This is a genomic window from Candidatus Eisenbacteria bacterium, from assembly GCA_026388185.1.
In the GTDB taxonomy this organism is placed as follows: Bacteria; Eisenbacteria; RBG-16-71-46; order JAFGJU01; family JAFGJU01; genus JAPLKG01.
Map to the genome: position 1 here is coordinate 1 of JAPLKG010000002.1, position 115,343 is coordinate 115,343.

The 115,343-nt window shown below is 57.0% G+C and carries 106 protein-coding genes, 6 tRNA genes, 1 other RNA gene and 1 pseudogene; 38 read left to right on the forward strand and 76 right to left on the reverse strand.

Going from position 1 to position 115,343, the window contains the following annotated elements:
- Positions 1-248 precede the first annotated feature (248 nt).
- The 13 genes from NTX17_00060 to NTX17_00120 all read left to right on the forward strand — a co-directional run bounded on the left by NTX17_00060 (position 249) and on the right by NTX17_00120 (position 17,856).
- Positions 249-821: an SEC59/DGK1/VTE5 family protein gene (locus NTX17_00060; protein ID MCX5799778.1), complete on the forward strand. Its 573-nt coding sequence runs from the start codon at positions 249-251 to the stop codon at positions 819-821.
- A gap of 94 nt (positions 822-915) precedes the next feature.
- Positions 916-2,769: a PQQ-binding-like beta-propeller repeat protein gene (locus NTX17_00065; protein MCX5799779.1), complete on the forward strand. Its 1,854-nt coding sequence runs from the start codon at positions 916-918 to the stop codon at positions 2,767-2,769.
- A gap of 248 nt (positions 2,770-3,017) precedes the next feature.
- Complete coding sequence (gene secA / locus NTX17_00070) at positions 3,018-6,035, forward strand: preprotein translocase subunit SecA (GenBank protein ID MCX5799780.1); 3,018 nt, start codon at positions 3,018-3,020, stop codon at positions 6,033-6,035.
- A gap of 67 nt (positions 6,036-6,102) precedes the next feature.
- A complete protein-coding gene (locus NTX17_00075; protein ID MCX5799781.1) occupies positions 6,103-6,561 on the forward strand; it encodes a hypothetical protein in 459 nt (152 codons plus the stop codon).
- Positions 6,562-6,589: 28 nt separating this feature from the next.
- The gene (topA, locus tag NTX17_00080) at positions 6,590-9,016 is read left to right on the forward strand and encodes a type I DNA topoisomerase (GenBank protein MCX5799782.1); all 2,427 of its coding nucleotides are present in this window, start codon (positions 6,590-6,592) and stop codon (positions 9,014-9,016) included.
- Complete coding sequence (gene trmFO, locus NTX17_00085) at positions 9,000-10,316, forward strand: methylenetetrahydrofolate--tRNA-(uracil(54)-C(5))-methyltransferase (FADH(2)-oxidizing) TrmFO (GenBank protein MCX5799783.1); 1,317 nt, start codon at positions 9,000-9,002, stop codon at positions 10,314-10,316. Before topA ends, trmFO begins: the two co-directional genes overlap by 17 nt.
- Entirely contained in the window at positions 10,313-11,227 is a 915-nt protein-coding gene (locus NTX17_00090) for a tyrosine recombinase (protein MCX5799784.1), read from the forward strand. Before trmFO ends, NTX17_00090 begins: the two co-directional genes overlap by 4 nt.
- Before the next feature lie 78 nt (positions 11,228-11,305).
- A complete protein-coding gene (gene argF / locus NTX17_00095) occupies positions 11,306-12,247 on the forward strand; it encodes an ornithine carbamoyltransferase (protein MCX5799785.1) in 942 nt (313 codons plus the stop codon).
- Between the two features lie 9 nt (positions 12,248-12,256).
- Positions 12,257-13,345, forward strand: a complete 1,089-nt coding sequence (locus tag NTX17_00100) for an Ig-like domain-containing protein (protein MCX5799786.1) — start codon at positions 12,257-12,259, stop codon at positions 13,343-13,345.
- Positions 13,317-14,219: a diaminopimelate epimerase gene (gene dapF / locus NTX17_00105; GenBank protein ID MCX5799787.1), complete on the forward strand. Its 903-nt coding sequence runs from the start codon at positions 13,317-13,319 to the stop codon at positions 14,217-14,219. The genes NTX17_00100 and dapF overlap by 29 nt, the downstream gene beginning before the upstream one ends.
- 83 nt (positions 14,220-14,302) lie before the next feature.
- Positions 14,303-15,169 carry a 4-hydroxy-tetrahydrodipicolinate synthase gene (dapA, locus tag NTX17_00110; GenBank protein ID MCX5799788.1) on the forward strand — a complete coding sequence of 289 codons (867 nt, stop codon included), beginning with the start codon at positions 14,303-14,305 and terminating at the stop codon, positions 15,167-15,169.
- 40 nt (positions 15,170-15,209) lie between these two features.
- Entirely contained in the window at positions 15,210-16,052 is an 843-nt protein-coding gene (gene dapB / locus NTX17_00115; GenBank protein ID MCX5799789.1) for a 4-hydroxy-tetrahydrodipicolinate reductase, read from the forward strand.
- Positions 16,053-16,140: 88 nt separating this feature from the next.
- Positions 16,141-17,856, forward strand: coding sequence for a proline--tRNA ligase (locus NTX17_00120; protein ID MCX5799790.1), 1,716 nt, complete (start codon positions 16,141-16,143; stop codon positions 17,854-17,856).
- A gap of 54 nt (positions 17,857-17,910) precedes the next feature.
- Here the strand turns inward: NTX17_00120 and rpsT are convergent, their stop codons facing one another.
- A complete protein-coding gene (gene rpsT, locus NTX17_00125) occupies positions 17,911-18,177 on the reverse strand; it encodes a 30S ribosomal protein S20 (protein ID MCX5799791.1) in 267 nt (88 codons plus the stop codon).
- A 188-nt stretch (positions 18,178-18,365) separates the two neighbouring features.
- Between rpsT and NTX17_00130 the strand changes: the two genes are divergently transcribed.
- The 10 genes from NTX17_00130 (at position 18,366) to NTX17_00175 (ending at position 23,488) form a co-directional block, all read left to right on the forward strand.
- Positions 18,366-18,659, forward strand: a complete 294-nt coding sequence (locus NTX17_00130) for a type II toxin-antitoxin system RelE/ParE family toxin (GenBank protein MCX5799792.1) — start codon at positions 18,366-18,368, stop codon at positions 18,657-18,659.
- Entirely contained in the window at positions 18,625-19,002 is a 378-nt protein-coding gene (locus NTX17_00135; protein ID MCX5799793.1) for a HigA family addiction module antitoxin, read from the forward strand. The genes NTX17_00130 and NTX17_00135 overlap by 35 nt, the downstream gene beginning before the upstream one ends.
- Positions 19,003-19,314: 312 nt before the next feature.
- Positions 19,315-19,533 carry a ribbon-helix-helix domain-containing protein gene (locus NTX17_00140; protein ID MCX5799794.1) on the forward strand — a complete coding sequence of 73 codons (219 nt, stop codon included), beginning with the start codon at positions 19,315-19,317 and terminating at the stop codon, positions 19,531-19,533.
- Positions 19,523-19,810 carry a type II toxin-antitoxin system RelE/ParE family toxin gene (locus tag NTX17_00145; protein ID MCX5799795.1) on the forward strand — a complete coding sequence of 96 codons (288 nt, stop codon included), beginning with the start codon at positions 19,523-19,525 and terminating at the stop codon, positions 19,808-19,810. The genes NTX17_00140 and NTX17_00145 overlap by 11 nt, the downstream gene beginning before the upstream one ends.
- Before the next feature lie 83 nt (positions 19,811-19,893).
- Positions 19,894-20,418, forward strand: coding sequence for a hypothetical protein (locus NTX17_00150; GenBank protein ID MCX5799796.1), 525 nt, complete (start codon positions 19,894-19,896; stop codon positions 20,416-20,418).
- A 190-nt stretch (positions 20,419-20,608) separates the two neighbouring features.
- The gene (locus NTX17_00155; protein MCX5799797.1) at positions 20,609-20,815 is read left to right on the forward strand and encodes a type II toxin-antitoxin system HicA family toxin; all 207 of its coding nucleotides are present in this window, start codon (positions 20,609-20,611) and stop codon (positions 20,813-20,815) included.
- Positions 20,815-21,072: a type II toxin-antitoxin system HicB family antitoxin gene (locus NTX17_00160; GenBank protein ID MCX5799798.1), complete on the forward strand. Its 258-nt coding sequence runs from the start codon at positions 20,815-20,817 to the stop codon at positions 21,070-21,072. The genes NTX17_00155 and NTX17_00160 overlap by 1 nt, the downstream gene beginning before the upstream one ends.
- Before the next feature lie 185 nt (positions 21,073-21,257).
- Positions 21,258-21,770 carry a hypothetical protein gene (locus NTX17_00165; GenBank protein ID MCX5799799.1) on the forward strand — a complete coding sequence of 171 codons (513 nt, stop codon included), beginning with the start codon at positions 21,258-21,260 and terminating at the stop codon, positions 21,768-21,770.
- Between the two features lie 574 nt (positions 21,771-22,344).
- Positions 22,345-23,283 carry a hypothetical protein gene (locus NTX17_00170; GenBank protein MCX5799800.1) on the forward strand — a complete coding sequence of 313 codons (939 nt, stop codon included), beginning with the start codon at positions 22,345-22,347 and terminating at the stop codon, positions 23,281-23,283.
- Between the two features lies 1 nt (position 23,284).
- On the forward strand, positions 23,285-23,488 hold the full coding sequence (locus NTX17_00175) for a hypothetical protein (GenBank protein ID MCX5799801.1): 204 nt from the start codon (positions 23,285-23,287) through the stop codon (positions 23,486-23,488).
- A gap of 56 nt (positions 23,489-23,544) precedes the next feature.
- Here NTX17_00175 and NTX17_00180 read toward each other — a convergent pair whose 3' ends face one another.
- Complete coding sequence (locus NTX17_00180) at positions 23,545-23,667, reverse strand: hypothetical protein (GenBank protein MCX5799802.1); 123 nt, start codon at positions 23,665-23,667, stop codon at positions 23,545-23,547.
- Positions 23,668-23,954: 287 nt separating this feature from the next.
- Between NTX17_00180 and NTX17_00185 the strand changes: the two genes are divergently transcribed.
- The 4 genes from NTX17_00185 to NTX17_00200 all read left to right on the forward strand — a co-directional run bounded on the left by NTX17_00185 (position 23,955) and on the right by NTX17_00200 (position 30,839).
- Positions 23,955-27,989, forward strand: coding sequence for a hypothetical protein (locus NTX17_00185; protein MCX5799803.1), 4,035 nt, complete (start codon positions 23,955-23,957; stop codon positions 27,987-27,989).
- Positions 27,990-28,292: 303 nt separating this feature from the next.
- Positions 28,293-28,817: a hypothetical protein gene (locus NTX17_00190; GenBank protein ID MCX5799804.1), complete on the forward strand. Its 525-nt coding sequence runs from the start codon at positions 28,293-28,295 to the stop codon at positions 28,815-28,817.
- 141 nt (positions 28,818-28,958) lie between these two features.
- Complete coding sequence (locus NTX17_00195; GenBank protein MCX5799805.1) at positions 28,959-30,119, forward strand: hypothetical protein; 1,161 nt, start codon at positions 28,959-28,961, stop codon at positions 30,117-30,119.
- Positions 30,120-30,212: 93 nt separating this feature from the next.
- Entirely contained in the window at positions 30,213-30,839 is a 627-nt protein-coding gene (locus NTX17_00200; GenBank protein ID MCX5799806.1) for a hypothetical protein, read from the forward strand.
- An 85-nt stretch (positions 30,840-30,924) separates the two neighbouring features.
- On the opposite strand, the gene NTX17_00205 is transcribed toward NTX17_00200, so the two are convergent.
- On the reverse strand, positions 30,925-31,275 hold the full coding sequence (locus NTX17_00205; protein MCX5799807.1) for a hypothetical protein: 351 nt from the start codon (positions 31,273-31,275) through the stop codon (positions 30,925-30,927).
- A 618-nt stretch (positions 31,276-31,893) separates the two neighbouring features.
- On the opposite strand from NTX17_00205, the gene NTX17_00210 reads away from it, so the two are divergent.
- From NTX17_00210 to NTX17_00260, 11 genes are all read left to right on the forward strand, one after another.
- A complete protein-coding gene (locus NTX17_00210) occupies positions 31,894-32,160 on the forward strand; it encodes a hypothetical protein (GenBank protein MCX5799808.1) in 267 nt (88 codons plus the stop codon).
- A gap of 675 nt (positions 32,161-32,835) precedes the next feature.
- A complete protein-coding gene (gene uvrC / locus NTX17_00215; protein ID MCX5799809.1) occupies positions 32,836-34,863 on the forward strand; it encodes an excinuclease ABC subunit UvrC in 2,028 nt (675 codons plus the stop codon).
- Positions 34,864-34,919: 56 nt separating this feature from the next.
- The gene (locus NTX17_00220; protein ID MCX5799810.1) at positions 34,920-35,450 is read left to right on the forward strand and encodes a methylated-DNA--[protein]-cysteine S-methyltransferase; all 531 of its coding nucleotides are present in this window, start codon (positions 34,920-34,922) and stop codon (positions 35,448-35,450) included.
- A complete protein-coding gene (locus NTX17_00225; protein ID MCX5799811.1) occupies positions 35,447-36,073 on the forward strand; it encodes an MBL fold metallo-hydrolase in 627 nt (208 codons plus the stop codon). Before NTX17_00220 ends, NTX17_00225 begins: the two co-directional genes overlap by 4 nt.
- 22 nt (positions 36,074-36,095) lie before the next feature.
- Positions 36,096-37,154 carry a site-specific tyrosine recombinase XerD gene (gene xerD / locus NTX17_00230; GenBank protein MCX5799812.1) on the forward strand — a complete coding sequence of 353 codons (1,059 nt, stop codon included), beginning with the start codon at positions 36,096-36,098 and terminating at the stop codon, positions 37,152-37,154.
- A 98-nt stretch (positions 37,155-37,252) separates the two neighbouring features.
- The gene (locus NTX17_00235) at positions 37,253-37,849 is read left to right on the forward strand and encodes a hypothetical protein (GenBank protein ID MCX5799813.1); all 597 of its coding nucleotides are present in this window, start codon (positions 37,253-37,255) and stop codon (positions 37,847-37,849) included.
- Positions 37,850-37,938: 89 nt separating this feature from the next.
- The gene (locus NTX17_00240; GenBank protein MCX5799814.1) at positions 37,939-39,957 is read left to right on the forward strand and encodes an SNF2-related protein; all 2,019 of its coding nucleotides are present in this window, start codon (positions 37,939-37,941) and stop codon (positions 39,955-39,957) included.
- Positions 39,954-41,000 carry a hypothetical protein gene (locus tag NTX17_00245; protein ID MCX5799815.1) on the forward strand — a complete coding sequence of 349 codons (1,047 nt, stop codon included), beginning with the start codon at positions 39,954-39,956 and terminating at the stop codon, positions 40,998-41,000. Before NTX17_00240 ends, NTX17_00245 begins: the two co-directional genes overlap by 4 nt.
- 92 nt (positions 41,001-41,092) lie before the next feature.
- On the forward strand, positions 41,093-41,830 hold the full coding sequence (locus tag NTX17_00250; protein MCX5799816.1) for a tetratricopeptide repeat protein: 738 nt from the start codon (positions 41,093-41,095) through the stop codon (positions 41,828-41,830).
- 86 nt (positions 41,831-41,916) lie between these two features.
- Positions 41,917-44,124, forward strand: coding sequence for a glycoside hydrolase family 57 protein (locus NTX17_00255; protein MCX5799817.1), 2,208 nt, complete (start codon positions 41,917-41,919; stop codon positions 44,122-44,124).
- 88 nt (positions 44,125-44,212) lie between these two features.
- Positions 44,213-44,584 carry a hypothetical protein gene (locus NTX17_00260; GenBank protein ID MCX5799818.1) on the forward strand — a complete coding sequence of 124 codons (372 nt, stop codon included), beginning with the start codon at positions 44,213-44,215 and terminating at the stop codon, positions 44,582-44,584.
- A gap of 358 nt (positions 44,585-44,942) precedes the next feature.
- On the opposite strand, the gene leuS is transcribed toward NTX17_00260, so the two are convergent.
- The 73 genes and pseudogenes from leuS to NTX17_00625 form a co-directional block, all read right to left on the reverse strand.
- Positions 44,943-47,459, reverse strand: coding sequence for a leucine--tRNA ligase (gene leuS / locus NTX17_00265; protein ID MCX5799819.1), 2,517 nt, complete (start codon positions 47,457-47,459; stop codon positions 44,943-44,945).
- Between the two features lie 21 nt (positions 47,460-47,480).
- Entirely contained in the window at positions 47,481-48,317 is an 837-nt protein-coding gene (locus tag NTX17_00270; protein MCX5799820.1) for a thioredoxin family protein, read from the reverse strand.
- A 26-nt stretch (positions 48,318-48,343) separates the two neighbouring features.
- Positions 48,344-49,279 (reverse strand): thioredoxin-disulfide reductase, encoded by a 936-nt coding sequence (gene trxB / locus NTX17_00275; GenBank protein ID MCX5799821.1) that lies wholly within the window; start codon positions 49,277-49,279, stop codon positions 48,344-48,346.
- Positions 49,280-49,341: 62 nt separating this feature from the next.
- The gene (gene trxA / locus NTX17_00280; GenBank protein MCX5799822.1) at positions 49,342-49,677 is read right to left on the reverse strand and encodes a thioredoxin; all 336 of its coding nucleotides are present in this window, start codon (positions 49,675-49,677) and stop codon (positions 49,342-49,344) included.
- A gap of 80 nt (positions 49,678-49,757) precedes the next feature.
- Positions 49,758-50,756, reverse strand: coding sequence for a hypothetical protein (locus NTX17_00285; protein MCX5799823.1), 999 nt, complete (start codon positions 50,754-50,756; stop codon positions 49,758-49,760).
- Positions 50,753-51,232 (reverse strand): LptE family protein, encoded by a 480-nt coding sequence (locus NTX17_00290; GenBank protein MCX5799824.1) that lies wholly within the window; start codon positions 51,230-51,232, stop codon positions 50,753-50,755. The genes NTX17_00285 and NTX17_00290 overlap by 4 nt, the downstream gene beginning before the upstream one ends.
- Before the next feature lie 29 nt (positions 51,233-51,261).
- Positions 51,262-52,692, reverse strand: coding sequence for a sigma-54 dependent transcriptional regulator (locus tag NTX17_00295; protein ID MCX5799825.1), 1,431 nt, complete (start codon positions 52,690-52,692; stop codon positions 51,262-51,264).
- Positions 52,685-54,622 (reverse strand): ATP-binding protein, encoded by a 1,938-nt coding sequence (locus tag NTX17_00300; GenBank protein MCX5799826.1) that lies wholly within the window; start codon positions 54,620-54,622, stop codon positions 52,685-52,687. The genes NTX17_00295 and NTX17_00300 overlap by 8 nt, the downstream gene beginning before the upstream one ends.
- 40 nt (positions 54,623-54,662) lie before the next feature.
- The gene (locus NTX17_00305; protein ID MCX5799827.1) at positions 54,663-55,433 is read right to left on the reverse strand and encodes a sugar transferase; all 771 of its coding nucleotides are present in this window, start codon (positions 55,431-55,433) and stop codon (positions 54,663-54,665) included.
- A gap of 314 nt (positions 55,434-55,747) precedes the next feature.
- A complete protein-coding gene (locus tag NTX17_00310; GenBank protein MCX5799828.1) occupies positions 55,748-57,019 on the reverse strand; it encodes a hypothetical protein in 1,272 nt (423 codons plus the stop codon).
- Positions 57,020-57,042: 23 nt separating this feature from the next.
- Positions 57,043-58,197 carry a hypothetical protein gene (locus NTX17_00315; protein ID MCX5799829.1) on the reverse strand — a complete coding sequence of 385 codons (1,155 nt, stop codon included), beginning with the start codon at positions 58,195-58,197 and terminating at the stop codon, positions 57,043-57,045.
- A 185-nt stretch (positions 58,198-58,382) separates the two neighbouring features.
- Entirely contained in the window at positions 58,383-59,492 is a 1,110-nt protein-coding gene (locus NTX17_00320; protein ID MCX5799830.1) for a VWA domain-containing protein, read from the reverse strand.
- 92 nt (positions 59,493-59,584) lie between these two features.
- Complete coding sequence (locus tag NTX17_00325; protein MCX5799831.1) at positions 59,585-59,977, reverse strand: pilus assembly protein; 393 nt, start codon at positions 59,975-59,977, stop codon at positions 59,585-59,587.
- Positions 59,978-60,146: 169 nt separating this feature from the next.
- A complete protein-coding gene (locus NTX17_00330) occupies positions 60,147-60,995 on the reverse strand; it encodes a hypothetical protein (protein ID MCX5799832.1) in 849 nt (282 codons plus the stop codon).
- A gap of 86 nt (positions 60,996-61,081) precedes the next feature.
- Positions 61,082-61,438 carry a hypothetical protein gene (locus NTX17_00335; GenBank protein MCX5799833.1) on the reverse strand — a complete coding sequence of 119 codons (357 nt, stop codon included), beginning with the start codon at positions 61,436-61,438 and terminating at the stop codon, positions 61,082-61,084.
- Between the two features lie 38 nt (positions 61,439-61,476).
- Positions 61,477-62,439, reverse strand: a complete 963-nt coding sequence (locus tag NTX17_00340) for a type II secretion system F family protein (protein MCX5799834.1) — start codon at positions 62,437-62,439, stop codon at positions 61,477-61,479.
- Positions 62,440-62,441: 2 nt separating this feature from the next.
- Positions 62,442-63,410 (reverse strand): type II secretion system F family protein, encoded by a 969-nt coding sequence (locus NTX17_00345; protein MCX5799835.1) that lies wholly within the window; start codon positions 63,408-63,410, stop codon positions 62,442-62,444.
- A 19-nt stretch (positions 63,411-63,429) separates the two neighbouring features.
- Positions 63,430-64,782, reverse strand: a complete 1,353-nt coding sequence (locus NTX17_00350; GenBank protein ID MCX5799836.1) for a CpaF family protein — start codon at positions 64,780-64,782, stop codon at positions 63,430-63,432.
- A gap of 3 nt (positions 64,783-64,785) precedes the next feature.
- A complete protein-coding gene (locus NTX17_00355; protein ID MCX5799837.1) occupies positions 64,786-65,973 on the reverse strand; it encodes an AAA family ATPase in 1,188 nt (395 codons plus the stop codon).
- Between the two features lie 22 nt (positions 65,974-65,995).
- Entirely contained in the window at positions 65,996-67,141 is a 1,146-nt protein-coding gene (locus NTX17_00360) for a pilus assembly protein N-terminal domain-containing protein (GenBank protein ID MCX5799838.1), read from the reverse strand.
- Positions 67,142-67,233: 92 nt separating this feature from the next.
- Positions 67,234-68,112, reverse strand: a complete 879-nt coding sequence (cpaB, locus tag NTX17_00365; protein MCX5799839.1) for a Flp pilus assembly protein CpaB — start codon at positions 68,110-68,112, stop codon at positions 67,234-67,236.
- A 22-nt stretch (positions 68,113-68,134) separates the two neighbouring features.
- Positions 68,135-68,455: a hypothetical protein gene (locus tag NTX17_00370; protein ID MCX5799840.1), complete on the reverse strand. Its 321-nt coding sequence runs from the start codon at positions 68,453-68,455 to the stop codon at positions 68,135-68,137.
- A gap of 124 nt (positions 68,456-68,579) precedes the next feature.
- Positions 68,580-68,756 carry a Flp family type IVb pilin gene (locus NTX17_00375; protein ID MCX5799841.1) on the reverse strand — a complete coding sequence of 59 codons (177 nt, stop codon included), beginning with the start codon at positions 68,754-68,756 and terminating at the stop codon, positions 68,580-68,582.
- A gap of 417 nt (positions 68,757-69,173) precedes the next feature.
- Complete coding sequence (locus tag NTX17_00380) at positions 69,174-70,013, reverse strand: DUF3473 domain-containing protein (protein ID MCX5799842.1); 840 nt, start codon at positions 70,011-70,013, stop codon at positions 69,174-69,176.
- 61 nt (positions 70,014-70,074) lie between these two features.
- Entirely contained in the window at positions 70,075-71,031 is a 957-nt protein-coding gene (locus NTX17_00385; protein MCX5799843.1) for an SDR family oxidoreductase, read from the reverse strand.
- A gap of 24 nt (positions 71,032-71,055) precedes the next feature.
- Positions 71,056-72,456: a nucleotide sugar dehydrogenase gene (locus tag NTX17_00390; protein MCX5799844.1), complete on the reverse strand. Its 1,401-nt coding sequence runs from the start codon at positions 72,454-72,456 to the stop codon at positions 71,056-71,058.
- Positions 72,422-73,204 (reverse strand): CpsD/CapB family tyrosine-protein kinase, encoded by a 783-nt coding sequence (locus NTX17_00395; protein MCX5799845.1) that lies wholly within the window; start codon positions 73,202-73,204, stop codon positions 72,422-72,424. Before NTX17_00395 ends, NTX17_00390 begins: the two co-directional genes overlap by 35 nt.
- Positions 73,205-73,210: 6 nt before the next feature.
- Positions 73,211-74,860, reverse strand: coding sequence for a hypothetical protein (locus NTX17_00400; GenBank protein ID MCX5799846.1), 1,650 nt, complete (start codon positions 74,858-74,860; stop codon positions 73,211-73,213).
- A gap of 150 nt (positions 74,861-75,010) precedes the next feature.
- Positions 75,011-76,057: a sensor domain-containing diguanylate cyclase gene (locus NTX17_00405; protein ID MCX5799847.1), complete on the reverse strand. Its 1,047-nt coding sequence runs from the start codon at positions 76,055-76,057 to the stop codon at positions 75,011-75,013.
- A 76-nt stretch (positions 76,058-76,133) separates the two neighbouring features.
- Positions 76,134-76,502 (reverse strand): hypothetical protein, encoded by a 369-nt coding sequence (locus NTX17_00410; protein MCX5799848.1) that lies wholly within the window; start codon positions 76,500-76,502, stop codon positions 76,134-76,136.
- Positions 76,503-76,531: 29 nt separating this feature from the next.
- Positions 76,532-78,766, reverse strand: a complete 2,235-nt coding sequence (locus NTX17_00415; protein MCX5799849.1) for a M28 family peptidase — start codon at positions 78,764-78,766, stop codon at positions 76,532-76,534.
- Between the two features lie 35 nt (positions 78,767-78,801).
- Positions 78,802-78,878: transfer RNA gene (locus NTX17_00420), tRNA-Arg, on the reverse strand.
- Positions 78,869-80,569 (reverse strand): DNA repair protein RecN, encoded by a 1,701-nt coding sequence (gene recN / locus NTX17_00425; GenBank protein MCX5799850.1) that lies wholly within the window; start codon positions 80,567-80,569, stop codon positions 78,869-78,871. Before recN ends, NTX17_00420 begins: the two co-directional genes overlap by 10 nt.
- A gap of 24 nt (positions 80,570-80,593) precedes the next feature.
- A complete protein-coding gene (locus NTX17_00430; GenBank protein ID MCX5799851.1) occupies positions 80,594-81,457 on the reverse strand; it encodes an NAD(+)/NADH kinase in 864 nt (287 codons plus the stop codon).
- Entirely contained in the window at positions 81,454-83,337 is a 1,884-nt protein-coding gene (gene dxs / locus NTX17_00435) for a 1-deoxy-D-xylulose-5-phosphate synthase (GenBank protein ID MCX5799852.1), read from the reverse strand. Before dxs ends, NTX17_00430 begins: the two co-directional genes overlap by 4 nt.
- A 118-nt stretch (positions 83,338-83,455) precedes the next feature.
- Positions 83,456-83,890 (reverse strand): divergent PAP2 family protein, encoded by a 435-nt coding sequence (locus NTX17_00440; protein MCX5799853.1) that lies wholly within the window; start codon positions 83,888-83,890, stop codon positions 83,456-83,458.
- A 28-nt stretch (positions 83,891-83,918) separates the two neighbouring features.
- Complete coding sequence (locus tag NTX17_00445; GenBank protein ID MCX5799854.1) at positions 83,919-84,887, reverse strand: polyprenyl synthetase family protein; 969 nt, start codon at positions 84,885-84,887, stop codon at positions 83,919-83,921.
- Positions 84,844-85,107, reverse strand: a complete 264-nt coding sequence (gene xseB, locus NTX17_00450; GenBank protein ID MCX5799855.1) for an exodeoxyribonuclease VII small subunit — start codon at positions 85,105-85,107, stop codon at positions 84,844-84,846. The genes NTX17_00445 and xseB overlap by 44 nt, the downstream gene beginning before the upstream one ends.
- Positions 85,088-86,265: pseudogene (xseA, locus tag NTX17_00455) on the reverse strand (exodeoxyribonuclease VII large subunit). The gene xseB and the pseudogene xseA overlap by 20 nt, the downstream one beginning before the upstream one ends.
- A 43-nt stretch (positions 86,266-86,308) precedes the next feature.
- Positions 86,309-87,211, reverse strand: a complete 903-nt coding sequence (locus NTX17_00460; GenBank protein ID MCX5799856.1) for a bifunctional 5,10-methylene-tetrahydrofolate dehydrogenase/5,10-methylene-tetrahydrofolate cyclohydrolase — start codon at positions 87,209-87,211, stop codon at positions 86,309-86,311.
- A complete protein-coding gene (locus NTX17_00465; protein ID MCX5799857.1) occupies positions 87,212-88,012 on the reverse strand; it encodes a TIGR00282 family metallophosphoesterase in 801 nt (266 codons plus the stop codon).
- Positions 88,013-88,053: 41 nt separating this feature from the next.
- Positions 88,054-89,622, reverse strand: a complete 1,569-nt coding sequence (gene rny / locus NTX17_00470; GenBank protein MCX5799858.1) for a ribonuclease Y — start codon at positions 89,620-89,622, stop codon at positions 88,054-88,056.
- Between the two features lie 36 nt (positions 89,623-89,658).
- Positions 89,659-89,841, reverse strand: a non-coding RNA gene (gene ssrS, locus NTX17_00475) — 6S RNA.
- A gap of 106 nt (positions 89,842-89,947) precedes the next feature.
- Positions 89,948-90,244, reverse strand: a complete 297-nt coding sequence (locus NTX17_00480; protein MCX5799859.1) for a cell division protein ZapA — start codon at positions 90,242-90,244, stop codon at positions 89,948-89,950.
- A gap of 73 nt (positions 90,245-90,317) precedes the next feature.
- The gene (gene zapB, locus NTX17_00485; GenBank protein MCX5799860.1) at positions 90,318-90,611 is read right to left on the reverse strand and encodes a cell division protein ZapB; all 294 of its coding nucleotides are present in this window, start codon (positions 90,609-90,611) and stop codon (positions 90,318-90,320) included.
- 38 nt (positions 90,612-90,649) lie between these two features.
- Complete coding sequence (pheT, locus tag NTX17_00490) at positions 90,650-93,064, reverse strand: phenylalanine--tRNA ligase subunit beta (protein MCX5799861.1); 2,415 nt, start codon at positions 93,062-93,064, stop codon at positions 90,650-90,652.
- A gap of 17 nt (positions 93,065-93,081) precedes the next feature.
- Positions 93,082-94,119, reverse strand: a complete 1,038-nt coding sequence (gene pheS, locus NTX17_00495) for a phenylalanine--tRNA ligase subunit alpha (GenBank protein ID MCX5799862.1) — start codon at positions 94,117-94,119, stop codon at positions 93,082-93,084.
- Positions 94,120-94,129: 10 nt separating this feature from the next.
- On the reverse strand, positions 94,130-94,504 hold the full coding sequence (rplT, locus tag NTX17_00500; protein MCX5799863.1) for a 50S ribosomal protein L20: 375 nt from the start codon (positions 94,502-94,504) through the stop codon (positions 94,130-94,132).
- Positions 94,505-94,571: 67 nt separating this feature from the next.
- On the reverse strand, positions 94,572-94,766 hold the full coding sequence (gene rpmI, locus NTX17_00505) for a 50S ribosomal protein L35 (protein MCX5799864.1): 195 nt from the start codon (positions 94,764-94,766) through the stop codon (positions 94,572-94,574).
- Positions 94,767-94,838: 72 nt separating this feature from the next.
- Complete coding sequence (gene infC / locus NTX17_00510) at positions 94,839-95,366, reverse strand: translation initiation factor IF-3 (GenBank protein ID MCX5799865.1); 528 nt, start codon at positions 95,364-95,366, stop codon at positions 94,839-94,841.
- A 175-nt stretch (positions 95,367-95,541) separates the two neighbouring features.
- Positions 95,542-97,455 carry a threonine--tRNA ligase gene (gene thrS / locus NTX17_00515; GenBank protein MCX5799866.1) on the reverse strand — a complete coding sequence of 638 codons (1,914 nt, stop codon included), beginning with the start codon at positions 97,453-97,455 and terminating at the stop codon, positions 95,542-95,544.
- 124 nt (positions 97,456-97,579) lie between these two features.
- Positions 97,580-97,656, reverse strand: a tRNA-Val gene (locus NTX17_00520).
- A 76-nt stretch (positions 97,657-97,732) separates the two neighbouring features.
- Positions 97,733-97,806, reverse strand: a tRNA-Arg gene (locus tag NTX17_00525).
- A 146-nt stretch (positions 97,807-97,952) separates the two neighbouring features.
- Positions 97,953-98,480, reverse strand: a complete 528-nt coding sequence (locus NTX17_00530; GenBank protein MCX5799867.1) for an adenine phosphoribosyltransferase — start codon at positions 98,478-98,480, stop codon at positions 97,953-97,955.
- A gap of 73 nt (positions 98,481-98,553) precedes the next feature.
- The gene (locus NTX17_00535; GenBank protein ID MCX5799868.1) at positions 98,554-99,741 is read right to left on the reverse strand and encodes an RNA polymerase sigma factor RpoD/SigA; all 1,188 of its coding nucleotides are present in this window, start codon (positions 99,739-99,741) and stop codon (positions 98,554-98,556) included.
- Between the two features lie 70 nt (positions 99,742-99,811).
- Entirely contained in the window at positions 99,812-100,090 is a 279-nt protein-coding gene (locus tag NTX17_00540; protein MCX5799869.1) for an acylphosphatase, read from the reverse strand.
- Between the two features lie 86 nt (positions 100,091-100,176).
- Positions 100,177-100,253: transfer RNA gene (locus NTX17_00545), tRNA-Pro, on the reverse strand.
- A 70-nt stretch (positions 100,254-100,323) separates the two neighbouring features.
- On the reverse strand, positions 100,324-100,932 hold the full coding sequence (locus NTX17_00550; GenBank protein ID MCX5799870.1) for a protein-L-isoaspartate(D-aspartate) O-methyltransferase: 609 nt from the start codon (positions 100,930-100,932) through the stop codon (positions 100,324-100,326).
- 63 nt (positions 100,933-100,995) lie between these two features.
- Positions 100,996-101,742 carry a 5'/3'-nucleotidase SurE gene (surE, locus tag NTX17_00555; GenBank protein ID MCX5799871.1) on the reverse strand — a complete coding sequence of 249 codons (747 nt, stop codon included), beginning with the start codon at positions 101,740-101,742 and terminating at the stop codon, positions 100,996-100,998.
- A gap of 87 nt (positions 101,743-101,829) precedes the next feature.
- A complete protein-coding gene (locus tag NTX17_00560; protein ID MCX5799872.1) occupies positions 101,830-102,513 on the reverse strand; it encodes a glycosyltransferase family 2 protein in 684 nt (227 codons plus the stop codon).
- Positions 102,514-103,416 carry a lysophospholipid acyltransferase family protein gene (locus NTX17_00565; protein ID MCX5799873.1) on the reverse strand — a complete coding sequence of 301 codons (903 nt, stop codon included), beginning with the start codon at positions 103,414-103,416 and terminating at the stop codon, positions 102,514-102,516.
- Positions 103,417-103,443: 27 nt separating this feature from the next.
- A tRNA-Pro gene (locus NTX17_00570) sits at positions 103,444-103,520 on the reverse strand.
- Between the two features lie 108 nt (positions 103,521-103,628).
- Complete coding sequence (locus NTX17_00575) at positions 103,629-103,991, reverse strand: MerR family transcriptional regulator (GenBank protein MCX5799874.1); 363 nt, start codon at positions 103,989-103,991, stop codon at positions 103,629-103,631.
- Positions 103,992-104,007: 16 nt separating this feature from the next.
- On the reverse strand, positions 104,008-105,009 hold the full coding sequence (locus NTX17_00580; protein MCX5799875.1) for an NAD(P)H-dependent glycerol-3-phosphate dehydrogenase: 1,002 nt from the start codon (positions 105,007-105,009) through the stop codon (positions 104,008-104,010).
- Positions 105,010-105,016: 7 nt separating this feature from the next.
- The gene (gene plsY, locus NTX17_00585) at positions 105,017-105,646 is read right to left on the reverse strand and encodes a glycerol-3-phosphate 1-O-acyltransferase PlsY (protein ID MCX5799876.1); all 630 of its coding nucleotides are present in this window, start codon (positions 105,644-105,646) and stop codon (positions 105,017-105,019) included.
- A gap of 1 nt (position 105,647) precedes the next feature.
- Positions 105,648-106,976: a ribosome biogenesis GTPase Der gene (gene der, locus NTX17_00590; protein MCX5799877.1), complete on the reverse strand. Its 1,329-nt coding sequence runs from the start codon at positions 106,974-106,976 to the stop codon at positions 105,648-105,650.
- Positions 106,912-108,207 (reverse strand): DUF512 domain-containing protein, encoded by a 1,296-nt coding sequence (locus NTX17_00595; protein ID MCX5799878.1) that lies wholly within the window; start codon positions 108,205-108,207, stop codon positions 106,912-106,914. The genes der and NTX17_00595 overlap by 65 nt, the downstream gene beginning before the upstream one ends.
- A gap of 31 nt (positions 108,208-108,238) precedes the next feature.
- Positions 108,239-108,313, reverse strand: a tRNA-Gly gene (locus NTX17_00600).
- Positions 108,314-108,371: 58 nt separating this feature from the next.
- On the reverse strand, positions 108,372-109,334 hold the full coding sequence (miaA, locus tag NTX17_00605) for a tRNA (adenosine(37)-N6)-dimethylallyltransferase MiaA (protein ID MCX5799879.1): 963 nt from the start codon (positions 109,332-109,334) through the stop codon (positions 108,372-108,374).
- An 8-nt stretch (positions 109,335-109,342) separates the two neighbouring features.
- Positions 109,343-111,076 (reverse strand): DNA mismatch repair endonuclease MutL, encoded by a 1,734-nt coding sequence (gene mutL, locus NTX17_00610; protein ID MCX5799880.1) that lies wholly within the window; start codon positions 111,074-111,076, stop codon positions 109,343-109,345.
- 188 nt (positions 111,077-111,264) lie between these two features.
- The gene (locus tag NTX17_00615; GenBank protein ID MCX5799881.1) at positions 111,265-112,005 is read right to left on the reverse strand and encodes a hypothetical protein; all 741 of its coding nucleotides are present in this window, start codon (positions 112,003-112,005) and stop codon (positions 111,265-111,267) included.
- Positions 112,006-112,144: 139 nt separating this feature from the next.
- Positions 112,145-112,480: an RNA-binding protein gene (locus tag NTX17_00620; GenBank protein MCX5799882.1), complete on the reverse strand. Its 336-nt coding sequence runs from the start codon at positions 112,478-112,480 to the stop codon at positions 112,145-112,147.
- 452 nt (positions 112,481-112,932) lie between these two features.
- On the reverse strand, positions 112,933-115,209 hold the full coding sequence (locus NTX17_00625; GenBank protein MCX5799883.1) for a GAF domain-containing protein: 2,277 nt from the start codon (positions 115,207-115,209) through the stop codon (positions 112,933-112,935).
- Between the last annotated feature and the right edge of the window lie 134 nt (positions 115,210-115,343).

The window sequence follows — 115,343 nt, forward strand, 5'->3', positions numbered from 1 at the left end:
ACGGATCGTGGTGAGAAGGTAGCTAGTGGTGTGTTCTTCTATCAGCTTAACGCTCCTGGATACAGTGGCGCTAAGAAGATAGTGGTACTCCAGTAGTAGAGCTTTCTTTCTACGGGAACATTGAAGGGGTTGGAGCATAGCTCCAACCCCTTCGCACGTATACCCCCGTTCACACCTATGCCCTCCTTTCACACCTATACCCCGCTTTTGCATTGACTTTGTCTTGCGCTGGTGCTACTAAAGGGGTTATGTCACTCATCGCAGAGGCAAAGAGAAAGGCCATTCATTTCGCAACATCCTGGGTGCCGCTGGCCTACTACATAATACCGGAGGAGGCAGGGAAGGTGGCCCTTCTCGCCGCCGCTACGGTGATTCTCACTCTAGACGTCCTCAGGCTGCACGAACCTAGGATGAAGAACCTGTTCCACAGGTTCTTCGGCGAGCTCGTGCGCGAGCACGAGAGAGATACCCTCTTGGGAGCGACTTCGCTGGTCATCTCGGGCTTACTTACGGCATACTGTTTTGAGAAGAGCATTGTTGTTGCGAGCCTGCTATTTCTCACCGTCGGCGACACGACCGCTGCGATGATAGGCAAGACTTATGGAAGGACACCGATATTCGGGAAGACCTTCGAAGGGAGTCTGGCCTGTTTTCTCTCCTGTTTGGTGATGGCTATGGTCGTGCCAGGTATTCCTCTGTTTGTGGGAATAGCTGGGGCATTGACGGCGACGTTTTTTGAGTTGCTGCCCATTCCCATTGATGACAACTTCCGTATTCCACTTGCGGCCGGGTTCATGATGCAGTTCTTGATGCCGCACTAGGAAAGCGGTGGTGGGACAAGGGGCCCGTACCCACTGCACCGGTCCGACCGGCGACATACTTACAGTAACAAAACACAGGCTGGAAGTGCTGCCGATGAAATCTAGCAAGATTATTGTGACAACGCACGGGATGTCCAAGGCGGAAGCAAGGCCTCTGCTGTTTCTGGAAACGGGGAGGGGAGGGAGAGCAGACGAAGCGTTCTTTCTCTTGTGTGAGGCATCGCCCGGCGGGCGTCGGGTCTTTCAGGAGAGCGTTGCTCAATTCAAGAGAGGGGATAGGATCAGAACTCCCGAGCAGTACGTCGAGGTTGTGTGCGAAATTGCGTCGTCCTGTGAGGAGCTGTTGGGCGGGCCTTCGATCTCGTTCGCGGCGGGATTCGTGAGGGGAGAGGAGTCCTGGTGGACGGCCGGCGGCGAGTTGTCAATCGCACTGATCTCCGCGGATGGAAACGTGACTTGTTCCGAAGAGAAGCGGGGTGCGTGGCGTTTGGAACCCGGAGGGAAACTGGTAGCCGGCGGGCGTGAGGCTCTCTGCAGATTGGGCGAAGGCCAGGCGACATTTGGGCGCGCTACGGACGTGGCTGGACTCGGGCCCGCGATCGTCGTCGAATCCGTGGGCGTCGCTCCGCTGGAGAGCGCTCGTCGCAAGCGAGAGTCCTCCAAATCGTTTTCGCTCGGAGTGAATGCACGAATCGCATCGAATGCACGCGGTACATTGAATGCGTGCGCTACGAGGATGCGGGGGTGGATTCCGGAGAGACTCAAGACCCTGAAGTTGAGCCCGGTCGGCTGGATCTCGCTGTTGGGAACGGTCGCAGTCATCATTGCACTCTTGCTCACGGCTTGGCCCTCGTCGAAAAAAACGAGTCGCGATCTTCGGGAGAAGAGGGCTCCCGCTCGGGAGACTGCCGCAATAGCACCCTCTGAGATGGCCGGAGAGGTTTCCGGCTCCTCTCGCGGTTCCCCCGGAGAGTTGAGCCTTTCTCTCAAATGGAAGAGAGGATTTCGGGGCGCCGTCACGTCTTCGCCTGCCGTGAATGACGGGAGAGTCTATTTCGGATGCAGGGACGGCCGGCTCTATTGCCTGGACGCAGGCAGCGGCGAAGAGGCCTGGAAATTCACCGCGGGCGCGGGCATCGGTGCGAGTCCTGCCGTTTCGGGTGGCAGAGTTTTCGTGGGTGCTTACAACGGGAGCTTCTGGTGCATTGACGCTCGCTCGGGGCAGAAGGTCTGGGAATTCAAGGCCGGTGCGAAGATTGTGTCTTCTCCCTGCGTCGCTTCGGGAAGCGTTCTGTTCGGGTCACATGATAGGAACCTATACTGTGTGGCCGGAAAGGACGGCAAGCTTCGCTGGAAATATGAAGCCGCCGGTGTGGTGTGGAGCTCGCCGCGCGTGGAAAAAGGAAGGGTCTTTTTCGGTTCGGCGGACGGTAGCTTCTATTGTCTCTCCTTGGACTCGGGCAAGTTGATCTGGAAGTACGCCGCGGCGGGTGGAATCTACTCTTCTCCGGCAGTGAGCGAAGGTGTTGTGTGCTTCGGCTCAAACGCACGACGGTTTCATTTTCTCGACGCTTCGACCGGGAAGGTGCTCTTCACCACGGATGCCGGCCGAGACGTGCGAGCCTCACCGGTCATGTTGGGGACGACGGCGTACGGAGCCTCGGACGATGGGGTCGTGAGGTGCATCAACGTCAAGGAGCGAACAGTGAGCTGGACGTTCAGCGCCGAGAGAAGCGTGCGTTCGACGCCACTCGTCCTCGAGGGAGTAGTCTACGTCACTTCATACGACGGGAAGCTCTACGCACTCGAGGCCTCCTCAGGAAAGAAAATGGCTTCGTACGATGCCGGCGCGGAGATATATTCCAGCCCCGCGGTCTCAGGGAACATGGTTTACTTCGGGGCCAACAACGGTGGCTTTTACTGTCTGCAGATCGCATCCTCCAGGTGAGGACGTCCCGCGCGCTGCAAGGCACCGGTCCCTGCGGGTCCTGCTCCCGGTGGCCGGCCGCATCGCTGGCCACGCAGGACTAAGGCGTACCCTGCGCCCGGCGGTTCCAGCCACTGTAACCGCCTCCCCTTGACAGGAGACCCCAACTGCAATAGCATGCTATGATAACGCGCGCTTGCGCCGTCGCCACAGCGTGAGAGCAACGCCTCGGAGGCGGACGTGTCGTTCGCAAGAGTAAGGTGAGCTACGTGTTTGAATCCATTCTCTCGAAGATATTTGGAACAAAGCACGACCGAGACATCAAGCTGATGGCTCCGTTGGTCGAGGACATCAACCGCGTGTGGCAGAGCCTATCCGGGCTAACTGACGAAGCTCTAGCCGCTAAGACCGAAGACTTCAAGCAGAGACTTAAGCAGGGCGCGACCCTGGACGAAATACTCCCCGAGGCCTTCGCAGTGGTGAAGGAAGTCTGTAAGAGGCTCGTCGGCAGGTCGTGGACGGTGTGCGGGCAGACCATCCACTGGGACATGGTTCCCTACGACGTCCAGCTCGTAGGGGCGGTCGTTCTGAATCAGGGGAAAATCGCCGAGATGGCGACGGGTGAGGGGAAGACTCTCGTTGCCACGATGCCGCTCTATCTAAATGCCCTGACGGGCGAGGGCGTTCACCTCGTGACGGTGAACGATTATCTCGCTAAGCGCGACAGCGAATGGATGGGCCAAATCTACAAGTTTCTGGACCTCACGGTCGGATGTATCCAGAACGAAATGGATTCCACCGAGCGCCGCGCTCAGTACGGGTGCGACATCACGTACGGTACGAACAACGAGTTCGGTTTCGACTACTTGCGCGACAACATGGCGATCCGGCTGGAGGATCGCGTTCAAAGGGGTCACCACTATGCAATCGTCGACGAGGTGGACAGCGTGCTCGTCGATGAGGCCAGGACGCCTCTCATAATCTCGGGCAGCGTCTCCCATTCCACGCAGAGATATTCCGAGCTGAAACCCGAAGTCGAGCGTCTGGTGAGAAACCAGACCGTTCTTGCAAACCAACTCGTGACGGAAGCCGAAGAGATACTCAAGAATGGCGGAGATGCTTACGTGGCGGGAGTGAAGCTCCTTCAGGTCCAGAGGGGGGCGCCCAAGAACAGGAGATTCCTGAAGCTCATGGCGGACGGAAGCCTCAAGAAACTCATAGGGAGGGTGGAGGCGGATTTCTTGAGGGAAAAGAAACTCAACGAGATCGACGAGGACCTCCATTACAGCATCGACGAGAAGTCACACAGCGTTTCCCTGAGCGAAAAGGGCAGGGAAAGTCTCTCGCCCAAGGGGCGAAGTATCTTCCTGCTGCCTGACCTGAGCGAGGACCTGGGCAAGGTGTCGCAGGACGAAAGTCTTTCTGAGAAAGAAAAGGCGGAGAAAAAGGAAGAACTATACAGGCATAACGCGGAGATGAGCGAGAAGATCCACAACATCTATCAGCTTCTCAAGGCCTATTCTCTGTTCGAAAAGGACGTGGAGTACGTCGTCAAGGATGGAAAGGTCTTGATAGTGGATGAGTTCACTGGAAGGCTCATGCCCGGAAGGCGCTACAGCGACGGGCTCCATCAGGCCCTGGAGGCCAAGGAAGACGTGGAGGTGGAGGGAGAAACTCAGACGCTGGCCACAATCACGCTGCAGAATTATTTCAGGATGTACGAGAAGCTCGCCGGAATGACCGGCACCGCCGAGACAGAAGCGGGAGAGTTTTTTCAAATCTACAAGCTCGACGTCGTCGTAATCCCCACGAACGAGCCGGTGAGAAGGCTCGACTACCAGGACGCCATATTCCGAACGAGGCGTGAGAAATTCAATCGAGCCATCGACGAGATAGAGGAGTTGCACAAGAAGGGGCGCCCCGTTCTGGTTGGAACCGTGAGCGTCGAGGTGTCCGAGACGTTGAGCAGATTGCTCAAGAGGAAGGGGATAGACCACGCCGTGCTCAACGCCAAGTACCACCAAGCCGAAGCCGAGATCATTGTGAAGGCGGGGCGGGCAGGCGCGGTGACCATCGCGACCAACATGGCGGGCCGAGGCACGGACATCAAGTTGGGCGCAGGCGTCGTCAAGTGTGACCGATGCTGCATCGAGTGCGACGAGGACTGTTCGACGTGTACGCAGGGAAAGAGGCGCGAGGAGTGTCTCGCCCGGACTGACTGCGGCCTCCACATCATCGGGACGGAGAGGCACGAAAGTAGAAGAATTGACAGACAGCTTCGCGGTAGAAGCGGAAGACAGGGAGACCCGGGCTCTTCACGATTTTACCTTTCGCTCGAAGACGACCTCATGAGGCTTTTCGGCTCGGACAGAATAGCCAGCGTGATGAGCAGACTTGGCGTGCAAGACGGTGAAGTCATTCAGCATCCTCTCGTGACCAGGGCCATCGAGAGAGCCCAGAAGCGTGTGGAGGCGTACAATTTCGACATAAGGAAACACTTGCTCGAGTACGACGACGTCATGAACCAGCAGAGGGAGGTCATCTACGCCAGAAGGCTCAAGGTGCTGGAAGGTGAAGACCTTTCTCAAGAAGTGAAGGAAATGATTGCCGATTTCGTCGAGGAAGGCGTTGAGGAATCCGTAGACGCACGGCGCCCTTCCGAGGACTGGGACCTTTCGGCGCTGGCAGTCGAACTGAGCACCGTCTTCCTTGTCGATTTCAACCTGAAGCAGTTCCAGGAGAGGCGTTCGGATAAGGGGGAGGTTTTCGAGTATTGCCTCGAGCGTGCGAACGGGGCCTACGTTGCGAGAGAAAAAGAGCTCGGCCCGGAACTGATGAGACAACTGGAACGACTCGTTCTTATGAGCGTGATCGACGACAAATGGAGAGACCACCTTTACGAGATCGATCAAATGAAGGAGGGCATCGGGCTCAGGGCATACGGACAGAAGGACCCGCTCATTGAATACAAGTCCGAGGGGTTCAAGATGTTCGTTGAGATGAGCGGCACCATCACGCGCGACTCGTTGAGATTGTTGATGAGGGCCGACGTGAGGAGGGCCCCCGAGCCGCGCAGGCAGGCACAGCCTGTCGCCGTCGCTTCGCACCCGGAGACTTCAGCGTTTGCGGGGGCGGCCGTCAGAGGCGCGCCGCCGGAGGAACTCGCACGGGCCCAGAGGGCGACGCCCGTACAGCGGAGCGTGCCAAAGGCCGGAAGGAACGATCCGTGCCCATGCGGCAGTGGGAAGAAGTACAAGAAGTGTTGCTTGCCGAAGGAAGAGGCGTAGTGTACAAGGAATAGTCGGAGGGGCGCAGTCACGCCGGCTGCTGCAAGCGGAATAGAAGGAGAAGAGGATGGAAGATTCTGTGAAAGATGTGCTCGCCTTGATCGCGCGACAGGTCCAGGCCTTTCTGAACGGAAAAAACGGGGCTCTGCACGAGCTGTGCGACATCCTCGTAGCGGGGAAATTCTCGAAGGAGACCGTAGAGGAGGCCCTGGAGGCAATCATCGAACTTGCGATCGAGGAAGTCGAACTGGAGGAAAAAGAGAATTTGCTTGAGACCGGCGAGACGAGCTACGAGGCTGAGAGATTTCCTCTTTCACCCGAAGCGCACGTGTATCTGTCCGAGCTCAGGAGTACCGGTGCAATAAATATCTTGACCGAGCGGGCTCTCATGGAGAAGGTAGTGATCGGCTCCTCGGGTGAGGTCGGCGTGGAAGACCTCAAGAAGGCCATGGCAGAGGTAGTAGCAGATCCCTACAGTGTGCTCCTGCTTTCCTCCGGGGAAGGAGACAGCCCGACTATTCACTGAGACAGGATGGTCACAACACAGAGCAACTATGAAAAGAAAGTCTAGCCAGAAAGACACGCCGAAACAGCCGCCAAGACTGACGCCGAAACAGACGGACAAACCGACAGGCGAACAGCGCGAGAAGGATGCTCCCGTCCGGCGAACCTCACGCACCCAGGCCGCGCCGCAGCATGCCGCGCCACGGAAAAAGACCGCCGGCAAACAACGGCCTTCGGGCAGCCACGACGACGGCAAACCACAGGCAGGTTCCAGACCGCTCATAATAGTCGAATCGCCGACCAAGGCCAGGACCATAGGCAAGTTCCTCGGCACCAGGTTTGGCATACGCGCTTCCAGCGGGCACATAATGGACCTCCCCAAGGCGAAACTCGGAGTGACGATAGAGAACAATTTCGAGCCGGAGTACGTCCTTCTGCCAAACAAGTCCAAGGCGCTCAAGGAAATCAAGCAGGCCGCCGAAAGGGCGAGCGAGATATATCTTGCGCCGGACCCGGACAGAGAAGGAGAAGCGATAGCGTGGCACTTGCAGACGTATCTCGGCGACACCAACAGCAGGACAAAGAGACTCGTTTTCTACGAGGTCACGAAGGAAGCGTTGCAGGAAGCTCTCGATCACCCGCAGCAAGTCGACATGAAGAAGGTCGACGCTCAGCAGGCGCGACGCGTGCTAGACAGACTCGTCGGCTACCTGGTGAGCCCGTTCCTTTGGACGACCCTGCGCTACGGCCTGAGCGCCGGAAGGGTACAGTCCGTGGCACTGCGCTTGATTTGCGAGAGGGAGGAGGAGATCTCCGCTTTTGTGACGAGGGAATACTGGTCCCTGGAAGCAGAGGTCGAGGGGCGGACGAAGGAGCCTTTCAAAGCCAGGCTGATCACCATTGATGGAAAGAAAATCGAGATAGGCGACGACAAGAGCGCGCAGTCCCTGGCCGGCGAGCTCAGAGAGCAGGCCTTCTCGGTTGACAGCGTGAGAGAAGACGAAAAGAAGAGAAACCCGTTTCCTCCTTTCACGACCAGCACCTTGCAACAGGAGGCCTCGAAGAGGCTCAGATTTTCGGGCAAGAGGACGATGTCAATCGCTCAGGAGCTCTACGAGGGGATCGACCTGGGTCCCGAGGGACAAGTGGGGCTCATAACGTACATGCGAACGGATTCGATTCGTTCCTCGGCGCAGTCGATCGAGCAGGTCAGGAATCACGTAAGAACGTCGGTGGGCGACGCCTACTTGCCGGATTCCCCTCGAGTCTACACGAGCAAGAGTCGCACGCAGGGCGCCCACGAAGCGATAAGGCCTACTTCCGTGGTGCGAACCCCGGAGCAGGTTGCGAGGTTTCTTGCGGAGCCCCAACTTTCGCTCTACAGACTCATATGGAACCGTTTTGTGGCAAGCCAGATGGCCGTGGCGCGCTACCACACGACGTCCGCGGACATCAAGGCGGGCAGGTTCATGCTCAGGGCCTCGGGCACGCGGATGACGTTCGACGGGTTCACACGAATCTACAAGGACGTGGAGCGGGCCAAGGACACGAAGCCGGAGCTTCTTCCGGTCCTGGAGCGGGGCGAGGCACTGACCCTGAGGAAGCTCGACACTCTTCAGCACTTCACGGAACCTCCTCCGCGATACACCGAGGGAACAATCGTGAGGGTACTCGACGAAAACGGCATCGGACGACCCAGCACGTACGCCACGATTATCGGCACCATACTGGCGAGAAAGTACGTCGCCTCGGACGCCGGCAGGTTGAGACCCACCGAACTGGGCATGGTAACATGTAAGCTCTTGGTCAAAGCATTTCCGGACATCTTCAACATAGAGTTCACCGCCAACATGGAGGACAATCTTGACCTCGTTGAAGCAGGCGAGAAGCAATGGGTCGAGGTCGTGAGAGAATTCTACGAACCTTTCCATCTGGACCTCGAGAAGGCGGAGAAAACAAAGTCCGCCTTGAAGGCCGAATTGATCACCGACACGGGTCTCACATGTAAACTCTGCGGGAAGAAGATGGTGAAGAAGTTCGGCCGCAACGGCACCTTCCTCGCCTGCAGCGGCTACCCCGAATGCAAGTTCACCATGCCGGTCGAAACGGACTCGCCTCAATCCGTGACCGACGAGAAGTGCGACGCTTGCGGTTCTCCCATGACGGTGAGAGAAGGAAGATACGGGAGGTTTCTCTCCTGCTCCAAGTATCCCGAGTGCAAGGCCACGAAACCAATGACGCTCGGAATAGACTGCCCTCAAGAAGGGTGCGGCGGGAAGCTCGTGGAAAAGAGGTCGAGAGCGGGCAAGGTCTTCTATGGCTGCAGTAAGTACCCGGCCTGCAAATTCGCGTCGTGGGACATGCCGATTAAGCAAGAGTGCCCCGAGTGCGGTTATCCAACAATGGTGGAGAAGATCACGAAAAGAAAGGGTAGAACTCTGCGATGCCTCGGGTGCAAGCATGAGCTGTCAGGATGAGATTCGGATCATCGGTGGTGGTCTTGCGGGCGCGGAGGCGGCCTTTCAGATCGCGCGAAGGGGACAACGAGTAGCTCTTTACGAGATGCGACCGGCCAGGATGACCGAGGCTCACAAGACCTCTCGTCTGGCCGAACTCGTGTGCAGCAATTCGCTCAAGTCGGAGTTGTTGACGACGGGCTCGGGCCTTCTCAAGGCCGAGCTTCTTTCGCTGGGCTCCGTGCTGCTTGGGATAGCGCAGGAAGTGCGAGTGCCGGCAGGGACCGCCCTCGCCGTGGACAGACTTAAGTTCTCAGAGAGGGTGGAGGAAGCCCTTTCGAGAGAGGCCGGCATCCGGGTCGTGAGAGAAGAGGTGTGCGAGCTAGAGCCCGCCCAACTCACGATCGTAGCGAGCGGACCTCTCACCTCGAAGTCGCTGTCGGAGTGGATCGCCCGTTTTCTCGGGCACGACAGCCTTTTCTTCTTTGACGCAATCTCGCCGATCATCGATTCGGAAACGATCGACCACGAAAGGACGTTTCCGGCTTCGCGGTACGACAAGGGAAGCGGCCCATACTTGAACTGTCCTTTCACGGAGGGGGAGTTCGACAACTTCTGGGAAGAACTCGTCAAGGCGAGGGTGGCAGACTGCCGCGCTTTCGAAACGGGTCTCTTCTTTGAACCCTGTCTCCCCGTCGAAGTGGTGGCCGGAAGGGGAAAGATGAGCCTGGCCTTCGGCGCACTGAAACCGGTTGGACTGGTCGACCCGCACACGGGCAGAATCCCACACGCCGTGGTGCAGCTAAGACCTGAGAACGTTGAAAAGACCGCGTACGGAATGGTCGGATTTCAGACGAGACTCAAGATCGAAGAACAAAAGCGAGTCTTCAGAATGATTCCGGGGCTTGAACGCGCTGAGTTCTTAAGGTACGGCAGCGTTCACAGAAATTCATTCATAGATGCGCCGGCCTGCCTGCTGCCCACGCTCCAGACAAGAAGGAGCCCCACAATGTTCTTTGCAGGGCAGCTCTCTGGTGTCGAGGGCTACGTCCCGTCGATAGCCACCGGGTTACTGGCGGGGATGAACGTCGCGAGATTGGCGGCCGGGAGAGACCCCGTCGTCCCTCCACCTGAAACGGCCGTCGGCTCGCTGTGTAGATACATTGCGTCGGCAGGAGTGAGCCCCTTTCAACCCATGAACTTCAATTTCGGGCTTCTTCCGCCGCTTCCCAGACGAGTGCGAACGAAACTCCACCGGAAGGAGGCCGCGGCTTCGAGGGCGATGAAGGCAATCGAGGAATGGCGGGAAATCACTGTATGAAACGGCCGCTGGAGAGTTTCGTGCGATACCTCAGAGATCAGAGGGCCTATTCTCACAACACGGTGGACTGCTACGCGAGAGACATACTTCAGTTCGCGAGCTTCACTAAACGGCTCGCCAATTCCGACGTCATCGTGAACGACGTGAGGCCCGAGGAGGTTCGCGCCTTTCTCGCCCAGCTCGCCGGGATCGGCCTCGCTGATTCCTCGATCGCGCGAAAGCTTGCGTCTCTGAAGTCGTTCTTCAAGTTCCTAGTGCGTGAGGAAGCAATCGCCTCCAATCCCGCGTCGAGTCTCAAGTACCCGAAGAAAAGGCGCAGGCTTCCCGCGTTTCTCAGCGTCTCGGAGATAGAGAGATTCTTTAGCTTCGAGGCCGACGATTTTGCTTCTTCACGGGATCTTGCTATACTTGAACTCTTGTACGGAAGCGGCATCAGAGTCGGAGAGCTCGCCGCGCTCGATCTGGCCGACATGAAGCTCTCGGGAGGACTGATACGCGTTCGGGGAAAGGGGAAGAAGGAGAGGATATCGCCCGTGGGGGCGTGCGCGATACGCGCAATCGAGGGGTATCTTCCTTTCCGAAGGGAAAACCTGGCGCGCGTTCCGAAGAAAGGCGCGCGTGCTCGGAAGGACGCGGAGGCCGTCTTTCTCAATCAGAGAGGAGAGCGGCTCACGGTCCGTAGCGTGCAGAGGATGGTCGGCCATCGCCTCGGTAGCGCGGCCAGAGAGAGAGCGCTCAGCCCTCACGTCCTGAGACACTCTTTTGCGACGCATCTCCTGGATGCCGGCGCAGACCTGCGAGCCGTTCAGGAGTTGCTCGGTCACGCCAGCGTGGCCACGACACAGATATATACTCATGTTTCCTTGAGGCGCCTCAAAGAAGCGTACAGCAAGGCGCACCCACGCGCGTGAGGCGGCAGGAAGGGCAAACAACTTCAGTGGGTTGGTCCCGCTTTTCGAACTGACTGACATGTCATGCGAGGAGGAGAAATGGTAGAGGCTTCGAGAGGCTCCAAGCGCCCGGTTCGCAGTTTTCTTTCCATAAGAGATTTTACGAGGAGCGAGATTCAGCAGCTCTTCGCCCTTTCCGCCAAGAAGAAGAGGGAACTCAAAGAGGGTAAGACCAGCATCGATCTCGCCGGAAGGATTCTGGCGCTTCTCTTTCACAAGCCGAGTCTCCGGACGCGAGTGAGCTTCGAGGCGGGCATGCACATGCTGGGTGGAACGACGATCTATCTCACGGATCAGGAGATCGGCGTCGGACACCGGGAATCCATAGGAGACGTGGCCAAGGTCCTCTCCCGCTACGTTGACGGCATAATGATAAGAACCTTCGACCATTCGCTCGTCGTGGACTTGGCCCGCGAGGCTTCGATTCCCGTGATAAACGGTCTTACCGACCTACTTCATCCCTGCCAGGTGCTTGCCGACCTCTTCACGGCGTTCGAGAAGGGGAAGGATCTCGATTCCATGTGCGTCGCCTTCTTAGGCGACGGCAACAACGTGTGCAACTCCTGGCTCAACGCCAGTACGAGATTCCACTTTTCGTTGCGCGTGTGCGTGCCGAAAGGCTACGAGCCGTCGGCCGAAATCATGAAAGTCGCTCAGAGCGAGGCTCGCGGCAAGATAGAGTTACTGCGGAACCCCGTCGAGGCGGCGCGCGGCGCCGACGTCATCTACACGGACGTGTGGGCAAGCATGGGCCAGGAGAAGGAGGCTGCGAAGAAGAAAAGGGATTTCTCAGGTTTCACGGTCAACGACAAGGTCGTCTCCGCCGCGAAGCCCGACTGCCTGGTGATGCATTGTCTCCCGGCTCACAGGGGGGAGGAAATCACCGATGAAGTGATAGACGGACCGCGTTCGGTCGTGTTCGACGAAGCCGAAAATCGTTTACACGTTCAGAAGGCAATTCTTCTGAAGCTCCTTGGGTAGAGGTAAGGCGTGCGAAAAGTAGCTCTTTTCATCCTTCTTGTCACGTTGTGCTCGCTCGTGGCAGTGTGCTCGTGCGCTCGCAGAGGCATGCCGCCTGGCGGCCCGGTTGACCTGGAACCGCCGCGGATAGTCTCCATGAAACCGGACTCTGGAGAGGTGAATACTCGTGCCGTGTCGGAAATCTGCATGACTTTCAGCGAGCCCATGGACAAGAGAACCGTGCGCGATGCGGCGGTGATAAGACCCGGCGTCAGGGTGGCTGAAGCGCACTGGCAAAAGAACACGTTCTGTCTATTGCTGACGGATTCACTTACGGCGGCCAGGACTTACACGGTGCTGCTGATGAGCGGGGGCAAGGACGCCCACGGCAACAGCATTAAGGCGCCTTATCTCTGGACCTTCTCGACCGGCGACACACTGTTCGGAGGTTCGATCCGGGGCAAGGTTCTGGCGAAGGGGCTTCCTGCGCCGGGCATCCCGGTGTGGGCGTTTGATTCAGTGAGGTGCCCCGCCCCCGACTTCGCCATTGACGAACCCGACTACGTATCACAGAGCGGAAGCGATGGCACGTTCGAGCTGATCGGCCTGCCCGCAGGAGTCTACTTGCTCTTCGGATTCAAAGACAAGAACACCAACAGAGCCTACGATGTCGACGTCGATTTTGTCAGCCCTGCACAGTTCAATGCCGTGATTACTCCGGAGGAGCCTGAGTTCACGGGTGTTGAGATTCGTATGCTGGACCCCAACGAACCCGGAAGCATACAGGGCATCGTGGAACACTGTTTTCCTGAGAGCGTTTCGGTGGTGGTGCACGCCGTGTCGACGGAAGACTCACTCAGAGTTTTCATCGCCACCGCTAAGCCGGACGGCACCTTCACCATCGCCAAGGTCAACGCGGGACAGTACCGCGTTGACTGTTTTGCAGATCTGAACGCGAATCGAACGTACGATCCCGGGGTGGAACCGACGTGCGAGGAGATACACACGGTTCAGGTAATGCCTGATGAAGCAACCAAAGACGTGAAGCTCAAGATGTTTTGCGCAACGCCCGCGGAGCCAGAGGAGAAGAGTGCAGACGAAAAGGAAACGGTGCAATAAGAGTCCAAGGACGCGCGACGGCCGGAGACGTCGCGACGGCGCCATACACTTCTACAAAGTATCCGGTGCGGGCAACCACTTCGTCCTCCTTGACGTGAGGGAGAAGCGGCTCCCCATGCCGAAGCGAGCCCTGGTGAAGGCTCTCTGCCTGCAGGGGCACTCCGTGGGCGCGGACGGAGTCCTGTTCATCGAGAGGAGCTCCGCTGCCGAATTCAGGCTGCGCTACCACAACGCAGACGGGGGCGAAGCTCCAATGTGTGGGAATGGCGCTCGCTGTGCGGCCGCTTACGCGTTCCAGAACGGCGCAAGAGGAGCGAAGGTGGTGTTCGAGACGCCTCGCGGCCTCATTGAGGCTATGGCCACCCGCGGGGGCGTAGAGCTCAACATGGGACCTCCTCGAGGGCTCAAAGAGGGACTGGTGGTTCGGACGAGTACCGGCAGGTTCGAGGGCAGCTTTCTGAACACGGGCGTGCCCCATTTTGTGACTGTGGTAGAAGACCTTCAGGAGTTCGACGTCCAGTCGTCGGGTCGAGAATTGAGGTTTCACAAGAGTTTCGGCAGGGGCGGAGCCAACGTTGACTTTGTTGAGATTGACCGGCGCGGCTCAGTACTACTCCGAACCTACGAAAGAGGCGTCGAGGCCGAGACGCTGGCCTGTGGCACGGGCGCCATCGCTGCGGCGGTGTGCCTGGCCGCCAAAGGACTCGTCAAGCCTCCGGTCAAAGTGCTGACCTGGGGAGGAGACATGCTCGTGGTCAGGTTTGCGGAGCGTTCTAATCCGCTGTCAGCGGCATTGTTAGAGGGGCCGGCTCAAGTAGTGTATGAAGGAGAAATCGCCCTTTCCGTTTTGAGGAGTGTCGCAGGACGGTTTTGATGTACTCGACGTCGCCTTTCCTACGGCGTTTTCTTGCAGCCCAAGCACTTTCTCAACAGGCTCCTTACTTTGGAGAATGAATCATGTTTAGAGGACTTTTCGTTGCGATGGTGACGCCTTTCCGCGGCGGCAAGGTGGATTACGCTACGCTCAAGACTCTCACCGACACGCTTGTGCGCGCAGGTTGCGACGGACTCGTGCCGTGCGGGTGCACGGGGGAGGCCGCCACGCTGAGCCCTGACGAAAGACGTCAGGTGACGAAAGTGGTGATTGACGCGGCCGAGAAGAGATGCGTCGTCGTTGCCGGTACGGGCACGAATAGTACCTCTGATTCCATAAAGTACAGCAAAGCGGCCGAGGAGTTGGGCGCCGATGGAGTAATGCTCATAACTCCTTACTACAACAAGCCCGGCCCTGAGGGGCAGTACCAGCATTTCAAGGCGGTCGCAGACGCGGTCGGCATCCCGGTCGTTCTCTACAACGTCCCCGGCAGAACGGGCGTCAACATGCTTCCGGAGACCGTCTGGAGGCTCTCAGACGTCGAGAACATCGTGGCCATCAAGGAAGCGAGCGGTTCACTCGACCAGGTGAGTCAGATTCTTAGCAGGTGCAACATCACCGTGCTCTGCGGCGACGACTCTCTCACGCTTCCGATGCTTTCGCTCGGGGCGTCCGGAGTGGTTTCAGTGGCGGGGAACGTTGTGCCCGAGCTCACGAAGGAGATGTTGGACAGATTCTTCAAGAATGATATCGAAGGCTCGCGACGGATACACTTCGAGCTACTGCCGATCTTTAGGGCGCTTTTCCTGGAGACGAACCCCGCGCCCGTGAAGAAGGCGTGCGAGCTCCTGGGTATGTGCTCCGGTGAACTGAGGCTTCCTCTCGTTCCGGTCAAGAAGGAAACTGAAGAGGCGTTGAGGAGAGTGCTCGGAGCCTTAGGGAAACTCTAGCCAGTCTTCGGGGACGTGCGCTACCAGTAGGAGGCATTTGGTGAAGCGGAAAATTCTGGTTGCGGGCATATGCGGGCGCATGGGTGGAAGGGTCGCGGAGCTCGTGGCACAAGATCCAGAGCTTGACCTCGTGGGCGGCGTGGAGCTGGCCGGCCACCCGCGCGCGGGCGCCATACTTTCCGTGGGCGAGACCGAGGTGAGAGTGGCACGAGGTTTTGCCGACAACGTACCGCAGGCCGAGCTCCTTGCGGACTTCACAAGCCCCGAGGGCACAGTTTCGGCGGTCGAGTTTTGCTTGCAGAGAAGCATGGCCCTGGTCGCAGGAACGACCGGGCAGAGCGAAGCCAACGTCAAGATGATGAAAGACGCGTCCAAGAGGATACCGCTACTTTTCTCACCGAACATGAGCGTCGGTGTCACGTTACTCACAAAGGTACTTCCGGGAATCGTGCGTGCCCTGGAAGGGAAGTGCGAAATAGAAATCGTCGAGAAGCACCATCGCGCCAAGAAAGATTCCCCGAGCGGGACTGCGCTCAAGCTCGCCCAGGCGATCGTCGAAGCGTCACGTCAGGGAGCCGTCGGGTCGCGTGAAGATGGCGCCGCCTCGCGTGAGGGAGAGAGATTTCAGATAAGGTACGGCAGGGATCAGGGTGTTTCAGAGAGGCAGAGAAATGAGATATTCGTCCATTCCATCAGGGCCGGGGACATAGTCGGTGAACACACGGTGTTGTTGGCGTTGAAGGGCGAAAGAATAGAAATCAAGCACGTGGCGGAGTCCAGGGACTGCTTTGCTCACGGAACGCTCGCAGCCATCAAGTTCCTTCTGGGAAAGAAAGCCGGATGGTACACGATGGAGGACGTAATAGACCTGCAGGAAGTCTAGCGAACGAGGGGCACCGCCCGTCGAAGAGACCCACTTCGTGGGATAGAGTCCTCGGGAGCTCGATATACGGTCGCACTTGGAGGAAAACATGAGGTGGACACGGACATTCATACCGACTCTCAAGGAAGAGCCTTCCGACGCTGAGATTGTGAGCCACAAGCTGATGATCAGGGCGGGCCTGATGAGGAAGCTCACCAGCGGAATATACTCGTACCTCCCGCTCGGGATCCGGGCGATAAAGAAGGTCGAACAGATCGTCAGGGAAGAGATGGACCGCATCGGCGCCCTGGAGACGCTGCTGCCGATATTGCACCCCGCCGAGCTGTGGAAGGAAAGCGGTAGATGGGACGTCTACGGTAAGGAGCTCATGAGGCCGGTCGACCGTCACGATCGTGAACACGTGCTCGCCCCCACGCACGAAGAAGTTATCACCGATCTCGTACGCAGGGAGGTTCGTTCGTACAAAGAACTGCCCATCACGTTTTACCAAATCCAAACAAAGTTCCGCGACGAGATCAGGCCGCGCTTCGGAGTCATTCGCGCGCGCGAGTTCATAATGAAGGACGCTTACAGTTTTCACAGGGACGGCCAGTCCTTGAGAGAAACATACATGGCCATGCACGGCGCCTATTCGCGGATCTTCGAGAGATGCGGCCTCAAGTTCACGGCGGTTGAAGCCGACTCGGGCGCGATCGGCGGCGATTTCACGCACGAGTTCATGGTCCTCGCGGGAGAAGGGGAGTCGGAGGTGGTCTCGTGCGGATGCGGCTACAGCGCCACCTTGGACAGGGCGACGACCGCTGCCGTGACGGACGCTCAGAAAACCGGTAAGCCTGCGCCTCTCGGAAAAGTCCACACACCGGGGCTCAAGACGGCGGACGGCGTGGCCAAGTTCCTGGGCGTCGATACTTCCGCTCTGGTAAAGACCCTGTTGTACCAGGTGGACGGTACCACCGTTGCGGCCCTCATTCCGGGCGACAGGGAACTCAACGAGGCCAAGCTCAGGAACTTCCTTAGGGTAGACACGATCTCAATGTCGAGCCCCGAGGAAATACTGAAATGCACGGGTGGGCCACTCGGCTTTTCCGGGCCGATCGGCCTCAAGGGAACTAGGCTTATCGCCGACGAGCGACTGAAGCACATGGAGAATTTCGTCGTGGGCGCGAACGAGGAGGACTATCACTACACTAATGCCAACCTCGAGCGCGATTTCACCGCGATCGACTACGCGGACCTGGTCGTGGCGCGGGAAGGCGACGCGTGCGTCAAATGCGCCAAGCCTGTTTCCATCACGCGGGGGATAGAGGTGGGGCAGATTTTCGAGCTCGGGACCAAGTACAGCAAGGCCATGCACGCGACCTATCTGGAGCACGACGGCCAAGAGAGACCGTTCCTGATGGGCTGCTACGGGTTGGGAGTCACGCGCACCGTCGCGGCGGTAATAGAGCAGAACCACGACGCGAACGGAATCATCTGGCCGCTTTCCGTTGCGCCGTACGACGTGGAAGTTCTTCCAGTCAACGTGAACGACGAAGCGCTGCGCAAGGCGGGAGACGACCTCTACGAAATGCTGAGCAGGCGCGGCCTTCAGGTCCTTCTCGACGACAGGGACCAGAGGCCGGGCTTCAAGTTCAAGGACGCCGACCTCATCGGACTACCCTTAAGAATAGTGATCGGGGAGAAGGCCATGGCCGAGGGGAAGGTCGAGATCCACGTAAGGCGGACCGGCGAGAACATGCGCGTCCTGCTCAACCAGGTGCCCGACACCATACAGACACTGATCGCGGAGAAAAAGGTGTACTGAGGCTCGGCTGCGGGGCACGAGCGCCTGCAGGATGTGCCAGGGAACCGCAGCGACCTACGTAGTGCCGGCCGACAGCTTACCTACAGCCTTCGCGAGTCTCGATTTCGTCCTATTGACAGTGGACTTGTGAAGTATTGATTTCTTCGCGGCCCTATCCATCAGAGAAGCGCATCTCTTGAACGCCGTGGCGCCCTCCGCCGCATTCGTGCTTTGCCTCACCTTCTTGACCGCACTCTTGATCTCTGTCTTGATGGCCTTGTTGTGGAGAGACTTCTTCTTGTCCTGTCTCATCCTTTTCCGTGGTGATGCGTGAACTGGCATCGATACCTCCTTTTGATATCGCCAAGAGAGTACAATAGGCGAGGCGGGGAAGTCAAGGGGGGACAGGTCCCACAGATAGACCGCTGACATGAAGCCTGTAAGGCACTCATCTGGAAGCGGCATAACCCATGGTTGTGCCGTCAATAAACGGTTTGACAGGAATGCTGATATCCGATATAATATAATACATGATACGTTCGTTTTGCAATCGGGGAACAGAGGATGTTTTTGATGGGGCCGACACGCCCGCCGCGCGACAAACGTGTCCACAAGGATCCTGGTCTGTCGCGCGGAGGAAACTTGACCAAGTCAACCGTGTAAGAGAATTGCAGCATCTGGCTGTTCCTTCAGGAAACCGTCTTGAACGTCTGAAAGGGAAGCGAGGCGGACAGTTCAGTATTCGCATGAACAGTCAGTACAGGTTATGTTTTCGATGGGAGAATGGAAATGCTTACGAAGTCGAAATCACGGACTACCACTAGACGCAGGGTCTCCTCGCAGGAGATGGTTGGTCGTCGACTGCCACGGCATCGGCCTCCGACCCATCCGGGCGAGATGCTGCTGGAAGAATTCTTGAAGCCGCTGGGTATCACTCAATCTGAATTTGCAGTCCGTTTAGGAGTGTCATTCCCGCGCCTCAATGAAATCATCCGCTGTAAGCGTGGTGTCACCCCCGATACGGCCCTTCGTCTGGCCCGGGTACTAGGCATGTCAGCTGACTTTTGGCTTGGCCTCCAACTGGACTGGGATCTGTGGCGGGCCATGAGGGCGAAGAAGACAGATGACATAGCACGGTTGCAGCCGTTCAGCCGAAAGGCTTCATAGACTGCCCAATCCCTATGAGGCCCCCCCCGCGTCAAGGGGTGAAGTTCGACCGCGACCGGCCGCTCAATTCTACAGGTTGATTGACCAGACCAAGTATCACAACTCCGTTGACCAACTCTTGTTGTTGTTGAATGTTCTGGAGTGTGATGTCCATTTCTCGGTACGGGCAAAGAGCGCTATCTGGAGAAGAAGACGTTCTAAGAGCACTTATGCGGAAACGGCATAAGCCGTAGTTAGGACTGATAAGAAAGAGGCTTGCATGCAGAGACGTTATGGTGTACAATGTAATACGAACAGTACAGGAGGTACACTATGACTACACCCGTTTCCGTGAGACTACCGGCTGACCTGGCCAAGAAACTAGATGGGGTCGCCAAAGAGACTGAGAGGCCCAGGTCTTACATTGTGCAAAAGGCACTTGAGTCTTATCTTGAGGATTACGCCGACCTGCAGATAGCGCTCGATCGGCTGCACGACAGGACCGATCCGGTGGTTTCCGGTAAGGAATTAAGGAAATCCGTTGGCCTATAGCATTGTCTTCAAGAAGTCTGTTTCCCGAGACCTGGCCAAGCTGCGCAAGGAAGAGGCCCGCCGTATCCTGAGGCAACTCGAGAAGGATCTGTCCGACGATCCAGGTTCCTACCCCGTCTTGAAGGGCAAGTTTGCTGGACTCAGAAAATATCGCGTGGGGAGCTACCGCGTTATTTACACGATTCTCGGGCGAGACGTACTTGTTCTTCGTGTAGGACACAGAGGTGAAGTCTACAAGCAACGCAACACAAGAACCCTCACCCGGCCACGCACCTGACGGTCGGAGTCTGACATCTAGATTCTGTGGCTCTGCCCCTGACTCTTCCGCTCGCAGGTGATGGCCATCGTTGGATGACGCTGATGAGGAGAAAAGAGGAGATGCGATTCGATTCGTGTTTCAAGTTGACCGTCGTACTGGGCTGTTTGCTATTCCTGGCGCTCGCGGGCTGTGGGTCCGACGAGAATAGCCCGCTGGTTCCGAAGATCCCCGCTGACGAGCTCAGAACCGCTCCGGAGAGGATTGCTCTGGGAGATCAGGAGTACGCGCTCGAGACTTACTTGTGGAGAGATTTCATGCCCCCATGCCCCCCTGACGGTCAGCCGTTGATTGCCCTACTTCGGGTTGTCGAGCAAAACGGTGAGCCGATCGCACAGGACTTGAAGATCGAGTACTTGTGGGTGATCAACGGTGCGAAGATTTGGGCCACCCCTGTGTCGGACGAATCTCTGCCGCCTTCGCCGCAGAATGAACTTCACGTAATCGCCCGCGGAGGCCCGAAGTGGGGGCCGCAAATCCAGGTTGACGTAGTCGTGGCGTTGCGGTGGGGGCAGGGTTCTTTGCAGCTTTTGAGGGCTCCCAATCAGTGGATTGGTCGAACGGACTGAGGCCTCCAGCAAAGCCCCCAGGGCCACCCGCAGGTTACGCCCACTCTAAGCCCCGCAGCACAGCATTGTCAGCATCATCTTGTTATCGGCAATGGGATCAACTTCCTCGTTTTGCTCTGGGCGGTCGGTGTGGTAGGATTGTGCACGCGTCCAACTGGCGATCAGGCCTTTGTGAACGGGGCAAGCGGGGATGAAGATTTGTCACGTCATCAGACTCATAGAAGACGACGGTTGGTATTTGGTTGTGACCAGAGGAAGTCATCGGCAGTACAAGCACACTACGAAGGCTGGTCGTGTCACGATTGCGGGTCACCTGAATGACGATCTGGCCCCCGGTACACTGAACAGCGTCTTGAAGCAAGCGCATCTACAGAAGCCTAGGAAGGGGAAGATGTGATGTATCGTTTCTTGATTGTCATCGAGAAGGCCAACGGCAACTTTTCGGCATATTCACCTGATTTGCCTGGGTGTGTGGCAACCGGCAAGACGCGCGAGCAAGTTACCCGTAACATGTACGAGGCGATTGAAATGCACGTGCGCGGCCTGGTCGAAGATAAGCTTCCTGTGCCGAAGTCACACTCGTTTGCTGAATACGTTGCCGTTCCGCCAACCCGAGGAGCGTTTCAGTCTGGCAAGGCGGGGCTTGACCAGTAGCCTAAGCTGACGGACTTCGGTGTCACGGCGCCTACAGGGCCCGCGGCGCGCTATGAGGCGCCTTACGGCAGTCAAACCAGCTCGACCGGCACTACACCTGACGCGATCCCAGTCAACGTACGTTGGACAGGTGGGTTATTCTTTTCGTTGCGCGACCACCCCGAAGTGAGGGAGGGAAGACTCTGATGGCACGACGAGTATACGTAGTTCTTGTGGCTCTGCTACTTGTCACAACGGTGGTCTTCGCCTTCCTCTGGGCATTGGCAGGGCGACACTGCCAGGAGATGAGGATGACGATACGCGAATTGAGCGGAGTCCGCGAGAGCAACCTGGCTCTGCAGGATAGCCTGCGCATGGTTGCCGGTAGCTTGTCCTCAGCGAAGGATTCTGCAGAAGCGGAAGCGGACCAACGCATCCTTCTTGATCAGGTCGATATTCGTAGGCTGAAAAAGCTGGGGCTTAGCGATCCAGCGACTCAGTTAAGACGGGACTTGGTTGCGCACCCAGAGCTGATACCGTATGAGGGTGTACTCGGCGGCACGATGGGCTTTGTAGAGCACAGAGTGACTTTGCTTTCGACTCGATGGGTTTTCGCTGAATTTGAAGACGGGCACATTATGGGTAGTTGTCTGCTTGAATACAACGTGGCGCGGGGAGGTCGTCTCTCGTGGAAGGTGCTGTCTGCAACACTGAACTAGGGCATCTCAACACGCATCTGAGAGTCGCGGGTCGATTACCTAGCGCCGCGGTCAAGCCCCGCGAACCTGTCCTCGGCGCGGCAAACTGACTGTCACTGCGTCCTAGCCAGAGGATACCTCAGGGTCATGCAAGAATGCCAGACGAAGCAATTGTGCTGACGCTACCAGTATTCACGCGGGCATAGCAACTGGCCGGCATGGATTTGGAGTCGCGGCGGACACCTTTTTTCTCTCCCGCATTCAATGTTGCGACACTTGACTTGTGAGCAGGACAGTGCTATGGTTCTGTGAGCGCGCCACAGAGGTGCGGTAGTAGGATGTCGGAAGAAAACGGTTCAGCGTGCAGGCGGGGGCCGTCGCTATGTTTATCTCGCTATGAAGACGAGCCTTGCAGTGTATCCAGACATGCTGAGGATAATCTAGATCGGCAACTTATTCTAGATCAATGAGCTAACGCGGCAAGTTACACAGGTTTGGTCGAGATACACCGCAGATTCTTGTCTGTGTATTGGTTATCTAGTTCAGTATACCGCATGTTAGGAGCGCAGGACTCTCGAGGAGAGGAGGATCGCATATGGCGAAACATGGAAGTGGGTCTCGATTTCGAGCAGTGCTTGCTGTCTTCTTGGGCATGCTGACGGCAGGGCTTATCCACCTAGCGGTCATGCCCTCCGCTCTCGATACGCTTGTCAGAGTTGTTCTCTTGGTGCTTGCGGGAGCTTGCGTTGCCGTAATGTTCGCAATGTACTTGTACGGCTTAGAATCAGGTCCGTCAATCACTGCCGAAGTCTCCGGGGTCCCACCGAAGGGCCGTCTATCAGTCGTTCCTAAGGAACTCGCCCCACCGAAGCGTGAGATCATGTCCGTTGCTCCGACAATTCGCGAAAAACCTGATTCCGCTCTCGAAGATCCAAGTGCGAAGGCTGTGCTTGACGACTTCTACGCCATCCTTGAGAAACCCGATCCGGCCAGATACCAGCGAGGCGCCGAGCATTTCGTTGCGCACGTTGCAGTCCTCGCGAAGTCGTGGAAGGCTTTGGCAAACTATGCTCGGTGTCTAGCCATGCTGGGGGACTTTGATTCCGCGCGCGAACACGCCGAGACACTACTTCATCTCCACGGTGCCACCCCAGAAGCGGTGGCATCCTATCATGACCTGATGATTCTCTGCGTTGCCTCGAGGACGCCTGAGACGGCAGGCGGTCTCCGCGACGCCTTGCTAAAGGAACGACTGCACCACGTTGAGGAAGGGCTTCGTGCACTCCCCAATCATATGTCTCTCCTTCTGAATGGGTTCGAGACATCCGTCGCGCTGTCTGATTACGATGGGGCACTGCAGTTTCTCAGGCGGGCCGTGAACGTTGATAGGACGTCCGCGGCGATTCGCATCCAGCGAGCCATCGATGCTGACCCGCCTTTGTTTTCTGGGTTGCAGCATGATGAGGCGATACAGGCGATGCTCCGCGAACTTGGAGTGCGCACAGTCCCGATTACAGATCAAGGGAGGTCATAACATGCCACGGTCTTCGACAAGCGCTCTTCGTGCCATAGCCATCTCACTCGTGATCGGATTCCCTACCACCATTGGACCCAAACCGGCACCCCTGCCGCCTGTGGCTATCATCCTGAAAGCCGACATGCCGGCAACTAGCGAGGTGTCGGACGTGATGGAGCTCGCTACCCTCGACGCGGACGTGGTCTTCACTGAGTTTGATTGAAGCTCGTCCTCTGACCGGTCGGGGAGATAGGTGTCAAGAGAGTCTGGGGACATGGGTTACACTTTGTGTCGTTTGAGTCTACCATATTCGTCCTCGATGCGCGTGTGTCGTTCATGTAGCCGGCCGAGTTTGAGGGGGCCGAAGTAGACGTTCCAGATGTTGTTGTCGATTTCTTCCAAGCCTACGTACTCCCCGGCGCACAGGATGGAGATATTGACCCAGTGCGAGTTCCAGCGGATGCCGCATCGTCGGCGCGCTAAGAAAACCGGGCAGGAGGACTTCTGAATGACCATTTCGGTGAGAGAAGTTGTTCGCCCAGGACACTCATAGTTGCATCCTTTGCGCCGTTCTGGGTCTCTTGTTGCGCCGACTATGGTTTCGATATATAGCCTATCTAGAGGCAAAAGCGTTTTTGGATTGTATATGACATCATCGATCCTGAACGTCTCTGATTGGAGGAAGGAAGATGGGTGACCATGACTTCACAGGGCTATCTGCTCGCTCCTTCGAGCAGATGATCCAAGCATTGTCCTACAAAGTTCTTGGTCCAGGACTTGTCATCTTCGGTGATGGGCCAGACGGGGGGCGCGAAGCGACCTTCTCCGGTCGCCTTTCCAACTTCCCATCAGCAACAGATGTTTGGGATGGTTATGTCGTCGTCCAGGCGAAGTTTTGCCAGCGACCCAAAGGGAAACCGGCTGAAGATGCGCGGTGGTTGTCGAATGAGCTGAAGAAGGAGTTGGACTCCTTTGCTGCAAGAGGTTCAAAGCGGAAGAAACCGGAGTACTACATACTCGTGACCAATGTGGTGCTTTCCCCCGCACCTTGCAGAGGTGGTAAGGACAAAATCACAGATGTGATAGCACAATATGCGAAGCGCGTGGGCATCAAGGAATATCGTGTGTGGGACTACGATCAACTCTGCAGGTACTTGGATGCTGATCAGGATGTGCGGAACGCCTATCGCGTTTGGATTACGTCAGGCGATGTTTTGGCCAAGTTGGCATCGGTCGTGGAGAAGTCGTTTCCCGAATTCACGAAGGTGATGGTGAATTTCCTCCAAAAGGAACTCTTGGACGATCACTATTCGAAGTTGGAGCAAGCAGGACACAGCCCGGAGAACCGAGTCCCCTTGGAGCGTGTGTTTGTTGATCTCCCGACCTTTCCAGAGCGACAATCCGAAGCTCCAAAGGAGGGCGAAGACCCAAGAGAGTTGCCGTCCGGTTTCCTATTCGCGATCCTGAAGAAAGGGGCAATGTGCCTAAGACCAGACGAGGAATTCACCTCGCTTTCAGGGCAAAGGCCAGAACAGGTGCCGCAGCAAACTGAGGTTGGTCGATATGTATTGATCGGTGGCCCTGGCCAAGGGAAGTCAACGTTAGCGCAATTCCTTTGCCAGATCCACAGAGCGAATCTTCTTAGGGATCGGGGTGATTTGGAACCTGACGCAAAGGATGCCGTAAACTCGATTCTCGCTCAGAGCAAGAGGCAAGGTCTTGATGCGGTTTTTGCCCGACGATTCCCATTTCGGATTGAGTTGGCGCGTTTTGCAAAGGTACTAGCCAATTCCAAGGAAACCAAAGTAACTTCGGTTCTTTCATACGTAGCGTTCGCGATCAGAGAAAGGAGTGACTATCAGGTTTCACCAGACGACCTCAGAATCTGGCTTCGGGATTATCCTTGGTTGCTAATCCTCGATGGCCTTGATGAGGTCCCGCCTTCGAGCAACCGAACACAAGTCCTTGAGGCGGTCAGGGACTTTCAAGTTGATGTGTCGAGCTGTCAGGCGGACGTGCTTATATTGGCGACTACTCGGCCGCAAGGCTACAACGAGGAGTTCTCACCGAGAAGGTATGCGCACTTATGGTTAGCCCCCTTGTCAGTCGCTCGCGCACTTCATTACGGAACAACCCTGGTCGAGCTGACCTATCAACACGATAGCCAGAGAAAGAAGGAAGTTCTGAGCAGATTGAAGGAAGCTGCAAAAGTTGATGCTACTGTGCGTCTTATGGAGAGTCCTCTGCAGGTTACGATTATGGCGCGTCTCCTGGCGCAGATAGCAAAGCCGCCGCAGGAGAGATACAAGTTGTTCCAACAGTATTACAAGGTGATTTATAGGCGAGAGATGGAAAGGAATGTACCGGTTCTATCGCAGTTGCTCCGGGATTACGAAACAGACATAGATGCCATCCATTACAACACCGGACTACTCCTCCAAATCGAAAGCGAAAGAACGCAACACACGGACGCAACCTTGTCAATTAAGGAATTCAAGACAATTGTTCGCGATCGCCTTGACAAAGAGGGGCATCTCGAAAAGGTGCTAGAAAAGCTTTCCGGAGATATTACCAAATGCGCAACGGACCGGCTCGTATTCCTTGTTCCGTCGCAAAGCGAACGAGTTGGTTTCGAGATCAGATCATTGCAGGAATTCATGGCTGCAGAGGCCCTGATGGACGGTAAAGACCAAGTGGTAGTCTCGAGGATGAAGGCTATTGCTGGTGTCCCATTTTGGCAGAATGTCTTGCTATTCACAGCTGGCAAGTGTTTTGCAGAGAGACAATGGCTTCGTGACAACGTTTCTGAAATCTGCGCTGAGATGAATGACGATCCAGGAGACCCTCTAGCACATCTGGTTCAGGCCGGTTCTCGAGTTGCCTTGGCGCTGTTAGAGGACGGACCTTCGCGAAGGCAACCAGCTTATTCTCACGCTCTGGCGCGTCGGGCTTTGGGCCTGTTATCGTTACCGCCATCACAAGTTCACGACCGCTTGGCCGATGTATATGAACCTGATTTCGAAACTGTATACCGCGAAGAGGTAGGACGATTCCTTGCAGGTGACCAAGGTAGTCAGACTCTGGGTACTTGGCGGCTCTTGCTGCGTCTGGCCACGAAAAAGTCGCTTGCCTGGGCGCGAAAATGCGCCGAAGAGTATTGGCCCAACGACATGGAGACAACCGAGACCGTTCTCGACGTTGTGGACGTCCTGGAAGAGCCATGGATCTGGAGCAAATGCGAGGACAGATTCTTCGATTTTCCTTCTTTGGTTCGTCCTCATAGATTACTTCCCGATGGCATTAAAGACCTAGAAAAACAGCGAATTGTGCGGAACAAGCTTGTTCTTCAAGCGTTGAAAGTTGAGGCCATGTGGTGGTATCCAAGAGAGGTGCCTACCCAATTGTTTAGGTTACCGGGAATCGGAGAGCTTTCGTTCTCCACACTCAGTCTTGAAGCAGCGCGCGCGATTCTGTCCTCACTCGCCAACCTGAAAAGTGTACATCCTTACTGGGTACCTTTGGTGGTGTCTGCACAATTTTCTGAGAACCCTACAAAGGAAGTGCTTTCCGCGGCATTGAGGGAATTGGCGGATAGCATGCAACCCCAACAGACTGACCGCTCGTATTTCCTGTCGGTGCTCCCATGGCCGTTGCTAGCATGTATTGATGCGGCAGATGGACCAGATGATTTGCGGTCGTTCGCGGAGCGGATAGACCGCGGTGAAATGGGTAATTGCGAGGATTGGCTCAGAGCAGAGAAGCGTTGGCAGAATCAAGGGATCACCAGTGACGATGTACGTTTTATGAACGATGAAAGATGGCCGATTCCCAAAGAGATCGCTGATGTGGGGATCCCTCTTGGTGTTTGTCGCTTCGATTTTGGGAGGCGGACTTGGAAGACTGCTGGCCTCAAGAAGTTCTGGGAAGTTCTGCCGGGAGCGAAGTCGAGAGCCTGTTTTGCCCCATGGTTGGTTTATGCTTCGCTCGGCCAACACGGGCCTTTCGGTATTCCAGATGACTTGCACGCGATAGGGGAGGACATGCGTGAGGTTTTCAAAGATGCGCTTGGTGCACTCAAAGGAAGAATCCCGATGCCTTCTAGCATCATCACTGGGGTTATCACACTTTGGGGAAAATCCCCGGATTCAGTGGCTTTGTTGGATCTCTTGGGGAAGAAGTCGGAATCCGTCTATCGTTCAGGGCCCGAATTCGTCTCATGGGACGGGGACAGCGCGGCCGTTGACTTCATCGCCTCTGCAATTGCTAAAGATTCCTCCCTTGTCGGTCTCCGGTCTTTGCTAGCCATGATAGCAGAGACGCGCAGGATTGGGGGTGTCGGGTCTTCTGTTGCACACCTCGTAGAAGATAAGGACCCTGGTGTTGCCAGAGATGCAACAATTTTGGAGATGTGTCGACCAGAACTTGACGAGAGTGCGGTTCGTCGCATTCTAGAGTCAATCCCGAAGCGGTGGTCGGGTGATTCCGAGACCGTGAGACGGTTCGTCGGAGTCTTCGCCCACCAGCTTATGGCGAGCACCGCTGCTACCAGCTTCCTGGAGATTCTTTGGGAGCAGGTTCCTGCTGAAATGAGTCACGTCAGGCAACAGATTATTGAACTCATGATGACTTTCTTAGGCCAGAGAGTCACTCGCTTAGGAGAGGAGCGAGTCTGGAGGGACATGGAGTTTCCGCCTGGACTCCGCGGAATGCTGATGAAACAATGAATGGGCAGATGGGAATTCTTGGGGCTCCTGCAGCGTTGGCAAGGACCGGCAGTCCCGATGCTAAAGATATGAGGAAAAGCGCCAGCACCTGCTTCACCTGCGCGTCACTGCGTGCCGCCAGGTGAAGCACACCTAGGCCCTGGGAGGGCGGCATTCAGATGTCTATCTGTTTAGGACAGGGTCACCAAAGTTACTAGCTTCTACAAATGTGAGAGGAAAGTCGCTCGACCGAATCCCAACGCCGGCCCGAGCAGTGACATGCGCAAGCGCATACCAGATAAGGCGGCGACAACGGTGCTCGTTATGAGCCGCAGAAGATGTTGTTTATGTTTTGGTCTTGAGGGGGATCACAGCATGGTATTGCATGGCCAGATAGCTCATCTGGACAGGGATCACGAGAACAACGACGAGGACAATTTGGCTTACCTGTGCAACAAGCATCATGCGGTCTACGACTCAAGAAGCCCGCTGAGCAAGAGCATGACTCCTGGCGAGGCCAGGAAATATAGAGAGGAGCTGTATGCATACAACAGGAACCACCTTGGCCTGCAAGACCCTCAGGAGGAAATGGAAATCGTATTGTTGGTGATCGGGCAAGATCCGCCAGTCTCATTCAGAGCCATAAGACGCCACGTGACTTTGATCCGCTGTAGCGAGACAAGGCCTGCACAAACGCAACGGCAATTGGACGAGTTTGTTCGGCTTGGCGTGTTCGTCGAGGTAGGCTCTGAAGAATACATCATGAATGACACTGCGCTGGCCGAATTGAGCAAGGCTCACGATCATGCGACAGAAGAGCCAAGACAACTACCAGAGAGCGAGGCATAACAAGAGCATCCAACGGACAGGGCTAACGCCCTGCGCGCTGATGCTCGCCGTTATGCCACACGATGTTCACTGTAACTCGACTTGAGTGAAAACAGACTGAACCCAGAGGCAATGCCCTCTGGATGTCTGGAGGTCAAACTAATGGCTAAGCGTCAAAAGTTCGTCGGCTATGTATCGATCCCTTTCGGGATAAAGCATCGCGATGATTTCACGGAGTTGTATAAGAAGGCAATTTTTGCCTCGACCGCTCTCGTTGCTTCCGGAGAGCCGTCTAACGTATGCCTGTTCCGCGAAGATGAGGAGGAACCTACCCACCTGTACGAGGCACGACATTACCGGCGGTTGGAGCGGTTTGGACGTGCCTCCGTCAAGCCGGAGCGACGTCTTCGGGACGAGATTCAAAGGCATATCATCCTTGCCGACTTCGTAATTGCAGATATTTCTCACCTGAATCCCAACGTAATGCTAGAAGTTGGCTTTGCGCAAGCGATTGACAAGCGTATTATCTATGTCACTCATACTCCAGACCAATTTCCGAGCAACCTTGGCGACCTCAAGCGGCGTTATGATTACAATACTCGCGACCTTTTTACTCTCAAACGAAACTTGTGGCACAAAATCAGCGAAGTCATTGAGGAGGTGAAGCACGAAGACCTGCTCGAGAAGGAACACGGAGGTACAATCGAATACTTCCGAGAACGCAAGAAGGCCGCACTTGAGGATAAGTTCGCGAAGGCTCAGAATGTAATTCAGATATTGACTACTAACCTGATGACAGTTAGCGCCGTATATCTGGTTTCGATTCTTACTGCGATATCGAATGCGAAGAAGGATGGGAGGAAGCTCAAGGTGACCATATTGACTTCCGATCCGACAAACCCATTCATCGAAGCGCGTGCTAATCAGCTGATTGAAAACCTCGATGGATATCGCGGTGAACTGGAAGGTAGTTTGAAAGCTATCGCAGCCAAGCTGCAAAGGGAACCACATTGTAAGATTCTAACATATCGTGAGTTTCCCGTTCAACTCTGGCACCGTATCGATGGAACGATCTATATTGGAGCCCCCTCACTGATTCGCCGCTCACGGGACAACTGTGTATTCGCTGTTTCCGTGGATATTCCCGGAATAAAGGAGACATTTCTTGATCATTTTGCTGAACTTGAAAAGCGAGCTAGAGTCTATGCTCCAGAGAAACACAGGCGCGTGAAGCCGATGTCCACAGGGGGCGATGCAGCCGGAGAAAAGAAAGAAGCCTCGAAGGCTAAGAAGCAGAAGTTCGATTCTAACTCACGGAAGTGACGTTCTAGGTAGCAGCTGAACCCGCAGCCGGATCCGGCTGCGGCTAGTCGCAACGTCACGTGCACAGGATTCGCATGAAGGAAGTGTGAGATAATGCATCGCCACGAGGAGTTTCTTCTGAGAGAGTACGATCTGGCCGCCAAATTGACTTATCACATAGACGATCTGCGCAATAAGCTTACGAGCTTCTTCCTCTCTTTTGCCGCTGCGGCTGGTGCGGCTCTGGTAATCCTGGTGAAGGGGGAGGCGAGGGCGTTTCTCACGAACCAGCGTCTGGGTGTTCTCTGTCTTGGAATCGCGATTCTCGGTGGACTCGTTGTGGGAATACTTGCCCGATGCAGACGTGCACAGATTGAGCATTTTCGTATCATCAACAACGTGAGAGAGTACTTCCTCGGTCGAGATTACGACCTTTGGAACGTTGTGCAGCTGTCAGGTCAGACTCTGCCAGTTCCCAATAGGAGATCGGGGACATTCATGTGGACTGCGCTGATAATGGTCGTGGACAGTTCGCTTGTGTCCCTCAGCCTGTATCTCATCTTGTCCTCGACGTTGGCAAGTTGGTTCTTGGTCACAGGTGCGTTTCTCGTAGCCTGGTTGGTCCTGGATCGGTTATATTTTCGGCTTGCCAGGCCGCCGGAGGAGATCAGATACAGTGCGAGCAATCCACCGGATGGAGCGTGTGAGACGAGAGCACATGCGCGACATCGTTGCACATAACTTGCGGTTGCGCCTGGCCTGGCGAGCGCTATTGTAACGCCGCTTGAGGGGCAAGTGTCGCGCCAAGCTGGCTACGGCACACAATTCAAGTATCTAGTAGCCCGGATATCTTCAGTATGTGCTGCGCCCATAGGTTCGTTTGCCTGGCCACGGTGCGACGGCGCGCTCTGTCAGACCACGTTGTGGCCCAATTCTGCTGCAATTTCGCCAGCTCCACCTGTATCTGCACCAATTGGGCGGCGGTCTCTATTTCCATCTCGGGGACCGGCCACTCTATAAAATACTTGCCCTCTTCAAGTATGCTCTCCACAGTCGCCGAATCGGCATCGTCACGGGCAAACGATCTTACCCCGCTAAGATTGGCCGCGATCCCTCCAAGCCGGATCTGAAGGGGATCAAGCATATAGCGTTCACGGATCAGAAGAAGATCTCTCATACGCCTCTCAGCAAAGCCTGAGCAATCCCACGTAAACGTGCAATCTGAATCACAGCTCACTCCGATGAATAGACGTTGCCGCAGCATCGCCAGGCCTTATGGCGCTAGAAATCGACGGCGCGAGGAAACTCTGCGAACCTGTCCTCGGCGCTGGGAGCTGACAGTCACTGAGTACTTCATCTCCCTCCGACATTCACTGCGGCAACACTTGACTTGTGAGCAGGACAGTGCTACGGTTATGTGAGCGCGCCACAGAGGCGTGGCAAGTTACCCAGGGTTCGTCAAGATACACCGCAGATTCTTGTCACTGTATTGAATTATCTAGTTCGGTGTACTGCATATTAGGTGGCTATAGGCACAGGCGCAGTTACACATAATTTAAGTTAGGTAAGATGGTATAGATAAGATGAAGGAGGTGAGATATGTTGATCTTACCAACTGAATAACATTTCAAATACTATATGGTTTGGAACATAGGAGGATGAAAATGTAATTCTAAATTGTAAAATACCATAAGGCATCATTTGTCATCAGTACTTTCCTTCTATTCTAAAGTTATACATCCAATTTTAGAACAATAGTGAGATCGATGTGCATCATTATGACAAGGAGGATTACATGGCAAATTCAGTCGAAGTTAGTGGTTTCATTTTCAGTATTCTTGATCGAATAGGCACAAAATCCGAGGGAGTTGAATACTACTTGCAGCTACTGGAGAGATATGATTCTTTTGATAACATGAAGAAATATCACATAGAAAAGAAGGCAGAGCCATGGAAAGTAGATGTCAAACTTCAACCCCTATCAGGTTGTATGGTCAAGATAAAGGGATCTATTCTTGAGGAAAATATTGAGTACATCTCGCTAGATAAAATCGGTCCGTAATTGTTTCGAACTATGACAAACTATTGCCATTAGCATGTCTTTCCTTCTAGAACTTCTGTCTTGTAGATGATAAATATAGTATAGATAGTCTATTGCATAAGATAGACAAGCCGCTTTACCCATATGAGGCCTCCCCGCGTCAAGGGGTAGAGTTCGGCCGCGACCGGCGGGGGAGTCGGTCGTAGCATGTGTCAAGATATGGCCTCCTGACTTCGTTTCAGACTGTTGGTGCTGGGCGGTGTCCTGCACCAACCACGTACAGAGGTTCCAGGTTCATCGGACACGCCCTCTGAACCGCTGGCTTTAGGCGCCGGAGCGGGGGAGAAGATCCCCGCGCCAGCCTCAAGAGCCTTACCTTGGATACGCGTTCTTCCTTTTTCTGACCACAAGACGTCAAGACGACCCTCAGGGAAGCATCTAGACCCCAAGCCTTCTTCCTCCCGTCGCCTCGCGCAGGAGTGCACGTGTCATCTCCGACGTTAACTCGCTCGTCACCCCCCAGCTTTCCTCTTGCATCCTCCCGCGCAACAGCGTATTCTTGTTGTTTACATAATCAGACGTGATTTCCTCCGGGACCATTCGCGCAGTGTTTTTCTGCGAGCGCCCAGTCTGAACTGTGTGTTTCGCCCGAAGCATCCCAGCAGAATCGCGGAATTCTGAGAGGGGACCCGACACGTGGCAATCAATCGAACCCCCACCAGGAACAGGCTGCAGGAGCTGAGACCGATCCCGCCCAGACCCGGTGTGTATCTTTTCAAGGACAGGAAAGGGAAGATACTGTACGTCGGGAAGGCCAGGCAGCTTGATTCCAGGGTCAAGAACCATTTCGGGCCCACTTCGGAAGACCCCCGCCACGCCTCGATGATGACCCAGGTAAGAGACGTGGACTACATCGCGACGCAGTCTGAGATCGAGGCGCTCATCCTCGAAGCCAATCTCATAAAGCAGCACAGGCCCAAGTACAACATCAACCTTAGAGACGACAAGCGTTATCCGTTTCTCAAGGTGACCGTGGCGGAGGACTTTCCGAGAATAGTGCTTACGCGCAGGCTCGAGGACGACGGTTCGCGCTACTTCGGTCCCTTCACGGATGTGAAGTCCGTGAGGCAGGGGATAAGGCTTCTGCGCGGCGCCTTCAGGCTGAGGAGCTGCCCCGGCGACGAGCCCGGAAGGCTCAAAGACCGGGAATGCCTGGACCACCAGATAAAGATTTGCTCCGCGCCTTGCACGATGAGGATAGACAAAGAGGGCTACAGGTCACTCGTGAACGAGCTTCTCATGTGTCTTTCGGGGCAGAGCGAGGACGTTATCCATGGCGTCAAAGAAGAAATGAAGAAGGCCTCCGATGAGAGAGACTACGAGAAATGCACGAGGCTCAGGGATCGCATCGGAGCAATAGAAAGCGCCCTGAGAAGGCAACACGTTTTTGTGCTCAGGGCTTACGACTCCGATGTCTTCGGTCTCGCGAGACACGGAGACCTCGCCGCAGTTGTGATACTCAAGGTGAGAGAGGGGAAGGTGCTCGGGAAGGAGGCGCTGGTCCTCGAAGGCGTGGCGGCGAGGAGCGACGAGGAGATGCTTTCCTTTGTGATGTCGCAGTATTACCTGAACGCGGCTGTGATTCCGAAGGAGATACTCCTGCCCGTTTCTCTCGAGGGCGAGGAGGCCGTGGTCAAGCAATGGCTCTCCGAGAGGGCGGCGAAAGAGGTCGAGCTCAGAGCGCCGAAGAGGGGAGAGGGTGCTGCGCTTGAGAGGATGGCGAAGGACAACGCGGTACTCGCGCTGGAGGAGTCGAGGATAGCGAGCGGCGAGAAGCTGGAGAAGGTGGCGCCGGAGGTCGGCGAGCTTCAGGAAGCGCTTGACCTACCGGCCCTTCCCGCGAGGGTGGAGGCCTTCGACATATCGCAGATGGGAGGCCGGCAGGCCGTCGCTTCGGTGGTCGTGTTCCACAACGGTCAGGCGAAGCGCTCAGAGTACAGGCGCATGAGAATCAAGGGCGTCGTGGGGCAAGACGATTTTCACATGATGGAAGAGGTCGTGAGAAGAAGGCTGGAGCGACTCTTGAGAGAGAAGAAGCCTCTTCCCGATTTCATTCTCGTGGATGGCGGAAAGGCTCAGATAAGCGCGGCGGTCAAGGCGATCAAGGCGGTGGAGCGCGTCGGCGGCGTAGAGCTTGCGATAGCACAGGCCGGCGCGGGGCAGCCTAGCGCGCGGCAGCTTGGTGTGATCGGGCTGGTCAAGGGTAAAGAGGAGCTCAATTTCTCGTGGCGCGAAGCGAGCCTGCAGCTTCCGCTCACGTCGAAGGCGCTTCGGCTTCTTCAGAGGATGAGGGACGAGGCGCACAGATCGGCGATCATGTACCACAGAAAGCTACGCACAAAGGCGACCATTCGGTCGGAGCTGGATGGAATAGAAGGAATAGGCAGGGAGAAGAGAAGGGCGCTGCTCAGGCATTTCGGCTCGGTGCAGAGCATAAGGGCCGCGTCGGTAGAGCAGATTCGTAGTGTCGACGGCATAGGACCGGCTCTGGCCGCGAGAATTGTCGAAGAGCTTCGCGGGGGCGCCACGCAGAGCAACGCACGCGGAGTGCGTCCCGGAGCAACGCAGACCACTCAAGAGCTTCGCGGAGGCGCGACCCGCAAAGGAAGCTCCCAGCGCTCGGCCGGAGACAGCCGGAGTGCGACCGCCCCGACCCGCAGGTGACGCGCGGGCCCAGAGGCAGTGAGCGAGAAGGCGTGGGCTGAGAAGGAGGAACCGGTATGGAGATTCTCAGGTATTCAACTATTGAAACCCCGTTTGGAACCGTCTGGTTTGCAGGAAGTCCGGCAGGCTTGAGCTTTCTTCTCCTGAGATACTTCAACGAGCGCCGCGTGGCTCAGGAATTGAGAAAGACTCGGAACAGAAAGATGATTAGGGACGACAAGTCACTTCGCCGCGTCGCAAACCAATTGACGCGATACTTCCAGGGAGAGAGGGTTCCGTTTGATTTCGATCTCGACCTCTCCACTGGAACGAAGTTTCAACAATCAATCTGGAAAATAGCCCGGAAGATCCCTTACGGGACCATGGTCTCTTACAAGAAGATTGCCCGTGACTACGGAAACACGCTTTGTGCGCGGGCGGTGGGTAACGCGCTTGGGGCAAATCCGATTCCGATAGTGATTCCCTGTCACAGGGTCATCAGGGCGGACGACAGCCTCGGGGGCTTCTCCAGCGGCGTGAAGTGGAAAGAGAGACTGATAGCGTTGGAGAGGGGCCAGGGGGACATCAAGTTCGGCGAGCCAAGATGAAAGAAATACTTCTAAAGAAGATAGTCGTCGGAAATTTCGAGACGAACTGCTACGTGGTGGGCTGCGCAATCACGAGGGAGGGACTCGTCGTGGACCCGGGCGCGGACGCCGACGCAATCCTCCAGGCGATAGAGGACATGAATCTGAAGATTGTGGCGATTGTGAACACTCACGGACACGCCGACCACATCGCGGCGAATCAGGACATCAAGTCTGCCACTGGAGCCGAGCTTCTCATCCACGAGCGCGACTCTCGCATGCTCGAGGACGCCGTGATGAATCTCTCGGCAATGTTCTCGTCTCCCGTTCTATCTCCGCCGGCGGATAGATTTCTGAAGGAGGGGGACGCGGTGAAGGTGGGAAGCATATTGCTGGACGTCATCCACACTCCGGGGCACACGGAAGGCGGGATCAGTCTCGCGGGTCAGGGGTTTGTTTTCTCAGGCGACACGCTGTTTGCAGGGTCCGTCGGCAGAACCGACTTTCCGGGAGGATCGTTTAATCTTCTCGTTGAATCCATCAGGGTCAAGCTCATGTGTCTGCCGCCGACCACAACCGTCTTTTCTGGCCACGGTTCAAACACAACTATTGGTGATGAGAGGAAGAATAACCCATTTCTATGAGACTAAGATGAGACGAATCTCTATGACACGAAAATCGACTCCCGACGACAGTAAGAGCATTGGGCGCACGCGCAAGGCGAGCGAAGGCAATGCCGCCACGGACGTGCTCGACCGCAGGCACCGCAATCCCGGAGGCCGTTGGCGCGCCTCAAGCACGACCGGCTCGAAACAGACCGAGGCGCTGCTCGAGAGCTTCAGGCAGTATCTTCTGCTCGAGCGCAGGCTGGCTGGCAACACGGTTGAGTGTTACGCGGGAGACCTCCGGAGGTTCTTGCGAGCTATGGCGGCCAAAGGGAAGCTTCCGGCCGAGGCGAAGAGGACACACGTGGCGGAGTATCTTTCTTCACTCACAAGAAAGGGTTTTGACCCTTCCTCCGTGGCGCGCAATCTGTCGTCCGTCCGCGCTTTTTATTCATACCTCATCGGGGCCGGGCTCACCGTGACGAACCCGACCGAGCTTCTGGAACGGCCGAGGCTGTGGAAGAGACTGCCGCAAACCCTGAGTGTGGACGAGGTAAAGGAGCTGCTCTCGCAGCCTGACTGTTCGACCCCGCTCGGCCTCAGGGACAAGGCCATGCTCGAGTTCATGTACGCGACCGGGTGCCGGGTGTCCGAGCTGCTGACGACCACGGTTCAGGGTGTCGACCTGGAGGAACGCCAGTTCAGATGTCTCGGAAAGGGAGGAAAGGAGCGATTGGTACCGGTTGGCTCCCCCGCCTGCAGGGCGATCGGCGAGTATCTGCGGACGAGCAGGCCTGCTTTGGCCAAGGGCAAGGGTTCGGGATTCCTTTTCTTGAACGCGCGGGGACGAAGGCTCTCGCGCATGGGTTTCTGGAAAATCCTCCGCAAGTATTGCCTCCAGGCGAGGCTCCGCATAACGCCGAGCCCGCACGTCCTGAGGCATTCGTTCGCCACCCATCTGCTCGAAGGTGGCGCGGATCTCAGGGTGGTCCAGGAGCTGCTCGGCCATTCGTCCATCTCGACCACTCAGATTTACACCCAGGTGGACCGTGAATACCTGAGGAGCGTTCATTCGCGTTTTCATCCCAGGGCGACCGTTCCGTCGCACAAAGGTGGATGAACCCAGAGGAGGAGCACGCCCTACAGCGACCAGGGATCACAAAGAGTAACTACTTGCTTAGCTGAACCAAAGGTAGCTGAACCCAGAGGAGGAGAAGGGTGAAGAGTCAAACCAAAGTCGTTCTTTTCTGCGGCCTGGCGGCGCTGGCAACACTTGCTTCGTCTCTTTGCGTGGCCGGCCCCATCTTTGAAGAAAGGGGAACTCTGACCGTTGGCGCGCAGGTGCAGCAGTGTTTGTTGGTGGGGGACGCGCCCCCGACCGACGATTTTGACAGCGGAACCGGCTTCGCCATGAGGCTCAGGTACTACCTCGGTAACAACAGGGCGTTCGGTATCTCGTTCGAGAGTCAGGTGTTCGACGCTGTGCCCGCCCCGGTCAGCGACGATCAGCCGAGGGGATTCAAGGACGCCATCGTCATGGCGGACTATCTATTCTACTTCGACAGAGAGAGCAGCCTCTCGAGATACGTCGTAGTCGGCCTGGGCCTCCATCACCCCGGCAGGGACTACAGAAGCGGTAGCGAGGTGGGGCCGGACGGCCTTGCGGCGTCCCTCGGAGGCGGATTGGAGTACTTCTTCCACAGGTCGACGTCAGTCGATGTCTCAGTGAGAGGATACGGTCTCTTCGGTCAGGGAGACGGGCTTTTGGGCAGTGTGGAGGCCGCTGTAGGCATGAACTTCTACATAATGAATTAGGGGCGCAGTCGCAAAGACGGCGTGTCCGGTTCTGTGTGGCCTGGACAAAGAGCCGGAGAGTCGGATAGTCGGAGGGAGCGCGATCGAAATTGAGCAGCCAGGAATTTGCGGTCGGAAATAGAGTAGTACACAGGCTCTTCGGCGAGGGCCTCATCGTCGAGGTGCGTAAGGGAGTGCTCCACGACGTCCTCGAGGTCGTGTTTGCCTGCGGAGTCAAGCGAATAGTCTCCACGTATCCGCTCGTGGAGACGAAGGGAGCCGCCGCAAGACCTGATGGCGCCGCCGCCGGAACGCCCGACGCGCAGCAGGCTTCCACCGAGGAGAAATCCGCAACGCTGGGCGAGGCTTTGGCCGTCGTTGCCGCGAAGGAATGGGGAGGGGCGGAGTTGCTCGAGTGGGACGAGGGTTGCACGGAGGTACTCAAGGCCTACACCGAGGGGAGGCGTGATTCTCCTCAAGACTTCTCTCTCCGCATGGAGGCCGAACACTTCGCACTGGACAAGGGATTCACCCAGCTCGTGGCTTTCCAATACGTGAGGGAAGTGGACCGGCATGCCCATCAAGTCTCGGCGTGTCTCAAGGTCTTGAGGGAACTGGGTGGAAGAGTGCTGCTCGCCGACGAAGTCGGCCTTGGCAAGACCGTCGAGGCGGGCCTCGTTCTCAAGGAATATCTGCTGAGGGGGCTCGTGAAGAGGGCTCTCATCCTGGTTCCCGTTTCGCTTCTCACCCAATGGAGGGAGGAGCTGTGGAACAAGTTCATGCTCAGGACAACCGTGGCGACGGGGCCGGACGACTGGGGCAAGGGAGCGCTGGTCATAGCTTCCATCGACAGCGCAAAGGGCTTAAGGAACAGAGAGAGTGTGTGCGGGCAGGTTTTCGACCTCCTGATCGTGGACGAAGCTCACAGGTTGCGCAATCACAAGACCGTGGCCTGGAAGTTCGTGCACAGTCTGGACGTCAAGTACCTGCTGCTCCTCACGGCCACGCCCGTGCAGAACGACCTGAGAGAGCTTTTCAATCTCGTCACCCTGTTGCGGCCCGGCACGCTGGGCACGTACCGCTCGTTTCGCAGACAGTTCATGGTGAGGGGCGACAAGAGACTGGCTAAGAACACGCACAGCCTGAGCAGGCTTCTTTCGGAAGTCATGGTTCGCACGTCGAGAAGCCAGGCCGAAGTGCCGTTCACAAAACGCATCGTCCAGAATATCTCCTTTCAACTGTCCGAGGAAGAAAGGCGTCTCTACGACGCCGTCTCAGACCTCGTGAGGGAAATGCTCGGACCCGAAGAAACCAACATTGAGAGACAGTGGTACTTCACGCTTCTCGTGCTGCAGAAGGAAATAGGCAGCAGCAGCTTTGCCGCCCTACGCACGCTCGAGCGGATTTGCTCGAACCCGGTCTACAAGGCGGCCAGAGACAGGTTTATCGTCCTCTACGATATAGCCCGCTCCATCCAGCACAACGCCAAGTGTGAAGGCCTGCTCAGGCTTCTGGAACAGAAGAAGGAGCGGGTCATCGTTTTCACGCAGTTCAGGAGCACGCTCGAGTACTTGAGGAAGGTCCTCGAGAGCACGGGGACCTCCGTGTCTGTTTTTCACGGGAGCCTGCCGGCGGCCGAGAAGGACGAGGCTATAAATAGTTTCAGGCGCTCGACTCAAGTGCTCTTGAGCACCGAGGCAGGCGGCGAGGGCAGAAATCTCCAGTTCTGCAGAAAGGTGGTCAACTACGACCTGCCGTGGAATCCCATGCGCGTGGAACAACGAATCGGGAGAGTACATCGGCTCGGTCAGAAGCACGACATTCAAATCTTCAACTTCACGACGGAAGACACCGTCGAGTCCTACGTGCTCGAGATACTGCACAAAAAGATAAGCATGTTCGAGCTCGTCGTCGGCGAAATGGACCTGATTCTTGGAAATATGGACGACAAGCGTTCCTTCGAGGAGATGGTCTTTCACATATGGGCAACGTCGAGAGACAGTGAGGAGGTAAAGCGCCGTTTCTCTTCCTTCGGCGCAAGACTGCTCTACGCAAAGAACAGATACGAGAAGGTCAAGGATCTTGACAGCAAGATCTTCGACGTCGAGTCCGGGAGAAACACGAAATGATCTTCGAGCAGGGAAGACTGGAGGATTTCGCGCGCAGGTTCCTGACACAGAGGGGAGCCACGGTGGCGCCCGCTGGAAAGGACTTGCTGGAGGTCAAGCTCGGGCCCCGTCTGAGGGAGAAATTCAAGCGGGAGGGGTTGCTCCTGGCGTTCTCGGAGGAAGCCGCCACTCAGGTCCAAGAGGCCGAGCTTGCTACGCCCGGAAGCTACATTTTTTCTCAACTACTTTTCCTGGCGCGAGAGAAGGGCGTGGCCTGCAGGACCGTTGCGACCGAGAAGACGAAGAGCCCGACGTCGTTTCTGAAGCAGATGCAGTTCAAGGATTTTGGTGTTGAGATTGTCGACAGGGAAAGCTATCATCATGCCTTTATCAGATTCCATTTCTTGATCTCGTACCGTAGCGTCGATTCGACGCACGAAATTAGAAGCGTTCTCTACGACACTGCTCTCAAGAGAGTGTCCCCCGAAGCCGACGGTTCCTGGGAGCGCATGCAATTCGAGAGCGCGACGCCGAAGGGGGAGTGCCTGCCCTCCGTGGGGCACGAAGCTCTGGCCGCGGCCCTGGAGGAGACCTGCTCGTACCTTATTGCACGGATCAAGCACAAGGTGTTCGCCCTGAAGGCGCGAAGCAACGGCCTTCTTGAGACCGAGCTCCAGAGGCTTGAATCTTACTACAGGCAACTCATAGAGGAACAACACTGTCCGTCGGCGGAGGCCGGCGAAAAGAACATCGAGACCAGGGAGCGCGTCGAGAATTGTAAGCGCGAATGGCAAAGAAAGGCGTCCACCGAAGCAATACGTTTTCGACCGAGAGTCAGGTTTTCATTGATCGGCCTGGAAGAGATCTGTGTGCCGAGAAGTCTTCTGACTCTCAGGGTCAACGCGCACCCATTCACCGAGTTCTACGGGGTTTTTGATCATGCTTCGGGGACGGCCAAGGGGGCCTTCTGCCAGGGCTGCAATGAGCTTTCGATGGCGATGAGCCTGGACGGGTCGGGCGGCGTACTGTGCACAAACTGCGCTGAAATCCCCGCCTCTTTCTGATATAATGTCTGGCCTGGGTGGCGCACCAGGAATCGTGCCCCAGGGACGAAGCGGAAACCAGTGGTTGGCTACTACAAGAGGAGGTAGGCAACTTGCCCAAGAAAAGACACAGGATAACACGCAGGGAGATGAGAGAGGATTCTCTCGTGACGTTCTCTCTCAAGGCGGCTGACTTCGTGAAGAGAAACGCCAGGGTTCTCGCGATCGTCGCCCTCATCGCGGCGGCCTCGATCATAGTAGTCTTCATGATGACGCGCGACAGAGCAAAGGCCGAGTCTGAAGCGGAAGTGTTGCTTGCACAGGCCAACAAGGAACTCTGGAGGGGAAACTCGCCCGAGGCCGTTAGCCTCTACGACGAGCTGCTTGACAGATACGCCGGGACCAAGAGCGGCAAGAAAGGTCTCTTGTTCAAAGGCGATGCTCTGCTGGATGCCGGCAAGTACGACGAAGCCATGGACAGCTACGAGAAATTTCTGGCGAAGGAAAGGAAGGACGAGCTTCTTCGTTCCTCGGCAAAGAAGGGAATCGCCACGGTCCTCGAAGACAAGGGTGAGTTCGCAAAGGCTGCCGAGGTGCACACCGCACTTGGCCTGAAACTCGAGGGAAACGACGCGGCCCAGGAGCTCATGAGCGCTGCACGCTGCTACACTGCGGCCTCCATGTATGGACAGGCGATAGAGCTCTACGAGAAGGTAATCTCGCGGCACCCCGACTACTGGGGTGTGGAACAGGCCAAGGTCTATCTTGAGGAGCTGCGCACCAAGCTCAAGCTGGCCGGGCTCAGCTCGAGCCCGGAAGGGAAGGGTGCCGTCCCGCAGAGTACAAAATAGTCATGCCCTTCGTCAGATGGACCCCCAAATGGACCCCGGGCATTCTGAACTTTTCTTGTTTCAACAACTGAGGGGAGCCAATCAGTATGTCAGCTAAGACTGTCCATCTTGCCATTGTGTGGCATATGCATCAACCGATGTACAAGGACCCCAGAACCGGTGTCTACGTCCTTCCCTGGGTCCGACTTCACGCGTCAAAGGACTACGCTGACATGGTGCGCGTGCTCCGGAAGTTTCCCGACGTGCGAGTGACGTTCAACCTTGTTCCCTCTCTCATGGAACAGATTGAAGAGTACGCTCGCAACGAAGCAAAGGATTACTTCCTCGAAATCTCGAGGAAGGCCCCCGAGTCCATGTTCAACGCCGAGAAACTCTTTCTCCTCAAGAACTTCTTCCCGGGACACATGAAGAAGGTGGCGGATCGATATCCTTATTACTACAGGCTCTATCGCAAGACCGTCTCCCTGCAGGAAGCGCTGGCGCGAAAAGAGGGATTGGCAAAATTCACGGCACAGGATTTTCTTGACCTGCAGGCTCTGTTCAATCTTGTGTGGCTGGATCCTTCGTATCTTCAAGATCCCGACTTGGCCGGTATAGCTTCGAAGGCTTCCGGCTTCAAGCCCGAGGAAAGGGACGCCATCCTTGCCAAGCAGCTTGCCGTCACGGCGAACGTGCTGCCGGCGTATCGAGAGGCTCTCTCGAGGGGCCAGATTGAACTCTCGTGTTCTGCCTACTATCATCCGATACTGCCTCTCTTGTGCGACGTCTCGGTTGCGCGTGAGGCCATGCCCGACGCGGCGCTCCCGAAGTCCCAGATCAAGTGGCCTGAGGACGCTCTCGCGCAGCTAACGCAGGCCACGAGTTACTATGAACGGCTATTCGGCAGTGCGCCTCGGGGTCTCTGGCCGTCGGAGGGAGGCGTGAGCGAGAAAACACTCGGACTGGCCAGGAAGGCGGGTTTCGAGTGGGCCGCAGCGGACGAGGACATCCTGGCGAGGGCCAAGGACGTGGCGAGAGGCGGAAAACGCGAGGTCAGGAGTTTCCTGTACGCACCTTACCGGTTCGACACACCGTCGGGTCCAATATCCGTGGTGTTCCGCGACAAGGTCCTCTCCGACTTGATCGGCTTCACTTACATGAACTGGACCACAAAGGCGGCAGTGGGGGACTTCATGCTGCGCCTGGCGCGCGTTGCCGAACGCTGGCAGGAACCCGATCCGCTCGTCACGGTCATACTGGACGGTGAGAACTGCTGGGAGTTTTACGAGAACGACGGGCAGGACTTTCTTGAGCTCTTGTACGAAAGGCTCTCTTCCGAGCCCGGCATCAAGACGACCACAATAAGTGAATACCTCGAACGCTTCCCGGCCTCCAGGAAATTGGAGGCCGTGCCGGCAGGTTCGTGGATTGACAGCAACTTCAGGATATGGGTAGGGCACGTCGAAGACAATATCGCGTGGGATCTTCTGGCGGACGCCCGCAACGCTCTGAACGATTACGCGCAGTGTCATGCGAGTCTTGAAGAAAGTGAGCCGGTAAAGGCTGCGTGGCGGGAAATCTACATCGCGGAAGGAAGCGACTGGTTCTGGTGGTACGGGGACGACAATACGTCGGCATTCGATCTCCAGTTTGACGCGCTTTTCAGGAGCCATCTGATAAAGGTCTACGAATTGCTCGGTCTTGAAGTGCCTTCTCAGCTTTATTCTCCCGTGATCGGAGCGGCCGGCACAAAGCCCCACGCCATGGCGGCGCCGCCTGCGGGGTTTCTGAAGCCTAGCATCGACGGAAAGATCACGGACTACTACGAGTGGCAGTTGGGCGGATACTGCGACCTCTCCAAGAGCGGCGGCAGCATGCGTCAGGCACTCAGCGTCGTGCGGGCGCTCTATTACGGCTTCGACCTGAACAACCTCTACGTCAGGGTGGACACGACCACGAAACCCGATTCACAGGAGTTTTCTGAAATAACTCTCGTGTTTGAGGTGGCGGCGCCCGTGAGGGTGAGGATCAAAGTGCGACTCGGCCCCGATGGACGCGCAGAGCCTCGCGTTTCGGTTGAAAAGAGAGTCGATTCCACGTGGGAGGCTATTCCGGCGTCCGTAAGATGGGCACTTGCGGACATAGTCGAATTTGCGATACCCTTCGCAGACGCAGGGCTTTCCCCGGGCAGGAGAGTGGATGCAGTCTTGCTCGTGTTCAGAGAAGGCATGGTGATAGAAAGCTGGCCGGCCCAGGAGAAGCTTGCCTTCCTGGTTCCGTCTGATGACTTTGAGAGTAGTATATGGACTGCGTGATGTCTGAGGCCGCGTCACGTCTGACATCCGGGTGGCCGTCGTGTGTCTTTGTTTGTCTCTGATCCGACTTGTCCAACGGAGGTAAAAGGTGAACGAACAACTTGAACCGAAAGAACAAGTTGAACCAAAAGAGGCGCGACTCCTTGCAGCAGCGTCCTACGTCTTGTTCCTGTGTTTTCTACCGCCGCTCCTTATCAAAGAGAACGGCTTCGCGATGCATCACGCCAGACAGGGATTCCTCCTTTTCTTCGTGGAAATCGTCCTCTCAATATTGGTCTACATCGTAGAGCACTCCATAGGCCTCATCCCGATTCTCGGCTTCTTGATCGTGGTCCTTCTCAAGTTTGCGACCGGCATCGCCATCCTACTGGTGGTCGTCATAGGTATCGTCAAGGCAATCTCCGGTCAGACCTGGACAATTCCTTTCGTGGGGGAGTACAGCTCCAAGGTCCCGTTCTAGGCGATGTTCTAGGCGGCCGCAGGCTCTTGCGCACGTGCCGGATCCAGCCGTCCACGTCGCGCGCACGATTCCGGCCGTCAGAGCAACAAATTGCACGACTGCCAAGCGCCTCACAGGGTACGCATGACGTAGCCACGGGCGGGCCGGAGTGCCCGCCCGGTGGCGGCGTAGGCCTCGCTGCTCATACCGCATCCAGCTTGGGACTCGAACCCCTTCCCCGGCGCCCGATTTCTATGTCGCATAATACCTATTATGTAAACCTACTAGTCCAAAGCCTTCTAGCGGCCTCATTCCGCCCGCGCCGAGCACGATCCGATCAGCTCGACTCAGCCTGTAGCTCGCCACCTTACCCGGTAACTCATCTTGTCACTATGTTGAGTAGTTTACCCTGGACGTGGAAGGTTTCCTTTATGTCCTTGTCCTTCAGGTGCTGGGAGACCTTGGGATCCTGCTTCGCAGCCGTCTCGATTTCGTCTCTGGGCGTCCCCGCGGCCAGCGTGAGCCTGGCGCGCACCTTTCCGTTCACTTGGACGACCAGCAGGTAGGTCTCCTCAGTCAAGGCGTCCTCGTCCCATTCGGGCCACGGCTGGAGGAAGACGCTCCCGGGCGCGGCTCCTGCGGGCGCCAGCCAGCCGCCTGGTTTTGCGCCCCTAACGCGGGCTGATGCGGGCAGCTTTAGCCAGAGCTCCTCGGCAATGTGAGGAGTCATGGGCGAAAGCAGGACGACGAGGGCTCGCATGGCCTCGTCTACGACGTCATCCTGCCTCTCGGAGGCTTCGCCTCGAATGTAAACGGTTACGGCATTACTCAGTTCCATTAAAGCACTTACGGCCGTGTTTTGATGGAACGTCTGAAGGTCAAGCGACACCTTCTTTATGGTTTGGTGGACCTTTCGCCTGAGCGCCACGGAACCGGGGGTGGGGGCACCGCCGGGTTTTCTCTTGCCTTCGGAGGCGTAGTAGTTCATGACGAGGCTCCATAGCCTCCCCAGGAACCGGTGGGCGCCTTCGACTCCCCTCTCCGTCCATTCCACGTCCCTGTCGGGAGGGCCGATGAAGAGAGTGTAAAGCCTTGCCGTATCCGCGCCGTAACGTCCAATAAGATCCTCGTTGCTCACGACGTTGCCCTTTGACTTGGACATTTTCGCGCCGTTCATGCAGATCATGCCCTGCGTAAAAAGGCGCCTGAACGGCTCGCCAAAATCGAGTCGCCCTGCGTCCCTCAAGGCCTTCGTGATGAATCGAGAGTACATGAGGTGCAGGATGGCGTGCTCGACCCCGCCGATGTAGAGGTCCACGGGCAGCCAGCGGTTGACCAGTTCTCGACTGAAGGGATGTGTCGCATCCCGGGGTGTCGGATAGCGCAGATAGTACCAACTCGAATCTACGAAAGTATCGAGCGTGTCGGTTTCCCTGCGGGCAGGTCCGCCGCACTTGGGGCACGTCGCCTTGAGAAAATCGCTCCTCTTCAAAAGCGGCGACTTTCCGTCCGGCTCGAACTTCACGTCCTCGGGTAGAATCACCGGCAAGTCCGATTCGGGCACCGGCACCACGGAACATTTCTCGCAATAGACGACGGGTATGGGCGTCCCCCAATATCGTTGACGCGACACGAGCCAATCTCTGAGCCTGAAGCGCACTGCTCTCCGGCCAATCCCCTTGTCCTCCATGTACGAGGCTATCCTGTCACGCGCCTCGTCGCTCGGAAGCCGAGAGAACTGCCCGGATTCTACGAGCATTCCATCCTCTTCGTAGGCCTCAGAGAGCTTCTCAGGCCGGTCTTTGCCGCTCGGTACGATCACTTCCTTCACGTCGAGACCATATTTGTGTGCGAACTCAAAATCCCTTTGGTCGTGAGCCGGAACGGCCATGACGGCGCCCGTTCCATATTCCACGACGACGTAGTTCGCGATCCAGATCGGAATTCTTGCCCCGGTCATGGGATTCGTGGCATAGAGTCCGGTGAAGACGCCCAACTTTTCCTTGGCGGGTTCCCATCGTCGCGCCAGGTTCTGCTCTCTTACCTTCTCGACGAAACTCCTGAGCTCATCGTCGTGCGTGCTACCCAGCACCCGGTCGAGTAGCCCGTGCTCGGGAGCAAGAACCATGTATGTGGCGCCGTAGATCGTGTCGTGTCTTGTCGTGAAGCAGCTTATCTTCCCGCCGGACTCCAGCGGGAAGTCTATGTCCACGCCTTCGCTTCTGCCGATCCAGTTGCGCTGCATGAGCTTCACCTTGTCCGGCCATTCGGTGAGCTCATCCAGCCCGTCAAGAAGTTCTTGAGCGTACGCAGTGATCTTGAAGAACCACTGCGCGAGTTTCCTCTGAGTGACCTCAGTCTCGCATCGTTCGCACGCGCCGCCAATTACTTGTTCGTTGGCCAGCACCGTGCCGCACTTGGGACACCAGTTTGCAGCAGCCTCCGCCTTGTAAGCCAACCCCGCCCTGTAGAGCTCCAGGAAGAGCCAGTGCGTCCACTTGTAGTAGCCTGGTTCGCACGTCCTGACCTCCCTGCTCCAGTCAAAACCCGTGCCCCACTGCTCGAATTGGCTCTTCATCGCCCTAATGTTGGTCCGGGTCCAGTCCGCGGGGTGAATGCTCCTCTCGATTGCGGCGTTCTCGGCAGGCAGTCCGAACGCGTCCCAGCCCATTGGCCTGAGGACGTCGTACCCCTGCATGATCTTCATCCTGGCAACCGAGTCGCCCAGGATGTAATTTCTGCCGTGACCCGCATGGAGCTCGCCCGACGGATATGGAAACATGTCCAAACAGTAGAATTTCTGTTTCGAATTGTCGAACTTTGCCTTGAAAAGCCCGATCTCGTCCCAGTAGTGCCGCCACCTGGCTTCTATTCTTTCAAAGTCGTAGCTACTCATGAGGCCCAATTCTCCCCACGGTTACCCCTTTCCCTCACGCGCAAGCGTTAATTGACGCAGAGCCTCCTGCCCGACCCACTTGGCCGAAGCCCTCTCCTGCAGCCTCTTCAGTACATCGACGCCCTTTCCCCTTTGACCCGAGGCCAAGAGGGAAAGACCGTAGAAGAGTTGCGCTTCGTCAATCCGTTCACTACTCTTGAAGCGGCTCGAGAACTTCGCCAACTCGCTCACAGCCGACTCGTAGCTGCCTTGCTTGAAACGACAAACCGCAAGATTCAACGTGGCGTCGGCCTTCCTCTTTTGACTTGGGTCTCTTACTATTTTCTCGAGTATCTTCGTGGCCTCCTTAAACTGACCCTTCGCCATCAGTTCGTCGGCGTACAAGTAGCCCATCTCAACGTCACCGGGGTTCTTCTTGTGTTTCTCGGCGCGTGCGTCAAGCGTTCCCTTGTCATTGAGGATGCCGTCAAGGGCGGCGTCCAGCACCGCGGCCGTCACGTAACCGTAGATTCTCTTTATCTCGATTCCGTCTCTCGAAAGAAAAACAATAATGGGATAGGCGCTGATTCTGAACTGGCGGGCCAGTTGCCTTTCTCTTTCGGCATTGATCTTGAGGCAGACAAAATCCTTGGCCGACCCGATGACGCTTGGGTCGGTGTACGTCTTGGCGTCAAGCACCTTGCAGTAGTGGCACCACAGGGTGTAGAAGTCTATCATCACCGGTTTCCGTTCGATTCTCGCGCGTTCAAGACCCGTCGAGTAATCATACATCCAGTCTATTCCGCCGGTAGCGGCGAAAACCCGGGTCGATGTGGCAATCGCGAGAAGAACCATCGTCAGAAACAAACGATTCTTCAATTCTCCCCTCCTCTTTTAGGCGCTTGCTAGGCTTGCCTGGGCTCTCGATTCTCCAGGTACCTCACGGCAGACATCGCAGCCACCGCACCGTCACCAACCGCGGTCGATATCTGCCGCAGACTCTTACGCCTAACGTCTCCGGCGGCAAAGATACCTCGGACCGACGTCCCCATGTCCTCGTCGGTGACCACATAGCCTCTCTCGTCGCATCTGACGGCACCGCGCAGGAACTCTGTGTTGGGATAAAGGCCCACGTAAAGAAATACACCGGAGACGGCTATTCGTCTCACTACGCCGCTATTCAGGTCTCTCACTTCGACGGCCTCCACGCCCTCCGAGCCGACTATCCTCTCCACCACCGAATGCTTGACCAACTCTATTTTCTCGTTGCCCACGACACGCTCCACGAGCAACTTGACCGCTCTGAACTCATCCCTCCTGTGCACCAGGTACACTTTCCTGCAAAATCTTGTGAGAAAGAGCGCTTCGTCAAGTGCGGAGTCGCCACCTCCCAAAACTGCTACTTCCTGGTCCTTGAACAAAGGGCCGTCGCACGTGGCGCAGTATGACACCCCCTTACCGAAAAACTCTCGCTCTCCCGGGACTCCAAGTTCCGCCGACCTCGCTCCCGAAGCGACTATCAGAGCCGCCGACCGCAGCGATCCGACCCCGCCTTCCACGACGATCTCGCCCCCCGCCAACGACACGCTCTCCACTTCTTGACTCACGATCTCGAGCCCGAAGGAGCGTGCCTGCTTCTCCATGCGCCGGCAGAGCTCAATTCCCGAAATCGGATCTTCAATTCCCGGGTAATTCTCCACCCTGGCAGTGAGCGCCGCCTGGCCTCCGGGAGAGAGCCTCTCGAAGCAGCAAACACGGACTCTGGCTCGGGACGCGTACAGTCCCGCAGTCATACCTGCGGGTCCGGCGCCAATGATTAGCATTTCATAGTTAGTGGACATTAGGGGCTCTTGGCGGGAAGAAGCTTAAGCCTGGTGCCGTGAACCGATCCTTTGAATAACCTTCAACCCTTGAGAACGGCATCGAGTCTCTTCTCAAGTTCACCTTTCGGAACGGCTCCTATCACTTGGTTCGCCACGATCCCGCCCTTGAAGATCAAGAGTGAAGGGATGCTTCTAATGCTGTATCTCGACGCCAGGGATTGATTTTCATCTACATTGACCTTGCAGACCTTTACTCTGCCGGCGTACTGCTGAGCGATTTCTTCGACAGAGGCGGCGATCATCCTACACGGCCCGCACCACTCAGCCCAGAAGTCAACCATGACCGGAGTGATTGACTTGAGTACTTCACTTTCGAAATTCGATTCGGTCACTTCCAGCGGCTTGACTTCTGCCATCTGTTCCTCCATGAGTTGCCAACGGGACGGACTGGAATCGTCTGGGTGAACCCGCAAGAGTCACAATACCCTACGTAACCCTATCTTGTCAACTCGTTTATCAGAAGCTCTATGGCAAGTTCGGGCTCGAGAACGCCCGTCTTGATCCCTCTCTCTGTCTCGTAAAGAAATGAGATTGCCTGGCACATTTCTGATTCGTTGAACCTGCGGGCCAACTCTCCCACCACGGCATTGTCCCTCCACGCCACTCTCTCGACTCCCGAACCCCCGGATGCCGTGAGAGCGTCGCGAAACGACCTGTTGAGCATCCACAGCAACACGGTCGGTTGAATACCGGCATCCAGGCATCTCGCGGCTTGCGTGTGGGCAGCATCCCTATCTGCGGCCGCCACCGCCATCCTGAAGCTGTTAGTGGACCCGACGGACGCGGCGCCGCCGACCAGGGAAACGTGCTCTGCCGTGATCTCCTCGCAGTTGCAGGCAACTGCCCCCGCCTTCTCAAGGATGTTCCACGTCTCGTAGCACGAATGCCCCACGCTATCGAGAACCTCCCTGAGGAGACTCTCCTTCATTGTCTTTCCGTTTCCTTTCAGCCAGTCACCAGCCCACGTATGGGCGTCGCCCCTGTCGTTCTGCCAGAAGGCGTAAGTCGCTGCCGACCCCTCGAGAGCGCCCAGCAAACGATTGATCGAAACGCCCCCCTTCTTTCGGGCTTCATCGCCCTGGCTCGAGCTCATCAGAACGAGACTGGTACTCTTGCACGGTCTGCGGGAGTATTCCAACAACCCCGATACGTCGGCTTCCCCCATAACATCAACGCCCACCAGTGCCACCACCCTCTTCTCCGAAAACAGAGGCGAACTCAGGCAAGCCACCTCTACGTCACCCCAGGAACAGTCCGCTCCGCTAAAAGACTGATGGTTGAGTAACCTTGCCTCGCGAGGAAGAACCATCTCCACGAGCTTCCTCAAGGCTTCCCTCTTGAGGAAGGCTTCCGTACCCGAGAAGAAGTACACGTGAGGCAGCTCCCGGCCCGAGAGGTCTCTCAGAAAGTCGGCGTAGCCTCTGGCTCTTCTCACCAGCCCTCCACCGTCCTGGTCAGGATGTCTTTCCCGAGAAACTCAATTGCGGGAGCCCTTCCCTCCTGCTCGGTCTGGGCCTTCTGACCGGCCATGTCCACTGCAAAATAGCGCGCGCTGCTAGTGAGCGAGTCGTCCTTCCATATGATCTTGCCCTTCGACACGTCCTGAAACTCGACAGAAACCCTGATCGTGACTTCGTACTCCTGCGCCACCTCGCCGGACGAATACGAAAAGACGCTATTCTTGTAACTCCTCACGGTGCCGAGGAGCAACGAGGACGCCTCTTTCTCCCCGACAACGCGCAGGCGGTTGTCGCTCACAAATTTCTCTATTACGGCCTTGGTGATCTCTTCCTCGATTCCGTATTCCAAAGTCTCATTCTTGAAGAGAGGAATTGCGACTGTTTTTATGTGACCGGGAAGATTGGCGGAGGCGGTGTAACCGCAGGAAAGATGGGCGAGTGAAGCAAGCACTAGAAGATGGGCAAGAGCTAGCTTTAGACCTAGCGACTTTCGACTTGGGCGGGCTCCTCCTCCCTGAGACCGTACAGTTTGATCCTGTAGCGCAACTTGTCCCGCTTTATCCCAAGAAGCTCTGCTGCCTTTGTTTGATTCCATCCGCAGACTTCCGAAGCTCTCACTATGAGCGCCTTCTCTATGTCTTCCACTAGCCGCTCTAACTGGAGACCCTCCCTGGGTATCTCGCTGCCGGAAAGAATGCCCTGAATCAGATCCAACGACGTCAGCGCACCTACCGCGAGCTTTCCGCCGGTGAGCTGGACATGTCTGGCTTCAATTGTTTCACCTGACTCGAGCAGTATAATCCTCTCGAACAGGTTTTTCAACTGCCTGATGTTACCGGGCCAGTCGTACTCGAGGATCGTTCTCTCGGCTTCGGGCGAGATGCGCCGAAAGCTCTTGTGAAAGATCTGGTTAAAGTGATTCATGAAGTGCTTGGCCAGAGGCAGAATGTCTTCAACTCTCTCCCTCAAAGGCGGAACGCATATGGGCAGCACCTTGAGCCTGTAGTAGAGGTCCTCTCTGAACTTGCCATCCCTTACCGACTTATCAAGATCCCTGTTCGTGGCAGATATTATTCTCACGCTCACAGTGAGATCCTTGGTTCCCCCCACCCTCTTGAACGTCATCCTCTCGAGCACTCTCAAGAGCTTGACCTGAATGGGCAGCCCCATTTCTCCGACTTCGTCCAGAAACAACGTCCCTCCGTTTGCCACCTCGAGAAGTCCCTGCTTCTGGTAACGCGCGTCCGTGAACGCGCCCTTTTCGTGTCCGAAGAGTTCGCTCTCGAGCAATTCCGTCGGGATTGCCGCGCAGTTTATGTCGAGAAAGGGTTTGTCCCATCTCGCGCTCATTTCGTGAATGTAGTGCGCCACCAACTCCTTGCCCGTACCGCTTTCACCCTCGATGAGCACGCTCGTGGTGTCGCTCTTGGCCACCTGCACGGAGATTTCGTAGACGCGCTTTATGCTCCGGCTCTCACCCATCACGTACTCTCGCGAGAATTTCTCGCCCGCAACTCTTCTCCTGTGGATCAGCTCTCTCTCCAGAGAGTGTCTCTCCAGTTCACGTTTCACCAGCAGGCTCAGTTGCTCAAGGTTCACGGGCTTCACGACGAAATCGCACGCGCCAGCCCTCATGGCCGACACCGCAACTTCAACGTCGCCGTAAGCGGTCATTATGATCACGCAAGTCTCGTCCCCGCCCTCGCGCACCTTCTTCAGCACGTCGAGTCCCGTCATGTCCGGTAGCTTCAGGTCCAAGAGAACCAGGTCGGGAGTTTCCCCCACTATCAGCGCAAGCGCTCCCTCTCCATTCTCCGCGGTAGAAACGGAGTAGCCCTCGTCGGCAAGAGCCTTGCTCAGGAAATGTCTTGTCGTTTCCTGATCGTCAACCACGAGAATCGATTCAGGCATTGTCCCCTCTCTCTTGACCCAAGTTTGCTACGATCGGCAATTGCACGGTGAAGCTTGCCCCCTTGCTCGGTTCGCTTCGCACAGTTATCTCGCCTCCGTGCCGCTTCACAATGTCGTGTGTGATGTAGAGCCCGAGGCCGGTCCCTGCCGGCTTCGTCGTGAAGAATGGCTCAAATATGTGATCTAAATTCGCGCCGTCGATTCCGACTCCTGAATCTGTGACCGTGACCGCCAACGAGGAACACTGCTCTCCGCCCCCATCTTCGCTGCCGCGTATCTCAATGGAAACGCTGCCACCTTCGGAGGTGGCCTCGTAAGCATTCGTTATCAGATTGATGAACACCTGTTGCATCTGGTCTACGTCGACGGTGACTGCGGGAATCTCTCCGCTCAAGGACAAATCGAGACTCACCGTTCTACTCTGAATGCTTGGCCCAAGCGACTTGAGCGCTCTTTCGACGACGTCCTCGATGCGTATCTCGCTCAGGATGAGCTCTTGCGGATGAGTGATTCTCAGCAAATCCTGCACTATTCTCTCGAGCCGCGCGATCTCCCTCAGAAGAAATCTCACGTTGTCCACGTCGGGACCGCTTTCGCCGAATTGCCTGGCCATGTATTGGATGCCGGCAGCGATTCCCGTCAGTGGATTGCGCAACTCGTGGGCAACGCTGGAGGCGAATCTCCCGAGGGCCGCCAATCTGTCCAGGCGTCTCATGCTCTCTTCGAGTTTTCTCGCCGGCCTCAGATCGCTGAAGGTGGCAATGACCCCCTTCACACTCCCGGCGTCTTCCCTGAGGAGTCGAGTGGTCATCTTCACCGGGACGCTCCCTCCGGACCGCCTCATCACGATCGTCTCAACACAGGACTGCTCGATGCCGTGCCTCAGGGCTCGGAGCATCGGCGACTCGTCTCGACACTCAGTAGGAGTCAGAAAATCGAGGGTCGTACCCACGACCTCATCAACGTCGAAACCTGTGAGTATGCCCGCCATCCTATTGAAGGCTATGACCTGCCCCGATAGATCTGTCGCCACCAAGCATTCGCCCATCGAATCAAGGATGCTCTGTCGGAGTTCCTCTCCAACCTCGAGATCTCCGTAGAGCCTGCTGCTCTCCAGCATTCTTGAGATGTTGTATGCCACGGATTCCAGCATGGCCAACTCGCTCGGCGAAAGTTGTCCCGAAGTCTCCTTCGCGACGGCCAGCAGACCGAGAAGGGGAAACACGTCGCATCTGAAGCAAAACTCTTCCCTTCTAGACAGATCGAAACCCTTCTCGTGAAGGCAGAGAGTGGACGGTGCCTCCCAGCAAAACCCTGATTTGCCGAAGTAAGCCCTGCAATCCTGCCTGATGCATCTTTTCACTTCCTTGCAGGGTAGCCATTGTCTGGAAGAGACCAGCGGCACGAGGGCGATTGCGCCTCCCTCTCCTGACAGCGGAAGGTGCAACTGCGTCTTCAGCTCTTCCGCGCCGACAAGAGTGCTCTGCAGGTGCCACAGAGCGGATCTTGCAGTGCCTCTGAGCGCGGCCGGGCAGAAACTGTGCTCAATACTATCGACCCCACCCTCGCCAAGTCTGCTCCACGTTCCTTGGAACGTCCCCAGCTCACGACTCGTGAACCAGAGACCGACCTCTTGCATCTCAAGTACTCTGAGCATGTACGAACAGATCGTCGTTATCGCTTCCTCCGGCCTCACGGCTGACAGCATGCCCTCTGCCATTTCGCCGAGCACGGACAATTTCGTGTTCGTCTCTATCAGCTTCCGGTGCGTACTCTCCAGAGTCTCGGCGAGTTCGAGGCAAAGTCGCGCCAGGAGAGACTGGTCGTCGAGAGATGAATACTCATGCGGAGTCAGGGAAAGGAGAGAGCGGACTTCATCCACCCTCTTGAGGACGGAGTCTATTTCTTGGTGGGTTTGCTGTCTCATCATACCTGAATACCCTCACTGTGGAGCTTACTCAGGCCAGGGCTCAGCCGTTAAGGTGGACTCCTTTCTTCAAAAGCACCACGAAGGTCTTGAGAAGAATCTTGAGATCCGAAGCGAATCTCAGGTCTCTGACGTACCGGAGGTCGAGGACCAGTTTCGTGTCAATCTCTTCCTCTGTAATGGTATCCATCGTCGAGACTTGTGCGAGTCCAGTAATCCCAGGCCTCACCCTGAGCCTTTGGGTGTACTCAGGTATCTTATCGGCAAATTTGTAGACAAAATGAGGCCTTTCGGGACGCGGCCCGACGAGGCTCATTTCACCCGTGAAAACGTTCCACAACTGCGGCAGTTCGTCCAATCGCAGGGCTCTGAGGATCCGTCCGACACGCGTGATTCTGGGATCTTGCGGGGTAGACCAAGTCGGACCGGTGAAGTCCTCTGCGTTGCAGATCATGGTTCTAAACTTGTAAATGCGAAAGACTCTTCCGTGGCTCAGAACGTTGCGCCTGTCGCCCTTTCTGCGCTCGCTCCTCACGCGAAGGCCCTCTCTTCTCCTTCTCCACCCTCGCCTTTCCTGCCCTATCCTCATCTGCGTGTAGAACACGGGGCCAGGCGAGGCCAGCTTTACGAGAAGCGCTATGATGAGAAGAAGCGGAAAAACACAAATCAGCCCTGCTCCGGATACCGCGAGATCCAGCGCACGTTTCAGCAAGGCCGTGTTGAGCGAAAGCGGAGAACCTAGCTCGCCGGGTAGCTCCAGCGAATGCTGGCTGCTCCCGTCCTCCACCGATCTCGCGCCGACCTCTTCTTCCATTCTCTGTCCCCTATTCCACGAAAGGGCACCTGGATTGAATACATTCATATCAAACAAACCCACCACACCGTGGACTACAATTGCAAGTACTATGCCGTACTCGATTAGTGTGCCTACCGCGCAGCAGAGCGCATCTCAGTGCGATTTGAGTGCGGCGAGCAGCGAAATCAAGATTGCAGTTTGCGACTAGCATTGCAGATTGCGGCGCGAACTGAGGACCCGGAAAGAGCTCAAGCACGTCCCGGACACATTCAGTTGCCTTGTCATCCACCGGCCTACGCTGAGAACTGGCTCGATCCGATGAAACGGGCCAGTCAGGGCACTGATACGCTTTTCTCGTTGCTCCCGGTTGTCAGACCAAGCTCGTCCACAACGTAAACTTTGTACCTGTATTGGCGACCCGAAACCACCGTGCTGTCGGCAAAGTAGGTTTCGCTTCTACCCGAAATCGCTCCCAACATGAGCGAAGAAAGCGTCACCGAGGTAGGATCCCGGTAAACCCGGTACGAAGCAAAATCCGCGTCGTTGTTCTGCGTCCATGTCAACTCAACGAACGTCGCCGGCGCGACGGTCCTCACGTTCCCACTCACTATCACAACAGCCGCCGGCGCCGATGCCACCGTCATCAATCTTGGGGCAACCAACGCGGGAGCCGAGTTGCCGGCCTCATCGCTGAACTGTCCAAGGACGACCTCCTTGTAGAACTCCAGGTTCGGCGGAAGCGCGTACACTGCCTCGTAAATCCCATCGTCCGGCGCGTCATCGCCGTGCGTACCGTCGTCGAAAAGCGCGATTGTGTCTATCACGCTCCCGATCTCCACCCACGCTCTTCCACCCGTCTCGCCCCCGTCCAGTCTTATGTGGATGATGGCTCCCGGCGACAACACGCTGTCGGTCGGGGACCAATTCAGCGAGCTAATGAATGCCCTCGTGTCCAGCACAACTGAGTCTGCAACAGGCACGGACTCGAGGCCGAACTCGTCCAGAAACTTGGCCCAGACGATCTTCTGGCCGTCTCCCGTCTCCAACTGCCAGCTCAACGGCGACAGGTAAGGTTGCCAACTCGCCTCAGAAAAGAGAGAGCTGTTGGACACCATGACCGACCGCGTGCCCGAAGCAGCCGAGAACCCCAAGGACACGTTTCTTGAACTCACATATCGCTTGCCGTTCTCGATCGTCACCGAGAAAGGAGCAGGAGTACATTCGATGGGGTCAGATCGTCTTCCCTCTCTCGCGTCCCTTGTCACGGCGCAGACCCTGTATCGGTAGGTCACACCATTGGAAACAGTCTCGTCGCGCCAGGTGTTCTCTTCCGTCGAGGACACCAGGGAATAGTCCTGGAAACTTCCCGAGGCTCTGTACACATGATAGGAGCCTACGCCGGTGGTGTCAGAAAGGGTCCACGAGAGAACAACGAGCCGGTTGCCGACAGAACACGATGATATGACCGGCGCGACAGGCAGTTCTGGCCCATCGTAGCCTGGGTCGAGGGGGTTCTCGAAACGAGGGGCTTCGAGCCCCTTCTCGCAAGAACTCACCACAATCAGCAGAAGCGCTGCCATCAAACCGACAAGTGTTCCTCTCACTGTCAAGCTCCTTCCTCCCCGTTCTATCCTATGGGAACTCTCACAGCCACGTAAACTCCCCCGGAAGTTCCGGACACGTCCATGGAAAGGGACTTCCCCGGAACGGAGCCGCTCTCCTCAGGGGCAATCGTGGAGGCGCGCGCGGCGTCCAGGATGCTCAAGGCCCAGAGGCCCAAAGTGAGACCTCTCAGCGTACGTTTCGCCAGCGATGCGCCGTCCAAAGTGTCGAACTTATCCTCGACTTCCTGCCTCGCCATCAAAACCGCTTCCTCGGTGCTCGCCGTCTCGTACTTGTGAAGAGCCTCGGAGTACCGAACCTGACAGTCCCTGTAGTACTGCTGGGCAATCAGCGCAGCGCCGGCCGCGGACACGACTGAAGCGCTCCAAAACGTGCCCGCGGATTTGTGCCCTGCGTAAATGTGCCCCATTCCAGGAAAAAGCGTTCCCCTGAGCACAGAGGATGACATGCTCACGGGCTTCAGACGAAACGACAGACCGTTCGCACCCGCGCCCACCACCCCGCTCCCACGATCAAGAAGAACATTCTCCAGGAATCCGTAGACAGCGGGCACGGCGGCTGCCATCAAGTAGCCGTTCCTGGCGAATCTCGCATTCTTGGCGAACTCGTAGTTCCGCGAGAGCTTCGTGTGATATACCGCGGCCTCCTCCTCGTTCCGAGCGGACTTGTACTTGCTATCAAACTCTTGGTACTTCTCCCTGTACCTCTCGGCCCGCCATTCCTCCCTCGCTGCCCCAAGCACCGCAATCCCCTGGGTTATGCTAAGTATGATTCCCTTCTGCGTCTCACCTCTTACAAACTTGGAAGGCCCGGCAAGTCCCGCCAGCGTAGTGACGACTTCGGCCCCGTTGGCGCCGGCCCTTACCTTAGGCGACACGCCCGGCCTCTGCGGTCCGATGTCCACCCATCCCACCCTCGTCTCGAATCCGGACTTCTCAATCTTGACTCGAAAATGACCGCCGAGCTGCATCGGGAGCTCAAACGCAGTGACACCGGAAATCCGGATCGGGCCGACGAACTCCACCGCACTTCCGTTCGGGCTGGAGGAAATCGCCATGCCGCTCCCTAGACAGGATCCGGTGAACAGCAAAACACCCAATATGACGGAGTGCACAACAATCACGGGGATTCTGTGCGTCATCTTGTATTCAGTAGTCATACTGGCTGAAACTTAGCCGCTCTGGGGGAAAAGTCAAGGGAAAAATCCTGGGGTACACCTAGGAGATTGAGGGGTGCAAGCAGTTGTCACAACAGGGAGTGGACCGTGGCCGGCAGAACCGGGCCCTCACAGTGCGGGCGGGCGAGCGCTCGGATGGTGCGAAGGCAGGTGGCTCGGCCCGAGCATCACGGGGCCGGGATAAGACGCACGAAGTCGTAGCCTGCGATCTCGTGAAAGATGGGATACAAGTCGTCGGTGGTCACAGCGCGGAAGTACACGCCACCGGTAATCTGGACGACCTGCTTCATGAGGGGCTCGCCGATGTGGTATATCAGCTGGCCGGAAGGACACCGCGGGTCTTTGTCCTCGCCGAAAACGACTGCGTAGACGATAACGTGTTTCTCCTTCGCATAGTTGGCTTGCGTTACCACCCAGTTCAGTGGTCTAGAATCAAAGACACAAGGACTGAGTCTGTCGTAATATCTACCCTTTATAACGTTCGCCAGGCCGTCGGTTATCAGCACGACAATCTTGGGATTCGGACGTCCGCTGGTCGCCAGCGAGTCCGTTGCCATGCGCATCCCGCCTCCTATGTCGGTATATATGCTTGTTCCTCTTCCCGGCTCGAGCCTCTGTATGCCTGCTACGACGGCGGCCGCCTCGTTCTTCAGATACTTGAGCCGCACGTCACAGCTCAGGTACGTGTTGTAAGAAACCACACCCATCATGGTTTCGTCTGCTAACTGGTTGACCAGATAGACGCCGGCGTTTTTTACGCTGGTCATCGGCTCCCAGGCACATTCCGACGGGCAATACGGACAGGGCTGACCGGGATGGTCATTGCACATACTGCCGGAGCGGTCCAGGACCAGCATGAGGTCTGCACCCACTCTCTGTGCAGCAGACACTGCCCGGATGGTCGTGGACTGCTTGCCCAACACTCGCGCGAACCACAGCGATACCTCCTGGGTGCTCTCCACCTTCATGGTACCGACCGGGTTCCCGAGAAAGGTGAGGGTGACCTCGGGGGCGGTCACCGCTTCCGCCTCGGGGAGATTCCGAGCCATGTAATCGTTGAAGGTGTCAGTCGCGTCAGAGGTGTTCGGCAAGTCCTGAGCGGCGGCCAACGCCGAAGCGTCAGTGGCCTTCTGAAGCTGCGCCCTGTACGCCATTACCATGCCTACATCGACGACGAGCGCAACAGCACCTACAAGCACAACCATCAAGGCCGCAACCAGAACAATGACTGCCCCTCTTTGGCCCCGCCAATGTAACGTCCTTCGAATTCTAGACAACGCTTCTCTCAACATTGCATTCCTCCGCATCGAATCGAAGATCAAGCCCCGCGTTCGTACCAAGGGGAATGGGCCGCCTGTCTCGATGCGCCCTACTCCAACCTCATCACGGCCTCTGCGCTAACGGGGAAGGGATCGTTCGAAAAGAAGCGTTCAAACATGGGAGTGACAATCTCCACAGGATAGGTCACCCGGACGGTCACAGGATCCCCTCGCAGTCCAGAGGCGCCCGTCACTTGCACCACCAAGAGGCTTGCACTGCAGCTCGGACAAGCGTTTTTCACCTTCTGGATCACTTCCGACGCGCTCACCCCCACAGCCGCATAGCGCGCTCCCTCCCTGGCCCCGTTGAGAACGACGAGGTAGGTGTTTAACACCCTCCCGAACTCCAGGATACCCACTACCAACAACATAAGAAGCGGGAGTACGAGGGCGAATTCAACCACCGCAGCCCCTCTCCTGCTCCGAAGCAGAGAAAAACCCATACCTTCTACTTCCCTCCGAGACAACGACCTTTCACTCTACGCCCCATTGACCTGAACGCGGGGTTCACCAACCTTCCCCACACACCCAGTACCCCTCTTCGTGCTCTAGCGATAGAGCAAAATCCGTGCCGCTACACCCCTCCACAACCCACGCGCCCGCAACCGGGCTTTACTTCACCCTAAGAAAGAACAGGAAGACGAGCCCGGCAAGGAAAATGGCGAAGACTATCATCGTGAGGTGCTTTCCGTACTCCCGCACCAGGGGCCTCAGAGCAGTGGGAATTCCGCCTCGATCAGCAAATTGCGTTCTCGCGTACCCGTGTGACGTAACGGCCGTCCCGGCGCTCTTCTTCGTGACTGCCCCTGTAGTTGAGTCCGTCACCCCCGCCGTAGCCCCCAGGGCAGCCCCTGCCTGGGTTCCGATGCCGCTTTCGGCGACCGGCTCCCGTCCGAGGACGACGCTCACACCCTTTTTCATCGCTACTACGGCCTCATCCAGAGTGATCCCCAGCAGGCCTCCGATGAGTGCCCCGCATGCCAGCACAATCACCAAACCTATCGCAAAACGCACGAACCAACTGCCAAAAACGCCGATCACGGAATCCTCTTCATGCCGCGTTTCTTCGTGGCCCAGCATCAGCCCGTAGCGGCGTTCCTTGAGGGCACCCTCAAGTTTGTTCAAGAAGATAAAGATACTATGCCACCGCGCGATTATCTCCTCCGTTTCCTCCCTCGTCAGAGCCTCAGGCGTAGCGAGGGTCGTGAACGAATTGAGCATCTCCGTGATGTCGCGCACGGCTGCCAGTGCCTCGGGATCGCTGGCGCCACCTCTCTCCACCACCGTGAGAACCGGCAGAAGATGGGCGATCTTCGCCTTCAGTCGCAGGAATCCCTCTTCTTGCGCCTTCTGCACGCCCTCCTTGCCAAGGCTTGTCTTCAGGAAGTCGCCGAATCGAATCCAGGTTTCGATCAGGCATTTTATTTTTCGCTTCCCATTCCTTCCATTTGTGGAGTGCATGCAATCCCCTTCTGACTACAAGATCACGGTGCGCGCTGAGTCAAGACCGGAAACCCGTGCGCGAACGCCGCACGGGCGCCTGCCGTCTACCAGTATATCTTGGCGATCAAGACATCTTGTTTCGGAATCACGAGTTGCTTCTCAACTCTCTGCCCGGTCCTCTTCACCACGTATCCCAGTGAAAGCGCAATCTCGTAGTCGGAGATCTTCACGAGCCTGCCGGAATACTTTTCGCCGAAGAACGTGCAGACGTCTACGTAACTCGTCGATGGGGCGTTGCTTCCCCACGGCTTCAGAAAGAAAACCTCGTTTGTCACGTAGACACAGGGCTCGACGTCGGATCTCAGAAAGTACTGCCGATAGGTCTCGACGCCGAGAGCCGACCCATCAATCAACAAGGTAGCCAGGACCGTCAGTGCGACAGCAATGAACACGTTTCGCATGTGTGACCTTCCTCCTTCTTTTCGCCCAAAGAACTAGTCTAACCCTTTCCTGTGATCTGCTGAATGGCCCGGATAATGGTCACCACCGCCGGACCCAGTATGACGGCAAGCAATGCCGGAAAAATGCACAGGACCAGCGGGAAGACCAGCTTCACGGTGGTCTTGGCCGCGGCCTCCTCTGCTCTCTGCCTTCTTCTCGTCCGCACGGAATCCGAGTGCACACGCAGCGCCTGGGCAACGCTGGTGCCGAGTTTGTCCGTCTGCACCAGCATGGCGACCAAAGAGCTCAAATCCTCCACGCCCGTCCTGGCCGTCAAGCCACGAAGAGCTTCCGCGCGCGGCTTACCCGCTTTCGTTTCCTGCGTAACGAGCAGCAGTTCGGAGCTAAGGGCAGGGCTGGCCGCACGCATTTCGTTCGCCACTCTCGCCAGTGAAGCATCGAGACCCAGACCTGCCTCCACGCAAACCACCATGAGGTCGAGGGCATCCGGAAGGTTACGCACTATCTCCTTCTGGCGACGTCTGGCGGAATAGTTCAACCAGTAATCCGGTATCAGATAACCCGCAATCGCGGCAAGTAACCCAATGAGGAGAATCCCTCCGGGCGATTGCCCCAACCAGACACCGAGGGGAATCGAGAACGCGAAGAGCACCATTGCAACGAAGATCTTGGCTCCGTGATATATTCTGAGAGCGTTCTCCCTACGATAACCCGCATACGTGAGCAGCTTCTTTAGTCTCGGCTCCGCCTTGCGCCCCCTCGTGGGGGCAAGCCCCCCAACTACGCCCTTCAGCGAATCCAGGGCGCTACTCGACACATATCTCGCTTTAGCCGTGAACCCGACACGTTTCGGCCCACGCCGTCCGTCCGTGTCACTCAGCGCTCCCAACCTCTTCTCCAGCGCTTCGGGAGGCTTCAACGCGAAGTAGAGAAGAACTCCCGCACAGAGGCTGAGGCTGGCGAACACGAGCAGCGCTATCATCTGAATGGAACCCAACATCGTCATACCTCTAAGTTCACTATCCGTCTGATCCACACGTAGCCAATGGCTTGCAGACCTAATCCGATACCCAGCATGTAGTGGCCCACGTGATCACGAAATAGAAACATGATGTACGAAGGATTCACCAAGAGAAGTATCAACCCCACGCAAACCGGCAACAGCGCAAGAACGATCCCGGAGAGTCTGGCTTCGGCCGTTAGGGCGCGAAGTTGCCCCAGAATCTTGAACCTTTCCCTCACGGTGTAGCTGATCTTCTCGAGTATCTCAGCGACGTTGCCACCGGTCTCCCTCTGGATAATCATGGCTATGGCAAAGAACCTCAGGTCAAGGCTGTCTATCCTCTCCGTCAGGTTCAACAGGGCCTCTTTGAAACTCAGTCCGAGGTTTTGTTCGTCGAAGGTGTCCTTGAACTCGATGCCGACGGGATCCGGCATTTCCTCGCCCACCATCTGGATTGCGCCGGTAAACGCGTGACCTGCTCTCAATGCGCTCGTCATCAGGTCCATGGCGTCGGGGAACTGCTCCACAAAAAGCTTCACCCTTCTCCGTTTTCTCCTCACGACGTTTACGATCGGAAGAGATCCCGCAAGAAGGGCCCCCACAAGTCCCGAAATCGGCGAGCGTCCGATCCAATTCGCCAAGGCGAACCCTACTGCGGCAAAGATCAGGGTGAAGAGAAGCAGCTCGCCCACTCTCATCGGTGAATCTGCCTGCTTCAGGAGTTTGTCCAGCCTGCGGGCGATGGCAACCCTGGAAAGCCACCTGTTTAACGCAGGTATCTGACTCAGTAGCTCGTCCCTCAGAATACTTGGAGAGATCGTCGCCACGGGACTTTGCCTGACGATGGCGCTCAAGCGTCTCTTGAGCCTTCCGACCTTGCTCTCACGCGAGGTCTGCCAGCTGAGAAAGACGGCGATTATGGCGAATACTATCGCTAAGAAAATCGAAACAAATGCTAGAGCCAGCAAACGCTTCTCCTTTCCCTAATCATACGTCGTCAAAAATGCCCGGAGGAAGATGGACGCCGGAAAGGAAGAGTCTCTCGGCGAACTTGGGCCTGATTCCCGTCGGCTTGAACCTGCCGAGCACGGTCCCGTCCTCCGCCACGCCCATGCGCTCGAATACGAAGATGTCCTGCATCGTCACGACGCTGCCTTCCATGCCGACGATCTCAGAGACGTTCGTAACCTTTCGTCTTCCGTCACTCAATCTCGAGATCTGAACCACCACGTCCAGTGCAGAAGATATCTGTTCGCGAATGGCCTTCTCCGGAAGCTCCAGTCCGGCCATCAACACCATGGTCTCCAATCTGCTCAGCGAGTCACGCGGGCTGTTGGCGTGGACAGTGGTCAGCGAGCCGTCGTGCCCCGTGTTCATGGCCTGGAGCATGTCGAGTGCCTCGTCGCCTCTAACTTCACCAACGATGATCCTGTCCGGGCGCATTCGCAGAGCATTGCGGACCAGGTCTCTCTGATTTACCTTACCCCTGCCTTCGATGTTGGGCGGCCTGGTTTCAAGTCTCACTACGTGTTCCTGCTGAAGCTGTAGTTCGGCGGCATCCTCTATCGTCACGATGCGCTCCTCTTCAGGGATGTAGGACGAGAGAATGTTGAGAAGCGTCGTCTTCCCCGCGCCCGTGCCTCCAGAGATGAGCAAGTTCAGTCTGGCTTTCACCGCACCCTTAAGAAGCTCAAGCATGCCCCCGGTGATCGACTCAAAACTCAGAAAATCGTTCGCCGTCAAGGGATTTGCCCCGAATCGTCTGATGGACAGTACGGGGCCGTCGATCGCGAGCGGAGGAATGATTGCGTTCACACGCGAGCCGTCGGGCAACCTGGCGTCAACCATGGGTGAGGACTCGTCCACCCTCCGGCCGACCGCCGCCACGATTCTATCTATTATCTGTCTTACGTGGGCGTCGTCCTTGAATCTCACCGTCGTCAGTTCGAGCTTGCCGAACCTCTCGATGTAGACCTGGTCGGACCCGTTCACCAGAATGTCGGACACGGTCGGGTCCGCCAGGAGCGGCTCTATGGGACCCAGCCCGAGCGTCTCGTGTACGACTTCTTCCACGAGTCTCTCGCGGTCCGCTCGGCTCAAGGGAAGAGTCTCGCTCTTCACCATCTCTTCGAGCAACAGTTTCACCTGGCCGTGCAACTGATCGCGAGAGAGGGTCTCTATGTTGGAGAGGTCAAGCTTCTCAATCAACTTGTGATGCACACGCGACTTGAACTCCTGGTATGCATCCCTCGCCACAGGAGGTTCATGCACATTCCAACTGAACCTGTCCCCCCTTACCTTTGCCGCTTCCTGGGATCTTAGTCTTTCAAAAAGAGCCATCGTCTACCTCCTCAAGAGTCTAGCGAGCCCACCTTTCTTGGGAGCAACTTCATCAGACCCTCGTTCAGCGCTGCCTCCACTGAGAGTCGCTGCCAGCTCGCGAAGATTCTGCGTCACTGGCGACTGAGGCGCTGACTCAAGAAGGGGCACACCCGTATTGATTGAGTTACTGACGCTTCCGTAGTCGTTCGGAATTCGCCAGAAAATCGGATACTCAAAACCCCTCTCGAATTTCTCCGCCGCATTGGATTTATTCACGATGAACCTGTTGAGCACCAGTTTAACCTTGTCCTGTCCGTAGCCCAATCTCTGGAAAATCTCGATGCACCGTTTGGTGTTCCTGATCGCCGGGAGTTCGAGCGCGGAAACCATAAAGATGGAATCCGACAGATCCAAAGCCTCCACACTTCTCTCGTCGAAGGCGTGCGCCGTGTCGACAATCACGAACTCGAACATCGACCTCATGAGGCGAAGCACCTGGCCGACCTGCTCGGCTGTAATCGTCTCTGCCTCTTCGGCCTGGTGCGGTTCGGCCATCACGTACACACCGGACGGGTGCTGCGTCATGTGAGCCTTCAGAAGCGTCTGATCCAGTTTCTCGTAACTGCGAGTTACGTCTGCGATCGTGTAATTGGGCTGTACGTTGAGAAACATCGCTACGTCGCCGAATTGAAGGTCCAGGTCCACGATGGCACAGGACTTCTTCATGTCTTGTGCAAGAAATACGGCAAGATTGGCGGAAATCATCGTCGTGCCAAGCCCGCCCTTGTTGCTGAAGATGGTGACGATCTCACCCGCGATGGTACCTACGGCCTGCAGCCTCCGCATGACCTTCCGCACGGACGCTACCAGCTCGTCCTGGTCGGGAGGCCTTCTCAGGAATTCCTGCACACCCGAGCGCATGGCTCTCAAAATGATCTCGGGTTTGGTCTCCGAACAGATGGCGAAGACTGCCGACTGCGGACAAACCTCGACAATCTTTGCTGCCGCTGAGAGAAACTCCTCCGGAGGGGTGCTCACTTCGAGCAGCACAATGTGTGGCCTGTACTGGCGCACAAGATTCACGCCGATCCGCAGGTCTCCGCTTTCGGCCTTTACCGAGGCTCCCGGAACGTCCCGAAGGAGGCCACGCAAGGTGAACCGCATGTCCTCGTCCCGGTCGATTATCACTATCCCTATTTCGTCCATCATATACTCTCTATTCCACTTTCCTCTATTTCTCTGCCGATGCCTTGCCCGTCCCCGGCCACGTCGGGACCTCCAGGGCGCTGTAAGAGGTGACGATCTTGGGAGTGACCAGCATGACAACCTCTGACTCGTTCTTCATGAAACTGGTGCTCTTGAAAAGAAGTCCAATTATGGGAATGTCGCCCAAAATGGGCATCTTGGAGACACTTCTAACCTCTTCACTGGTGATGAGCCCCCCGATGGCCAGAGTTTGTCCGTCTCTCAGCTCCACCGTACTCTGCGCTTTCCGCGTCCTCAAGGCAGGTATCCTGAATCCACTAAGCGTGACGCCGTTGTCCCAGTCTAGCGTGCTCACCTCAGGCTCCACCTTCAGGTTCACCACGCCAGAGTCCACGACGGTCGGCGTGAACGTCAGACTGACTCCGAACTCTTTCCACTCGATCGTCACGGTCACCCCACCGCCGGTTGGCGTTACGATGGGGACGGGAATCTCACCGCCGGCCAGGAACTTGGCCTCGTGACCGCTTATTGAGACAAGCGTTGGCTCTGCAAGAGTGTTGACGTAACCCTTCTTCTCCAGAGCCTTCAGTATCCCGGAGATATCGTAGTCGCCACGCGTTAGCGACACGAACATAGAAACGCCCGACGTAACACTGAGCGGTATCGACGGCGTAGCAACTAGTCCCGAAAAGCTCCCGACCGTCAAGTCGGTGAACTTCTCACCGGCCTCCGAAGGGTCAAGATCTATCTTCACAAACTCATTTCCCACCAGATCGATTCCCAGGTTCTTGAGGGCCGTCCGGTTGACCTCCGCAAATCTCACTTTGAGCATGACCTGCTGAAAGGAAGTGTCGGTATGAACGACAAGGTCGTAGAACATTGGCCGGTCTTCGCTGTCCCAGACCACCATGCTCGTCGTCCCCGCTGCCTTTCCGTTGATTAGGATTTGTCTCGGTGAGGCCACCATCACATCGGCAATGTTGGGGTCCGTCACAGAAACTCTGGTGATGTTCTCGGTAAATGCCAGGACCTGAGACTTGCCGATTACGACCTCCATTTTGAGGAGCGATCCGGCAGGAACCGCTGCCGCACTAGCGGGCCAGAGCGAACCAGAAGCCATCAGAAGGAGCCCGGAAATCACGAACCAGGCAAAACCTCTCATTCTGAACATCACTGACGTTCCCCTCCATTTCCCGCGCCATGCCTCTGCAGGAAAAGCTGCGGGTAGAAACCACGAGACAACGATTCCCTTCCAGCTACTGCCTAATCCCCTGCCTTCTCCTCGAATTTCTCTTCGCTTCGTTTGTTTCCACGTATCACTTCAACCTGTATCGGCTTCTTGACGGGCTTCACCACCTGCTCGGTTCGGGGCGCCGGAGTGACCACGGGGCGAGGCGCCCTCACGATGCGCACCGGAGCCGCGCGTTGCACCGGTTCTCTCGACTCAAGCATCCTCAGAACAGTGGTCCCCGACGTTGCGGCAGAGTCCGCATCAGCAGGGTTTCTCAGCACCAGCTGGATCTCTCCGCTGCTTGACGCCAGAGCAAGCTTTTCCGCCTCGCTGGGAGTCACGAGCAACGTCACAGACTGCGTTTTCATGGGCTTGCCGCCGTTGTCTTCGAGCCTCTCGTCCGCGGCAAGCACCAGCAGGTTTTGAAGCACAATTTTCGACACCGTCTCTTTTTCAGTCTCCGGCCGAATCGTAACAACCACGTCCACCTTTGTATCGGGCAATACAAACCCGCTGACGCCGCTGACCACGGTCACGGGAACGGTCATGGCTCGCATGCCAGTCGGCACACGCATTGGCAGTCCCCTGTCCGCTCCAACGGGTGCGAGCTTGTTCTCCAGAATCGGCTCGCCGATCGTGATGGGCGTCCTCACAACTCGGCCCGCCAGCTCCTGGCTGGAACTCATGGCGCCTGTCGGGACTATTTCCCTGGGCCAACTGGCCGTCTGAGTGTTGTCCTCGCCAAGAATCGTCCCGAACGGAAGCTCCTTCGAGGCGACAACCACCGGCTGAGTAGAGACTTTTCTCTCTTTTACTATCTTGTCGTACTGGGCAAGATAACGATAGATCGCTACGCTTGCCAGCAGTCCAAAAACGACAGCGAGAATCACGACGACCCTGATTCTGGTCACTTGAAAAACCTCCGTCTCAAGTTCAGATTTCCCTGCGCATAGTGCAGGCCGCTCTCAGAGGCAATCCGCTCAATTTAGGAAACAGATTTCCAAAAGAGGTACGAGAACCTATTGCAACGTCTACAGTCACAAGTGTGCCCTTGGAAGGAAAACCCTCGAAGGGAACCTTCACTTGAATGTCTTTCACTAGAACGCGCGAGGCAGCGAGGACGCCGAGGAGCACCCACGCCCCGGAAAACCAGGGCGGGGTCACAACGATCGCAAAGAGCGTTGACGCGACAAGTGCGCATCCTACTACTGCCGCGCCTTTTTGGGATCGAAGCTTTGGTAAGAGAATTTTCACCCGGAACCGCCTTCTAAACCTAAGATCCGTCACCAGACAAATCCCTCAGGCCGGGGGCTACCTCACCGGGTAGCTCACCCGGCTCGAGGGACTTTCCTCTCAGTCGTGATAAGATTCACGACATTTAGCTGCCGGGGACCTCACCCAGCTTGCCGGCTATCAACGTGAACACACGAATCAGCTCGTCGCGCAGCAGTATGATCGCGCTTATGACCGCGATTGCAACCAACGCGATAAGAAGCGCATACTCCGTAACCGCAGCACCTTTCTCGTTCTTGAAAAGGTTCTTTAAGAACTTCATTCCCTTATCCTCCCTTCTTTCTAGTCGGAGCAATGTCCAAGAAACTTAACCAGTAAAGTGAAACAGGCCGAATGAATCACCTCCCCACAACGTGCCGCAATCTCGATTTGCAGGTCGCGGATGAACGTCTTTGTCGACGTGCAGACTATCTAGGCATCCGGATCAAGTCAAGGGAATTCCCAATTGGGGTTCAATCGCACGACAGACCGGGCCTCCCACGCTCCACAAATGCAAGCCCTGTGCCACTACGTTCTCGCAACTGATATCTCTGCAATTGCTGCGCAGAAAGTAAGTTGTGGCACTTATCGGGGGGATGGCGGCGCATCTCGGCAAAGATTCTTCTCTTCCGCTGCGGCTTTTTCGCACAAAAAGGGGGATTTTGCACGGCAGTAGGACCGGGCGGTCACGGAGGGGAAATCAACTGGGAAGCAGACCCAGGTCCTCAAGAACGCCCCTGACCGGAGCGAACTGGAATGCACGGAGCAGGACCTCAAGGATGGGGCGCGTCCGGCCGAGGCGCAAATAGTGGTTGGGCCGTTCAGTTATTGCACACATTCGAGGTTGGCAGGGATCCACTTCCCAGGGGTGAACGCTCACCATGACGGGCAGATTGCGGCCATTTTCGCAAGTTACAAAGCGTTTCGTAATCCAGCACGGCATCAGCCTCAGGTAGGCCCCGGAAGCAAAGGGGATATTCCAACTCGCGAATCTGGCCGTCGACATGGGAAACTCTACGATCTCCCCCCTCCCCACCTTCCTAAGGTGCGGTCGTCGTTCTGCCGAGGAAATCCCATACACTCTGCGCCGGATCGGATAGATGCTCGAGTCATATAGGTGACCGGTCTCGGCGAGCACCTCGAGTGCCCAGATGGACCTCTCTGTGATGGAGTAACTCGGTGCTCTAAAACCCACTACCCGTGAACCCGAAATGTCCTCCAACAGGGATTTCGTCCTCATCACTTCTTCCCTGAATTCAGACCGGCTCAGTCGATAGACGAGCCTGTGACTCCAGCCGTGCGAAGCGATTTCGTGACCCGCTGCTACGACGTCTCTCACCAGGCCGGGGTCCTTCGCGGCATTCCAACCCAGGAAGAAGAACGTGGCGCTCGCGTTGTACCTTCCGAAAAGCTCGACGAGCTCCCTCGTGTTCCTTCCAAACCTGGTCTCGTACGAGTCCCACGACGAGAAGGCGACTTTGTGCTCGAAGGAGCGGACCTGGAAATAGTCCTCCACGTCGACGGAGAGAGCGTTGATCATGAATTTCACCGTAGGGGAAAGTGTCTCAAACACTGAACCGGGATGAGATGAGTGTTGTGATCTAGCTTCTGCAGTCCTTGAGCCAGCCGAACGTCTTCCGCAGCCCTTCCTCGAAACTAACCGCGGCCTTGAAAGAAAGTTCGCGTTCGGCTCTCTCGGTGGCGGCTTCGGAGTGCCTGACTTCTGCCGCTCGCGGCTCCGCGTATCTGGCCTTCACGGCCAGACCGCTTATCCGTCCGATGGTCTCTACCAACTCGTTCAAGGTCTTGCGGTTTCCCCTGGCGATGTTGTAAGTGCGTCCGCTGATTCCTTCCTTGCGGCAGGCAAGCAGGTTAGCCTCTACCACGTCATCCACAAACGTGAAGTCCCTGCTTTGTTCTCCGTCGCCGAAAACCACGGGCGTGCCTCCCGACAGGACCAGTGACATGAAGATGGGGATAACTGCGGCATACTCAGAGTTCGGATCCTGCCTCGGACCGAAAACATTGAAGTAACGGAGCGAAACCGTCTCCAGGCCGTACACCGAGGAGAAAACCCGGCAGTATTCCTCCGCCGTGAACTTGCTGAGAGCGTACGGAGAGCACGGGTTGGGTCTCATCTCCTCGCGATTCGGGAGGCCGGCGCCGTTGCCGTATGCCGAGGACGAACTGGCGTATACCAACCTCTTGACCCCCGACTCACGTGCGACCTTAAGAAGGAGCAGCGTGCCACCGACGTTCACGCTGTTGGTGGGAACGGGATCCACGACCGAGCGCTGAACCGAGCACAGGGCCGCCTCATGAAATACGTATTTGACTCCCTGCAACGCCTTTCTCACGGTCGCTTCGTCACGGATGTCGCCTCTCACGACCTCGAGCCTGCCCTTGCCTTGGGAAGCGCCTATCACGGCCTCGATATTCTCTTCTTTGCCCGTCGACAAATCGTCGATTACCGTGACGTCAAGGCCTTCTTTGAGAAGTCGCTCAACGATGTGCGAGCCAATAAAGCCTGCACCGCCTGTAACCAAATACCTACACATGGTCCGAAACAAAACCTCGCTCTTCTAGAGTCTCCATATCCCTTTTGATTTGATTCCCTTCAGGACGTTCCGAGAGTCAAAGATGAGATTGGCCTTGGAGACGATCATCTTGTAGTCGAAGGCGCTGTGCGCAGTGGTTATGACCACACAATCAGCCTTTTCAAGCAGCTCAGCGGTCAAAGGCTTTGCCTTCATGTGAAAACGGTCCGTTCTTATCTCAGGAATGTGTGGGTCGCAATATGACACCTCTGCGCCGAGCCCAGTCAACATCTGGTAGATGTCCAACGCGGGGGACTCCCGTGCGTCATCCACGTCGGCTTTGTACGCCACGCCGAGAAGCAATATGCTCGAGCCGTTAACGCTCTTGCGAACCGAGTTCAGTGCCTCTCCGACCTTATTGACCACGTGATACGGCATGCTTCCGTTCACTTGCCCTGCCAATTCTATAAATCTCGCCTCGAAACCGCTCAATTTCGCCTTCCAAGAAAGGTAGAACGGATCTATCGGGATGCAGTGACCTCCCAGACCCGGACCCGGGTAAAACGGCATGAAGCCGAACGGCTTGCTGGCCGCCGCCTCGATGACCTCCCACACGTCAATCTTCATCTTGTCGCACATGAGCGCGAGTTCGTTTACCAGCCCGATGTTCACGCTGCGGAAGGTGTTTTCCAGAAGCTTCACCATTTCTGCAACCCGCGTAGAAGACACGGGCACCACCGAAGGCGTGCAGCATCTGTACAGGGCCACGGCGACCTGGCTGCACTGCGGCGTCACGCCGCCGACAACCTTGGGGATGTTCCTAGTCATGAATTTCTTGTTTCCCGGGTCAACCCTCTCGGGAGAGAAGCCCAGGAAAAAGTCCTTTCCCACTTTCAGCCCGGTTTCCTCGAGCATGGGTAGTATCAATTCGTTAGTGGTGCCGGGATAGGTCGTGCTCTCGAGGACAACGAGCTCTCCGCGATGAAGAAACTTTGCGATCTGTCCGGTGGCGTTCACGATGCTGGAAACGTCCGGATCGCGGGTCTTTCTAAGTGGAGTGGGAACGCATATGCTTACGCAATCCATCTCGAGCAGCCTCGAGAACTCGCGGGTCGCCTCGAGCCGACCCGCTCGAACCTCCCGCCTAAGCTCGTCATTTGACACGTCCCGAATGTAGGAATCTCCGCTGTTCACACGGTCTATCTTTGCCTTCTCGGTATCGATCCCAGTGACGCGGAACCCGGATCGCGCGAATTCGACAGCGAGAGGAAGTCCAACGTATCCCAGACCAATCACAGCTATCCGCGCCTTGCGAGTCTCTATTCGTCCCTTGAGGCTCCGCAACACTGCGCCCGTTCGCTCCGAAGTCCCGCTTCCGCGTCTCGTCTTGCCCGAACGCACGACTTCATCCTTAGGTCTTGGATTTCTTCTTTGTCCCTTTTTCATCTCCGTACCCATAGTAGTGGTAGTCGTAGTAGTAAGGAAGTACCTCGTCTGCATTGTTTATTACGGCACCCAATACGTTTGCGCCCCCTTCGCTCAGCAAAGACCCTGCTCTGGCCACAACCTCGACGGGAGTCCGTCCCGCCATGACGACAAGCAGAACTCCGTCGCAATGCCCCGATATCAGAAAGGCATCGGACACAGGCAAGACGGGAGCAGTGTCTAGAATCACGAGATCAAAGTTTGCCCGCAGCTCTCCTATAATGTCCTTGAACACGGAGGACTCGAACAACGCGGTGGGCACGCCTATTCCTCTGCCGCTTGTCACCAACTTCAGATTCGAAAGCTCGGTGTTTTTCACGACAGAAGAGAGCGGCAGAAGACTCGTCAACGCATCAGCCAAACCCACCCTTTGACTCACGCCGAACAGGTTGTGCAAACGCGGCTTCCTCAGGTCACAATCCACGACGACGACCTTCTTTTTCGAGTGCGTCGCCGCCACCTGGGCAAGACAGGCAGACGTCGTCGTCTTCCCCTCCCCTCTCCTCGCACTCGTGATCAGTATCACCGAAAGCTTGCGCTGCGCATCCATCCTGGACAACCGAGTGGAGAGCCTGTGGAACTCGGTCCCCACGGGTGAGTCCCCGCCAACATCGCTGAGCGGGAGCCGGCCTACGGTTCTGGCAATTGGCGCGAGGCGCTCTTGCTCACCTGTGGCGTACAATTCCCTTGTCGTCTCCTGTTTGCTCATCTCCCGTCAAGGTCCTTCCGTTTGCTCCAGAGAAATCCCTACCTCAAGCCCCTGCTGGCCTCTGCCGAGCAGGTTCGCCAGAGGTTCGTGGGCCAGCTTAAAGCCCACGGTGAGTATCAGCGCGGCAAGGACCACATAGTATGGCCACCTTCTTGCCTTCGTCGTTTCCCAGAAAGTCGCGCCCGGCACCTTCGGGATCGTGCCAAGCACGGGTATGCCCAGAGCACTCGTGACGTCACCGACTGATTTCACAGAATCGTCCATGTACTCCGACAGAACGACGTAACAAATCCCCATGAAGGGACCAAGGAGAAAAGCCAGTATCAGAATCTTGTCCCTTCCCGGCCCTGCCTGGGTGAAGGGCCTGGTGGCCGGCTCAATGACTTCGATTCTGACGCCCAGCCTCGTGGTCTGGGCCGCCTCCGATATCTGCGACGAAGTGAGCTGGCGCCTCAGTGATTGAAGCACCGTGTTGTTGGCTTCGACTTCCTGCCCCAGCCTCGCTAGCTCCATTTCGTCCTGGGGTCTTCTTCCTGCCGCCCGACTGTACTGCCCCACGAAACCCGAGACGAGCCCCCTTCTTTTCTCCAGAGAACGTACAACGTAGTCGTCATAGACTTGTTCGGACACCAAAGAGAGAAGACCGTCGGGCGAGCCGCGGAGAGTATTGCCGACCGTTTCTTCTATCGCCGCAAGCAGCCTCTCCCTGGCCAGTCCCACCCTCTCCATGATCGAACTCCTCGAGACTCCTTGAACGAGCAACGGGACATCGGCCTGCTCTTCCTTCGCGAGCCGGGCGTATGCCGAGTTGATGCCGCTGCTTCTTATGAGCGTGACCGGATTCACCGCGTTCGGATAGGTTGCGTCCATCGCCTCCTTGGACGTCTTGCGGTTTGCCTCAAGCTCGGCGATCTCCGTCTCCGTCTGCTCCAACACAGACCGCGCTGAGGCGACGTTATTCCCGCCCGACACGCCGTCGCGAGCGGCCCTGGTGGCCATCTGGGCCCGGAACTGCCTCAGCTTCTCCTCGCTCTGCCTTAGCTTTTCCTCGTAGACCGGAAGCTGATCCTCGCTGAACGTGCCCGCGGCCCTTATGTCCGCCAACTGCCCCTTCGTGACGTACTCGACAAACAACCCCGTGACACCGTCCGTCAAGCGGAAGGCTCTCTCCGGGTCAGGGTCCGAAATCGTGATTCTATAAAGATTCGGTCCCATCTCCGCAATTTTGATGCTCCTCCTCAGAGCGTCCACCATCAGTCTCTTCTCGTACTCCTCGATACTCACTCCGTGCGCCTTCGCCGACTCGAGATTCTCCGGCGCGTTCCCCGGCAACCTCAGCTTCAGCTCTTGAACCACCTCGCCGAGGAAGATCCCGCTCTTCAGCCTTGCCTCTATCTGCACCAGTCGACCAGCATCTTCGTAGCTTCCCGTCGGTTTCTGAACGATCATGTCACCCATTTCGCGGGCAAACGGAAGCTTTTCCTCATAGATAACGACGCTCGAGGATTCATACACGGGGGCAACAAGGGTGAGACCGGTAATCGCGGCGCAGGGCACAAGAACGACGGGAAGCAGGATGTACCGCAACTTTCTCCTCATCGCTCTGAAGTAACGAAGAACTTCGGCTCCCGCTGAGATTGTTTCGTGCCGATTCAAAGTGACTCCTCTATCCTTTCCCGATGACATTGCCTGTTGCTGGCTTTCCCTTGTTTGAAGAGTGAACCTGAGCGAACATCCCCCCAATTGCCGTCAAAACCAAAGCGCCATCTTACCACAAGCGCTATCGCTTCCCAAATATCAATATGATCACACGGGTTCCCTGCTGTTCCCTCGTCGGGCCGACATGACCCGGTTTTTTCCACCGTGCTTTGCATCGTACAGGGCAATGTCAGCCGACTCTATCATTTCACCAACGCTCTGACCGTCTTCAGGATAAGTGGACACGCCAACGCTGCAGGTGATTTCGCCGCTGGGCACTTCCGGAAATGGCACGCTGGCCACCGCCATCCTCACGCGTTCCGCAAGCACGAGGGCTCCCTCCTTAGGCGTGTGAGGAAGGATGAGCAGGAATTCATCTCCACCGTACTTCGCTACGAAGTCGATGCTCCTTGCAGTCGTCTTGATTACGTACGCCAACTGCTTCAACACCGTACTGCCCCTCAGGTGACCGAAGCGTTCATTGTAGGCCTTCAAGTTGTCCACGTCCAACATCAAAATCGAGAACGCCTCGCCGAATCGAGCAGCTCTATCCAGCTCTCTGCGAAGAGCAGTCTTAAGATACCTGAAATTGTAGACTTGAGTGAGTTCGTCTGTCACCGCGAGTTGCTCGACTCGCTTGTACAGATCCGCGTTCTCTATTGCTATGGCAGTCTGATTGGCAAGCACACACAGCACGCTCAGGTCCGACTCGCTGAACGATCCGCCCTTGAGCTTGTTGACCGCGACAAGAACGCCCAGCACCGCCTCGCGCGCCTTGAGTGGCGCACATATGCAACCGCGGGTTCCAAGGCCCGGCACCATGTCCGCATCCTCCCCCAACCCGGCTTGCTCCGCCACCTTCGGGATAATCACAGGCTTCCCCTCCATCATCACCCAACGCACAACGCCCCTGTCCCCCGCGCCCTCGTGCTTTTCCATCGGCCCTTCACTACCGCTTTCCTGTCTCCTCTTCGCATACTTCGCCACTCCACTCCCTTCCAAGGCAACAAGAAATACGGCCTCAGCCTCCAGCACCTCCAGCGTGCATGAGAGCACCTTCGAGAAAGTCTTCTCCATCTCCTCGCCAGCCGTGATAAGGCTCGAAATCTCAACGAGGGTGCCAAGAAATCTTTCGTCGCACACTAGGGAAGGCATTGCCAACGCCCCTAACTCAATGAAAAACCGTGCAACCTCAATTATCCCAACGCCAATTGAGCAACTTCTGTGCCAGCTATCTCGAGGAACCAGGAATCTTAGCCTGCTTGATGGCCCTTAACAAGCGGCGGGTCACTCCGCCAAGAACGAGGAGGATTATGACGAGACCTACAGGAACGAAGAAAATCTCCCGAAGGTCAAGCCCTCTGACGCGGACCATGTGGAAGAACTTCGCGAGGGCGTAGAGAACCATGCCCGCGAGAAAAACTACTAAGGCCAGTAGCACCAACCGACTCGCCAGGTACTCCCTGCTGCCACTGAGGCGCTCTCCCGATCCAGTCCCCGACTCCGCCCTGGGCCTCGCGCGAAGGCTCACGCTCCGGCCGTGCCCGCGGCGTCTCAAGCCGAGTCCGCTTTCAAAGCTACCTCTGTCGAAATGCCTCATCACGTCACCGCATCACTTTCGCGCAACTGTTATCTCACAATTGCAAACCTTCCGTAGTCTACCTTCTTCTGTGCCCCGTCGTCGACGCTCAGCCGGTAGAGGTACACGCCGGGCGCGATCGCGCCACCGGAAAGGACGTTGCTCAACGCCACGTCGTTGTCTCCCGGAACCAGGCTCGCGCAACGGCAGTCTCCGTCCCTGCACCCCCCGATTTTCCGACCCGAGATGTCGTATACGTCCACTTGCGTGAGGGTTGCCTCGCGGGTCACGAAAACCCTCAGCCTAACGTCAGCGAGCGAGACGTTCGAGGGGTTCGGAAATACAAAAGACTTCTTTATCGCGAGGGTCGCCGAGCGGACAAGCAACGCCTTTGAGACAACGTTGTTGTCCCTGTTTCCCTCCGCCTCACCGGCGTCAATCACGAGATAGATGGAGTGCGCTCCAACGTCGCTCTCAGTGAGCAGCCAACTCAGAGGCTCGATCACCGGGCTTCCGCCCGAAGGAATCGGTGTGGTCGCGACGGAAATGAGTCTCTCCCCCATCAGCCGACCGGAAGAGGGAGTCCCGTCGTAGACGCCCACGCGTACCGAGATTGTCTCCGGCACCGCCGCGCCCAGGTTGTGAAAGGACAGGCCTATGCTTAGGACACTTCCGACGTCTCCCTCCTGGATCGACAGGGTGCGTCCCTCCAGCCTAAGTAGCAGATCTCCCGACAGCACCTCCAGATCCCAAGGGTCGGTCGTCGTAGCGAAATAGGCCACGGACGCGGCGCCTAACCTCGCGACTTTCCAGGCCAGGGAGTAGTTGAGCGTGCCTGCCGTGTCGTCGATCGTGTGATAGTACGGGTTGACGACTGGAGAACCGCCTTGCTCGAAGAAGTGCACGCCGTCAAAGCCCGCCGACCAAAAGGAGGAATGGTCACTCGAGTCGTAAGGACCCACCACCTGGACCAGTCCGACTCGCACCCCGATCGAATCGAACAGGCTCTCCGAAACATTCTTGATGTGAGCGGAGAGCCAATCGGAAGAAGCGTTTGTCCGGAGAAAAGTGGAGTCTGCCGCCTCTCTGTATGCCTGCATGTCAAAATTCAGAGCACCGAGCATGTTGTAGCCCTGAGCCTTTCGACTCGCGACGTAGGCCGCGCTCCCGAAAAGGCCCTGTTCCTCGGCAGAAAAGAGCACGAACTCCATGTCAAAGTCGAATTCCAGATCACTCAAGGCCCTGGCGCATTCGAGCACGCTCGCCACGCCGCTCCCGTTGTCGTCCGCACCCGGCGCAGGATCTACCCTCCAGTCCCATCTTCTGTCCGGATCCGGATAGACCGTCCTACCTCCATTCGAATCGTAATGGGCGCAGAGGACAAACGTGCCGCTGCCGGGTACGCGACCCGGAATTCGCCCGACCACGTTGTACCGAGTGTAGTTCACCCCGGCGTAACGAAAAACAAAGGAGTCGAGCGAAGCAGTACCCCTTCCACCGAAGTAGGCCTCCAGCTTCGCCTTCAGCCACAGAGGAATCGCAAGCGAGTCAGGACGAGAGTCAGGGCAAAACCCGTAAAACGTATAGCGGCTCCGCAGCTTGGCAGAGTCGTCGTCGAAGCTCAAGAAGTGAACCGTCGCCCTTATGGAGTCCTCGTTCACCTCGCTCGCAACGGCACCAAGAAACCGCTCATCGGCAATCCCCAGCACACCGGTGGTTCCTCTCCCGACCCCGAGCTCGGCAGGCCTGCCTCTTGGGAACCCCGTCTCACGTCCCATTCTCTCGGGCAACAGCGTCAGCGAAGAGACGAAACCAGGAAGACGCGGTTCCAGCGTCTCGTCTACACCAAGAAGGTAAAGGCCGCCCCCCAGAGGCACCAGCCTCCCGTACGCGGCAAGCGAGTCCCTCGACGCGGGGTCGGCCGGTGTGAGAAGCCAGTAGCGCTTGCCTGCGCACACCGTATCGACGACTTCGGCCGTCACCCCCGCAGAGCGAAGAACAGCCAGTTCACCTTCTCTGACCTCAAAGACCGCAAAACCAGGCTGCGAGTAACGGAGCACGTGACCCGCACTCTCGACAAAATCAAGCTCAGAGGCGTCCTTCCACGGAATCCTGACGAGCAGATTATCTTCCGCCACGGCGTATCCGGCACTGCCGGACAATCCCGCAACCACCATGAGCAACCCCAGCCCCAGGAAACCCGGGGACATCAAAGCTCTCACGTGCCACTCGCCGAATATCGCACGGCGCGCCCTCTTCTTGCCATCGCGCACGGTCTTCAACATCACCGTCTCTCCATTCTGCTTTCGCGGATTTCCCATGGTGCGCCCGAAAGGATTCGAACCTTCGGCCTGCGGATCCGGAGTCCGCCGCTCTATCCAGCTGAGCTACGGGCGCACTAGCATCTCCCTCGCCTGCTTGAGGGTGGTTTCGGAAACCTTGTCTCCTGCCAGCATGCGTGCAATCTCCTTCACTCTCTCTTCGCGGCCTAAGGCCTTCGCGCTGGCATAGGTTCTTCCCCCCTCAACCTCCTTCGACACGAAGAAGTGCGTATCTCCCAGGCAGGCAATCATCGGGATGTGCGTGATGCAGATGATCTGCTTGGCGCGCGAAAGCGCCTTCAGTTTCTCACCAACCACTCCGGCGATCTTGCCCCCTATTCCAACGTCTATTTCATCAAACACCATCACGTCCACGGCGTCGGCCTGCACCAGCACCGTCTTCAGTGCGAGCATTATTCTGGACACCTCTCCGCCTGAGGCGATGCGCACGAGCGGTCTCAAGTCCTCTCCCACGTTGGGAGAAATGAAGAATTGGACTTCTCCAGGGCCCTGAGCGCCCACTTTGACCTTCTTTCCCTCAAGTTCGACGTCGTGCGACTCCTCGTCGCGGAGCTCCAATTCGACCACGAATTTGGTGTCCTTCATGCCGAGACTGGCGAGCTCCTTTTCGACCTCGCGCTCCAGCTTCTTTGCGGCCGTTCGCCTTTTCTCAATGAGAAGTTGTGCGGCTTTTCTCAACTCGGTTGTTCGCTCCTGAATTTCGGCTCCGAGCTCGCACTCCCTCGTCGAGTCACCCTCTGCCGAGGAGAGCTTCGACTTGAGTTCCTTTCCGAACTGCACTATCTCGGCCACACTCCGGCCGTATTTCTTCTTCATCCTGCCGATCAGATCGAGTCGCGATTCAATCTCGTCCAGCCTCGACGGCGAGAACTCCAGCGACTGCAAGTAGCTTCCCAGCGAACGCCCCACTTCTCCCACCGCAATCTCAGCGGAGGCGAGCTCCGCCTGGAGCGCCTCAAGCTTCCCATCTATTGCGGAGACGCTCTTGAGGGCCTTCGACGCCCTCGATAGCCTCTCTACGCACGCCAACTCGTCTTCGTAGAGAAGACTGCTGGCCTCTCTGACTGCGGAGGCGAGCTTCTCAAAGTTCGCCAACACGGCTCGTTCTTCCTCGAGTCTCTCCTCCTCACCCTCCTTCAGTTGCGCTGATTCAATGTCTGAAACCTGGAACCTTGTGAACTCGATCTGCGCCTGCACCTCGCGTTGCCCGGAGAGAAACCGCTCAAGTTCATCTCTGGTTTGCCTGAGGCTCAGGCAAACCTCCCAGACTTTCCCCCTCAGCTCACGTGTAGAGCCGAAGGCGTCGAGCAAATCGACGTGCGTGCTCTTCCTGAGAAGTGACTGGTGTTCGTGCTGGCCGTGGAAGTCAACGAGTAGATCCCCGATTCTCTTCAGAACATTCAAGGAAACGGGCTCACCGTTTAGGTAGGCGCGCGTCCGTCCCTCCGACGAGATCTCCCTCTTCACGACGACTTCGTCCGAGTCTGACTCGATTCCTGCTGCCTCAATCTCCCGCAGAACTCCCCTGCTACGCCCCATCTCAAAGACGCCGGCTATTCTCGCCGCCTTTTCGCCGGTCCGCACGATTTCAGAACCAGCCTTCTCGGCAACTACCAGCCCTATTGCCCCCACTATGATTGATTTTCCAGCTCCCGTCTCACCCGTCAGCACGTTGAGACCGGGCTCGAACTCCAGCGAGAGCTCCTTGACGACTGCAAGTCCGCTTATGGTGAGCTGCTTCAGCAACGACTGAAAGCCTCCCGCGCGCTTCTAGCGCTTCGCTAACCCGCCCCATCCCAGTTTTGTTCTCAGCACTTCGTAGAAGGACCGATCACCGGAACGGACAAGCAGAGTGCTCTCGTTCGCCTTCCTGAACAATGCCTTCTCGCCCCGGGCGAGTCGCCGGCCCTCCTGCCCGTCCATGGTCAATGTCACCTCGCTCTTGTCAGCGAGCACCTCGATCTTCAGCTCCTCGTCCTCGGAGAAAATGAGGGGCCGCACGGCCAGCGTGTGCGGGCAAATAGGAGTTGCGATCAGGGCCCTTATGGTCGGCTTCATCACAGGACCGCCCGCCGAAAGTGCGTAGGCCGTGGAACCGGTCGGAGTAGATACAATGAGTCCGTCCGCGAGGAACGTACCAACGTAGAAGTCCGACACCCACATGTTGATTTGTACCGCCCTCGAGAAGGCAGACTTGTTCATCACGGCGTCGTTCAGACACGCGTATCTCGAAGTCACCTGACCGGAAGCGTCCTCCACCCGCGCCTCGAGCATCATTCTCTCTTCCACCAACAGTTGCCCTCGTCCGATTTTCTCGAGCGTGGGTATCACCTCGGGAACCGTCAACTCGGTCAAGAATCCCAGACCTCCGAGGTTGACACCGAGGAGAGGTATTCTGGCGCGACATGCGTGTCTCGCAACCGCAAGGAGTGTCCCATCCCCGCCCAACGCGACCATCAATTCGCATTTGCTCGGAAGCTCGGAGAGCGAGAATCCTTCTCTGCCCATTGCGGTCGCAACGCGTTCCTCAAGCCAAGCCGTTGTCCCCCGCTGTTCGAGCCACTGCACGATTTCCTTCACGGTACCCAAAGCGTTTTCCTTATTCAGATTCGCGACAATGCCCACGTTCTTCATTTGAGTTCACTCGCCCCCAAAAAACTCAACGTTGCCTTTGCAATCCCCCGGGCGGTGAGCCCGAGCTTTTCCAGCAAGGCTCCCCTACTCGCATGTTCGATAAAGGCATCCGGAATTCCGAGCCGCTTCACGCTGGCGCAGACGCCGTTCGCCTCGAGGCATTCGAGCACCGCCGAGCCGAAGCCTCCCGCCAGCGACCCTTCCTCGACGGTGACCAGTTTACCCGACTTCCTCGCGAGGCGGCAAATCAGCTCGTCGTCAACAGGTTTCGCGAACCTCGCGTTGACGACTCCCGCTTTGATTCCCTTCTCCGAAAGCATCTCGGCCGCCTCCAGGCAAGGATACACCATGGAGCCTATCGCGCAGAGGACGACGTCCTCGCCCTCCCGCACGCACTCGGCACGACCGCCACGAAGCTCACTGAAGGCCAAAGTCGCGTCTGACCCCACTCCCTCCGAACGGGGAAATCTTATTGCGGCCGGTCCCGGGCAGGCCTTCACGGCCGTGAAAAGCATGTTCCGCAGTTCGCCTTCGTCCTTCGGAGCCATGACGGTCAGACCCGGTACGGCTCTCAAGTAGGCAAGGTCCAGACAACCGTGGTGCGTCGGCCCATCCTCTCCAACGACACCGGCTCTGTCCACCACAAACACGACCTTGAGATTCTGGAGTGCCACGTCGTGAACGATGTGGTCAAACGCTCTCTGCAAAAACGTGGAATAGATCGCCACGACAGGCAGCGCCCCTCTGGACGCAAGCCCTGCCGCGAAGGTAACAGCGTGGCCCTCTGCCATTCCGACGTCGAAGAATCTTTCTGGAAATCTATCGGCGAATCCCGCAAGGCCGGTGTTGTCCTTCATCGCCGCCGTGATCACCGTCACGTCCTTGAATTGAGCTCCGATTTCCACAATCGCGCTGCCGAAAACGTCTGTGTAAGTTGGGTACTTGGTCTTCTTTTCCGCCTCGCCGGTTATCTTGTCAAAGGCGCCGACACCGTGATAGAGGCTCGAATTCTCTTCGGCCCGCTTGTAGCCCTTCCCCTTCACTGTCAGCGTGTGCAGCATCACGGGTATCTTCACCTCTTTCAACTGTGTCAACACCGCGATGAGATCCGAGATATTGTGCCCGTCAATGGGACCGTAGTACTTGAATCCCAACTCTTCGAAGATCGTTCCGGGAAGAAGAAGGCCCTTGAGACTTTCGGTGATCCTTCCCGCGAGATACCTGGCCCTTCCGCCTGACGGCATCCTGCCCAGCAGCTCCCACAGGTCCGCCTCAAAGCGCCTGTAGCCCGGGGCCGATATGAGCTTGGTCATGTACTTCGCCAGGGCGCCGACGTTGGGAGAGATCGACATCTTGTTGTCGTTGATAATGACTATGAGTCTTTTCCCGAGGCCGCCTGCCTGGTTCAGTCCCTCGAAAGAAAGCCCGCCGGTCAACGAACCATCTCCGATCACGGCCACCACGCGATAGTTCTCTCCTCTTATGTCTCGTGCGCAGCTCATTCCGAGCGCGGCAGAGATTGACGTGCTGCCGTGGCCGGTTCCGAACGCGTCGTGTTCACTCTCGCTTGGTTTTGGAAAACCGCTGAGGCCGCCCTCCTGCCTCAACGAAGAGAACGATTCGTTTCTGCCGGTCAGTATCTTGTGCGCGTACGCCTGGTGTCCCACGTCCCATATAATCTTGTCCTTGGGAGAGTCAAAAACGTAGTGGATGGCTATGGCAAGCTCCACTGCTCCGAGGCTCGGGGCAAGGTGACCGCCGGTAGCGGAGACAACGGAGATAATTCTCTCTCTGATCTCTGCGGCGAGCTCGGTGAGTTCGGGGACGGAGAGTCTTTTCAAGTCATCGGGCGTTTTGATGTTGTCGAGAAGCCTTCCCACCTAACTCCTCCTGGCATTTCCACTCCGACCTGGACCGAGCGACTCTTCATCCTCTCAGTCGGCCCGCCTCAGAACGACCAGACGGCCGACCATGCGCAGCCTGTCGCGGAACCGTTCGCTAGAACCAGGCCAAGGCATACAGAATACCTATCGCACCGCCTACAAAAACTTCAAAGGGAGTGTGGCCCAACAGCTCGCGGAGCCTCTCCTCTCTAGCCTTCTTGAGATGCTCATGAACCAGGCGGTTCAAGATCCTTGCCTGCTTACCGGCCGCCCTCCTCACGCCCGCCGCATCGAACATCACTATGAAACTGAAGAAGGCAGTCACGTGAAAGAGAGGCGATGCGTAACCCTGAATGTTGCCAACCGCCGTGGAAAGAGCACACACGGCGGCCGAGTGGGAACTCGGCATTCCTCCCGTCTCGACGAATCTCCTAAAGTTGATCTTCCTCTCCCTCAGTAGGAAAGATAGCCCTTTCATCGCCTGCACAAGCAGGCCGCAACTGCAGGCAATAAGTAAGGGGCTCCTTTGCATGGTCTCAGCTATTTGCATAATTGTCCTTCACCTGTCCGAAGCTCCGCTATCTGCCAGCGACGACGGCCCTCCGCACAACGTAATCAGCCAGGGCCTTGAAGTGCGCTTCGTACTTGCCGAACCCCGTGACGTCTATCTTTGCATCATCCACCAGAGCTTGTGCTTTGGCCAGAGACTTCTCGAGTCCCTTGACGAGCGGGTACGTGGCCTTCCTCCTGACCCTGTCCCGCGCCCGTGACTTACCCAGTTCCTCGGAACTTGCCTTCAGGTCTCTGATGTCATCAACGATCTGAAAAGCGAAGCCCAACCGGCTCCCATATCTTGACAGCGCGTCAAGCCTCCGCCGGGGTGCACCTGCCAGGAGAGCCCCGAGACGGACGGAGCAGGTGATCAAGGCTCCCGTCTTGTGAGTATGGATGTAATCGATCGTGCCCGGTGCCACAATCTTCCTCTCGGACTCAATGTCCAACACCTGTCCTCCAACCACGCCCATGGTGCCTGCGGCCCGAGCTACTTCGTGCACCATTCTGCTGGTTCTAACACCCAATGACGGTCGCGAAATCCCCAGAGAAGACAGGAGCTCAAAGGCGAGCGAAAGCAGTGCATCACCTGCAAGGAGCGCCACGGCCTCGCCAAACGCGACGTGCACCGTGGGCTTGCCCCGACGCAGCGTGTCGTCGTCCATGCAAGGCAGATCATCGTGAATCAGAGTGAAGCTGTGAATGAGCTCCATCGCGGCACCGACCGTGTAGATTTCCCTTCCCCTACCCCCGCAGGCCCTGTACGCCATGACGGAGAGGATGGGCCTGATCCTCTTGCCTCCACCCAGGACCCCGTAGGCCATGGCCCTGTGCACCGAAGAAGGCCTTCGCCTCGGATTCGGAAGCACGTCGGACAACACAGCTTCGATGCGTGCCGCCTCTTGCTTCATGAATCGATCCAGGAACGCCGGAATCTCGGCCTCTTCCGGCTTACTTCTGAGACCCCTCTTCATCGGGGAACGAGAGCGGCTCAAGCCTGAAACCCTCCTCGGTCGACACAAGTTTCTGAATCTTCGCCTCTGCACCATTCAGCCTCTGGGTGCATTCCTTTATGAGCTTGGTGCCTTCCTCGAAATAGGCCACCGACTTTTCCAGTGAAACGTTGCCTCTTTCCAGGGCGTCCACGATCTCTTCCAGTCGCTCCAGAGCCTGCTCAAACGTCTTACCGCTCCGTTCACGACTCACGTTTTTCATTCTCTCTTACCCCCTCCACACTGCAAACAAGCGCGCCACGGTAGAGCTCGACGTTCACCTTGTCGAACAAACGAACGTCTGAAGTGTCACGAACAATCCTTCCGCTCACGTCTTCCCTGCAGACGGCGTAGCCCCTGCGAAGCACTTCGCGCGGATCGAGCGCCCTCAGTCTCGCCGCCGAGGCATTCACGAGCTGCCGCTTGTGCCCCAGCAGATTCGTCGCGGCAGTCTGTGTTCTCCGCGACAGCTCGTCGATCCTCTGCATTCTCTGTCTCACAACGTCCAGGGCCCTGGCGAAGCCGTAGCGGCCCCTCAGCCGCTCAAGCTCTCGACGCATGGTCGTGAATTGGGTTCTCATGGCCACGACCAGGCTCCGGGCCATCGCGAGAATTTCCTTTAGCGTCTCTTGCTTATCCCTCACCACGATTTGAGCGGCCGCCGACGGCGTGGGAGCCCTCACGTCCGCGACTAGATCTGAAATCGTGAAGTCGATCTCGTGCCCGACGGCGAGACGACCGGTATCTTTGACGCGTATATGGCCCTCGCCACCACTTCCTCGTTGAAGGCCCAGAGGTCTTCGAGAGAACCTCCGCCCCTTCCCACTATGAGAACGTCGACTTTGCCAAACCTGTTGAACTCCTCGATCGCACTCGCTATCTCGCAGGCGGCTCCTTCACCTTGCACTCTGACCGGACTGAGAATGATACTCGCACAGGGTTGCCGCTTGCGTATGATTCTGATGATGTCGCCTATGGCCGCACCTGTCGGCGAAGTGACCACCCCGACGTTCCACGGAAATGCGGGAAGGCTCTTCTTTCTCGCTTCGTCGAAAAGACCCTCCTTGGCAAGCCTCTTCTTCAGCTCCTCGAACGCAACCTGAAGCGCGCCAAGACCCGCCGGAATCAACTCGTACACGCACAGTTGGTACTGTCCGCTTCTCTCGTAGACGGTCAGCTCTCCCTTCGCCTCGACACACATCCCGCTCTCGGGCGTGAAGGTAAGATTCGAGTTTGCGGATCGAAACATGACGCATCGAACCTGAGAGTTTTCGTCCTTGAGTGAAAAATACATGTGTCCCGAAGTGTGAAGGGTGAAGTTGGAAATCTCCCCCCTCACCCATACCAGACCGATGTTCGCCTCGATGAGCTCCTTCACCATCCGGGTCAGCTCGGAGACGGAATATCGAGTGGACGACGCCCGTCTACCGGACATGTTCATTTCGATCTCCCGTTTGCATCCTGCATGCCTCGACGGTGTTTCTCAGAAGCATTGCCACGGTCATGGGACCCACCCCGCCGGGAACCGGCGTTATTGCGGAGGCGATCTCACTCACCTCGTCGAACTTCACGTCACCCACGAGCCTGTTCCCCGTCGGCGTAGACGGATCGTCTATTCTATTCATCCCGACGTCCACGACTACTGCGCCTGGAGAAACCATGGAAGCCCGCACGAACTCTGCCCTCCCCACGGCCGAGACCAGTATGTCGGCGGAACGAGTTATTTTCTCGAGGTTCGTGGACGAAGAATGGCAGAGGGTCACGGTCGCGTTGAGACCGGGCTTCTTGAGACTCAGGTAGTTTGCCAGAGGCTTTCCCACTATCATGCTCCTGCCAACAATCACGACGTGGGCACCCTCCACAGAGACGTCGCTTCTGTCCAGCAATTCCTTTATGCCCATGGGGGTAGCAGGGACAAAAAGAGGCTCGCCCATCGAAAGCCTCCCCACGTTGATCGGATGGAAGCCGTCAACGTCCTTCTCGGGATTCATTAGGCTCAGTACCCTCAATACGTCCAGATGCGGCGGAAGGGGGAGCTGCACTATGACTCCGTGTATCGAAGTGTCACGCCCGATCTCTCCGAGGAGCGTCGCGATTTGCTCCTCCCTGCAATCCCGTGGCAGTTCCACGATTGCGGACCGCACCCCGACTTCCTCGGACGACTTGGCCTTCGCGTTCATGTATGTGATGGAAGCAGGATCCTGGCCGACCCGTATCATCGTGAGACCCGGCACGATGCCGAGTCGCATCAGTTCCTCGACCTCGGCCTTGATTTCCTTTCTCAGAGCTGCCGCTATGTGCTTCCCCTCGAGTAACCTCGCGGACATCTATTTCTCCTCACCGACGTTCGCACGCCTTGACAGTCTCTCGATGTGCGTGCAGACACCGGTCGTGGGCTCGATATCCAAGATCACGCCGTTGATTCTCACGTCCAATTTCGCCGGCACGAGCCTGACCGGCGTCTGGGAAAGAAATCGCTGTATGGCGGCCTCCTTCTCGATGCCTATGACCGAATCAAAAGGTCCCGTCATCCCCGCGTCGGTGATGTAGCCGGTCCCCTTGGGCAATATTCTCTCATCAGCGGTCTGGACGTGCGTGTGCGTCCCGACAACCGCGCTCACTTTTCCGTCCAAGAACCATCCGAGCGCCACTTTCTCGCTCGTGGCCTCCGCGTGCACGTCCACTACTATCACGGGCGTCTCGGATCTCAATCGCTCTACCGCCTCCTCGGCACATCTGAAGGGGCAGTCCACCTCTTTCATGAAAACGCGGCCCAGGAGATTGAGAACTGCTACCCTGCTCCCGTTCCGCGCGGTAAAGACACCCGCCCCCAAACCTGGAACGCCCGGCGGGTAGTTCGCGGGTCTTAAGACCCTGGGTTCCTCGGCCACCAGTTCAGTGGCCTCTCGTCTGTCCCAAAGGTGGTTTCCGCTGGTGATAACGTGGACGCCGAGCGAAAAGAATTCCTCGGCGATCGGTCTGGTGAGCCCGAATCCGCCGGCCGCGTTCTCTCCGTTCGCTATGCAAAAATCGGCCTTCAGCTCGGCAGAAAGTGACGACAAGACCTTGAGAGCATACCTGCCGGGCGAGCCCACCACGTCTGCAAGAAAAAGCACTCGCATCAACAAACCTTGCTCAGAATCTGACTTTCCTCAGAACCCTCTCATCGCTACTTCGCGTACTCCACTGCCCTCGTCTCGCGTATCACGACGATCTTTATCTGTCCTGGATACTCAAGCTCGCGTTCGACTTTCCTCGCGATCTCGGACGCGAGGACGGCGGCTTTTGCGTCGTCCACTTCCTTGTGCTCGACCATGATTCGAATCTCTCTCCCGGCCTGAATCGCGTAAGCCTTACCAACTCCGGGGAAGGAATCTGCCACTCTCTCGAGCTTCTCGAGCCGTTTGACGTAGGTTTCAAGACTCTCGCGTCTCGCGCCCGGTCTCGCACCGGAGACGGCGTCCGCTGCCTGCACGAGGACGGCCATCAGCGTGTCGGGCTGGGGGTCGTTGTGATGTTCGGCCACTGCTTCTATGACGATCGGCGCCTCACCGTACTTGACAACCAGCTCCCTGCCGATTTGCGCGTGTGTCCCTTCAGCTTCGTGATCGGCCGCCTTGCCGATGTCGTGGAGAAGCCCGGCTCGCTTTGCAATGGTTGCGTCAAGCCCCAACTCGGAGGCCATCATCCCCGCCAGGAACGCCACTTCCTTGCTGTGCTCAAGCACGTTCTGCCCGTAGCTCGTACGGTATCTCAATCTACCGAGAAGTCTGACCAGTTCGGGATGGAGCCCGTGGATCCCCACCTCCAGACACGTCTGCTCACCGGTCTCCCTGATTTGTTCCTCCATCTCCTTCTGAGTCTTGGTCACGACCTCTTCTATGCGACCTGGATGTATCCTGCCGTCGTTTATCAATTTCGAGAGCGCGACCTTTGCGATCTCTCTTCGAATGGGATCGAAGCCCGATAGAATGACGGCCTCCGGAGTATCATCTATGATGACGTCGACACCAGTAGCGGTCTCAAAAGCCCTGATGTTTCGTCCCTCTCTTCCGATTATCCTTCCCTTCATTTCGTCGTTCGGCAGTGACACCACGGAGACCGTCGACTCCACGACGTGTTCGGCGGCGCACCGTTGTATCGCCAGGGTCAGGATTTTTCGCACTTCCTTGTCGGCGTCACGCACGGCATTCTCTCTTATTTCGTTCAACAGGCGTGCCGCATCATGCCGAGCCTCGCTCTCAAGATTGGACATGAGAAGCGCCTTGGCCTCTTCGGCAGTGAGCCCCGCTATTTTCTCCAATCTGGCATTCTGTTCCCTTATGAGTCCCGCGAGCTCCTTGTCCCTTTCCTCGATGGCCTTCTCTTTCGTGAGGGTATCCCGCTCCAGCCGCCTCAGTTCTCTTTCCTTCCTCTCCAGAAGGTCCGCTCGCCGGTTCAGGCTGCCTTCCCTCTCGCCCAGCCTTCGCTCCAGGACCTGAAGCTGCTGCCGCGTGGCCTGAGTCTCTTTTTCGAAGCTTGCCTTGGCCTTGTACCACTCGTCCTTGGCCTCGAGAACCGCGCCCTTCTTTCTTGTTTCGGCTTCCTTCTGAGCCTCGCGGACTATCTTCTCGGCCAATTTCTCCGCGCTGACGAGCTTACTCTCAGAGACCTTCTTGTACGCGTACCAGCCCGCGAAGAAAACACCGATTGCAACCAGCACGCCCAGTATCACGTAGAACATGACAGCGTAACTCATCTATAACCACCACCTCACGGGCAGCTCCGGAAAAGGAAAATCCCCACCGGACTGCCGTGTGACAGAGACTCTTGAACCTGGGAAATCCAGGTGGGTGCCAGACTCAAGGTCGTCGCGACCCCGCGAGTAGCGGGTCCCGCTCTTACCTCGAGAACAGGCTCCCCTTGAACAACTGTTGGCTCAAAAACGCCTACATCATCACGCGCACGGTAGGGATTTATACTCAGTGCATGGAGCCTCATCACTCATGAAATGTGGCAGATCTCCTTCCTGAGTCAATTCCTCCTTCCGTCTAGCACTGCCATCCAAGTGGCGGAAGCTGGATCTAAGCATCAGCCACTGCCTCCTCAAGTTTCGAGGCGAGTGAGGCTGCCTTGTCACGGATTTGCGAGAGCGTAGTGTCACGTTCCTTTCTCTCTTTGAATAGCTCGTCCGCAAGATTCAGGGAAGCAAGAATGGCCACCTTGCCCAGCGAGGTTACCGACAGTTTCTCGTTTATCTCTCTCATCTTGGAGTCCACGTATCGCGCAACTTCCGCAATGTATTCCGGGTTGGCCTCTCCACGAATCTTGTATTCTCCCCCGAATATCTGAACCTTGATGACGCTCTGGTCTTCGCTCATCTCTTCTCTCATTCAATCCATGGGGTCGGAAGAATCCCAGCTTCCTTTCCCTACCGTTCGACTACTTTCTAACCTAGCCACCTAATCCCTCAAACGAATCGAATCGAGACAAAATCCCTTCCAGGCGAGCCTCAACCTCTTTCCTCTGTTCGATCAGAGACTTGCGTTCCTTCTCGAGCTGACCGATCTTGGATCGAAGCTCCCTGACGGCGCCGTCGTTCCCCGAAGCACTCTTCCCCACCTCGCCAAGGCGCCCATTGAGTTCCTGATTCTCGGACCTGAGATTCGCGTTCTCCTCCTTGAGTCTTCTGATTGCCGAAGCAACGCGTTCAACCTTCTTCTCGAGTTCAATAAGAACGTTATCCATAATGAATGAGTCGACCCGAATGGTGCAATCCCTCGCGCTCAATCAGCCTGGCCCGATTGCCTTCCCCGAACACCGGCCCCCCGGACCTCGAGGCCCCTGACGACGCGCTCCATGATCTCGTCCACCTGAGCGTCAGAGAGCGTCCTCTCAACGGACTGGAAACTCAAAGAGTAGGCAAGGCTCTTCTTGCCTTTCGAAACCGCGTCGCCGGCGTACACGTCAAAGAGCTTGATGCTACGGAGGTTCTCCCCCGCAACACCCTCAATGAATCTGGCGATCTCCTCCTGCGGAAGTTTCTCATCCACGATGACTGCAACATCGCGTTTGACGGACGGAAATCTCGAGGGTTCCTCGAATCTACCTCTCCCGCCCGCAATCGACCGCAAGACTTCGGCGTCGAGCTCGAACACATAAACGTCTCGTTCGATCCCGAACCCTTGGACGAGTTCTCGGCGTGCTAATCCAAACAAACCCAACGCCTTGTTATTGCAGGAGATACAGCCTGACGCTTCCCTCTCTACAACGAGGCCATCATAACAAAGCACCTCATAATTGTCAACCTTCAATTTCCTCAAGAGCGCCTCCGCGACGCCCTTGACGTCAAATATGTCACACTTTTCCGGTTCTGCTTCCTGCCACGAAGGCGGTCTCTTCCGACCGCATATCGCGGCTGCGATGGCGTAGCGTTCCTCCGGCCAACCGCTCTCGGTGCCGCGAAACGTCTTGCCGATCTCGAAGAAGCGAATATTCTCCACACTCCTTCTCAAGTTGAAGCTCACGGCGTCGAGCAAACTGCAGAGAACCGAAGGTCTCAGAACTGCCTCAGCGTTCGAGGCAGGATTCGAGAGCGCGGCAAGTCGATCGACTCTATCGTCGCCCACAAATCGAGACGCCTTCTTCGGATCGACGAGCACCTTGGTCACCACTTCGAAGAGTCCCAGAGACGCAAGACAGTCCGCGCACTCTTCCAGAAACTCTTCCTTCTCCTCGTCCAGGCCGGGCACCCAACTCAAGTTCGCCGCCCTCTCGGGGAACTTGTCATAGCCGAAGCTGCGTGCAATCTCCTCCACGACGTCGACTTCCTCGTGCACGTCGTGTCTGAACGACGGGACGCTGACCTCGGCGCCACCGGCCTTGGCCTCCCAGCCGAAACCCAGGGCTGAAAGTCGCTCTTCCATGAAACCGGCCGGAACACAACCGCCGAGTATGCGATTTATCCTTGCGGGGTCAACGAACACTCTCGTCGGCGGCCTTTCGGGACCGTGGCTGTCTATCACTCGTCCCCTGCAAGCGCCACCCGACAGAGAAGAAACGAGCCAGCCCACGTATTCCACACACTTTGCCGCCATCTCCGGGTCCGTTCCCCTCGAAAATCTCAAGGACGCCTCGGTTTCGAGCCCAAGCTTCTTCGACGCACCCTTCACGACCGCGGGTGCAAAGTTGGCGCTTTCGAGGAAAAGACGACTCGAGGTCTCAACCACTTCTGTGTCCAGCCCACCCATCACGCCGGCTATTGCGATCGGTAGCTCCCCGTCGGTGATGAGAAGGACTTCGGGACCGAGCAATCTCGTGACGCCGTCGAGGGTCACGATTCGCTCCAGATGTCTCGCCCTTCTTACCAGAATGGATCGTCTCTTCATCCGCTCCACGTCGAACGCGTGGATCGGCTGGCCAAAGGAGGCCAGGCAATAGTTGGTCGAATCTACGATGTTGTTGAGCGACCTGAAACCCGCTATCTGGAGTCTCTTCCGTAGCCACAGAGGCGAGGCAGCCGCGCGCACTCCACTCACGAGACGGCCGCAGTAGCGAGGACAATCCTCGGTTTTCTCTATCTTCACATCCACGGTCTCGTCAGGCGCGGCAGGCTCTTCTATGGGCGTGACTTCGGGGAACTTGAGCCTGGCCCCTGTGAAGGCCGCAATCTCCCGCGCCACACCGAACATGGAAAGACAATCCGGTCTGTTATGGCTGACCTCGATTTCGAGCACGGTTTCTTCGGCACCCAGTTGCTCGTCCAGCGTTATGCCGACCCTGGTCTCCTCGGGAAGCCCCATTATCCCTGCCGCGTCGCTGGTCAGCCCCAGCTCCGAGCCGGAACAGAGCATGCCTTCCGAACGTTCCCCTCGTATCGTGACACTCTCGATTCTTTGTTCTCCCGGCAAGACCGAACCCACGCGCGCAACGGCCACCTTCATTCCCTCCGTGACGTTCGTGGCTCCGCAAACGATGTGGAGCCTCTCGTCACCGACGGACACCTCGCACACCACCAGCCTGTCCGCCCGCGGGTGCTTCTTCACTTCCATTACCTGGCCCGTGACGATTCCCGGATACTCCGGTTCACACGGACCCACGCTCTCGACGGGAAAGCCCAGCATCGTGAGGCAGTCGGCCAGCGCCGAAGGAACCATTTCGATCTCCACGAATTCGCGGAGCCAGTTGTACCCTATCTTCATCGCGAAAAAACACACTCCTAGCCGAATTGGCCGAGAAACCTGACGTCGTTCTCAAGGAAAAAGCGTATGTTGCCTATTCCGTACTTGAGCATCGCCAACCTCTCGATGCCCGCTCCGAAAGCAAACCCGGTGAGTTCACCGGCGTCGTATCCCACGCGTCTCAGGACGGCAGGGTGAACCATGCCGGCACCCAAGATCTCCAGCCACCCGCTCCCACCACACATCCTGCACGCACCCGAAGCCGGAGGCGACTGTCCCCCCGAACAGGAAATGCACGTCATGTCAACCTCGGCACTGGGTTCCGTGAAAGGAAAATAGAAAGGTCTGAAGCGGACTCCCGTCGCGCCTCCAAAAAACCGCCTCACGAAGTACGCGAGAGTCCCTTTGAGGTCCAGAAACGTTACGCCCCTGTCAACGTAGAGACACTCGAGCTGATGGAACTCCGGTGAGTGAGTCGCGTCAGGTGCGTCCTTGCGATATACCCTTCCCGGGAAAATCATCCGGATTGGAGGCGGCATTCTCTCCATCACTCTTATCTGGACAGGCGACGTGTGAGTCCTCAGGACCAGCTCTTTTCCGACGAAAAATGTATCGCCTTGTTCCCTCGCCGGATGCCCTTCGGGAATGTTGAGCGCTTCGAAGTTGTGATACACGTCCTCGACGTCCGGGCCCGTCGCGACGGAAAACCCCATTCCTACGAAAATGGACTTGAGCTCCTTCACGACGACGGGAAGAAGATGTCTCCTCCCCGTCCATTGCTGCACCCCGGGAAGTGTGATGTCGAGTCCCTGCGGCGCCGCGCCTCCCAGCTCCGTTTTCAGTCGCTCCGTCGATCCCGCGAGGAGAGAAGTCAGCGCCTCTTTCGCGTCGTTAGATAGCTTTCCGATCGCGCCTCGTTCCGGGCCTGAAAGGTCTCCGATACTCCTCAGGACAGACGTGAGAAGGCCCCTCCTGCCGAGGTACTTCACTCTTATTCCTTCGAGTTCCTCAAGTGATGAGGCCGCCTGGATTTCTCTGGCGGCGCTCTCCCTCAGCTCCAATACGTCCTTCTCGATACTCACATCGTTACCCGGCGGCCGCCCCGGGGCGTGCCGCGCTCTTCGCCACCTCCGCCAGCTTGGCGAATCCCTCTCTGTCGTGCAACGCAATGTCGGCCAGAACCTTCCTGTTGATCTCCACGTCTGCCTTCTTGAGACCCGAGATGAACGTGCTGTACGACATCCCGTTCAGTCTGGCTGCGGCGTTGATTCTCGAAATCCACAGTGACCTGAAGTCTCTCTTTTTTGTCCGCCTGTCACGATAAACGTACTGAAGGCTCTTTATCAGAGTCTCTTTGGCCGTCCTGTGAAGCGCGTGTCTCCCGCCCCGAAAGCCCTTGGCCGCTTTGAGTATCTTTCTGCGTCTCCTCCTGCCGGCGGGTACGGTCCTTGCTCTTGGCATTGTCCTCACCTCTTGAAAATAGGCTCACTCACACTTCCAGAGAACCACGCAAGGTGGATTCTCCAGATCATACATTGAGCATTCTACGAACTCTGCCCTTGTCCTCTGCCGAGACAAGCGCAGACTTTGAGAGTTTCCGCTTCCGTTTCCGTGTCTTGCTAGTCAAAATGTGCGCGGCGTACGCGTGGCTGCGCAAAATCTTTCCCTTTCCCGTCACCCTGAATCTCTTTCTCGCACCTCTGTTCGTCCTAAGCTTGGGCATCCTCAACACTCCTCATTTCCGCCGAACTCTCGCTCGTCGCGTCGCAAAAGTCGTACCCGGCGCGTCAATAACTCATGCACGCGGCTTTGGGGACTTCGGAACCATCACAATGACAAGATTCTTGCCCTCGGCGCGAACCGGGATCTCTATCTGACCAAGAGCTTCCATGTCGGCGATCACGCGCGCAAGGAGCTTGTGGCCAAGTTCTGCGTGCGTCATTTCTCTTCCCCTGAACGTGACGGTGAACTTCACCTTGTCGTGATCCTCGAGAAATCTCTTGGCATGATCAATCTTGAATTGATAGTCATGTTCCTCGATCTTGGGCCTCAGTTTCACCTCCTTGAGGTGCATGATGTGCTGCTTCTTCCTTGCCTTCTTCGCCCGCTTACTCTGTTCGTACTTGAACTTGCCAAAGTCCATGATCCGGCACACTGGAGGCTTCGAATTGGGTGACACCTCGACCAGGTCAAGACCATGCTCCTGAGCAGCAAGAAGAGCATCCTTCGAGGGCATCACTCCCAGTTGAGCGCCGTCGGGGCCGATTACCCTCACGGCGGGGACCCTGATTCTCTCGTTCACTCGCACTTTCTTTTCTTGCACGATTGCAACCACCCCCTGACTGAACGTGCAAACAAAAAGGCGGAGGCGTCTGACAGACCCCCGCCAGCTTCAACAGAAAAGAACGACAGTTCGACTCATTGACAATATACCCTGGGAGCTACGCCCCGCAGGGTGAGAAGCCGGCGGCCTCTGCTTCACCAATACGGTAACTATCCTATAACCTCTTTCCTATCTCATCAAGCAAATTCTTCCTGAAATCCTCGAGCGACTGGGACCCGAGCTGTCCCTTCTTCTTGCTCCGAACCGAGACCTCCCTGCGCTCGGACTCTCGCTTTCCGATCACCAGCACGTATGGAATCTTCTGTAGCTCCGCGTCTCTTATCTTGCTGCCGATCGTCTCGTCCCTGAAGTCGGCGTCGACCCGTATATCGCTCTGTCTCAGGTCTTCCAACACGGCGCGGGCCCATTCCAGATTCTCGGCGCTTATGCTGGTTATCACCACCTGTACCGGAGCAAGCCACGCCGGGAACTCGCCTGCGTAATGCTCGATGAGACTCGCCGTGAAGCGTTCGAGCGCACCCAGGACGGTGCGGTGTATCATTATCACTTCGTGTTCTTTCCCATCGGCGCCCACGTACCCGACCGAGAACCTGCCCGGCAGGTTAAAGTCAAACTGTATTGTCGGCCCCTGCCACGCTCTACCGAGAGCGTCGAGCAAACTCACGTCGATCTTGGGCCCGTAGAAAACGGCCTCGCCTTCCGCGCGCTTGTACGGAAGCTCGCGCCGTTCGATGGCTCTCTTGAGCGCGTCCTCCGCCTCTTCCCACAGGGAATCGTCTCCGGCGTACTTGTCCTTGTGCACAGGATCCCTCACGCTCAATTGAACATTGATCTGCTCGAACCCGAATGAGTGGAGCATGTAGAGAGCGAGGTCGAGGACACCGTCGATTTCCGCGGACACCTGCTCCCTCGCACAAAAAATGTGGGCGTCGTCCTGGGTAAATCCTCTCACGCGAAACATGCCGTGAAGCACACCGGACCGTTCGCGTCTATAGACGGTTCCCAGCTCGGCATAGCGGATGGGAAGCTCCCTGTAGCTCCTGCGTCTCGACTTGTAGATCAAGATGTGACCCGGGCAATTCATCGGCTTGAGCACGTAGGGCTGCTCGTCGATGTCAAACGTGTACATGTTCTCCCTGTAGAATTCCATGTGGCCCGACCGTTCCCAGAGCTCCGCTCTGGCAATGTGAGGAGTGCTCACGAGCTGATATCCTCTCTTCACGTGTTCCCGCTTCCAGAATTCTTCAATCACGTTTCTTATGATCGCGCCCTTGGGATGCCAGAAAGCGAGTCCTGCACCCGCGGCCTCCTGTATGCTGAACAGGTCCAGCGTGACCCCAAGCTTTCTGTGGTCGCGCCTCTCTGCTTCCTTGAGCTTCGCGAGGAAACCTTCAAGCTCCTCCCTCCGAGGGAAGGAGATGCCGTATATCCTCTGAAGCATCGGCCTCGACTCCATGCCTCGCCAGTACGCGCCTGCCACCGAGAGAAGCTTCGCAACGCCTATCGAACCCGTGGACTGAAGATGAGGGCCGCGGCAGAGGTCCACGAACGCACCCGTCCTGTACACGGAGATCTCCCCTTCCTTGATCTCGCGGACAAGCTCGACCTTGTAAGGCTCGTTCAAGTCCGTGAAGAGTCGCACTGCGTCGTCTCTTCCGAGGACTTCCCTCTCGAATCCAACATCGGAACTCATTATTTCGCACATCGTTGCTTCGATACTCTCAAGTTCTTTCTCGGAGAACGGGCTGGCTCTTTCGAAGTCGTAGTAAAAACCCTCCGAGATTGCGGGGCCGATCCCGAGCTTGCATTCCGGGAAGAGCCGCTTGACGGCCGCGGCCAGGACGTGAGACGTGCTGTGCCAGTACACTTCCCTGCCGGCCTCACTGTCAAACCCAAGGAATTGAACGGCACACGGCTTGGTGAGCGCCGCATCCCAGTCCACAAGTTTGCCGTCCACCAGCACGGCAAGATGGCCGGCTCGTCCACCCAATCTTTCGGACAACTGCCTTGCAGTCACGCCGCTTTCACATTCGATTTCGCCTTTGCCTTCGACACGAATCTGCAACACAACCTCCCGGGTTTTCTAGAGAGCGTCCGTGCCCATTGCGATGCGACCTGGCACGGCCTCGTCGCCGTACGAGGTGCTCCCGAGCGTCCGCAAACGCGGCTGCCGAGGGCTTCTGATGCAATAATGGTGGGCGATACTGGACTTGAACCAGTGACCTCCTGCATGTCAAGCAGGCACTCTAACCACCTGAGCTAATCGCCCACCCAAGCTCCCGTTATGCTGATCAGCTTAATCCGGGCAACGATACTTGTCAACCCGGCCGGAGAAAGCGTCTGTGTACCCCCGGCGTGACTCGAACACGCGACAAACGGTTTAGGAAACCGCTGCTCTATCCACCTGAGCTACGGGGGCAATTAACTTTCCATCTTAATACTTCGCCCGGATTAGGGCAACTTCAAACGGACGGGCACGTTCGCTGAGACCTTCTCTCGGCACCTCGTGCCCTCACAGACGACGGCACCAACAAGGCACAATGCGCAACACGGCCTGCGGCCCGTCTACTCACTGGCGTACTTGACGAGGGAGAACACGTCGTAGGCTTGAAGACGCTCGCGCCCCTTCAGGAACTCCAGCTCCACGAGGAAGAGCATCCCGGCGACGACTCCCCCAAGCTTCTCCACCAGTCTCGCGGCCGCTACCGCCGTGCCGCCGGTAGCCAACAAGTCGTCGACAATCACGATTCTCTCACCCGCTTCTATGGCATCGAGATGGACTTCGAGAGCGTCAGTTCCGTATTCAAGCTGATACTCTTCTCTCGCCTTCTCCCACGGAAGCTTCCCCGGCTTCCTCGCGGGTATGAAAGGAAGCCTCAGGCAATACGCAAGCGCCCCTCCCAGCACAAACCCTCGCGATTCCATGGCGAGAATCGCTTCCGGGTTCCTCTTCGCGCATTCCTCGGCCAGCGCGTCTATCACCCCCGCAAACTCGGCGCCTTCCTTCAGCAACGTCGTAATGTCCCTGAACACGATCCCCTTCTTGGGAAAATCCGGAATGTTTCTTATCAATTGCTTGAGGTTGCCGGACATTCTTCTGCCTCCTTGGAACTCCCAAGACAACGGTTACGGTCCCCGCCGTCTCTGCCGCTCGCCGTCTGCGTCGCTAGTGCCCGCCCTGATCTTCGGTCTCGGCCTGCCGCTCTCTGCTCTCTATGAACTTCTTCAGCCTTGCCAGAGCGCGTCTTTCGATCTGTCTGACTCTCTCCCTGGTTACACCGAACAGCGCCCCCGTCTCTGCAAGGGTGTGTATTCTCCCGTCATGAAAACCGTATCGTATTCTCAGAATCTTCTCTTCCCTACCAGGCAACTTGCCCATGAGCCGTTCCAGTCTCTCGTGCTCTATCTGAAGCTCCACCATCTCCTCGGGGCTTGGCACGGTGAGGAGTGGCTCGTACTGAGAGAGATCTCCGTAGGCTTCAGAAACGGAAGCATAATCGAAGGACTTGATTCCCCCTATGAGACTCTGAACTTTCTCGACCTTCCTCGGCGATTCTCCCATTTCAAAGGCGATTTCCTCGAGCGTCGCGGTCCTCGAGAGCTTCCTCGCCAGAAGTTTCTCGGTGGAGATGCACCTGTTGATTAGCTGGAGCATGTGAATCGGAATCCGAACCGTGCGCCCGTAGTTGGCGATTCCTCTGACCACGGACTGTCGTATCCACCACGAGGCGTACGTGCTGAAGCGTCTCTCACGCGATGGGTCAAAACGCTCTACGGCAGTGATGAGACCCAGATTGCCTTCTTCGATGAGGTCTAGGAGCTCGACACCACGATTTTGGTACGCCTTGGCGATTCGCACGACGAGCCTCAGGTTCGAGAGAATCATTTCCCTTCTCGCCTCTTGGTCGCCGGCGATGACCGCCTTGGAAAGCTCGATTTCTTGAGCCGGGGTAAGAAGCGGATACCTGCCGATCTCTCTCAAGTAAACTTGGATGGGTTCTATTCCATGATGAGTCCGGCCCGCCTTGCGTTCTGCAGTTATGCGCTCTTTCTCTTCGTGCTCGAGCATCTCCACCTTGACGCCCGCCGCAGCCGCGCGGTCAAGAAAGCGTTCAAACTCCGCCATATCGAAATCCGGCCCGTGAAGAAGCCTTTCGACCTCCTCGTACGACACAAACCTCGTGTCCTTGGAGTGCGCAAGTATGTCTTCAAGCTTCGCCCGGAACTTACTCGTTACGCCGGGGCGGCCCTTCTCGCCGGAATCGTGCCCGGCTGCTGCCTTGCTCTTTGCAGCTTGGTCTCTTTTCGTGCCCCGCTTCCCCATTACTTCCTTTCCCGTGGATCTCTTTCTCATCGTCTAACAATCCTGTTGCTCACAACTGACGCGTCCGACCGCGCTTCAGCCGCTCGCCCTTCGCACGCATTCAGAAACTCACCCTGAAACGTCCGAGCTCACCCGTGTGTTCCTTCCACTCCACGTGCACGTCACTCACTTCGGCCGCCCGCGGTCCTTCCCTCAGAAGAGAAACGAACCTCTCGATCTCGTCTCTCTCTCCCTCCGCTTCGATCTCCACGCTTCCGTCCAGCACGTTTCTCACGTAGCCGTTGAGACCGAGTGAGTTCCCGTGGCGCAGGGCGAAGGACCGGTACCCCACTCCCTGCACGATTCCCGACACGATTATCTTTGCCCTCACCTTTTCCATTCTGAAATTGCCGGCTCCTCGCCGTCAACCGGGTAGGCAGAAACGGAGATGTCCGAGGCAATCCGGATTGCCTCGCGATTCCGTTCTGGTCGGGGCGAGAGGATTTGAACCTCCGACTCCCTGGTCCCGAACCAGGTGCGCTACCGGGCTGCGCTACGCCCCGACCACGTTCCCGACATCTATATTATCAGCCTCGCCGACCTGCCATGAGCAGATTCCGCCGCGGGCCGACTCTACGCATTCCGCCCTCCCACGAGAGGCACGAATCTCACGCGTTCTACTTCTTTTCGAAGTACCTTGTCTCCTCGCCGCTCGAGAAGCACCACGCACTGCTCCTCCTGCACGCCCACCGGCAACACCATCCTACCCAAATCGGCAAGCTGTTCCGACAGTCGCGAGGGAATCTCCGGTGCCGCCGCGCTCACTACTATTCTATCAAATGGCGCAAAAGATTTCCAACCGGCTCTGCCGTCTCCGATTCTCACGATGACATTCTTGATCCCGAGCGATTCCAGCCTTCTTCTCGCCCTCTCGGCAAGCTCCGGTATTCGCTCTATCGCAAACACGCTCCTGGTCAGCTTGCTCAAAACGGCCGCGTTGTAACCCGAGCCCAACCCCACTTCCAATACTCTCTCCGGACCGGACAGCTTCAAGAGTTCACACATCCGCGCCACGATGTAGGGCTGTGACATGGTCTGCCCGTGGCCTATCGGCAAGGCATGCTCTCCGTACGCTTCGGGCCAGAGAGCCTCGTCCACGAAGACGTGCCGGGGCATCTGCGCCATGACTTCGAGCACCCTCTTGTCACGTATTCCTCTTCCGACAAGCCCCTCTCTCACCATGTTGCGTCTCGCGATCAAGAAGTTGTCCGAGACACCCGTCTGTGCCACGCGTTGCTCCCGTGATCAGGGCGACAGGTCCCAGCCCTCCGCCTCAGACATCCGCGCGTAGTCAGTCATGTCCAACTGCAAGGGCGTGACCGAGATCGCGCCTTCCTCTATCGCCATGAAGTCCGTCTGTCCCTCCGCGGGTCGCCACGAAGGCTCGTTTCCCCCTATCCAATAGTAAGCTCTCCCGCGAGGGTCGACTTTCTTGATCAAAACGTCCCTGTAGACCCTCTTCCCCAGTTTGGTGACCTTCACACGCGATATCCGTGCTCCCGGCAGATTAGGAACGTTTACGTTGAGAAGCGTTTGACAATCCATCCCCTCTTCAAGAATTCTTCCCGCAAGTTTCAGAGCAAACGAAGAGGCTGCTTCAAAGGAGTAAGGAGGCTTCCCGGCGAGCGAGATTGCGAACGACGGCGCACCCTGGAGCGTGCCCTCGATGGCCGCGGCGACCGTGCCCGAGTAGCTCACGTCCTCCCCAAGATTAGGCCCGTGGTTTATGCCCGCCACGACCAGTCGAGGTTTCTCTTTCAGCAGACCGTTGAAGGCAAGGAGCACGCAGTCCGTGGGCGTCCCGTCCAAGCTCAGAACAGAGTCCTCGATCTCCTTGACTCGCAGGGGATGATTCAACGTCAGCGAATGGCTCGTCGCGCTTTGCTCTCTATCCGGGGCTACGACCACCACCTCGGACAATGTTCCCAGGACTTTCCTGAGGGCCAGAAGCCCGCCGGCACCTACGCCGTCGTCATTGGTCACAAGAATCATGCGCCTCTTTCCTCGAGCCCTCGACGCGGAGCGTTATTGCAAAAGCCTGCGCCTCGGGCGGTGTCTACGGGGCCGACAAGAATCGCGCTACTTCGCGTCACGCGTCCTCCTTCTGGAAGAAAGCACCAATTTGGAGAAACGAACGGCGTCCTTCCAGGGCTTGATGTAGCTCGTCTCCCTTCCGTAAATGGCCGGCATAGGAATGAAGTCTATGCGAAAGCCCTTCCGGACCGCCTTGATCAGTATTTCCGACTCGAGGTCGTAGCGCGCGCCTTCAAGTCTTACGCTCTCCAGCACGCGACTACTTATGAACCTGAAACCGGATTGACTGTCCTCGATGCTTTGTCCGGCAAGTTTCGAGACGATCCAGGAGGTAACCTTGTTTACAATCACGCGCACGAAGGGCATGCCGCCCAAGTCCTTCATCCTCGAGCCGATCACGATATCTGCGCCTTCACTTCCTGCTCTCTCTATGAGCGCGGGAATCAAAGAAGGATCGTGCTGGCCATCACCGTCTATCGTGACCACACCGGAGTAGTTGTGTGACAGCGCCCACTTGAAGCCCGTTCTCAGTGCCATGCCCTTTCCCATGTTGCGCGGGTGTCTGAGAACGGTGTAGCCCCGCTTCTCGGCCTCGTCCGGATAGCCGTCGGGGGAACCGTCGTCAACCACGACGACGTTCTCCTTGCCGACCGCCCTGGCGGTTTTCGCCAACACCTCCAGCAGCTCTGCTCCGGTGAGATAGGCGGGAACGATCACGACAACCTTCATCTATTCAGCTTCTCGCCATATGGGTTCGAAAGTGAACCACTGGTCCGGGTAGAGTCGCACGTACTTTTCCATTACCCCAATGCAACGACGCATCATGTCCTCGAAGGCCCCCTCACCGGCGCCGGGCCTGATGGGTTCTTCAACACAGAATTTGAAACGACTCCCTCTTTCCCTCACCACAAACCCGGGGACGATCGGCGCCCCCGTGCGAAGGGACAGCACCACGTGGCCGTACGGCACCAGAGCGGGGGAGCCGAAGAAGTCGGTCTCCATTCCAGGTCCCAGGATATTTCTGTCACCCAGAATGGCGATGCACTCGCCCCGTCGCAGAGAGCCGACGAGTTCGTTCGTAGCGCGCGCCCTCGAAACCACTCCGATTCCCTTCTTGGTCCGTCTTCGCACAAAAAACCGGTCGATGCGCTCGTTAGTGTGCGGCATGGCGACGACCGAAAGAGGAAAACCGCTCAGCGAGAGAATTGCGCCCCCCAACTCCCAGTTACCCACGTGCGCTCCAAAAAAGATCACGCCCCTTCCCTTCCGAAACTCCTCCCTCACAACTCGAACCATGTCCATATTCACGTTCGACGTGATCGACTCCGAGGAGATCCTGGGGAAACGCAGAAAATCTACAATGCACTGCCCGAAGTTCCTGAACGTTTTCTTCGCGATCTTGGTGAGCTCCTTGTCGCTCACCGAATCGCCAAACACGCGCCGCAGGTTGAAGATCACCGCCCTCCTGGACTTTGCGTTGAGAGCAAAGTTCAGGTCAGCGAGCGTCAGAGCGATGGAATAACTTACGCGAACGGGTACTACTCGCGCGAGCGCCCCGCCCATCTCGTAGAGGACGTATCCCAGGATGTTCAGCAAGCTACCGAATATGAGTCGACTCCACTTCTTCCCCAATATTTCCCGCTCCTCTAAAACAGAAAATGGTCGGGGCGACTGGATTTGAACCAGCGACCACTAGCCCCCCATGCTAGTGCGCTACCTGGCTGCGCCACGCCCCGACCACAGCGTAAATCCACGAACGTGCTGCATGATACTATATTTTCATCTCGCTCGCAAGGTCATTGCCCGCGCCACGCCCGACGCAACAGCCCTCGCGGTGGCATTCTTTAACCTTTCTCGCGGACCGTCGAAAGGATGCCCTCCAGTTCCTTCCTCACTTCCCTCAGAAACTGAGTTGCTCCCTCCTTCTCGGCCGCGCTCTTCGACGGACCCGAAGATGTGCTTCTGTCTTCGAGTAGTTTCTTGCGAGCGCCGGAGATCGTAAACCCTTGTTCGTACAGCATCTTCTTGATGCTCATGACAAGGGCTATGTCCTTTGTCCGATACATCCTGTTGCCGGCGCGATTCTTCTTGGGCTTGAGCATCTTGAATTGCGTCTCCCAATATCGCAATACGTGAGCCTCGACGCCCGCAATCGCGCTGACCTCGCTGATGGAGTGGTACGTCCGGCCTTTCTCCTCGTCTACCAAATGGAGCACCTCCCTTCTACCAAGTCTCGGATCTCAACTCTCTACTCATGAGCTCATCCATCGCAGAGTGAGCATCTTTGCCCTCGAACAATACGGCGTAGACCTGCTCGGTGATGGGCATCTCAACCTCGTGACGCCTCGCAAGGTGAAGCGCGCTGCGCGTGGTTCTCACGCCCTCGGCCACCATGACCATCTCGGAAAGCACCCCCTCCAGTCTCCGCCCTTTGCCCACTTGCTCTCCCACGTGCCGGTTCCGGCTGTGGCGACTCAGGCAAGTGACGACCAAATCGCCCACGCCCGCCAACCCGAAGAAAGTCTCGCGCCTCGCGCCCAGAGCGACGCCGAGCCTCGTCATCTCCGCTAGGCCTCTCGTTATCAAGGCCGCCTTCGTGTTGTCCCCATAGCCTATGCCGTCACAGATACCCGCGGCTATCGCTATCACATTTTTGATAGACACTCCCAACTCGACCCCGGTAACGTCCTCGCTGGAGTAAACCCTGAAGTGATTCGTGGAAAAGAGCTGTTGAACCTGTTTGGCAAGAGCAACGTTGGACGAGGCCGCCACGACCGCCGTCGGGCACATTCGGCTGACTTCCTCGGCGTGGCTCGGTCCCGCGAGAACCACTATCTTCTCCGCCACGCCAGACGGGAGTTCGTCCGCCAGGACCTCCGACATACGCATCAAGGAGTCGTCCTCCAGACCCTTCGTGCCACTCACGACGACTGCGCACGAAACCTCGAGCTTAGCGAGATTCTTTGCAACACTTCTCAGCGTGTGAGAGGGAACCGCGAACACCACAATCTCACGTCCCTCGACCGCATCAGAGATGTCTGAAGTGAATTGGACGGTCGGCGGTATCGACACTCCGGGAAGAAACCTCTCGTTCTCTCCGCTCTTGATGACGCGCTCACACTGTTCGTTGTCGTACTCCCAGACCTTTACATCCGCGCCCTTGGATCCGAGCACAATCGAGAGCGCCGTACCCCACCCGCCTCCTCCTAGAATCACGAATCTCATAACCTTCTCAACCTCCGCGCAGGCTCAGTTTCCTCTCCGTTCGTTGAAGAATGCGCCTTATGTTACTCCTGTGAGCCACAAGCACGAGGACAGCCACTGCCAACGAAACTCCGAACATGCTTTCCCACCCATTCACTCTCCCGGCGCTGGTGAAATAAACGGCGACGGGCAGTACCACCGCGCCCGCTATCGAACCCAGGGAGACGTACCTCCAGCGTGCGACCACCAGCACCCACACCGCCAAGGAAACACCGAGGGCCGCGGGAGCAATCGACAGGAACATGCCGGCGGCCGCGGCTACCCCCTTGCCTCCCCTGAATGACGCGAAGACGGTCCAGATGTGACCGCAGACCGCCGAAACTCCTCCCAACAACATGAGATCCACTTCACCAAGCCCGATCCCTTGCCGCCACAACAGAGATCCGGCGAGGGCACTCATGGCGCCCTTGGAGACATCCAAGAGCAAGACTCCCACTCCCGGCGCCGCGCCCAGGGTTCTAAACGTGTTCGCCGCCCCGAGATTTCCGCTCCCGTGATCCCTGGGGTCGACGCCCTTGGAGAGCTTGCCTACAATGAGGCTGAAAGGAATAGAACCCAGAAGATAGCCAAACAGGACTGTCAGGACGATGCGATCCAAGTCAACCTCTCTTGCGAATCACAGTTCTCAATTTCAATCTGATCGGGGTGCCATCGAAACCGAATCTCTGCCTCAGACAACGCATCAGATACAGGATGTACGCCTTCCTGAAAGCTCTGGCGTCGTTCGTCATCAGCGTGAAGGTAGGCGGTTCGACCGAAGACTGGAATGCCCTCTTGATCGACGGAGTGTGGCCCGACCTGGAGACCGGAGGTTTTTTCTTCTCAACGGCAATCTGCAGGGCGCGAGTCAACTCCTCCTCACCAAGTTCTCTTCGACTTTCGGACAACACCGAGAGAGCCAGTCTTGGCAATTCCGACACTCTTTGCCCCGTCAGAGCAGACACGAAAACCGCGGGCATATGCTGGAGAAACGGAATCTGCTCCTTCATGAGCTTCTCAAGCTCTATCGAGGTCCTGGAGTCCTTCTTGACCAGGTCCCACTTATTGAAAACCACTACGGACGCCTTACCCGATCGGTAGGCAAGCGCTGCGATCCTGATGTCCTGGGCGGTCAGAGGAACGGACGCGTCAAACAGCACAAAAACCACGTTTGCCCTCTCCACGCTTCTAACGGCTCTGACCACACAATACACCTCCACCTTGTCGGACACACTCCTTTTTCTCCTCAAGCCTGCCGTATCGATCAACATAAACTCGTGACCGTCACAATGCAGGAGGGAATCGACGGAGTCTCTCGTGGTCCCGGGTTGTTCGTCGACCAGCATTCTCTTCTGGTGAAGGAGCCGGTTTACCAGAGAGGACTTCCCCACGTTTGGTTTCCCTATCACTGCGACTCTGATGGCGTCGCTGGACTCCTCGACCGGAGGAGTCTCGCCGAGAGATTCCTCCACCTTTTCCAGCAGCTCTCCCGTCCCCGTTCCATGAAGAGCGGAAACGGGAAGCGGTTGGCCCATTCCCAGACGGTAAAACTCGTGAACCAGCATCTCCCTGTCAAGGTTGTCAACTTTGTTCACGACGACGATGGAGTGCTTGTTTTTCTCTCGAAGGAGTTTTGCTATCTCGACGTCGAGGGGCGTGATACCGCTCTCGCCGTCAACGACGAGAAGCACCAGGCTGGAGGTGTCGATTGCCAGCCATGCCTGCTCTTTCACCAGCGCCTCCATGCCGACCGCGGCCGTCGGCACGTAGCCTCCGGTGTCGACGAGAGAGAATGATCGTCTGCCCCATCTGACTACTGCGAGATTCCTGTCGCGGGTTACACCGGGGTCCCCGTGAACGACGGCCGCTTTCCTTCCCAACAGTCTATTGAAAAGCGTAGACTTCCCTACGTTTGGCCGTCCCACTATCGCTACGACTGGGTTTGGCATCAGCTATTCCTTCCAAGATGAGCTTGTGACCCGACAGTTCCTCCAGTCGGTCCGGGCGAAATCCATCCAGAAACAGCCCCTCTTCGTTGAGGCAGCTCCCGCTGATTGCGGCGACCTCCTCGGGCTCGAGACTTCGCATCGCCCTGAGAATGTCTCGGCCCGTCAGAAGGCCGGACACGGTGATCGATCTCCCGAAAAAGCGATTTTCTATTCCGACGGTCCTCGTTTCGCCGTCGCCGAGCACGCTCGTGCAGACCGGTTCCGCGAGCTTTCCAGTGAGTATGGCGACCGGCCTGCCGCGCGCTTTGACCCGAAGTCGTCGCTTCAGAGAACTCGAGTTTTCGAGAAGAAGCCGCACCAGTCCCACGCCATTTTCGAGCTGAGGAAAACCCTCGTATTCCCTGACTCCGGGAACCGTGGCGTCACTCAGAAGGTAGAATTCGTCCGCCGCAAAAACAAACCTGGTCCCCATCTCGGCGACGAAACCCCTCTGCCATCCGGTGATTCTCTCCAGAAGCTCGTCGCTGCATCTGCGATCCATTGCTTTGAGAGAAGGTAGCCTCTTCCTGAATCGTGAGAGCCCCACCGGCACTACGGCCACCGTTCTCAGGCCTGGAGAAAGCTCCTTCAGCTCTGTGACAGTTCTCTCGATTTCTGTCCCGTCGTTTATGCCGGGGCACAACACGACCTGCGCGTGAACCTGAATTCCTCCCTCCGTCAGGGCTCTGAGTTTCGGAAGAACGTCGGCTCCTCTCGCGCCACCCAGCAGTCTTGCCCTCACCGAGGGATTCGTGGCATGCACGGAAACATAGAGAGGGCTCAGCCTCTGCGTTATGATCCGCCTGATCGCAGAGGGTCCCAGGTTCGTCATGGTCACGAAGCTCCCGTGCAGGAACGACAGGCGATAGTCTTCGTCCTTAACGTAGAGCGTTTCTCTCAAGCCCGGTGGAAGCTGGTCCACGAAACAAAACAAGCATTTGTTCGAGCAGGTGATAGGCTTGAGAGGCTCAAACCTGAGGCCGAAAACGCCGCTTCCGTCTCTCCTGAGCCTTACACGAAACTCCCCGGCCCCTCTTCTTGCGGTCGCACGGACGTCATCACGCTGGCTGTGGAAGACAAAATCAATTATGTCCCTCACCGGGTTGGACCCAAGGCCGACTATGACGTCTCCTCTCTTGAGACCCGACCCTTCAGCCTGGCTGCCTTCCTTTACTGCTTCGATCCTTAACATTGTACTTTAGGCTCGCCTCGCCAGAGACGAATGGAGCGGGCAACGGGATTTGAACCCGCGACTCTCAGCTTGGGAAGCTGATACTCTACCACTGAGTTATGCCCGCTCTCTCGGTTTGTCGTGTCCCGTAACCAAAGATACCCTAAAGAATTGCAGCCGCCATGTCAAGTAATATTCGATGTGTCGTCTCTCTTGAGGATTTCTAGGACCCTCTCGGCGGTCCGATCCGCATCCTCTTCATCGGGGACGTCCAGCCAAGCCGTGATCGAGGCTCCGTTCAGCCAAGTCATCTGCCTTTTTGCAAACCGCCGCGTCTGCACCTTGACCTTCTCCGTGGCCGCAGAGTAGCTGACTTCGCCCCGGAGATGTTGAACCATTTCACGATACCCGACCGTTCTGAAGGAAGGCCAAGCCTCAGAGAATCCTTTCTGCACGAGACGCCTCAATTCTTCGACCAGACCCGCCTCGAGCATCCTTTCGACCCTCTCGTTGATCAGCCCGTAGAGGACTTCCCTCCGGCGTCTCAGACCGACGAGACGAAGAGCAAACTTGCCGGGTCTGGTCGAGGTTCTCTGGAGCTCCGAGATGGATTCGCCCGTGAGCTCAAAAACCTCGATCGCACGAATGACCCTCTCGGTGTCCCGCGGATGAATGCGCCTGGCGGAAACGGGATCAGTTCTTGCCAACCTCTCGTGCAGGGCCTCTCGACCCTGCCGTTCAACGAATTGCCGGAGTTCCGCGCGAAGTGATTCGTCCCTTTCGGGCCCTTCGAAGAGCCCTCTCTCGAGAGCCCGCAGGTAGAGACCCGACCCGCCTACGACGATCGGAACCCTGCCTTCCTTCGCGACGGTTTCCATCGCGGCCGTCGCGTCGACCTTGTACCTGCCACAGCTATACGCTTCCCAAGGTTCTACCACGTCCACCAGATGGTGAGGCGCGCGGGATCTCTCTTCCGGAGTCGGTTTGGCCGTGCCTATGTCAAGCTCTCTGTAGATCTGGCGGGAATCTGCAGAAACTATTTCCCATCCCTGTGATTCCGCGATTCTCACGGCGACCGCAGTCTTGCCGACGGCCGTGGGTCCTACTATTCCCGGGACGAGTAGCTTCTGGCTGGCGTCTCTGACCACTTGGCCCTCTAGCTTCTACCAAGTCTTCGCTCGAGCTCTTCGAAGGAGATTCTGATGAACGTGGGGCGTCCGTGCGGATCACCTTGGGGCATGCTTGTGCCAAAGAGCCTGTCGACGAGGTGATTCATTTCTTGCAGCGTCAGCGCGTCTCCGGCCTTCACAGCCGCATGGCAGGCAAACGATCGAGCCAGTCTCTCTTCGAGGCTCTGGTCCTCCCCGGCTTCCTTCATCGTGCCGTCTATGATGTCGTGCAGCAGTTGACCCTCACGCCAGCAGCGTAAACCGGCGGGTATGCCCCTCACCACGATTCTACTCTTACCGGACGCCTTTATGTCAAACCCGAGTTTTCTGAGATAGACCTCCGTGTCAAGGAGCACCTCAAACTCCTCGGGAGTGAGGTCGATCAAGAGCGGGAAGAGAAGCTGTTGCGTGGAACATGAACCCTTGGATAGGACTCTCCGCGCCTCTTCGTAGAGAATGCGCTCGTGAGCTGCGTGTTGATCGATGATGACGAGGCCGCCCTTGATCTGCGCCAGGACAAAAGCCTTGTGGAGCTGCCACAGGGGCACGACCACCGTCTCCCCCTGAAGCTCTGCCTCAGGGCTCGGCAACTGAAACGGAGTCTCGACTGACAGAGAAAGCTGTCCACTCGTCGGCTCGTATCCCAAAGGCGATTCAGTCACTACAGAACTATTCTCAAGTACCACTTCAAGCTTTGAGAAACCTGGAAGGTTCACGCCGGAAAGCACGGTTCTTGAGGCCTGGCGAAGCGCGTCCTTCACCGTATCGCGCACAAAACCTCTGACCAAGCTCTCGTCCATGAACCGAACCTCTCGCTTCGTAGGATGTATGTTGACGTCCACCCTGTCCGGTGCAAGGCTCAAGAGGATTATGCAGAGAGGATACCTCTCCCGTGGCAGGAGCTCTGCGTAAGCCTCTCTCAAGGCAAAGATGAGCGTCGGGCTCGCAATCCAGCGCCTATTCACGAAGAAGAGCTGGTGCTCGCTGCTCGTTCTGGACAGCTCTGCGCTACCAAGATAACCCTGTATTCCCATTCCTTCTCTCTCCGAATCGATGGGAATGAGCTGCTCCGCGGTCTGAAGGCCGTAGAGTGACACCACGCGGTCGAACAGGCGAATGCTGGGGGAAAGATTCAGAAGCTCTCGTTCGTTCTGTTTGAGAATGAAGTGGATGTTCTCAAACGCGAGCGCGTCGGAGCTCACCACTCTGATAACGTGTCTGAACTCCGTGCTCTTCGACTTCATAAATCTCCGCCTCACGGGAGTGTTGAAGAAGAGGTCTTTCACGGTAACCGTCGTGCCGGGCGCCCTCCCGGTTTCGGACACCTCCTCGATTTCTCCGGCCGTGCAGCGGATCAACGTACCCGACAGGCTCTCGTTGGAACGAGTCGAGAGAAGAAGTCTCGAGACCTGAGCAATGCTGGGCAGAGCCTCGCCCCTGAAGCCAAGCGTGCTTATGGCAAGAAGGTCCTCCTCGTCCAGAAGCTTGCTCGTGGAATGCCTCTCGAGGCAGAGGAGAGCGTCCTCCTTGCTCATGCCGCAGCCGTCGTCCGACACGGAGATCTCCACGTAGAGCGGGTCACCCACGCGAACGGTTATCCGGGTCGCTCCGGCATCAATCGAGTTGTCGATCAGCTCTTTGGCAACACTCGACGGGCGTTCTATGATTTCGCCTGCGGCGATTCTCCTCACGAGTTCTTCAGACAGCCTTGTTATCTTCATCCGAGCCTCCGTCGGCTAGACTATATCAGAAAGTCTTGAACCAGTGTCAACCAGGATGTGGTGAAGCGCGGATATGGGAGGAATCTTCCACGGCTCCCGAGCACTCCGGAGCCCCCGGAAGGGACTCACGAGGCGGGTTTCTTCTCACGAAGAGCGAGGGCTCGCGTCACTCGCCAGAGCGTCTCAAACTACTTCACTATCGGTGACGCATTCTGGTCGAAGGGGTTCATTCTCATGGCAAGAGAAAACAAGAACGGAAAGTTACCTTTCAGATATTTCATGTAGTCCAGCCACTCGCTGGCCAACTGCCCGTAGACTCTCTTTATGTCGCCGGCGAGATGCTGATAGTCGCGGTCTGGAAGAACCGTCGCGTCCTCCCTGGCTGCAAGTTCCTCGGTAAGATGGAAAACTGCACGGAGAAGAACCGTAAATGTTTCGTGCTCGAGAAGCGTCGGATTCTCGACGAGCCGCAGCAGGAAATCCCGTTTCCCCACGAGAAAGCTACGAAGACCTATCAAGTCCACCTTCCTCACTTCCACGCCATAGTCATAAACCTTGAGGCGCTTGCTCATCCCCGAGAACTCGCGTTCAGACCAATTATCCGTCACGATGAGCTCTTTTCGAATCGCCTCCAGCTTTGGATCGAAGTCTGAGAGATAGGCCAACAGTTTCGTTCCAACTTCGCTGAAGAACGCTCCTATCACCATGTTCAGCTTTTCCAACCTCGCACGCTTTTCTCGTTCGTTCAGCAGACTGTGTATTATCAAAGTAACCAGCAGAACCTCGATGAAGACGAAAGCAATGTCGCCGACCAGATACATGAAGAGATGACGCGCGTCTCGGAAGATGGCATAGTCGATAGAGTAGAAAATCGCCGACAGTATGACCAGTGTCACACCCAGCAAGACCTGCCAGCCCGGTCGCCTCATCCGTCGTCCCTCCTTACTCAAAAGAAAAGGGAGCCTGTGAGCTTGCGTTCCGCGAGACCACAAGGATCTCGCCGACCTACCGCTACCGGCCCCCCGCCAAGCACATGATCATAAAAGAAGCAACACTCCCGAGCGCCTGCTAGAAGCGCCGCCCACCTCCACCTCCGCCTCGCCTCTGGCCACCGCCGCCGCCGCCACCAGCGCCACCGGGTCCCCTGCGGCCGCCGCCCTCAGTGCGAGGTCTGGCTTCATTGACGTTGAGCGTTCGTCCTTTCAAGTCCTTGCCGTTCATGCCGGCGATCGCGGACTGAGCCTCCGTCTTTGTGGGCATGTCCACGAATCCGAATCCTCTTGATTCGCCGCTGAACCTGTCCTTTATGATGGTCGCCGACGCGACCTGACCGAACGCCTCAAACGCCTGCCGCAAGTCCTCTTCGGTGACTTCACGCGACAGATTGCCCACATAGATGTTCATCTTGGCCTCCTCTAAAGTTGGGGGTTGACGGCAACGTTTCGCGCAGCGCAAGAAACCTGGTTACAATCTAACACGACATCTGTCCATCTTGAGTGAGAAACTCATCACGGCAGGATCGAGAAGTTCTGTGGATGCTGACTTCGCGGAGATGACTCTGACGGAAGCAAGACTCTCTAGAATCTCTCGTATCCAAAGCGACACAGTGGGGAAAATCCAACATCGACGTGACGCAAGGCGTCCCGGCTGCGGGGTTTCTCGAAACAACCCTGAATTCCCTCTCCGCAACCTGTGGCAGCCTATCCCTCCTCCAACGTACAGTCCTGCAACGGAACCCATTTTATAGGTGTCAGGAAAGCGGGTCAAGACAATTGTTGCCAAAAAATGATATTTCAACCTGTGCCGTCGAGGAGGAGTGATCGCAACGGAGGTGAGACTCGCAAGCGCGGACCAGACTACGATAGCGAGACGCTGATCAACTGATGTGCCTTCTTGAGGTCCGATACGTCTTTGGGCCAGTAGAGTTGCAGGCCCTTCAGACTGAGTTCGGGAGCAGGCGAGACGTACCTCACTGCCCCGATGCGCGCGAGAAGAACTTCGATTCTCTCGAGGATGACGTTTCCGTCCCTCGGAGTCTGAGGGGAAACCACGACAAAGGTGGCCTCGCCTGTTCTACCGATCGTGTCCACCTCTCGAACGCTCTTTCGCAAACCCCCACAGAATTCTTCGAGAAACGCGGAGCGCCACTCGTCTCCCAGTCTCTGGAAGGCCGCGGTCAATCCTTCCACCTCGGCGACGGTGATACAGAAGCCGATTCCATATCTCTCGTACCTCTTGGCTTCATCGTCAATCTTCTTCAACACTGCCTGGGCGCCAAGAAGCCCCGTCTCCGAGTCTCCTTCGGTGAATTGCTCCGCCTGCATGGAGATCAGCACTCTCTGGAGGCCGTGCGCCGCGTATCCACAGAACGACTTGAAGAGATTGCCTTCTCCCTCGCCGAAGGCTTCCTTCTTTCCCTCTTTCATTCTGAGAAGAATAGAGACGCCGAGGAACTTGCCTCCGGCCCTGAGAGGTCCCACCAAGAAGGAGCTGATGCCCAACCTTTCGACTTCCAGGCAAAGCGTTTCGTCGGCATCTTCGGAAGAAATGAAGCTCATTTCTTTCAGGGACTCGGCCGCGAGAAGCTGTCTCGCTCTACCCAGTCCGTCTTCCTCTTCCACGCCTTCCGTGCCGCGCAGACCGTCGACAAACCAGGTGCGTCCGTCTTCGCACGCGATAAGGCTGACGTCCGCCTTGAAAAGGCGCACTCCCTCCGACGCAACGATACGCACGACTTCCTCTATCTTATGAGTGGTCATCAAGGAAGAAGCAACCTGGTTGAGTTCCGCCAGCACCGAGGCCTGTTCTCTGAGTCCGAGGAGCGAAATCTCCCGACCCAGTTCCTTCGCCATGTACCGCCCCACCCTCTCAAAGGCGCTCAGGAAAGCCTCGAGCTCGACTTCGCTCACCTTGATGGAGTCAAAAACAAGAAGCCCCTGCTTGTGCTGAGCTCCCAGAGGGACGCACAGAATCCCAAGGTCTTCGCCTCCCAGAATCGGCGAGACGATGCTCCCCGGAAGAAGCACTCGCGACTTGCCGGACGATGCGGCCCGGCCGAGGAATCCTTTGCCATCTACTACGACGCGCGGAAGCAAGGGCTCCGCGTCTTTGGTCGAGGAGGCAAAAAGGATCGATCTTCCACTTCGTTCCTTGTCGGGAAGGTAGATGTAACAGTCGGCTTCGAGTTCCCGCCCCAGTGAGTCGGCGAGAAGGCGTACTTTCTCATCAAGCGGGACTTCCTTCATCAATTCTTCTTCTGCCGCTTCCCTCAGAGTGAGCTCCAGTGCTTTGTTGGCAATCGTGCTGTATTCGACGGCCTTGTGAATGACTTCGGTCACTCTCTCGGCCAATTTTTCCAGAAGATGAAGATCTCTGCCCTGGAAGACGGAAGGATCTTTGGAACTGCCCACGTTGAGAACGCCGATCGCGCGACCCTTGGCCATCAAAGGCACGCACATGGCTGCCTTGACGTCACTTCTTTCCTTCCCGCCTCGCTGCTGGTCGATCTCCGCCTCTCCCGAGATCAAGAGAGGGCGCCCCTCCAGAGCCACCTTCCCCGCGATCCCTTCACCAAGTCTCTGCCTGGTCGTGCGAACCGTGTCCCCACTCAGCCCCTGAGCCATGGCGATACGCAGTTCTCGCCCCTTCTCGTCCAGAAGCATGATGGAGCCGGAGTCGGCCCCCGTACATCTGATCGCCAGATCAAGAATCCACCTGAGGAGCTTCTGCCTGTCAAGAGCGAGACTCAATGTGTCGGCCAGCGTGCCGAGGGCCAGGGATTCCTCTGCCCCCAGCTCGAGCGCGCCGGGCTCGGGCGTCTTATCTTCGGGGACGCGCCCCGTGGCCTCATCGGGCCTCATCGTCCCGACCCCGCCTCCCAGTATTTGGTTGACCATGCGCTTCGCCTCTTCGCTTCCGCACAAGACCACGTCCACGTCCAGAGACGTCAGCGAGGCAATATTGGTCGTCGCCGGAAGTCGCATGATCTCCGCAATCCTCAGCGCGGCGGCGGAGGCGTCTTCGTCAGCTATGGATACCACTTCCCAGCGATCGTCCTTGACCATTGCCGGGATTAGATCGAGGTCGCTCTCTTTGAGACCGACGATTGCCAGATTTCTCTTTATTGTGTCCATTAAGGAGTGCCTTCCTCACATGTTTTGAGACAAGGGCTTGCAGATGCAACAAACATACCAAGAACCGCGGAGGCTTCGACCCTCCGCCAACGCCCGTTGCTCCCGCAACCGTCGTGCCTCACGACAGTTCCAGC

Bases quoted from the DNA above. Each gene is read 5' to 3' on its own strand.
- NTX17_00595 (MCX5799878.1), bottom strand. From the start codon at position 108,207: ATGTTAAGGATCGAAGCAGTAAAGGAAGGCAGCCAGGCTGAAGGGTCG.
- NTX17_00390 (MCX5799844.1), bottom strand. From the start codon at position 72,456: ATGAAAAAGGGACAAAGAAGAAATCCAAGACCTAAGGATGAAGTCGTG.
- NTX17_00380 (MCX5799842.1), bottom strand. From the start codon at position 70,013: ATGATCAACGCTCTCTCCGTCGACGTGGAGGACTATTTCCAGGTCCGC.
- mutL (MCX5799880.1), bottom strand. From the start codon at position 111,076: ATGAAGATAACAAGGCTGTCTGAAGAACTCGTGAGGAGAATCGCCGCA.
- NTX17_00330 (MCX5799832.1), bottom strand. From the start codon at position 60,995: ATGCACTCCACAAATGGAAGGAATGGGAAGCGAAAAATAAAATGCCTG.
- NTX17_00415 (MCX5799849.1), bottom strand. From the start codon at position 78,766: ATGTTGAAGACCGTGCGCGATGGCAAGAAGAGGGCGCGCCGTGCGATA.
- NTX17_00340 (MCX5799834.1), bottom strand. From the start codon at position 62,439: ATGTTGGGTTCCATTCAGATGATAGCGCTGCTCGTGTTCGCCAGCCTC.
- xseB (MCX5799855.1), bottom strand. From the start codon at position 85,107: ATGAAAAACGTGAGTCGTGAACGGAGCGGTAAGACGTTTGAGCAGGCT.
- NTX17_00120 (MCX5799790.1), top strand. From the start codon at position 16,141: ATGAGGTGGACACGGACATTCATACCGACTCTCAAGGAAGAGCCTTCC.
- NTX17_00535 (MCX5799868.1), bottom strand. From the start codon at position 99,741: ATGAGAAAGAGATCCACGGGAAAGGAAGTAATGGGGAAGCGGGGCACG.
- NTX17_00325 (MCX5799831.1), bottom strand. From the start codon at position 59,977: ATGGGTTTTTCTCTGCTTCGGAGCAGGAGAGGGGCTGCGGTGGTTGAA.
- rny (MCX5799858.1), bottom strand. From the start codon at position 89,622: ATGAGTTACGCTGTCATGTTCTACGTGATACTGGGCGTGCTGGTTGCA.
- NTX17_00225 (MCX5799811.1), top strand. From the start codon at position 35,447: ATGAAAGAAATACTTCTAAAGAAGATAGTCGTCGGAAATTTCGAGACG.
- NTX17_00200 (MCX5799806.1), top strand. From the start codon at position 30,213: ATGCATCGCCACGAGGAGTTTCTTCTGAGAGAGTACGATCTGGCCGCC.
- NTX17_00060 (MCX5799778.1), top strand. From the start codon at position 249: ATGTCACTCATCGCAGAGGCAAAGAGAAAGGCCATTCATTTCGCAACA.
- der (MCX5799877.1), bottom strand. From the start codon at position 106,976: ATGCCAAACCCAGTCGTAGCGATAGTGGGACGGCCAAACGTAGGGAAG.
- NTX17_00075 (MCX5799781.1), top strand. From the start codon at position 6,103: ATGGAAGATTCTGTGAAAGATGTGCTCGCCTTGATCGCGCGACAGGTC.
- NTX17_00175 (MCX5799801.1), top strand. From the start codon at position 23,285: ATGCCACGGTCTTCGACAAGCGCTCTTCGTGCCATAGCCATCTCACTC.
- NTX17_00625 (MCX5799883.1), bottom strand. From the start codon at position 115,209: ATGGACACAATAAAGAGAAATCTGGCAATCGTCGGTCTCAAAGAGAGC.
- NTX17_00315 (MCX5799829.1), bottom strand. From the start codon at position 58,197: ATGACTACTGAATACAAGATGACGCACAGAATCCCCGTGATTGTTGTG.
- NTX17_00130 (MCX5799792.1), top strand. From the start codon at position 18,366: ATGATACGTTCGTTTTGCAATCGGGGAACAGAGGATGTTTTTGATGGG.
- NTX17_00540 (MCX5799869.1), bottom strand. From the start codon at position 100,090: ATGGAAAAGGTGAGGGCAAAGATAATCGTGTCGGGAATCGTGCAGGGA.
- NTX17_00580 (MCX5799875.1), bottom strand. From the start codon at position 105,009: ATGAGATTCGTGATTCTAGGAGGAGGCGGGTGGGGTACGGCGCTCTCG.
- NTX17_00255 (MCX5799817.1), top strand. From the start codon at position 41,917: ATGTCAGCTAAGACTGTCCATCTTGCCATTGTGTGGCATATGCATCAA.
- NTX17_00430 (MCX5799851.1), bottom strand. From the start codon at position 81,457: ATGAAGAACGTGGGCATTGTCGCGAATCTGAATAAGGAAAACGCTTTG.
- NTX17_00530 (MCX5799867.1), bottom strand. From the start codon at position 98,480: ATGTCCGGCAACCTCAAGCAATTGATAAGAAACATTCCGGATTTTCCC.
- leuS (MCX5799819.1), bottom strand. From the start codon at position 47,459: ATGAGTAGCTACGACTTTGAAAGAATAGAAGCCAGGTGGCGGCACTAC.
- NTX17_00305 (MCX5799827.1), bottom strand. From the start codon at position 55,433: ATGGAAGAAGAGGTCGGCGCGAGATCGGTGGAGGACGGGAGCAGCCAG.
- NTX17_00360 (MCX5799838.1), bottom strand. From the start codon at position 67,141: ATGTTCAGAATGAGAGGTTTTGCCTGGTTCGTGATTTCCGGGCTCCTT.
- NTX17_00350 (MCX5799836.1), bottom strand. From the start codon at position 64,782: ATGGCTCTTTTTGAAAGACTAAGATCCCAGGAAGCGGCAAAGGTAAGG.
- NTX17_00135 (MCX5799793.1), top strand. From the start codon at position 18,625: ATGCTTACGAAGTCGAAATCACGGACTACCACTAGACGCAGGGTCTCC.
- NTX17_00335 (MCX5799833.1), bottom strand. From the start codon at position 61,438: ATGCGAAACGTGTTCATTGCTGTCGCACTGACGGTCCTGGCTACCTTG.
- NTX17_00410 (MCX5799848.1), bottom strand. From the start codon at position 76,502: ATGAGGCATTTCGACAGAGGTAGCTTTGAAAGCGGACTCGGCTTGAGA.
- NTX17_00195 (MCX5799805.1), top strand. From the start codon at position 28,959: ATGGCTAAGCGTCAAAAGTTCGTCGGCTATGTATCGATCCCTTTCGGG.
- dapA (MCX5799788.1), top strand. From the start codon at position 14,303: ATGTTTAGAGGACTTTTCGTTGCGATGGTGACGCCTTTCCGCGGCGGC.
- NTX17_00245 (MCX5799815.1), top strand. From the start codon at position 39,954: ATGATCTTCGAGCAGGGAAGACTGGAGGATTTCGCGCGCAGGTTCCTG.
- NTX17_00220 (MCX5799810.1), top strand. From the start codon at position 34,920: ATGGAGATTCTCAGGTATTCAACTATTGAAACCCCGTTTGGAACCGTC.
- NTX17_00620 (MCX5799882.1), bottom strand. From the start codon at position 112,480: ATGAACATCTATGTGGGCAATCTGTCGCGTGAAGTCACCGAAGAGGAC.
- rplT (MCX5799863.1), bottom strand. From the start codon at position 94,504: ATGCCAAGAGCAAGGACCGTACCCGCCGGCAGGAGGAGACGCAGAAAG.
- NTX17_00140 (MCX5799794.1), top strand. From the start codon at position 19,315: ATGACTACACCCGTTTCCGTGAGACTACCGGCTGACCTGGCCAAGAAA.
- zapB (MCX5799860.1), bottom strand. From the start codon at position 90,611: ATGGATAACGTTCTTATTGAACTCGAGAAGAAGGTTGAACGCGTTGCT.
- NTX17_00185 (MCX5799803.1), top strand. From the start codon at position 23,955: ATGGGTGACCATGACTTCACAGGGCTATCTGCTCGCTCCTTCGAGCAG.
- NTX17_00205 (MCX5799807.1), bottom strand. From the start codon at position 31,275: ATGAGAGATCTTCTTCTGATCCGTGAACGCTATATGCTTGATCCCCTT.
- NTX17_00560 (MCX5799872.1), bottom strand. From the start codon at position 102,513: ATGAAGGTTGTCGTGATCGTTCCCGCCTATCTCACCGGAGCAGAGCTG.
- NTX17_00165 (MCX5799799.1), top strand. From the start codon at position 21,258: ATGGCACGACGAGTATACGTAGTTCTTGTGGCTCTGCTACTTGTCACA.
- pheT (MCX5799861.1), bottom strand. From the start codon at position 93,064: ATGAAGATAGGGTACAACTGGCTCCGCGAATTCGTGGAGATCGAAATG.
- trxA (MCX5799822.1), bottom strand. From the start codon at position 49,677: ATGGCAGAAGTCAAGCCGCTGGAAGTGACCGAATCGAATTTCGAAAGT.
- xerD (MCX5799812.1), top strand. From the start codon at position 36,096: ATGACACGAAAATCGACTCCCGACGACAGTAAGAGCATTGGGCGCACG.
- NTX17_00170 (MCX5799800.1), top strand. From the start codon at position 22,345: ATGGCGAAACATGGAAGTGGGTCTCGATTTCGAGCAGTGCTTGCTGTC.
- NTX17_00190 (MCX5799804.1), top strand. From the start codon at position 28,293: ATGAGCCGCAGAAGATGTTGTTTATGTTTTGGTCTTGAGGGGGATCAC.
- NTX17_00150 (MCX5799796.1), top strand. From the start codon at position 19,894: ATGAGGAGAAAAGAGGAGATGCGATTCGATTCGTGTTTCAAGTTGACC.
- NTX17_00550 (MCX5799870.1), bottom strand. From the start codon at position 100,932: ATGGTGAGAGAGGGGCTTGTCGGAAGAGGAATACGTGACAAGAGGGTG.
- NTX17_00210 (MCX5799808.1), top strand. From the start codon at position 31,894: ATGGCAAATTCAGTCGAAGTTAGTGGTTTCATTTTCAGTATTCTTGAT.
- NTX17_00065 (MCX5799779.1), top strand. From the start codon at position 916: ATGAAATCTAGCAAGATTATTGTGACAACGCACGGGATGTCCAAGGCG.
- NTX17_00440 (MCX5799853.1), bottom strand. From the start codon at position 83,890: ATGCAAATAGCTGAGACCATGCAAAGGAGCCCCTTACTTATTGCCTGC.
- NTX17_00385 (MCX5799843.1), bottom strand. From the start codon at position 71,031: ATGTGTAGGTATTTGGTTACAGGCGGTGCAGGCTTTATTGGCTCGCAC.
- NTX17_00460 (MCX5799856.1), bottom strand. From the start codon at position 87,211: ATGTCCGCGAGGTTACTCGAGGGGAAGCACATAGCGGCAGCTCTGAGA.
- NTX17_00480 (MCX5799859.1), bottom strand. From the start codon at position 90,244: ATGAGCGAAGACCAGAGCGTCATCAAGGTTCAGATATTCGGGGGAGAA.
- rpsT (MCX5799791.1), bottom strand. From the start codon at position 18,177: ATGCCAGTTCACGCATCACCACGGAAAAGGATGAGACAGGACAAGAAG.
- rpmI (MCX5799864.1), bottom strand. From the start codon at position 94,766: ATGCCCAAGCTTAGGACGAACAGAGGTGCGAGAAAGAGATTCAGGGTG.
- NTX17_00155 (MCX5799797.1), top strand. From the start codon at position 20,609: ATGAAGATTTGTCACGTCATCAGACTCATAGAAGACGACGGTTGGTAT.
- topA (MCX5799782.1), top strand. From the start codon at position 6,590: ATGAAAAGAAAGTCTAGCCAGAAAGACACGCCGAAACAGCCGCCAAGA.
- NTX17_00090 (MCX5799784.1), top strand. From the start codon at position 10,313: ATGAAACGGCCGCTGGAGAGTTTCGTGCGATACCTCAGAGATCAGAGG.
- surE (MCX5799871.1), bottom strand. From the start codon at position 101,742: ATGATTCTTGTGACCAATGACGACGGCGTAGGTGCCGGCGGGCTTCTG.
- argF (MCX5799785.1), top strand. From the start codon at position 11,306: ATGGTAGAGGCTTCGAGAGGCTCCAAGCGCCCGGTTCGCAGTTTTCTT.
- trxB (MCX5799821.1), bottom strand. From the start codon at position 49,279: ATGTCCACTAACTATGAAATGCTAATCATTGGCGCCGGACCCGCAGGT.
- NTX17_00615 (MCX5799881.1), bottom strand. From the start codon at position 112,005: ATGAGGCGACCGGGCTGGCAGGTCTTGCTGGGTGTGACACTGGTCATA.
- NTX17_00375 (MCX5799841.1), bottom strand. From the start codon at position 68,756: ATGAAGTTCTTAAAGAACCTTTTCAAGAACGAGAAAGGTGCTGCGGTT.
- NTX17_00395 (MCX5799845.1), bottom strand. From the start codon at position 73,204: ATGAGCAAACAGGAGACGACAAGGGAATTGTACGCCACAGGTGAGCAA.
- NTX17_00295 (MCX5799825.1), bottom strand. From the start codon at position 52,692: ATGCCTGAATCGATTCTCGTGGTTGACGATCAGGAAACGACAAGACAT.
- NTX17_00160 (MCX5799798.1), top strand. From the start codon at position 20,815: ATGTATCGTTTCTTGATTGTCATCGAGAAGGCCAACGGCAACTTTTCG.
- NTX17_00355 (MCX5799837.1), bottom strand. From the start codon at position 65,973: ATGATGGACGAAATAGGGATAGTGATAATCGACCGGGACGAGGACATG.
- NTX17_00405 (MCX5799847.1), bottom strand. From the start codon at position 76,057: ATGCCTTCCCTAGTGTGCGACGAAAGATTTCTTGGCACCCTCGTTGAG.
- NTX17_00300 (MCX5799826.1), bottom strand. From the start codon at position 54,622: ATGATGAGACAGCAAACCCACCAAGAAATAGACTCCGTCCTCAAGAGG.
- trmFO (MCX5799783.1), top strand. From the start codon at position 9,000: ATGAGCTGTCAGGATGAGATTCGGATCATCGGTGGTGGTCTTGCGGGC.